General features: G+C 62.8%; 101 protein-coding genes and 2 tRNA genes (1 of these 103 only partly in view). 56 read left to right on the top strand and 47 right to left on the bottom strand.

What is annotated here, in order from left to right; translation table 11 throughout:
- Window positions 1-358 carry the 5' portion of a substrate-binding domain-containing protein gene (locus DNK49_RS06785; RefSeq protein ID WP_110523566.1) on the bottom strand. Its footprint begins 758 nt before the window's first position, so only the first 358 of its 1,116 coding nucleotides appear in the window; it begins with the start codon at window positions 356-358; its stop codon lies beyond the left edge, outside the window.
- A gap of 96 nt (window positions 359-454) precedes the next feature.
- Here DNK49_RS06785 and DNK49_RS06780 point away from each other — a divergent pair, with 96 nt between their 5' ends.
- The 11 genes from DNK49_RS06780 to DNK49_RS06730 all read left to right on the top strand — a co-directional run bounded on the left by DNK49_RS06780 (window position 455) and on the right by DNK49_RS06730 (window position 10,871).
- A complete protein-coding gene (locus tag DNK49_RS06780) occupies window positions 455-1,279 on the top strand; it encodes an ABC transporter substrate-binding protein (protein WP_110523565.1) in 825 nt (274 codons plus the stop codon).
- 74 nt (window positions 1,280-1,353) lie between these two features.
- Complete coding sequence (locus DNK49_RS06775) at window positions 1,354-1,653, top strand: type II toxin-antitoxin system Phd/YefM family antitoxin (protein WP_243632258.1); 300 nt, start codon at window positions 1,354-1,356, stop codon at window positions 1,651-1,653.
- Window positions 1,653-1,994, top strand: coding sequence for a type II toxin-antitoxin system RelE/ParE family toxin (locus DNK49_RS06770; protein ID WP_110523564.1), 342 nt, complete (start codon window positions 1,653-1,655; stop codon window positions 1,992-1,994). Before DNK49_RS06775 ends, DNK49_RS06770 begins: the two co-directional genes overlap by 1 nt.
- A 159-nt stretch (window positions 1,995-2,153) precedes the next feature.
- The gene (locus DNK49_RS06765; protein WP_110523642.1) at window positions 2,154-2,795 is read left to right on the top strand and encodes an MBL fold metallo-hydrolase; all 642 of its coding nucleotides are present in this window, start codon (window positions 2,154-2,156) and stop codon (window positions 2,793-2,795) included.
- A 114-nt stretch (window positions 2,796-2,909) separates the two neighbouring features.
- Window positions 2,910-5,048: a phage holin family protein gene (locus DNK49_RS06760; protein ID WP_110523563.1), complete on the top strand. Its 2,139-nt coding sequence runs from the start codon at window positions 2,910-2,912 to the stop codon at window positions 5,046-5,048.
- Between the two features lie 162 nt (window positions 5,049-5,210).
- Entirely contained in the window at window positions 5,211-6,185 is a 975-nt protein-coding gene (locus DNK49_RS06755; protein ID WP_110523562.1) for an NAD(P)H-dependent flavin oxidoreductase, read from the top strand.
- A 308-nt stretch (window positions 6,186-6,493) separates the two neighbouring features.
- Window positions 6,494-7,363: a branched-chain amino acid ABC transporter permease gene (locus DNK49_RS06750; protein ID WP_110523641.1), complete on the top strand. Its 870-nt coding sequence runs from the start codon at window positions 6,494-6,496 to the stop codon at window positions 7,361-7,363.
- The gene (locus DNK49_RS06745; protein WP_110523561.1) at window positions 7,360-8,304 is read left to right on the top strand and encodes a branched-chain amino acid ABC transporter permease; all 945 of its coding nucleotides are present in this window, start codon (window positions 7,360-7,362) and stop codon (window positions 8,302-8,304) included. The genes DNK49_RS06750 and DNK49_RS06745 overlap by 4 nt, the downstream gene beginning before the upstream one ends.
- Before the next feature lie 116 nt (window positions 8,305-8,420).
- Entirely contained in the window at window positions 8,421-9,581 is a 1,161-nt protein-coding gene (locus DNK49_RS06740; RefSeq protein WP_110523640.1) for an ABC transporter substrate-binding protein, read from the top strand.
- Window positions 9,582-9,654: 73 nt separating this feature from the next.
- Entirely contained in the window at window positions 9,655-10,275 is a 621-nt protein-coding gene (locus tag DNK49_RS06735; protein ID WP_110523560.1) for a flavin prenyltransferase UbiX, read from the top strand.
- On the top strand, window positions 10,275-10,871 hold the full coding sequence (locus DNK49_RS06730) for an LON peptidase substrate-binding domain-containing protein (RefSeq protein ID WP_110523559.1): 597 nt from the start codon (window positions 10,275-10,277) through the stop codon (window positions 10,869-10,871). The genes DNK49_RS06735 and DNK49_RS06730 overlap by 1 nt, the downstream gene beginning before the upstream one ends.
- Before the next feature lie 24 nt (window positions 10,872-10,895).
- On the opposite strand, the gene trxC is transcribed toward DNK49_RS06730, so the two are convergent.
- Together trxC and mutY are read right to left on the bottom strand one after the other, a co-directional pair.
- Window positions 10,896-11,336, bottom strand: a complete 441-nt coding sequence (gene trxC, locus DNK49_RS06725) for a thioredoxin TrxC (protein ID WP_110523639.1) — start codon at window positions 11,334-11,336, stop codon at window positions 10,896-10,898.
- Between the two features lie 98 nt (window positions 11,337-11,434).
- Window positions 11,435-12,487, bottom strand: a complete 1,053-nt coding sequence (gene mutY, locus DNK49_RS06720; protein ID WP_110523558.1) for an A/G-specific adenine glycosylase — start codon at window positions 12,485-12,487, stop codon at window positions 11,435-11,437.
- Window positions 12,488-12,630: 143 nt separating this feature from the next.
- Here mutY and DNK49_RS06715 point away from each other — a divergent pair, with 143 nt between their 5' ends.
- Complete coding sequence (locus DNK49_RS06715; protein WP_110523557.1) at window positions 12,631-13,128, top strand: flavin reductase family protein; 498 nt, start codon at window positions 12,631-12,633, stop codon at window positions 13,126-13,128.
- Here DNK49_RS06715 and DNK49_RS06710 read toward each other — a convergent pair whose 3' ends face one another.
- The 5 genes from DNK49_RS06710 to ybiB form a co-directional block, all read right to left on the bottom strand.
- Entirely contained in the window at window positions 13,129-14,484 is a 1,356-nt protein-coding gene (locus DNK49_RS06710; protein WP_110523556.1) for a PAS domain-containing sensor histidine kinase, read from the bottom strand.
- Window positions 14,481-16,004, bottom strand: a complete 1,524-nt coding sequence (locus DNK49_RS06705; protein WP_110523555.1) for a sensor domain-containing diguanylate cyclase — start codon at window positions 16,002-16,004, stop codon at window positions 14,481-14,483. Before DNK49_RS06705 ends, DNK49_RS06710 begins: the two co-directional genes overlap by 4 nt.
- 138 nt (window positions 16,005-16,142) lie before the next feature.
- Window positions 16,143-17,597: a nickel-dependent hydrogenase large subunit gene (locus tag DNK49_RS06700; RefSeq protein ID WP_110523554.1), complete on the bottom strand. Its 1,455-nt coding sequence runs from the start codon at window positions 17,595-17,597 to the stop codon at window positions 16,143-16,145.
- Window positions 17,594-18,589 (bottom strand): NADH-quinone oxidoreductase subunit B family protein, encoded by a 996-nt coding sequence (locus DNK49_RS06695; protein ID WP_110523638.1) that lies wholly within the window; start codon window positions 18,587-18,589, stop codon window positions 17,594-17,596. Before DNK49_RS06695 ends, DNK49_RS06700 begins: the two co-directional genes overlap by 4 nt.
- Before the next feature lie 22 nt (window positions 18,590-18,611).
- Window positions 18,612-19,529 carry a DNA-binding protein YbiB gene (gene ybiB / locus DNK49_RS06690; protein ID WP_110523553.1) on the bottom strand — a complete coding sequence of 306 codons (918 nt, stop codon included), beginning with the start codon at window positions 19,527-19,529 and terminating at the stop codon, window positions 18,612-18,614.
- Between the two features lie 98 nt (window positions 19,530-19,627).
- Between ybiB and DNK49_RS06685 the strand changes: the two genes are divergently transcribed.
- Both DNK49_RS06685 and DNK49_RS06680 read left to right on the top strand, forming a co-directional pair.
- Complete coding sequence (locus DNK49_RS06685) at window positions 19,628-20,509, top strand: NAD(P)-dependent oxidoreductase (protein ID WP_110523552.1); 882 nt, start codon at window positions 19,628-19,630, stop codon at window positions 20,507-20,509.
- Complete coding sequence (locus DNK49_RS06680; protein WP_110523551.1) at window positions 20,506-21,375, top strand: NAD(P)-dependent oxidoreductase; 870 nt, start codon at window positions 20,506-20,508, stop codon at window positions 21,373-21,375. The genes DNK49_RS06685 and DNK49_RS06680 overlap by 4 nt, the downstream gene beginning before the upstream one ends.
- 5 nt (window positions 21,376-21,380) lie before the next feature.
- On the opposite strand, the gene DNK49_RS06675 is transcribed toward DNK49_RS06680, so the two are convergent.
- The 3 genes from DNK49_RS06675 to mtnA are packed head-to-tail and all read right to left on the bottom strand — an operon-like array spanning window position 21,381 to window position 25,523.
- Window positions 21,381-23,762 carry a putative bifunctional diguanylate cyclase/phosphodiesterase gene (locus DNK49_RS06675; RefSeq protein WP_165843280.1) on the bottom strand — a complete coding sequence of 794 codons (2,382 nt, stop codon included), beginning with the start codon at window positions 23,760-23,762 and terminating at the stop codon, window positions 21,381-21,383.
- Between the two features lie 37 nt (window positions 23,763-23,799).
- Window positions 23,800-24,456: a class II aldolase/adducin family protein gene (locus DNK49_RS06670; protein WP_110523549.1), complete on the bottom strand. Its 657-nt coding sequence runs from the start codon at window positions 24,454-24,456 to the stop codon at window positions 23,800-23,802.
- The gene (mtnA, locus tag DNK49_RS06665; RefSeq protein WP_110523548.1) at window positions 24,453-25,523 is read right to left on the bottom strand and encodes an S-methyl-5-thioribose-1-phosphate isomerase; all 1,071 of its coding nucleotides are present in this window, start codon (window positions 25,521-25,523) and stop codon (window positions 24,453-24,455) included. The genes DNK49_RS06670 and mtnA overlap by 4 nt, the downstream gene beginning before the upstream one ends.
- A 220-nt stretch (window positions 25,524-25,743) precedes the next feature.
- Here mtnA and DNK49_RS06660 point away from each other — a divergent pair, with 220 nt between their 5' ends.
- From DNK49_RS06660 to DNK49_RS06645, 4 genes are all read left to right on the top strand, one after another.
- Window positions 25,744-26,916 (top strand): pyridoxal phosphate-dependent aminotransferase, encoded by a 1,173-nt coding sequence (locus tag DNK49_RS06660; RefSeq protein ID WP_110523547.1) that lies wholly within the window; start codon window positions 25,744-25,746, stop codon window positions 26,914-26,916.
- Between the two features lie 233 nt (window positions 26,917-27,149).
- Window positions 27,150-27,398, top strand: a complete 249-nt coding sequence (locus DNK49_RS06655) for a PP0621 family protein (protein WP_110523546.1) — start codon at window positions 27,150-27,152, stop codon at window positions 27,396-27,398.
- Between the two features lie 2 nt (window positions 27,399-27,400).
- Window positions 27,401-28,957, top strand: coding sequence for a sensor histidine kinase (locus DNK49_RS06650; RefSeq protein ID WP_110523545.1), 1,557 nt, complete (start codon window positions 27,401-27,403; stop codon window positions 28,955-28,957).
- A complete protein-coding gene (locus tag DNK49_RS06645) occupies window positions 28,954-30,327 on the top strand; it encodes a sigma-54-dependent transcriptional regulator (protein WP_424444970.1) in 1,374 nt (457 codons plus the stop codon). The genes DNK49_RS06650 and DNK49_RS06645 overlap by 4 nt, the downstream gene beginning before the upstream one ends.
- Window positions 30,328-30,334: 7 nt before the next feature.
- Here DNK49_RS06645 and waaA read toward each other — a convergent pair whose 3' ends face one another.
- On the bottom strand, window positions 30,335-31,618 hold the full coding sequence (gene waaA, locus DNK49_RS06640) for a lipid IV(A) 3-deoxy-D-manno-octulosonic acid transferase (RefSeq protein WP_110523544.1): 1,284 nt from the start codon (window positions 31,616-31,618) through the stop codon (window positions 30,335-30,337).
- A gap of 115 nt (window positions 31,619-31,733) precedes the next feature.
- Here waaA and DNK49_RS06635 point away from each other — a divergent pair, with 115 nt between their 5' ends.
- The 5 genes from DNK49_RS06635 to DNK49_RS06615 all read left to right on the top strand — a co-directional run bounded on the left by DNK49_RS06635 (window position 31,734) and on the right by DNK49_RS06615 (window position 36,784).
- Entirely contained in the window at window positions 31,734-32,741 is a 1,008-nt protein-coding gene (locus DNK49_RS06635) for an NAD-dependent epimerase (RefSeq protein WP_110523543.1), read from the top strand.
- Window positions 32,742-32,743: 2 nt separating this feature from the next.
- A complete protein-coding gene (locus tag DNK49_RS06630) occupies window positions 32,744-34,369 on the top strand; it encodes an ArnT family glycosyltransferase (RefSeq protein ID WP_110523542.1) in 1,626 nt (541 codons plus the stop codon).
- Window positions 34,366-35,640: a sialidase family protein gene (locus DNK49_RS06625; RefSeq protein WP_110523541.1), complete on the top strand. Its 1,275-nt coding sequence runs from the start codon at window positions 34,366-34,368 to the stop codon at window positions 35,638-35,640. The genes DNK49_RS06630 and DNK49_RS06625 overlap by 4 nt, the downstream gene beginning before the upstream one ends.
- Window positions 35,637-36,245 (top strand): hypothetical protein, encoded by a 609-nt coding sequence (locus tag DNK49_RS06620; protein ID WP_110523540.1) that lies wholly within the window; start codon window positions 35,637-35,639, stop codon window positions 36,243-36,245. Before DNK49_RS06625 ends, DNK49_RS06620 begins: the two co-directional genes overlap by 4 nt.
- Before the next feature lie 134 nt (window positions 36,246-36,379).
- Window positions 36,380-36,784, top strand: coding sequence for a c-type cytochrome (locus tag DNK49_RS06615; protein ID WP_110523539.1), 405 nt, complete (start codon window positions 36,380-36,382; stop codon window positions 36,782-36,784).
- A gap of 134 nt (window positions 36,785-36,918) precedes the next feature.
- Here the strand turns inward: DNK49_RS06615 and DNK49_RS06610 are convergent, their stop codons facing one another.
- The 8 genes from DNK49_RS06610 to nosZ form a co-directional block, all read right to left on the bottom strand.
- Window positions 36,919-37,554 carry a nitrous oxide reductase accessory protein NosL gene (locus tag DNK49_RS06610; RefSeq protein ID WP_110523538.1) on the bottom strand — a complete coding sequence of 212 codons (636 nt, stop codon included), beginning with the start codon at window positions 37,552-37,554 and terminating at the stop codon, window positions 36,919-36,921.
- Between the two features lie 8 nt (window positions 37,555-37,562).
- Window positions 37,563-38,102 (bottom strand): nitrous oxide reductase accessory protein NosL, encoded by a 540-nt coding sequence (locus DNK49_RS06605; RefSeq protein ID WP_110523537.1) that lies wholly within the window; start codon window positions 38,100-38,102, stop codon window positions 37,563-37,565.
- 21 nt (window positions 38,103-38,123) lie between these two features.
- Window positions 38,124-38,939, bottom strand: coding sequence for an ABC transporter permease (locus DNK49_RS06600; protein WP_110523536.1), 816 nt, complete (start codon window positions 38,937-38,939; stop codon window positions 38,124-38,126).
- A 10-nt stretch (window positions 38,940-38,949) separates the two neighbouring features.
- Window positions 38,950-39,900 carry an ABC transporter ATP-binding protein gene (locus tag DNK49_RS06595; protein WP_110523535.1) on the bottom strand — a complete coding sequence of 317 codons (951 nt, stop codon included), beginning with the start codon at window positions 39,898-39,900 and terminating at the stop codon, window positions 38,950-38,952.
- Entirely contained in the window at window positions 39,872-41,110 is a 1,239-nt protein-coding gene (locus tag DNK49_RS06590; RefSeq protein ID WP_110523636.1) for a nitrous oxide reductase family maturation protein NosD, read from the bottom strand. The genes DNK49_RS06595 and DNK49_RS06590 overlap by 29 nt, the downstream gene beginning before the upstream one ends.
- 86 nt (window positions 41,111-41,196) lie before the next feature.
- Window positions 41,197-41,625 (bottom strand): transcription regulator, encoded by a 429-nt coding sequence (locus DNK49_RS06585; protein ID WP_110523534.1) that lies wholly within the window; start codon window positions 41,623-41,625, stop codon window positions 41,197-41,199.
- Between the two features lie 12 nt (window positions 41,626-41,637).
- The gene (locus DNK49_RS06580) at window positions 41,638-43,830 is read right to left on the bottom strand and encodes a NosR/NirI family protein (RefSeq protein WP_243632257.1); all 2,193 of its coding nucleotides are present in this window, start codon (window positions 43,828-43,830) and stop codon (window positions 41,638-41,640) included.
- A 160-nt stretch (window positions 43,831-43,990) separates the two neighbouring features.
- Window positions 43,991-45,931 (bottom strand): TAT-dependent nitrous-oxide reductase, encoded by a 1,941-nt coding sequence (nosZ, locus tag DNK49_RS06575; protein ID WP_110523532.1) that lies wholly within the window; start codon window positions 45,929-45,931, stop codon window positions 43,991-43,993.
- A gap of 235 nt (window positions 45,932-46,166) precedes the next feature.
- Here nosZ and DNK49_RS06570 point away from each other — a divergent pair, with 235 nt between their 5' ends.
- The 3 genes from DNK49_RS06570 to DNK49_RS06560 all read left to right on the top strand — a co-directional run bounded on the left by DNK49_RS06570 (window position 46,167) and on the right by DNK49_RS06560 (window position 49,009).
- Window positions 46,167-47,474 carry an ATP-binding protein gene (locus DNK49_RS06570; RefSeq protein ID WP_110523531.1) on the top strand — a complete coding sequence of 436 codons (1,308 nt, stop codon included), beginning with the start codon at window positions 46,167-46,169 and terminating at the stop codon, window positions 47,472-47,474.
- Entirely contained in the window at window positions 47,471-48,013 is a 543-nt protein-coding gene (locus DNK49_RS06565) for a response regulator transcription factor (protein WP_110523530.1), read from the top strand. Before DNK49_RS06570 ends, DNK49_RS06565 begins: the two co-directional genes overlap by 4 nt.
- Window positions 48,014-48,121: 108 nt before the next feature.
- Window positions 48,122-49,009, top strand: a complete 888-nt coding sequence (locus DNK49_RS06560; protein WP_110523529.1) for a DMT family transporter — start codon at window positions 48,122-48,124, stop codon at window positions 49,007-49,009.
- A 106-nt stretch (window positions 49,010-49,115) separates the two neighbouring features.
- Here DNK49_RS06560 and gpmI read toward each other — a convergent pair whose 3' ends face one another.
- The 4 genes from gpmI to DNK49_RS06540 form a co-directional block, all read right to left on the bottom strand.
- Window positions 49,116-50,768, bottom strand: coding sequence for a 2,3-bisphosphoglycerate-independent phosphoglycerate mutase (gpmI, locus tag DNK49_RS06555; RefSeq protein ID WP_110523528.1), 1,653 nt, complete (start codon window positions 50,766-50,768; stop codon window positions 49,116-49,118).
- A gap of 177 nt (window positions 50,769-50,945) precedes the next feature.
- Entirely contained in the window at window positions 50,946-51,698 is a 753-nt protein-coding gene (locus DNK49_RS06550) for a type II toxin-antitoxin system HipA family toxin (protein ID WP_207806901.1), read from the bottom strand.
- Complete coding sequence (locus tag DNK49_RS06545; protein ID WP_110523527.1) at window positions 51,695-52,006, bottom strand: helix-turn-helix domain-containing protein; 312 nt, start codon at window positions 52,004-52,006, stop codon at window positions 51,695-51,697. The genes DNK49_RS06550 and DNK49_RS06545 overlap by 4 nt, the downstream gene beginning before the upstream one ends.
- A gap of 144 nt (window positions 52,007-52,150) precedes the next feature.
- Complete coding sequence (locus tag DNK49_RS06540; protein WP_110523526.1) at window positions 52,151-52,390, bottom strand: helix-turn-helix domain-containing protein; 240 nt, start codon at window positions 52,388-52,390, stop codon at window positions 52,151-52,153.
- A 670-nt stretch (window positions 52,391-53,060) separates the two neighbouring features.
- Here DNK49_RS06540 and DNK49_RS06535 point away from each other — a divergent pair.
- Both DNK49_RS06535 and DNK49_RS06530 read left to right on the top strand, forming a co-directional pair.
- The gene (locus DNK49_RS06535) at window positions 53,061-53,267 is read left to right on the top strand and encodes a helix-turn-helix domain-containing protein (protein ID WP_043218891.1); all 207 of its coding nucleotides are present in this window, start codon (window positions 53,061-53,063) and stop codon (window positions 53,265-53,267) included.
- Window positions 53,268-53,289: 22 nt separating this feature from the next.
- Entirely contained in the window at window positions 53,290-54,927 is a 1,638-nt protein-coding gene (locus DNK49_RS06530; RefSeq protein WP_110523525.1) for an ATP-binding protein, read from the top strand.
- 613 nt (window positions 54,928-55,540) lie between these two features.
- On the opposite strand, the gene ychF is transcribed toward DNK49_RS06530, so the two are convergent.
- From ychF to DNK49_RS06485, 8 genes are all read right to left on the bottom strand, one after another.
- The gene (gene ychF, locus DNK49_RS06520; RefSeq protein WP_110523523.1) at window positions 55,541-56,632 is read right to left on the bottom strand and encodes a redox-regulated ATPase YchF; all 1,092 of its coding nucleotides are present in this window, start codon (window positions 56,630-56,632) and stop codon (window positions 55,541-55,543) included.
- Window positions 56,629-57,309 carry an aminoacyl-tRNA hydrolase gene (gene pth, locus DNK49_RS06515; protein WP_110523522.1) on the bottom strand — a complete coding sequence of 227 codons (681 nt, stop codon included), beginning with the start codon at window positions 57,307-57,309 and terminating at the stop codon, window positions 56,629-56,631. Before pth ends, ychF begins: the two co-directional genes overlap by 4 nt.
- A gap of 41 nt (window positions 57,310-57,350) precedes the next feature.
- Window positions 57,351-57,947 (bottom strand): 50S ribosomal protein L25/general stress protein Ctc, encoded by a 597-nt coding sequence (locus tag DNK49_RS06510; RefSeq protein ID WP_110523521.1) that lies wholly within the window; start codon window positions 57,945-57,947, stop codon window positions 57,351-57,353.
- Between the two features lie 78 nt (window positions 57,948-58,025).
- Window positions 58,026-58,976, bottom strand: coding sequence for a ribose-phosphate pyrophosphokinase (locus DNK49_RS06505; RefSeq protein WP_110523520.1), 951 nt, complete (start codon window positions 58,974-58,976; stop codon window positions 58,026-58,028).
- Window positions 58,977-59,055: 79 nt separating this feature from the next.
- Window positions 59,056-59,132, bottom strand: a tRNA-Gln gene (locus DNK49_RS06500).
- A 12-nt stretch (window positions 59,133-59,144) separates the two neighbouring features.
- Window positions 59,145-59,987: a 4-(cytidine 5'-diphospho)-2-C-methyl-D-erythritol kinase gene (ispE, locus tag DNK49_RS06495; RefSeq protein ID WP_424444965.1), complete on the bottom strand. Its 843-nt coding sequence runs from the start codon at window positions 59,985-59,987 to the stop codon at window positions 59,145-59,147.
- Entirely contained in the window at window positions 59,984-60,577 is a 594-nt protein-coding gene (lolB, locus tag DNK49_RS06490) for a lipoprotein insertase outer membrane protein LolB (RefSeq protein ID WP_110523518.1), read from the bottom strand. The genes ispE and lolB overlap by 4 nt, the downstream gene beginning before the upstream one ends.
- Window positions 60,574-62,295: a tetratricopeptide repeat protein gene (locus DNK49_RS06485; protein WP_110523517.1), complete on the bottom strand. Its 1,722-nt coding sequence runs from the start codon at window positions 62,293-62,295 to the stop codon at window positions 60,574-60,576. Before DNK49_RS06485 ends, lolB begins: the two co-directional genes overlap by 4 nt.
- A 186-nt stretch (window positions 62,296-62,481) precedes the next feature.
- Between DNK49_RS06485 and mutM the strand changes: the two genes are divergently transcribed.
- Entirely contained in the window at window positions 62,482-63,303 is an 822-nt protein-coding gene (gene mutM / locus DNK49_RS06480; RefSeq protein ID WP_110523516.1) for a bifunctional DNA-formamidopyrimidine glycosylase/DNA-(apurinic or apyrimidinic site) lyase, read from the top strand.
- A gap of 129 nt (window positions 63,304-63,432) precedes the next feature.
- On the top strand, window positions 63,433-65,391 hold the full coding sequence (locus DNK49_RS06475; protein ID WP_110523515.1) for a dynamin family protein: 1,959 nt from the start codon (window positions 63,433-63,435) through the stop codon (window positions 65,389-65,391).
- A 95-nt stretch (window positions 65,392-65,486) separates the two neighbouring features.
- On the opposite strand, the gene DNK49_RS06470 is transcribed toward DNK49_RS06475, so the two are convergent.
- From DNK49_RS06470 to DNK49_RS06450, 5 genes are read right to left on the bottom strand one after another with little or no spacing between them, the layout of a single operon-like run.
- A complete protein-coding gene (locus DNK49_RS06470; RefSeq protein ID WP_110523514.1) occupies window positions 65,487-65,738 on the bottom strand; it encodes a YfhL family 4Fe-4S dicluster ferredoxin in 252 nt (83 codons plus the stop codon).
- A 17-nt stretch (window positions 65,739-65,755) separates the two neighbouring features.
- The gene (gene coaD / locus DNK49_RS06465; protein WP_110523513.1) at window positions 65,756-66,247 is read right to left on the bottom strand and encodes a pantetheine-phosphate adenylyltransferase; all 492 of its coding nucleotides are present in this window, start codon (window positions 66,245-66,247) and stop codon (window positions 65,756-65,758) included.
- Window positions 66,244-66,783: a 16S rRNA (guanine(966)-N(2))-methyltransferase RsmD gene (gene rsmD, locus DNK49_RS06460; protein ID WP_110523512.1), complete on the bottom strand. Its 540-nt coding sequence runs from the start codon at window positions 66,781-66,783 to the stop codon at window positions 66,244-66,246. The genes coaD and rsmD overlap by 4 nt, the downstream gene beginning before the upstream one ends.
- Window positions 66,780-68,162 (bottom strand): M16 family metallopeptidase, encoded by a 1,383-nt coding sequence (locus DNK49_RS06455; protein ID WP_110523511.1) that lies wholly within the window; start codon window positions 68,160-68,162, stop codon window positions 66,780-66,782. Before DNK49_RS06455 ends, rsmD begins: the two co-directional genes overlap by 4 nt.
- A 23-nt stretch (window positions 68,163-68,185) precedes the next feature.
- A complete protein-coding gene (locus tag DNK49_RS06450) occupies window positions 68,186-69,556 on the bottom strand; it encodes a M16 family metallopeptidase (protein ID WP_110523635.1) in 1,371 nt (456 codons plus the stop codon).
- 166 nt (window positions 69,557-69,722) lie between these two features.
- On the opposite strand from DNK49_RS06450, the gene ftsY reads away from it, so the two are divergent.
- From ftsY to ftsX, 3 genes are read left to right on the top strand one after another with little or no spacing between them, the layout of a single operon-like run.
- Window positions 69,723-70,871, top strand: coding sequence for a signal recognition particle-docking protein FtsY (gene ftsY / locus DNK49_RS06445; protein ID WP_110523510.1), 1,149 nt, complete (start codon window positions 69,723-69,725; stop codon window positions 70,869-70,871).
- A 5-nt stretch (window positions 70,872-70,876) separates the two neighbouring features.
- Window positions 70,877-71,536 carry a cell division ATP-binding protein FtsE gene (locus DNK49_RS06440; protein ID WP_110523509.1) on the top strand — a complete coding sequence of 220 codons (660 nt, stop codon included), beginning with the start codon at window positions 70,877-70,879 and terminating at the stop codon, window positions 71,534-71,536.
- Window positions 71,533-72,429, top strand: coding sequence for a permease-like cell division protein FtsX (gene ftsX / locus DNK49_RS06435; RefSeq protein ID WP_110523508.1), 897 nt, complete (start codon window positions 71,533-71,535; stop codon window positions 72,427-72,429). The genes DNK49_RS06440 and ftsX overlap by 4 nt, the downstream gene beginning before the upstream one ends.
- 56 nt (window positions 72,430-72,485) lie before the next feature.
- On the opposite strand, the gene DNK49_RS06430 is transcribed toward ftsX, so the two are convergent.
- Entirely contained in the window at window positions 72,486-73,277 is a 792-nt protein-coding gene (locus DNK49_RS06430) for an ion transporter (protein WP_110523507.1), read from the bottom strand.
- 227 nt (window positions 73,278-73,504) lie between these two features.
- Between DNK49_RS06430 and ahpC the strand changes: the two genes are divergently transcribed.
- Together ahpC and ahpF are read left to right on the top strand one after the other, a co-directional pair.
- Window positions 73,505-74,068 carry an alkyl hydroperoxide reductase subunit C gene (ahpC, locus tag DNK49_RS06420; protein ID WP_110523505.1) on the top strand — a complete coding sequence of 188 codons (564 nt, stop codon included), beginning with the start codon at window positions 73,505-73,507 and terminating at the stop codon, window positions 74,066-74,068.
- Window positions 74,069-74,198: 130 nt separating this feature from the next.
- The gene (ahpF, locus tag DNK49_RS06415; RefSeq protein WP_110523504.1) at window positions 74,199-75,767 is read left to right on the top strand and encodes an alkyl hydroperoxide reductase subunit F; all 1,569 of its coding nucleotides are present in this window, start codon (window positions 74,199-74,201) and stop codon (window positions 75,765-75,767) included.
- A gap of 75 nt (window positions 75,768-75,842) precedes the next feature.
- Here the strand turns inward: ahpF and DNK49_RS06410 are convergent, their stop codons facing one another.
- Window positions 75,843-76,247, bottom strand: coding sequence for a ribbon-helix-helix domain-containing protein (locus tag DNK49_RS06410; protein WP_110523503.1), 405 nt, complete (start codon window positions 76,245-76,247; stop codon window positions 75,843-75,845).
- A 197-nt stretch (window positions 76,248-76,444) separates the two neighbouring features.
- On the opposite strand from DNK49_RS06410, the gene DNK49_RS06405 reads away from it, so the two are divergent.
- The 8 genes from DNK49_RS06405 (at window position 76,445) to DNK49_RS06365 (ending at window position 94,182) form a co-directional block, all read left to right on the top strand.
- Window positions 76,445-78,664 carry a peptidase domain-containing ABC transporter gene (locus DNK49_RS06405; protein ID WP_110523634.1) on the top strand — a complete coding sequence of 740 codons (2,220 nt, stop codon included), beginning with the start codon at window positions 76,445-76,447 and terminating at the stop codon, window positions 78,662-78,664.
- Between the two features lie 75 nt (window positions 78,665-78,739).
- Window positions 78,740-78,997 (top strand): hypothetical protein, encoded by a 258-nt coding sequence (locus DNK49_RS06400; protein WP_110523502.1) that lies wholly within the window; start codon window positions 78,740-78,742, stop codon window positions 78,995-78,997.
- A 375-nt stretch (window positions 78,998-79,372) separates the two neighbouring features.
- Window positions 79,373-79,903, top strand: coding sequence for a hypothetical protein (locus tag DNK49_RS06390; protein WP_110523500.1), 531 nt, complete (start codon window positions 79,373-79,375; stop codon window positions 79,901-79,903).
- Window positions 79,904-80,152: 249 nt separating this feature from the next.
- Entirely contained in the window at window positions 80,153-80,953 is an 801-nt protein-coding gene (locus tag DNK49_RS06385) for a hypothetical protein (protein WP_110523499.1), read from the top strand.
- Window positions 80,954-81,309: 356 nt separating this feature from the next.
- On the top strand, window positions 81,310-82,122 hold the full coding sequence (locus DNK49_RS06380; RefSeq protein ID WP_133255092.1) for a hypothetical protein: 813 nt from the start codon (window positions 81,310-81,312) through the stop codon (window positions 82,120-82,122).
- Window positions 82,123-82,527: 405 nt separating this feature from the next.
- Window positions 82,528-91,557, top strand: a complete 9,030-nt coding sequence (locus DNK49_RS06375) for a calcium-binding protein (RefSeq protein ID WP_165843279.1) — start codon at window positions 82,528-82,530, stop codon at window positions 91,555-91,557.
- A gap of 6 nt (window positions 91,558-91,563) precedes the next feature.
- On the top strand, window positions 91,564-92,790 hold the full coding sequence (locus DNK49_RS06370; RefSeq protein WP_110523496.1) for a glycosyltransferase: 1,227 nt from the start codon (window positions 91,564-91,566) through the stop codon (window positions 92,788-92,790).
- Window positions 92,791-92,823: 33 nt separating this feature from the next.
- Window positions 92,824-94,182, top strand: coding sequence for an HlyD family type I secretion periplasmic adaptor subunit (locus DNK49_RS06365; RefSeq protein WP_110523495.1), 1,359 nt, complete (start codon window positions 92,824-92,826; stop codon window positions 94,180-94,182).
- A gap of 255 nt (window positions 94,183-94,437) precedes the next feature.
- Here the strand turns inward: DNK49_RS06365 and DNK49_RS06360 are convergent, their stop codons facing one another.
- A complete protein-coding gene (locus DNK49_RS06360; RefSeq protein WP_110523494.1) occupies window positions 94,438-95,016 on the bottom strand; it encodes a DJ-1/PfpI family protein in 579 nt (192 codons plus the stop codon).
- Window positions 95,017-95,297: 281 nt separating this feature from the next.
- On the opposite strand from DNK49_RS06360, the gene DNK49_RS06355 reads away from it, so the two are divergent.
- The gene (locus DNK49_RS06355; RefSeq protein ID WP_110523493.1) at window positions 95,298-95,519 is read left to right on the top strand and encodes an AbrB/MazE/SpoVT family DNA-binding domain-containing protein; all 222 of its coding nucleotides are present in this window, start codon (window positions 95,298-95,300) and stop codon (window positions 95,517-95,519) included.
- A complete protein-coding gene (locus tag DNK49_RS06350) occupies window positions 95,519-95,926 on the top strand; it encodes a PIN domain-containing protein (protein WP_110523492.1) in 408 nt (135 codons plus the stop codon). Before DNK49_RS06355 ends, DNK49_RS06350 begins: the two co-directional genes overlap by 1 nt.
- Window positions 95,927-96,009: 83 nt before the next feature.
- Here the strand turns inward: DNK49_RS06350 and DNK49_RS06345 are convergent.
- Window positions 96,010-96,086, bottom strand: a tRNA-Met gene (locus tag DNK49_RS06345).
- Between the two features lie 205 nt (window positions 96,087-96,291).
- Between DNK49_RS06345 and DNK49_RS06340 the strand changes: the two genes are divergently transcribed.
- From DNK49_RS06340 to DNK49_RS06295, 10 genes are all read left to right on the top strand, one after another.
- Window positions 96,292-96,615: a hypothetical protein gene (locus DNK49_RS06340; protein ID WP_243632256.1), complete on the top strand. Its 324-nt coding sequence runs from the start codon at window positions 96,292-96,294 to the stop codon at window positions 96,613-96,615.
- Window positions 96,616-96,625: 10 nt separating this feature from the next.
- The gene (gene miaB, locus DNK49_RS06335; RefSeq protein ID WP_110523490.1) at window positions 96,626-97,978 is read left to right on the top strand and encodes a tRNA (N6-isopentenyl adenosine(37)-C2)-methylthiotransferase MiaB; all 1,353 of its coding nucleotides are present in this window, start codon (window positions 96,626-96,628) and stop codon (window positions 97,976-97,978) included.
- Window positions 97,979-98,974, top strand: coding sequence for a PhoH family protein (locus tag DNK49_RS06330; RefSeq protein ID WP_110523489.1), 996 nt, complete (start codon window positions 97,979-97,981; stop codon window positions 98,972-98,974).
- Complete coding sequence (gene ybeY, locus DNK49_RS06325; protein WP_243632255.1) at window positions 98,958-99,716, top strand: rRNA maturation RNase YbeY; 759 nt, start codon at window positions 98,958-98,960, stop codon at window positions 99,714-99,716. Before DNK49_RS06330 ends, ybeY begins: the two co-directional genes overlap by 17 nt.
- A 95-nt stretch (window positions 99,717-99,811) precedes the next feature.
- Window positions 99,812-100,654 (top strand): HlyC/CorC family transporter, encoded by an 843-nt coding sequence (locus DNK49_RS06320; protein ID WP_110523487.1) that lies wholly within the window; start codon window positions 99,812-99,814, stop codon window positions 100,652-100,654.
- A 16-nt stretch (window positions 100,655-100,670) separates the two neighbouring features.
- Window positions 100,671-102,140: an apolipoprotein N-acyltransferase gene (lnt, locus tag DNK49_RS06315; protein ID WP_110523486.1), complete on the top strand. Its 1,470-nt coding sequence runs from the start codon at window positions 100,671-100,673 to the stop codon at window positions 102,138-102,140.
- Between the two features lie 133 nt (window positions 102,141-102,273).
- The gene (glyQ, locus tag DNK49_RS06310; RefSeq protein ID WP_110523633.1) at window positions 102,274-103,185 is read left to right on the top strand and encodes a glycine--tRNA ligase subunit alpha; all 912 of its coding nucleotides are present in this window, start codon (window positions 102,274-102,276) and stop codon (window positions 103,183-103,185) included.
- Window positions 103,185-105,278, top strand: coding sequence for a glycine--tRNA ligase subunit beta (gene glyS / locus DNK49_RS06305; protein ID WP_110523485.1), 2,094 nt, complete (start codon window positions 103,185-103,187; stop codon window positions 105,276-105,278). The genes glyQ and glyS overlap by 1 nt, the downstream gene beginning before the upstream one ends.
- A gap of 54 nt (window positions 105,279-105,332) precedes the next feature.
- Complete coding sequence (gene gmhB, locus DNK49_RS06300) at window positions 105,333-105,866, top strand: D-glycero-beta-D-manno-heptose 1,7-bisphosphate 7-phosphatase (protein WP_110523484.1); 534 nt, start codon at window positions 105,333-105,335, stop codon at window positions 105,864-105,866.
- A gap of 33 nt (window positions 105,867-105,899) precedes the next feature.
- Complete coding sequence (locus DNK49_RS06295; protein ID WP_110523483.1) at window positions 105,900-106,652, top strand: lysophospholipid acyltransferase family protein; 753 nt, start codon at window positions 105,900-105,902, stop codon at window positions 106,650-106,652.
- 109 nt (window positions 106,653-106,761) lie between these two features.
- On the opposite strand, the gene DNK49_RS06290 is transcribed toward DNK49_RS06295, so the two are convergent.
- The 5 genes from DNK49_RS06290 to DNK49_RS06270 form a co-directional block, all read right to left on the bottom strand.
- On the bottom strand, window positions 106,762-107,328 hold the full coding sequence (locus DNK49_RS06290) for a phasin family protein (RefSeq protein ID WP_110523482.1): 567 nt from the start codon (window positions 107,326-107,328) through the stop codon (window positions 106,762-106,764).
- Between the two features lie 332 nt (window positions 107,329-107,660).
- Window positions 107,661-108,437 (bottom strand): enoyl-CoA hydratase, encoded by a 777-nt coding sequence (locus DNK49_RS06285; RefSeq protein ID WP_110523481.1) that lies wholly within the window; start codon window positions 108,435-108,437, stop codon window positions 107,661-107,663.
- Window positions 108,438-108,598: 161 nt separating this feature from the next.
- Entirely contained in the window at window positions 108,599-109,129 is a 531-nt protein-coding gene (gene lptA / locus DNK49_RS06280) for a lipopolysaccharide transport periplasmic protein LptA (protein ID WP_110523480.1), read from the bottom strand.
- Window positions 109,126-109,704 carry an LPS export ABC transporter periplasmic protein LptC gene (lptC, locus tag DNK49_RS06275; RefSeq protein WP_110523479.1) on the bottom strand — a complete coding sequence of 193 codons (579 nt, stop codon included), beginning with the start codon at window positions 109,702-109,704 and terminating at the stop codon, window positions 109,126-109,128. The genes lptA and lptC overlap by 4 nt, the downstream gene beginning before the upstream one ends.
- 4 nt (window positions 109,705-109,708) lie before the next feature.
- Window positions 109,709-110,704, bottom strand: coding sequence for a KpsF/GutQ family sugar-phosphate isomerase (locus tag DNK49_RS06270; protein ID WP_110523478.1), 996 nt, complete (start codon window positions 110,702-110,704; stop codon window positions 109,709-109,711).
- A 139-nt stretch (window positions 110,705-110,843) separates the two neighbouring features.
- On the opposite strand from DNK49_RS06270, the gene DNK49_RS06265 reads away from it, so the two are divergent.
- Window positions 110,844-112,811 (top strand): monovalent cation:proton antiporter family protein, encoded by a 1,968-nt coding sequence (locus DNK49_RS06265; protein WP_110523477.1) that lies wholly within the window; start codon window positions 110,844-110,846, stop codon window positions 112,809-112,811.
- Between the two features lie 67 nt (window positions 112,812-112,878).
- Here the strand turns inward: DNK49_RS06265 and DNK49_RS06260 are convergent, their stop codons facing one another.
- Window positions 112,879-113,535, bottom strand: coding sequence for a type II secretion system protein (locus DNK49_RS06260; RefSeq protein ID WP_110523476.1), 657 nt, complete (start codon window positions 113,533-113,535; stop codon window positions 112,879-112,881).
- Window positions 113,536-113,562 lie beyond the last annotated feature (27 nt).

Below are 113,562 nucleotides of genomic sequence, written 5' to 3'. Positions count from 1 at the left end.
GTACATGGGCGTCGTCGTCGAAGGCTACCGCATAGGCGCGCTCGAGATCGGCGCGCAGGGCCTCGATCTGCGGCAGCAGTCTGGCCTGTGCCTGGCGTTCTGCCCACATCAGCTTGGTGCCGAACTCCGTCAATCGGGCGGGTTGGCCCTTGTCCCACACGATCAGGCTGTGGCCCAGGGTTTCTTCCCAGCGCTTGAGCTCTCCCCATACATGGCGGTACGACAGTTTCAGCGTTTTTGCAGCCGCCGAGATCGAGCCGGAGTCAGCCACGGCCTGCAACAGCTCGATCAATGGGTTGCGGATGCGGGCCGGGCTGGCATCGCCGGCCAGGGTGTAGTGGAAGTGGATCCTATGCACGATGCTTCATATTGATGGAAGTCTTGCGGGGACTTACGTTACCCGAAATTCTCCACCGCCGGCAGATTGCCGGTGTTTCCACACCAAGGACGATCCATGAAGCCATCCCCGATGCTCTCCGCCCTGCTGCGCAAGGCCTCTTTTTCGTTTGCCGTGCTCGCGCTCTCGTCAAGCGCCTGGGCTCAGTCCATCGTGATGGCGTCCACCACTTCTACCGAGCAGTCAGGCCTGTTTGCGCATCTGCTGCCAGCGTTCAAGGCAGCAAGTGGCATCGACGTGAAGGTGGTTGCCCTGGGGACGGGTCAGGCGCTGGATACCGGGCGCCGTGGCGATGCCGACGTGCTTTTCGTGCATGACACCGTTGCCGAGGAGAAATTCGTCGCAGAAGGCTATGGGGTGAAGCGCCTGCCGGTGATGTACAACGATTTCGTGCTGATTGGTCCGGCCGCCGACCCTGCCGGTGTCAAGGGCAAGGAGGTGGTCGATGCCCTCAGGCAGCTCGCGACCCAGAACGCGAGCTTTGTTTCCCGCGGAGACAAGAGCGGCACGCATGCTGCCGAGCTGCGTTACTGGAAGGCGGCAGGCGCGGAGGAAAGCAAGGGAAGCGGCTACAAGGAGTGCGGCTGCGGGATGGGGCCTGCGCTGAACATCGCTGCGTCGTCGGGTGCTTACATCCTGGCTGACCGTGGCACCTGGCTGAACTTCAAGAATCGTGCGGATCTCCAGATCCTGGTCGAAGGCGATCAGCGCCTGTTCAATCAGTACGGTGTGATTGTCGTGAATCCGGCGAAGCATCCGCATGTGAAGTCCGCCGAGGCGCAGCGCTTCGTCGACTGGGTGGTGTCGCCCGCTGGTCAGCAGACGATCGCGAGTTACAAGATTGGCGGCGAGCAGTTGTTCTTCCCGAACGCGGACCGATAAGGTGTGATTTCCGGATGGAGTGGCGTGTGGCAGGATCGTGGCGAATGGTCTGAAAAAGGACTATATTTAGTTCTGTGTCGATTCAGGAAGCAAATGCCGTGCGCTACTCATCTCAGGTCAAGCCCATCAGCTATCTCAAGGCGCATGCGGCGGAGGTTCTGACGCAGTTGTCCGAGCAGCGCGAGCCCTTGGTCATCACCCAGAATGGGGAGGCCAAGGCCGTCTTGCAGGATGTCGCGTCGTATGAGGAAACGCAGGAGACGCTGGCCTTGCTGAAAATACTGGCGCTCGGCAATCAGGATGTCGAAGCTGGTTGCATCAGGCCCGTGGCGGAGGTGGTGGCGCGTCTGCGCGCAAAGCGGTCCATGGCTTGATGGTTGTCAAGCCGGATCGTTACGAGGTGCTGCTCACACAAGGTGCGGAGCAGGATCTGGAGTCGATTTACGACTACATCTCCGAGTTCGATTGTGTTGAGAATGCCAATTATGTCCTCGATCAGTTAATGGTGATCGTCGACAGCCTGGCGCAGTTTCCGGAGCGGGGGTGTTACCCCAGAGAGCTGGTCAGCTTGGGCATCAAGGATTACAGGCAGACGGCCTTCAAGCCTTATCGCGTGATTTATCGGGTTCTGGGGCGGCAGGTGCTCATCTATCTGATTGTCGATGGGCGCCGGGACATGCAGTCCGTGCTTGCCCGCCGGCTGCTGGGCGCGTGATACACCTCCAGCCGTCGTTGTATGGCTTGGGGGCTCGCCTGTGGCGTTGATCGGCGCCGGCGAGGTGTGAGCACAGCCACCCCGGTGACGAGGTCTCGTCACCGCTTGCAGGCACCGCGGTATCATGACGATCCGCTGACTCAGACGCCTTTTGCCATCATGATCGACGCCCGCATTGTCCCCGTGACGCCCTTCGAACAGAACTGCAGCATCATCTGGTGCGACAAGACCCGCAAGGCTGCGGTGGTTGACCCGGGTGGCGACCTCGACCGCATTCATGCGGCAGCCGACAAGCTTGGTGTCACGATCGAGAAGATCCTGATCACGCATGGCCATATCGATCATGCTGGCGGAACGGCCAGGCTGGCGCGCGAACTGGGTGTGCCGGTCGAGGGCCCGCAGGAGGAAGACCGCTTCTGGATCGAGGGCATGCCGCAGCAGAGCAAGATGTTCGGCTTTCCGGATGTCGAGACCTTTACCCCCGATCGCTGGCTGCATGATGGCGACACCGTGACGGTCGGTGACGAGACCTTGCAGGTCATCCACACGCCAGGTCACACCCCGGGTCATGTGGTGTTCTTCCACCCCGGTGCGCGCCTGGCCATTGTGGGCGATGTGCTTTTTGCGGGCTCGATCGGGCGGACGGATTTTCCGCGTGGCGATCATCAGACCCTCATTTCCTCGATCCGCAACAAGCTGTTCCCGCTGGGTGATGACGTCACCTTCATCCCCGGGCATGGCCCGACCTCGACCTTTGGTGAAGAGCGCGACAGCAATCCCTTTGTCGGCGCCTACGGCTGATACCCCAAGCTGCCGTCGACCCGCGCGACCAGCGTTGTCGTATTGCCTTTTTCATAGCAGTATCCGGAATCGATGCCGGACGATTGCCGGCGCCTACCTTTCAGGGAGAGAACAATGAACGCTTCGGTCGATACGAAGAGCGTGTATCCATGGCGTTTCTTCCGCTCTGGCGGCTTTGACCAGGTCCGGATCGAGACCGCAGACGATCTGCGCCACCTTGCCGAGCTCGATCAGAAACTATGGTCGGTGCTGGCCTGCCCGACCTCGGGGCTGGAATTCGACTCCCGCACCTTGCAGCTGCTCGATGGCGACGGGGATGGTCGCATCCGCGCGCCAGAGGTGATTGCCGCGGTGCGCTGGGTGTGCAAGGTCCTCAAGGATCCTGGCTGCCTGTTCGCGGGGGCGAGCGCCTTGCCCTTGTCCGCCATTGCGGCGGATGACGACGAGGGCGGCCGCTTGCTGGCGACGGCGCGGCGCATGCTGGCCTATCTAGACAAGGCCGATGCCGAGGCCATCGCGATGGATGATGTTGCCGATACGACCCGGCTGTATGCGCCCGATCATTACAACGGCGATGGCATCGTACCGGTGGAACTGGCCGCCGCTGCGGATACGGCAGGCCTGATCGCGCTGATCATCGAGCATCTGGGCGGCAAGGACGATCGTAGTGGCAAGCCCGGTGTCGATGCCGATGGACTTGCCGCCTTTCTGGCCCAGGCCCAGGCGGTTGCCGACTGGCAGGCCGCGGCTGCAGGCGACCGGGTGTTGCCGCTGGGTGACGACACTGCGGCCGCGGCAGCGCTGTTCGAGGCGGTGCGTGAAAAGGTGGATGATTACTTCACCCGTTGCAAGCTGGCGGCGTTCGATGAACGCGCGGCAGACGCGCTCAATCCCGCCGATTCCGCATACGCCAGCCTGACCGGCGAGATGCTTGACGCCGGCAGTGCTGGCATCGGTGCGTTGCCGCTCGCGCGCGTGGCTGCAGACGCCATGCTGCCGCTGACGAACGGCCTGAACCCGGCGTGGGCGGCGGCGGTCGCGGCGCTGCGGGATGGGGTGGTCAAGCCGGTGTTTGGTGACGTCGACATGCTGTCCGAGGTGCAGTGGCGGGATCTCTCCGGCCGATTCACCGCCTACCGTGACTGGCAGGCGGCCAAACCTGCATCGTCCCTTACTGCGCTGGCAGCCGACGAGCTGCGCGCCTTGCTCGATGGCCCGGCGCCGGCGTCGCTGGCCACGCTGATCGAGGCGGATCTGGCTGCGGAGACGGCGGCGGCGCAGATTGAAGCGGTCGAGCGTCTGGTGCGCTACAACCGCGATCTGGTCACGCTGTTGCGCAATTATGTGTCGCTCAGCGACTTCTATCAGGGCGGGCGGAAGGCCATCTTCCAGGCCGGCACCCTCTATCTTGACCAGCGCAGCTGCGAGCTTTGTCTGAAGGTTGCCGACATGGGGCGTCACGCGGCCCTTGCGCCCCTGTCCGGTGCCTATCTGGTGTATTGCAATTGCGAGCGTCAGGGTGAAGCCCCGATGACCATCGTTGCAGCCATGACCGGCGGCGATGCGGACGAGATGATGGTGCCCGGCCGTAATGGGGTGTTCTACGATCGCCAGGGGCGTGACTGGAACGCCAGCGTGGTCAAGGTCGTGGAAAACCCGATCAGCGTTCGTCAGGCATTCTGGTCGCCGTACAAGCGTGTGGCGCGAATGATAGGCGAGCAGATCCACAAGTTCGCCGCGTCGCGGGACAAGGCGGTGGAGGCCAAAGCTGCTGCGGGTGTCGCCGATGCGGGTGCCAAGGCCGACGCGCCTGCGCCAGCGGCCGCACCGGCTTTCGACATCGCAAAGTTTGCCGGTATCTTCGCGGCCATCGGCCTGGCGCTGGGCGCGCTGGGTACGGCACTGGCTGCAGTCGTGACCGGTTTCCTGTCCTTGCCGGCGTGGCAGATGCCGCTGGTGATCGGCGGCATCATGCTGCTGATCTCCGGGCCGTCGATGTTGCTTGCCTGGCTCAAGTTGCGTCAGCGCAATCTCGGCCCCTTGCTGGATGCCAATGGCTGGGCAGTCAACACCCGGGCCCGCATCAATATTCCCTTTGGGGCCGCCTTGACGGGCGTGGCCATGTTGCCTGAGGGGGCCTCGACATCGCTGTCCGATCCCTACGCGGAGAAGCAGTCGCCGTGGGGAACCTGGCTGTTCCTCGCCATTGTGCTCATCGTGGGCATCGTGCTGTGGCGCCAGGGCGTGTTCTGATCGGGAAGGGCAGAGGCTTGTTGGTCAGATGAATTCAAACGATCGTTTGAATTCATCTGTCTCCATGATAGAGTCGATATGAGGTCGGCGGTGGCGGCATCAGTGTGCGCGCTGGTGTCTGCCCGATAGACCGGCCCATTCCACTTCCGATCAGGAGACAGCATGCCGATTCCCACTTCCTTTCAGGGTGCAATGCGCATCCCGGCGATTGCCGCACCGATGTTCCTTGTTTCCGGCCCCGAGCTGGTGATTGCCAGTTGTCGTGCTGGTGTGGCGGGGACATTTCCCGCGCTCAATGCCCGTCCGGCCAGCCAGCTGGACGACTGGCTGACGCAGATTGATGTGGCCTTGTCGATGCAGCGCAGGGAACATCCGGCGCTGCCGTGTGCGCCATATGGGGTGAATCTGATCCTGCATGCCTCGAACAACCGGCTGGAGGAAGATCTGGCGACCATCGTCCGCCATCGGGTGCCTTTCGTGATCACCAGTCTGGGGCATCCGGGCGAGGTGGTGAAGGCGGTGCATGCTTATGGCGGGCTGGTGTTTTCTGACATCGTGCATGCCTATCATGCACGCAAGGCCGCGGCGGCGGGTGTCGACGGCATCATCGCGGTGGCCTCCGGCGCGGGTGGTCACGCGGGTACGCAGAGTACGATCAGTCTGATCCGCGAGATTCGCGAGTTCTGGGATGGCGTGCTGATTGCCGCCGGCAGCATTTCGGATGGGGCTTCGATCCGCGCGGTCGAGGTGCTGGGGGCCGATTTCGCGTACATGGGCACCCGCTTCATTGCGACCCAGGAGGCCATGGCGCAGCCGGATTACAAGCAGATGGTGGTCGACTGCGGGCCGTCGGACATCGTCTATACCGACGCGATATCGGGCACCAATGCCAACTTCCTGTGGCCGAGTCTGGCGCGTGCCGGTTTCGAGCGTGCTGAGTTGGTGCAGGGGCATGGCAAGGCCCACCTGCACGACATGGCCGATGAGGCGCGGGCCTGGCGCGACGTCTGGAGTGCCGGGCACGGGGTGGCAAACATTCATGACGTGCCGACGGTGGCCGAACTGGTGGATCGTCTGGAGGCAGAGTATCTGCAGGCCTGCGCGCTGCCGGTGAGTGGGGCGGTGAAGCACGGCTAAATGGTTGCCGGACTTGCCGTGGATTGGAGGGGAGGGTATTCCCGTGAAGCACAGGTCCAGGTTGTCGGGGTGAGGGGCTGCGGGGGCTGTCGAGAGCGCCGTTGAACAGGCATCGATTGGGGAAAGGAGGCGATGCATGTTTGAGCCCGAAGGGCGAGTTTGCATCGCCGCCCCAATCGATGCCTGTTCAACGGGAAGCCGAAGGCCGCGAACGTCTGTCCCCGCAGCCCCTCATCCTGGCAACCGGTCGGGTGGGAGGAGGCGGCTGCAGTTCATCCGAGGCTGCCAATGCACTATCCTTGCCGCCCATGTCTTCCCTGATTCAGGTGCTCTCCAGCGGCGTTGCCATCGGCTGTGTCTATGGGCTGGTGGCGCTGTCCTTCGTGCTGATCTACAAAGCCACCGAGGCGGTCAGCTTCATGCAGGGCGAACTGCTGATGCTGGGGGCTTTTGCTGCCGTGGCCTTGTCTTTTGGTCTGGACTGGCCGCTGTGGCTGGCGGCACTGAGCGCGGTTGGTCTGCTGGGCTTGCTGGGCGCGGGGCTGGAACGCCTGGTGTTGCGGCGGGCAATCGGGCAGCCGCATCTGGTGGCGGTGCTGCTGACTTTCGGCCTCGGATTGATGATGCGGGGTGCGGTCACGTCGGTACCGGCCGCCAGCCATGACATGTATCGCCTGCCATTTGCCGACCGTGTGCTCGAGATCGGCGCGCTGGCCCTGAGCCTGAGTCATCTGCAGGTGATCGCCGCGACCGTGTTGCTGGCGGTGCTGCTGACCGCTTTCTTTCGTCTGACCCGTGCCGGATTGGCGTTGCGTGCCTGCTCGGAAGATGCGCGCATGGCTGCGCTGATGGGGGTGCCGGTGGCCTCGATGCACACCCTGGCCTGGGCGCTGGGCGCCGCGCTGGCGGCGTTTGCCGGCATGCTGCTCGCACCCATCACCTTCGTTCATCTGAACATGGGCTTGATCGCGCTGAAGGCTTTCCCTGCGGCGGTGCTCGGCGGCATGAGCAGTCTGCCTGGTGCCTTGCTGGCCGGCATCTTTCTGGGGGTGGCAGAGGCGCTGGCAGGGTATCTGCTGCCGGAAGGCTTCAAGGATGTGGTGCCCTATGCGCTGCTGATGCTGGCCTTGTTGCTGTTTCCGGCAGGGATGTCGGGTCGGGCGCAGGTACGGCGATGATGCGCCTGCGTGGGGTGGTCGTGGCGACCTTGGTGCTGCTGGGTGCCATGCTGGCCTTTGGTGCCGATCACGCGCTGGGTCAGGCAACGCTGGTGGCGACCTATGCAATTGCGGGCCTGGGCCTGGCGGTGATCGTCGGTCAGGCCGGGCAGATCGTGCTCGGGCAAGGTGCGCTGGTGGCGGTGGGTGCGTATGTTGAAGCCTTGCTCGCTCAGCGTGGGGTGCCGCCTTTCATCTCCATCGTGCTTGCGATGATGGCGGGCTGCCTGGCCGGCGCCTGTGCCAGCCTGCCGGCCAGGCGTCTCGGTGGCCTGTATTTCGGCATGAGCACGTTGGCCTTTGCGATGATTGTCGAGGAAGTGCTGACCCGCTGGGAGTCGCTGACACGCGGTGGCGCCGGCTTGAGTGTGCCGGCATTGGGCTGGGCTGGCATGGAGGCGGTGACGCCGCTGGCCCAGTTCCTGATCAGTGCTGCGGCGCTGGTACTGGCGCTGGTGCTGTGCCGGCGTCTGTGTGCCGGGCGGATTGGCCGTGCCTGGCGCGCGGTGCGGGAAGACGAGGTGGCCGCAGCCGAGGCCTGCGGCATAGATCTGGTGCGCGCCAAGCTTGCTGCCTTTGCCGTGGGTGGGGCACTGGCGGGGCTTGCAGGGGCGCTGTACGCGCACTGGATCGGTTTCATCAGCCCGGAGCAGTTTGGACTGTTTTTTTCCTTCGAATTGCTGATGCTGGTCTTTATCGGCGGCGCCCGTCATCTGAGGGGTGCTGTGCTCGGGGCCTTGGTGATCGTCAGTCTGCCGCAATTCATTACGTTGTTGCGCGACGTCCTGCCGGGAGATTGGGGGCGAAGTGCCGGCGTGGAAAGTGTGCTGTTCGGCCTGGTCATCGTACTGGTCGTGCTGCTGCGTCCGCAGGGCATCGCAGCCAAGGGGCGAGCCGGCTGAGCCGCTGGTATCGACGCTGACACCGTCGGGCGGCGCGGGCTGTCCGAGTTCGTTGCCATGGCGGATAATCCGCCCCCCTGATGCCCCCTTTTATCGCTCTGCTGGATCGAATCGCCATGCCGCTCCCCAGATTGCTTGCCGGACTGTGTCTGTTCCTGACCACCCTGTTCGCCCAAGGCGCGGCGCCTGGGGTCAGCGACCGGGAGATTGTGCTTGGCAGTGTGCAGGATCTGTCTGGTCCGGCGGCGATGCTGGGCGTGCCCGTACGCGATGGCATGCTGATGCGTATCGATGAGGCCAATGCGGCGGGCGGCGTGCAGGGGCGACGCCTGCGTCTGGTGGTCGAAGACAGTGCCTACGACCCCAAGCGCGCGGTGCTGGCGACACGCAAGTTGCTGCAACGGGACCAGGCTTTTGCCTTTCTGGCCAATTTTGGTACGCCAGTGGTGATGGCGACGATGCCGATGATTGTCGATGCCGGACGTCTGCACCTGTTCCCGTTCTCACCGCACGAGTCCACCTATACCCCGCTGCATCCGCTCAAGTTCCAGATTTTTGCGCCCTACCAGGACTACATGGAGGCGGCTGTCCGCCACATGGTGCAGACCCGTGGTTACAAGCGCAGCTGCCTGCTTTACCAGGATGACGACTATGGGCTCGAGGTGATGAAGGGGGTGGATGCCGGCTTGGGGCGCTTGGGTCTGGCATTGGTGGAGAAGACCAGCTACAAGCGGGGGGCCACCGATTTTTCCGCACAGGTGGCACGCCTGCGCACTGCTGGCTGCGATCTGGTGATACTGGCCACTGTGGTGCGCGAGACGGTGGCGGTTATGAGCGAGGCGCGCAAGGTCGGCTGGCCGGTAGACATGCTGGTGACAGCGTCGGGCTACTCGGCACAGACGCATGAGCTGGGGGGCGCAGCGGTCGAGGGGCTGTTCGGCATCAGCGTGTTGCCGCACCCCTATGCCGATGGGGCCAATAGCGCGCTGGCGGACTGGGTCCGGCGCTATCGCAGCCGTTACGGGGCAGAACCCAATGTCTGGAGCGCAATGGGCTACAGCATTGCCGACCTCTTCATTCGTGCGGCGGATGCGGCCGGCCGGGAACTCTCTACCGCTGCCTTCGTCTCTGCTCTCGAGCAGCTCGAAACGACACGGGACTTTTTCGGGAGTCCGGCGTACCGCTTCAGCGCGGATGACCATCTGGGCAACCGCCATGGCCGGCTGGCACAGATCCGCGGCGGACGCTGGGAGATCCTGAGCGACTACCTCAAGTGACGCCAGACTGCCCGACCTTGCTGTGTTTTCCTGTGACCCGGGCTCAGCCCGTACTGCCTGGAGCGCCTGTCCGATGACCCCGCCCCGTACCATCACCGTCGCCTTTACCGGGGCATCCGGCATGCCGTACGGCCTGCGTCTGGTCGAGTGCCTGCTGCAGGCGGGCTGTCGGGTGTGGTTGCTGTACTCGCAGGTCGCACAGATTGTTGCCCGTCAGGAGATGGACTGGAACCTGCCCGGGCGCCCGGCCGAGGTTGAAGCCGAGTTGAGTGCCCGTTTCCTGGCTGAGCCGGGCCAGCTGCGGGTGTTTGGCCGGGAGGAGTGGTTCGCACCGCCAGCGTCCGGTTCCAACCCGCCGGATGCCATGGTGGTGTGTCCATGCACCATGGCGACCCTGGCGGCGATTGCGGCCGGCCTGTCGCAGAACCTGATCGAACGTGCGGCCGATGTGGTGATCAAGGAGCAGCGCAAGCTGGTGCTGGTACCGCGTGAAACTCCGTATTCCGCGATCCACCTGGAGAACATGCTCAAGCTCGCCCGCCTGGGAGTCTGCATCCTGCCGCCCAACCCCGGTTTTTATCATCACCCGCAAACGGTTCAGGATCTGGTCGATTTCGTCGTTGCCCGGGTGCTGGATCAGTTGGGGGTGCCGCACGCCCTGATGGCGCGCTGGGGCGACCAAGGAGAGGCCTGATGAACGACACCGCACGTCTGCCGCTGTTTCCGCTCAATACCGTGCTGTTTCCCGATGGTTTGTTGCCGCTGCGGGTGTTCGAGGCACGCTATATGGACATGGTCACACGCTGCATGCGCGAGCAGAGCGGTTTCGGGGTGTGCCTGATTGCTGCTGGCCAGGAGGTGGGTGAGGCTGCGGTACCGCATCCGGTAGGGACCGAGGCCAGGATCGAGCATTGGGATATGGACGAGCCCGGGGTGCTGTCCATCGTGGTCCGCGGTGTGCGGCGGTTCCGCATCCTCGACCACGAGGTGGAGCGCGATGGATTGCTCAACGCGGAGGTGCAGTGGCTGGCCGAACCGGATGTGTGCGCCGTGCCCGATGCGCAGTCCGACATCCTGCCCTTGTTGCAGCAGATTGCACTGGAAGTCGGAGACCGCATGCCGCTGCCGCACCGTTTTGACAATGCCGCCTGGGTGGGCGCACGTTACGCCGAACTATTGCCCATTCCCATGCTTGCACGTCAGCGCTTGCTGGAGCTCGACGATGTCGTCAGCCGGCTCGAGATCATGCAGCAGTACTTGCGCCAGCACGGGCTGCTTGCCGGCCACTGAGCGGGTGTCACGCACGCTCAGGGTTCATCCCCCCACGTGCTGCCGCGCCCAGCGTACGATGTCCGCCGTGCCCATCGCGCCAGCCTGTCTGGCGATCTCACGACCGTGGTGGAACAGTGCCAGCGTGGGAATGCTGCGGATGCCGAAGCGACTGCCCAGCGCGGGCTCTGCCTCGGTGTTGACCTTGACCAGTCTGAGTTGAGGCTCGAGCACTCCCGCTGCCTGGGCAAAAGCGGGTGCCATCATCCGGCAGGGACCGCACCAGGGCGCCCAGAAATCCACTAGCACGGGAAGATCGCTGCGTTCGATGTGACGGTCGAAACGTCGGGTGTCGAGCTCAAGGGGCTGCGCGGCAAACAAGGGCTGATGGCATTTGCCGCATTGCGGCGTGTCACTCAGGCGTGTCTCTGGCAGGCGGTTGATGGCGTCGCAGTGGGGGCAGACGATATGCACGGCGTTGGTCATGGCAGTCTCGGTCGAAAAGGCGATGCCCATCAGGTGGCGACGACAGGCTGCACTTTCAAGCACGACCGCGGGCGAGCGGCCTGTTCAGGTCTGCGTCTTCAGTCGAACAGATCCGGATGCTGCAGGCGGGTCAGGATCTGCCTGATTGGTGTCGGCAGGGCGGCGTCGGCGAGCTGATCCAGGGCCAGCCACTGGTGGGCGGGTTCGGCAAGTTGGGCCGGCGGATGCGTCAGATCGATTCGCCAGGGCTGGATGTCAAGGACGAAGTGGGTGAAGGTGTGGGTCAGCGGTGGAAGGGCGACCGGCGTCTGGCCGGCACTCCACTCACCGATGGCCCAGGCCGGCAGTGTCGTGCCGGTGCCCGGCAGTTCGGGCAGCGCAAGCAGGCCGCCCCAGATGCCTGACGGCGGGCGGCGCTCGACCAACACCCTGCCGTTGCAGACGACCACCGCCAACTGGGTACTGCGCCGGGGAATGGTTTTTCTGGGCCGGGCAGCGGGCAGCTCGCGGGTGCGTCCGCTACGTGCGGCCACGCAGGCTTCGGCCATCGGGCAGCGCATGCAGGCGGGCTTGCCGCGGGTGCACACGGTGGCGCCCAGATCCATCTGGGCCTGAGTGTAGGTGCCCAGCTCGGTGTCGGGCAGCAGTGATTCGGCCAGCGTCCAGAGCCGGTTTTCGACAGCCTTTTCACCGGGAAAACCCTCGATGCCGAACACTCTGCACAGTACCCGCTTGACATTGCCGTCCAGGATGGCGACACGCTCACCGCTGGAAAAGGCCGCGATGGCGGCGGCCGTCGAGCGGCCGATACCGGGCAGGGTGATCAGGCTTGCGCTGCAGTCGGGAAAGCGACCGTCATGCGCCTGCATGACTTGCTGTGCGGCGCGGTGCAGGTTGCGCGCACGGGCGTAATAGCCCAGGCCGCTCCAGAGCGCCATCACGTCTTCCACCGGAGAGGCGGCCAGCGTGGCGACGTCGGGGAAGCGCTCGAGAAAGCGGGTGTAGTACGGAATGACGCTGCTGACCTGGGTCTGTTGCAGCATGATTTCCGACAGCCAGATCCGGTAGGGATCCCTGCTGCCCTGCCAGGGCAGGTCGTGGCGGCCGTGGTCTCGATGCCAGTCGATCAGTCTTCGGGCAAAATCACTCATCTGTTCGCTTGTTTCCGGTATTCTCGCCAACCATTACCCGTGCGTCGTGCTCGCCAGACTCGACGCATGCCTCGTTGGCGGCGATAATCCGCCGCCTGATCAAATTCTTACGGTACCCCGTCGTGCCGTGTCCGAGTCGCCCCATGTCCCAGCAAACCCCTGCCGCAGAGGATTTTCCGCGCAATTTCCGTAACGCCCTCGGCATGTTCGCCACTGGTATTACCGTGGTGACCATGCGTACGCCCGCGGGCGATCCGATCGGGTTGACAGTCAATTCGTTCAACTCGGTTTCGCTCGACCCGCCGTTGATCGTCTGGAGCCTGTCAAACGATCTACCCAGCCGGGCGCTGTTCGAGGCGAGCGAATACTACGCGATCAACGTGCTTGCTGCCGATCAGGAGGCCGTATCGCAACGTTTTGCCAGCCGCCAGGGGGATCGTTTCGCCGGACTGGGCTTCGATCACGGTCTCGGCGGTGCCCCCTTGCTGGATGGTTGCGTGGCCCGTTTCGAGTGTCGCAACAAGGTGCGTCACCCCGGCGGCGACCATGTTCTGTTCATTGGTGAGGTCGAGCGCTTCGACCGCAATCCGGGGGATCCGCTGATCTACTTCGGCGGCGCATATCGCCACCTGACGCCCTGATCAGGTTCCGGTGGCCAAGGGCAGGTCAATGACGAACACCGCACCACCGTCGGGGTGGTTGCTGACGGTGATGCGCCCGTGGTGGCGCTCGATGATGCCGTAGCTGATCGCCAGCCCCAGTCCGGTGCCCTGGCCCACTGCCTTGGTGGTGAAGAAGGGGTCGAAAACGTGGGCCAGATGTTTGTCATCCACACCCGGGCCGTTGTCGTGAAACCGCACTTGCGCATGGTCATTGCGGATGTTGGCGACGATGTCGAGTGTGGGGGCGGCGCATTGCGCGACCGCATCCCAGGCGTTCTGCACCAGATTCATCATCACTTGCTGCATCTGTCCGGGTGAGCCAACGATGGGGATCTGCGGTGGCAGCTCGAGTCGGATGCGGAAGTTGTCGCGTGTGCCCTTGCTGACCCAGCGTACCGCACGTTCAATGACTTCGGTCAGGTTGAAGCGTTGCTGTTCGTCGCGATCGATGGCAGAAAAGCGTTTCAGGCCATCGACGATGTCGCGCGTGCGTTCCGCGCCTTCGATGGTGCCTTCGATCAGGGGCGGCAGGTCGCCCAGCAGGCGGTCGATGCGCAATTCGGCGCGAAGCGCCTCGATCCGGCTTTGCGGTACGCCGGCATGAATGGCATTCAGATAGCGGCCCAGTCGTTCGGCGTAGCGCTTCAAGGCATGCACATTGCCCAGGATGAAGCTGATGGGGTTGTTCAGTTCGTGGGCAACGCCGGCGACCAGGCGACCGAGCGAAGCCATCTTTTCGGCGTGCAGCAACTGCTGCTGGGTGCGTTTGAGGTCGTCGTGCGCCTGACGCAGGGCCTGATAGGCTCGGCGCAATTCCCCCACCGGCCGGCCGGTCACGACCATGCCCATGGATTTGCCCACCGCATTGAAGCGGGGCGTGCAGTTGATCGACACCGGTACCGCCCTGCCATCCTTGGCCAGTAGCGGCAGCTCGCAGTCATGGACGCCCTGATCGCCGAAGCGGGCAAACAGTTGGCGGGCCTGGGCGCGCGACGCTTCGTCGGCAAACAGGTCGAACACCAGGGTGCCGCGCAGGCTGGCGAGATTGCGACCGGTAAAGTCTTCCAGTGAGCGGTTGACCTCTTCGATCATGCCGTTGCGGCCGCAAACCACCAGGATGTCGGACATCGAGGTGAGAACCGACAGGATGAATTGCTGGGATTCCTCCAGCTTGGCGTTCTTCTCCTCCAGCGCGACTTCGTACTGCAGCAGGTCGGAATAGACCTCATCCATCTTGTGGATGACATCCATCCACATTTCCTCTCCGACGCCGAACAGCTCTCCGGGGTGGCCGGTTTGCTGCAGCGTCGCTCGGTTCTTGTCGGAGGCTGTCATGAGGGAGTCGAGTCGGTCAGTGCCAGTCGATCGCGGCCACTGGCCTTGGCCTGGTAGAGCGCGAGGTCGGCGCGATGCAGCAGGGCCTCCAGGCTGGGATCGTCGGCTTGCAGTACGGCAATGCCAATCGAGACGGTGAAGCGCAGGCGCTGACCGTCGTGCTCTGTCACGGCGTCGCGCATGGCGCTCAGCAGGCGCTCGCCCAGGCCGATGGCTCCCTCCCTGCCCGTGGCAGGCAGGATCACGCCGAACTCTTCGCCACCCAGGCGGGCGAACAGGTCGGTGGTACGCAGCACGGTGGCCGGTGTGGCAGCCAGGGTGCGCAGTACCGCATCACCGCTTGCGTGGCCGTAGCGATCATTGATCGATTTGAAGTGGTCTGCGTCCAGAATCATCAAGGCCAGCGGATGGTGGTGGCGGCGAGCGAGCGCGAACAGCCGCTCGCCTTCCTCCATGAGCCAGCGGCGATTATGCGCACCGGTCAGTACGTCGGTGTTGGCCAGTTTTGCCAGCGCCTCGGTACGTTCGCGCACCCGTGCTTCCAGCAGGCGGTTCGATTCGGCCAGCGCTTCCATCGCTTCGCGGCGCCGTGCGAGCTGGCGAAACCCGAAAACGCCCAGTATCGCCAGGGCGACATTGCCGCCGAGGGCGATCAGGACGAATATCGGCAGGTTGGCATTCCATTGGGCGAGCAGATGGCGTTCGGGATAATCCACCACGACAAAAAGCGGGTGATGGTCTGATGCCTGCACTGCACTGACGCCATGCTCGGTGCTGAGTATCAGGTGGTCCGCGACGCGCTCAAAGCGTGCGGGCCCCTGGGCTTGGCTGGGCGCCACGATCTGCATCAGGGTTGCCGGCGCGTCAGGGCAGTCGGCCCGGGTGGGCAGACAGGCAAGCGCGGCGCCGTCGCGGCGGTACAGCCCGATGGTCATGCCCTCCGGGGGGCGTGGGTCGTCGACCAGGGTCTGCAGGAACTCGCTGCGTAGGCCGGCGATGACGACCCCCGAGAACACCCCGCCGTCATTGACGAGTCTGCGACTGACCGGAATGACGAACTCGGCGCCGGCCGAGCGCGAGATGATGGGCTGGCCGATGTGAAAGCCATGATCCCAGTGCTGCAGTTGCGGAATCACATACTCCCGGTCCGAGGTGTCGATGCGGGGCGCCGGAAAAGAGCGCGAACTGCTGCGCGTCATGCCCTCGGTATCGGTCATGGCGAGCCAGGCGAGTTCCGGCGTGATCGCGTGGCGGCGCATCAGCAGGCGGTGCAGGTAGCGATCATCGTCGGTGGGAGGCCTGCCGTAGGCGCTGACCGCCTCGCCGATGCCGGACAGGGTACGGTCGAGCATGTCGACCAGGCTGTCGGTACGATGCAGGATGATGGTCGCAATGCCATCCACGGTTTCCCGCCCGTGCTCAAGCGCAGCAGCACGGTCCTTGCGCAGCACATCGATCAGCATGACATCGGTCACCAGTAGCAGCGCTGCGCCGATGATGGCCCACCGTCTTGTCTTCATGGTCGAGAGGGTGGCGGGTGCCAAATCCCGCGTGTGGTCATGGAATACTGAAAGGCTACACGCAGCTTGGGTGTGTGACCAGCGTTCATGCGGGTTTCCAGCCTGGTGACAGGCTGCGACGGGGTCTGCCGGGATGGCTCAATGCACCGTACATACCATGCACGGATCGAAGGATCTGACCACGTGCTGCACGGCCAGAGGTACGCGCTCGTGTTCGCCGATTGCGATGCCTGCCAGGGCTTGCTCCAGCGGTCCCGGCGTGCCGCCGGCGTCGCGGGGCGAGAAGTTCCAGGTGGTGGGCGCGATGATCTGGTAATTGGCGATGCGACCCTTGCGGATCACCAGCCAGTGCCCCAGGGCGCCTCGCGCGGCCTCCACCAGGCCGCAGCTTTCGGCCTCGTCCGGAATCGTGCCCTGGGTGCAGAACGGTTCTCCAGGCTGGATCTCGCGAATCCATTGCTCCATCGCCGGTATCACGCGGGCAAACTCAAGCAGGCGGGCGATGACGCGGTTGCGGACATTGCCGCCGCTTGCCACGGCCAGGTCGCGCATCAGGGGGTGGCCATCAACCAGTTGGCGGGCCAGGGCGCCGCATTCGGCGACGGCTCCGTCCAGCCGTGGGGCCTTACACCAGGTGTAGGCATCGGGCTTGTCCGCGTCGGGCAGGGTCTGGCCGCGATGCGGGTGCAGCGGCGGGCTGTCTGCCATCCACGCCGAGTGCGCGTCTTCGGTAATGCTGGCCGGGTCAAGGGGCCGGGCGTGCTGTTCGCCCAACTGCCAGCGGCCACGGACGAACAGGACTGCCTGATCGACGGTGTAGGCTCCATTGCTGATGAACAGGTCGCTTGCCCGGCCAAGGTCCTGCAATCGCAGGTCGTCGGCGATCTCCAGAAACAGTCGGAAATCCGATGAGGCGGGGGCACGTGCAGCCTGCCAGTTGTCCAGCGCCTGCGCCGAATCGAGTGCCGCGATGACTTCCAGCCGGTCGCCGAACAAGCGGCGTTCAAGCCAGCTGCGAAACTCGCTGAGCAGGGCGAACAGGCGAATCTTGTCGGCGGACGAAATGGCGCGTGCCGAGCCCCCCGGCTGCAGGCTCAGGCTATGTGGCCATTTGCCGGCGAGCAGGCCCATTATCTGCAGGAAGGCGGCACGTGCCGGCAATGCGTCGGCGGCAGCCGAGCCTTTGACCGCCTTGAAGCGGGCCTGGGCCGCGTCGAACCAGCGACGACCGGCATAGGCTTCGCGGGCGAAGTCTGCCATGAAGAACAGGTAGAAGTGGGTGAAATGATCGGCCAGGTTCTCGGTGGCCAGCACCAGACTGGCCGCGCGCTCGCCATTGGGCGGTGGCCGGATGCCCATCGCGTCGCGCAGCGCAGCGGCGGCGGCGGCGGACTGCGAAACCGAGCAGATGCCGCAGATACGTGGCACGAACACCAGCGCGTCGCGTGGATCCTTGCCCGCGAGAATCTGCTCGAAACCGCGGTAGAGCGGCGAGTTGACCCGTGCCGAGCGGATCCGGCCGCCATCGATGTCCAGGGTGACTTCCAGATCCCCTTCCACCCGGTTGAAGGGGCCGAGCACCAGCCGGCTCATTTGAGTCCGGTCCGGCGGATGGCCGGGGCGATGACCGGATGGTCGGCCACCGCGTTGTCACGCACACGCTGTGGCGTCGCCGATTTGGACAATGCGGCCAGCGCGACGAACCAGGCCTTGGGCATGTCCGAGGGCAGACCGATGGGAATGCCCGCCAGCTTGGGCGTCTGGGTAAAGGGGTGACCCGGCTCCTCGAACCCCGGTTCGGTACAGGAGATGCAGGCGTAGCCGCCGCTGGTACAGGAGCCGCTGCCATTCCAGGGCCGGGTGTTGCAGTCGGCATGGGCCTGAGTGCCCTTGCAACCCATGTGTTCCATCATGCAGCCGAGGTCGGAGGGTTTCTCGGCGCTGGCCTTGAACTCGTAGAATTCATTGCGGCTGCAGCCGTGATGCACCAGTTGGTCAGCGTAGAAGCGTGGGCGGCCAAGTGCATCCAGGTCGGCGTGGTGCAGGCTGTCGAGCGCCAGTCCAAGCAGGGTGTCGGTGACCCAGTCGGGATGGGTGGGGCAGCCGGCGACGTTGATCACCGGCATGCCGGACGCCGAGCGATAGTGTGCGCCCAGCAAGCCACCGGGGACGTCGCCCTCGTACTGCAGGCCGCAGGCATCGGTGGGGTTGAAACTGCCGGCAGTGATACCGCCCCAGGCGGCGCATGAACCGATTGCCAGTGTGTGCCGGGCGTGACGCGCAAGCGCGGCAACCCATTCGGTCATCGGCCGGCCGCTGCCGGCAAGCAGGTGGAACCGGCCGCTGCCATTGGGGCCGCGCAGCATGGCACCCTCGATGCACAGCAGGTCGACCGGAATGCGGCCATCGGCGCAGGCTTGCAGGACATCCAGGGCCTCGGTGCCGGACTGCTCCGACAACGAAGGATGCCACAGCACATGGATGCCGGCGTTGCGCAGCAGGCCGAGAAGGTCGCGCGAGCTTGAGCACAGCATCGACATCGTGCAGCCACCACAGCCGCCGGACTGGAGCCAGACCAGATTCATGTTGCCGGGCACCGGATTAAGGTCAGCCACGCGCCAGTTCGGCCAGCGTGGCGACCTGGGCCAGGATGGGGGCGGGTATGGCCTGCTCGCCGGCAAGCATGGCGCGGATCAACGCAGCGTTGTCCGCGACCGAAGGGGCGTCGGGCAGTCCGGCCAGTGGCGGGGCCCCGCCTTCCTCGCCTGCAACGGCGATTCGGCCTTCGCCGTTGGCATAGGTCTTCATCTCCGGGCAACGTCGGGGGTTGGCGTAGATCTCGCCTTCGGTCCCGCGCAGCAGCATCGAATGCCCCCCGTCGACACGCAGGAAGGCGTCCATGCGTTCGAGGTATTCGGGGTGGGTGACCGCGACCACGCGAACGCTACGGCCGTGGCAAGGGTCCAGCAGCTTGGCCATGGTGTGCGCACTGTTGCGCACGCCCATGCGCAGGCGCAGGGCCAGCAGGGCATCCAGCCCCGGCAGCAGTTGATCGACTCCGATACAGGCCAGGCGTCGCTCCGCCAGCTGTTCGCCGGCAGCCGCAGCGTCACGCGCAGGCTGGATGTCGAGTGCGGCGAGCAACTCGAGGGGGCTGACCCGGGTTTCGAAATCGTGGCGGCCCTGGATCAGCACCGGAATGCCTTCGCGCGCCAGCAGCATGGCCACCAGCGGCATCAGGTTGGCCTGCCGGCGCGCGCCGTTGTAGCTTGGCAGCACCACGCACCGTGGGCCGGCTGGCACGGCAACCTGCGCGCAGCGTGCATCCATCGCCCGCTTGAAGCCCAGCAGTTCGTCGAGCGACTCGCTCTTGACCCGCAGTGCGATCAGGATGGCGCCCAGTTCGATACCGGGCACGGTCTGGTCGAGCATGTCACCAAAAACCGAGGCAGCGGCGTCGCGGTCGAGCGCGCGCGAACCCTTGGCGCCGCGACCGATTTCCTTGATGATGGGGGCGTAGTTCATGGCCGGGATTATCCGCCTGCCCGCGGTTTTGCGGTAGCCGGATGTGGCCGGTGCATGATTTTCGCCGCAGTGATCATCGGATACGGAGTCGAAGTCGAATGGAAGTCGGATTCATCGGATTGGGCCTGATGGGCCGCCCCATGGCCTTGAACCTGATCAAGGCCGGTCATACGGTCCATGTGTGGGCCCGTCGGCGTGAGTCGATGCAGCCCTTGCTCGAGGCGGGTGCCGGAGACTGCAGCAGCCCTGCCGACGTCGCGCGCAAGGCGGCGATCACCATCAGCATGGTGGCGGATGCGCCGGATGTCGAGCAGGTCACGCTGGGTGATCAAGGTGTGGCGGCAGCTGCGGCTCAGGGGCATGTCCATGTGGATATGAGCACGATTGCGCCGGCCGCGGCGCAGTCAATTGCCGCCCGGCTGGCAGGACGTGGGGTCAGCATGCTGGATGCGCCGGTGTCCGGTGGCGAGGTGGGCGCGATTGCCGGCTCGCTGACGATCATGGTGGGTGGCGAGCAAGCGGCGTTTGACCGCGTGCTGCCGGCATTCCAGGCAATGGGCAAGTCGGTGACGCGGATTGGCGATGCGGGGGCAGGGCAGGTGGCCAAGGCCTGCAACCAGATCCTGACGGGCGTCGGTGTGGCGGCGGTGGCCGAGGCGCTAAACTTCGCCACGCGTAGCGGGGTGGACGCGGGCAAGGTGCGCGAGGCGCTGCTGGGCGGTTTCGCCTATTCGCGTATTCTGGAAAACCACGGGCAGCGCATGCTCGACCGCAACTTTCGCCCCGGCTTCAAGGCCTGGATGCATCAGAAGGACATGCGCATCGTCATGGAAGAGGCGCACCGACTGGGTCTGGCGCTGCCATCTGCTGCGGCGACCGCACAGATGTTCAATGCCATGGTGGGCAGTGGCCTGGGCGAGGACGACTCGATTGCCATGCTGAAGCTGCTCGAGCGCATGAGTGGGGGCGAAGGCGAATGAAGGTCGGCTTCATTGGCCTGGGCGTGATGGGTGCGCCGATGGCCGGGCATCTGCTGGCAGCCGGACACGAAGTGGCGGTGTGGGCCCGGCGGCCGGCTGCGGCTGCGGCGCTGGTCGAGGCTGGTGCGATGCCGTGCGCGACACCGGCCGCGCTGGCAGCCCGTAGCGAGGTGGTGATCAGCATCGTCACGGCCAGTGCGGATGTCGAGGCGCTGGTGCTGGGGTCTGACGGACTGGCTGCAGGTTTCGCGTCCGGGTGCATTCATGTCGACATGAGCACGATTGCGCCGGAGACCGCGCGCCAACTCGCTGCGCACTATCTGCAGCGGGGTGTGGGTTGGCTGGATGCGCCGGTTTCCGGTGGAGAGCAGGGCGCCAGGGATGCCACGCTGGCGATCATGGTCGGCGGTGAGGCCGCAGATCTGGCGCGGGTTCAGCCGCTGTTCGATGTGCTGGGCAAGCGTACGGTCCATGTCGGTCCGGCAGGGGCCGGCCAGGTGGCCAAGGCTTGCAACCAGATGGTGCTGGTTGCGGCGATCCAGGCGGTGGCCGAGGCGATGCGGCTGGCGGCGGCGCATGGGGTGGATCTGGCCGCGGTGCGTCACGCACTGATGGGTGGATCGGCGGCCTCGAAGGCCCTCGACATCATGGGACAGCGCATGGTCGAACGCGATTTTTCCGCAGGTATCCAGGCCCGTCTGCATCACAAGGATTTTGCCATCCTGATGCACGAGGCCTGTGTGCGTGGCCTGCCCTTGCCGATTGCCGCCCAGGTCTGGCAGCAGCTCAATGCTTTGATGGCCTGTGGCTGGGGGCAGGACGATACCGCCAGCCTGTTGCGGGTGCTGGAGCGGACGTCGCCCTGAAACGGTCAGAACACGCTGGCAGGAGGTGACAGGCTGCTGACCCGGGCCGCCTTCATCCCCAGCAGCAGCGAGGTGATGGCATCGGCCGGCTGAGGACGACTGGACAGGAAGCCCTGGTAGATGTCGCAGTCCCAGCGTTGCAGCAGGCGCAACTGGGCTTCGTCCTCCACGCCCTCGGCGACGACGGTCAGGCGCAGGCTGTGGGCCATGGCGATGATGGTCTGAGCGATCGCGGCGTCATCGGGCTCGTCCACGACATCCTTGATGAAGGAGCGGTCGATCTTCAGCCGGTCGATCGGAAAGCGGCGCAGGTAGGCCAGGCTGGAGTAACCGGTGCCGAAGTCATCCACTGCAATCTTCAAGCCGAGCGCCTTGCATCGGCTGAGTGTCTCCGAGCTGCGCTCGGGGTCGCGCATGACCAGGCTTTCGGTCAGCTCAAGCTCGAGTCGATCCGGCGGCAGGCCGGTGCCGTCGATCACGCTGGCGACCAGTTCGGGCAAGTCCTGCTGATCGAACTGACGTGCTGAAAGATTGACCGCCATCTGTACGTCGAGCAGGCCCGAATCCCGCCAGGTGCGAGCCTGGGCACAGGCGGCGCGTAGCACCCAGGCGCCGATTGGCAGGATCAGGCCGCTGTCTTCGGCGATGGGGATGAAGCGATCGGGTGGCACCAACCCATGTTCCGGGTGGTTCCAGCGCAGCAGGGCCTCCATGCCGGTGATCTCGCCGCTATGCACGTCGAGCTGGGGCTGGTAGTAAACAATGAATTCGTTACGCTCCAGTGCCCGCCGCAGTTCGCTCTCCAGTGCCAGCCGTTCCGACATGTGCAGCGACATCTGGCGGTCGAAGAAGCGGTAGAGATTGCGGCCATCCTCCTTCGCCTTGTACATCGCCACATCGGCGTGCTTGACCAGGGTTTCGCCGTCGCTGCCATGTTCCGGGTATAGCGCAATCCCGATGCTGGGCGTCACGGTGAGTTGATGGCCGCGCAGATCCACCGGCTGGCGCAGCGCGGCCAGTACCCGGTCCGCCACTTCGCCGATTTCGTCGCGGTCGCGCAGCGGCGACAACAGGATGATGAATTCGTCGCCGCCGACACGCGCAACCAGGTCACCGTTGCGCACGCAGGCCATGAAGCGCTTGGACAGCACCTGCAGCAACTGATCCCCGGCCTGATGGCCGAGCGAGTCGTTGACGTACTTGAAGCGGTCGAGATCGATGAACAGGACGGCCAGTTGCTCGTCCTGGGCCTTGCACCGGAGCAGGGCCTCGTTCAGACGTTGGCCAAAATGATTGCGGTTGGGCAGCTCGGTCAGTGCATCGTAATGTGCAAGGAAGCGGATGCGGGACTCGGCCGCTTTTTGCTGGCCGATGTCGCTGGCAATGCCGAGGTGGCCACGGATCGCGCCGGTTTCATCACGCAAGGGCGACACCGACAGGGTGGCGGGAAAGGACTCGCCATCCTTGCGTCGCAGGTTCAGTTCCTGCAGGTGCACCGCCTCATGTTGACGTTCGCCGTTCTCGATGCCGGGAAATCCCGAAGCATGGTCAATGACGCCATGTACGAGCTCCTCCTCGGCGTAGAGCAAGGTCGGCGTGGATCTGCCGATCAACTCGTCCGCGCGCCAGCCGAAGATGCGCTCGGCAGCCGGGTTGAACAGCTCGATCATGCCGTGGATGTCGGTCGAGATGATGGCGTAGTCGGAGCCGTCGAGAATGGCTTTCTGCAGCGCCGTGGTCGCGCGAAGTTCGCGTTCGGAGTCGGCGCGCCGGGCGACTTCGCGTTGCAGCGCGGCGTTGCTCGCCTCGAGCTGATGGTTCATGCGCTCCAGTGCTGCGGTCTGACGCAGCACCTGGCGGCGGATGTTGCGGTTGCGGGACTGCAGCAAGGCAATGATCAGCGCGCCCAGCAGGCCGACTACTGGCCCCCCCCAACGCAAGGCCTGCACGGTGGGGCCGGGCAGTAGCGAGTAATGCCCGGGGAGTGGTGAGATCTCGACCAGCCAGTGCAGGTGTTCAAGCTTGATCTGTTCGGTGTAGAGGATGGCCGCAGGGCGCAGGGTTTCGTCGCGGAACACCGGACGCGGTTGGGCACCGCCAAGGTCGAGAATCTCGATGCTGACGTTGCGCGCGTCGCGCCGCTCGCCGAGCAACTGGGCGACGCTGGCCTGTGCGTTGGCTGTCGTGCCGGATTGCAGCGCGTGGCGGATGCGTTCGATCTGCAGCGAGGCGGTCTGCTGAAAGCGCGCCATGCTCTGCGACTGCTCGGCGTCGAAGGCGGCACGCTCGAAGCGCGCGATGCCGCCCCACAGCGTCACGAACACGAGCAGCGGCAGGATGGCCTGCCATGCCAGGCTGGCAAGCGAGGACAAGGGAGGACGTCTCATGTCGGCAGCTGCGCCACTGCCGGAGGCTGCGACCGCATCAGTCTGCGAGCTCGCGCGGTCGGCCATAGTCGCGGAAGCGGTCGATGACCTCGTCCATCTCTGCCGTCGACAACAGGACCGGGTCCCCCAGTTGGCGGGTGTGCCAGTACTGCGCGCACAGGGTTTCAAACTCGACAGCCTGGGCCAGAGCATGGGCCAGGTCGCGGCCGAAGACCAGCATGCCATGATTGGCCAGCAGGCAGGCGCTGCGCCCGGCCAGTGCAGCCACAGCGGCGTCCGACAGCGCCTGGGTGCCGAAGGTCGCGTAGCGTGAGCAGCGGATGTCGTGGCCGCCAAAGCGCGCGATCATGTAATGGAACGGGGGGATGTCGATACGCTGGCAGGCAAGCGCCGTGGCAAACGGTGAGTGCGCATGCAGGATGGCGCCTGCGTCTGGCCGGGCTGCATAGATGTCGCGATGCAGCATCCATTCCGACGAGGGTGCCAATGGCCCATGGGCCCGGTCGCTGGCATCGATCCAGGCCATATCGCCACTTGTACAGGCGTCGGCCGCCAGGCCGCTCGGCGTGACCAGGAAACCGCCATGCCAGCGCACGCTGGCGTTGCCGGAGGTGCCGACATTGAGACCGGCACTCCCCATCGCACGCGAGGTGGCGAGGAGTTCGGCCCGCAGGCTGGCTTCGCTGACACTCATGCCGGTGCCCCCGCATAGAAGCGGCCGAGATGCTGCGGTGTGAAGACGCCGTGTTCGGTGATGATGCTGTCGATCAGCCCGGCCCGGGTCACGTCGAAGGCGGGGTTGAATGCCCGCGTCTGTTGCGGCGCCAGGCGTAGCGTCATGGGGGCGTCCGAGGCGTCGGCGCCGATGATCGAGCACACCTCATCCGCGCCGCGATCCTCGATCGGAATGGCATCGCCGTTCGGGCAGTCTAGATCCAGGGTCGAGCGGGGGGCCGCGATGTGGAAGGGAATGCCTGCGGCCTTGGCGGCCAGCGCTTTCAGATAGGTGCCCACCTTGTTGGCAGTGTCGCCATTGGCCGCAATGCGGTCGGCGCCGGTGATGACAATGTCGATCTCGCCGCGCGCAATCAGCAAGCCCGCTGCATTGTCGGCGATCAGTTGGTACGGAATGCCGGCTTCGCGCAGTTCCCAGGCGGTCAGCAGCCCCTGGTTGCGTGGCCGGGTTTCGCTGACCACCACTTCGATCTCGAGCCCGACCGCCTGGGCCGCATACACGGGTGCCAGTGCGGTGCCGGCGCCCAGTGTGGCCAGCCAGCCGGCATTGCAATGGGTCATGAGCCGAAGAGGCCGTCCTGCTGGTGTCGGCAGGGCCCGCAGCAGGGCCAGTCCGTGCTGGCCGATCGATCCACAGGTCGTGGCGTCCTCGGCGCAGATCGCCGCAGCTTCGGTCCAGGCTGCCTGGCTGCGTTGCGCGGGTGGAAGGGGGTGCAGGCGGGCCGACATCCGCGCGAGAGCCCAGTGAAGATTGACCGCGGTCGGACGGGTGGCGCCAAGCATGTTCAGGGCGTGTGCCAGTGCAGCGTCGTCCGTGCCGCCATGGGCCATTGCCAGGGCGACCCCGTAGGCCGCAGTGCCTCCAATGAGGGGGGCGCCGCGCACCTGCATCGAGCGGATGGCGTGTGCGACCGCAGTCAGGTCGTTCAGCCGGAGCTGGACCTGCCGCCAGGGCAGTTGAGTCTGGTCGAGAATCAGCACGCTGTCGCCATCGCGGCACAGCGTTGGAACGGGTTGTACAAACATCGGTGTGGATTCAGGGTCCGGGTCCGTCCGCGGCAACAATGCCGGCGGTATCGGCCTGGCCCATACTCCTGCTCTCTAGGGCAAGTTGAGGTCGGGAATGTGCCAGTCCTTGGCCTGGCCCGCAAGTGTCATGCAGTCGCATTCGTGCCGCCGGTCACCGACTTGCCAAGTTTCCGCGCTCTGCGACAATGTGCCGGGTCTCTTTCCGCTTCAGGTCGTCATGCCGCACTTTCCTGCCCCTGTCGTGTCCCGCCTGCCCAATGTCGGGACGACCATCTTCACCGTCATGTCGCGGCTGGCTCAGGAGTGTGATGCGATCAACCTCTCGCAGGGCTTTCCCGACTTCAATGCCGAGCCTGAATTGTTTGATCGCGTTCATCACTGGATGAAGTCCGGTGCCAATCAATACGCGCCAATGGCCGGCTGTCTGCCGCTGCGGGCGGCCGTCGCCGACAAGGTCGCCGCGCTGTATGGCACGCTTTACGACGTCGAGCACGAGGTCACCATCACGGCGGGGGCGACGCAGGCCTTGTTTACCGCGGTGGCTGCGCTGGTGCACCCGGGCGATGAGGTGATCGTGTTCGAGCCGGTGTATGACTCGTATGGTCCGGCCATCGAACTGGCCGGCGGCAAGGTGGTGCGGATGGGGCTGACCGCACCCGACTACCGGCCGGACTGGTCGGCGGTGGCGGCGGCAATCGGCCCGCGTACGCGGATGATCATGATCAACTCCCCGCACAACCCGACCGCGACGCTGTGGTCGGAGGAGGACCTCGACCAGCTGGCGGTGCTCACCGCGGGAACGGGAATCGTGGTGGTTTCCGACGAGGTGTACGAACACATCGTGTTCGATGGTGTGCCTCATCGCAGCTGCGCGTCACATCCGGGACTGGCCGAGCGCAGCGTGATCGTGTCGAGCTTTGGCAAGACCTACCACATCACTGGCTGGAAGGTGGGCTATGTGGTGGCGCCCCGGGCGCTGATGGCGGAGTTCCGCAAGGTACATCAGTTCAACGTCTTCACCGTCAATACGCCGGTGCAGCTGGCATTGGCTGACTACATGGCGGATGCGCAACGTCATCTCGGCCTGGCCGCGTTCTATCAGGCCAAGCGTGATCACTTCCGCGCCGGCCTGGCGGGTTCCGGTTTCGAGTTGCTGCCGTCGGCGGGGACGTACTTCCAGCTGGTCCGCTACGGCAAGCTGTCGACGCTGCCTGACACCCAATTCTGCGACTGGCTGACCCGCGAGGTCGGTGTCGCGGCGATTCCGGTATCGGCCTTCTTTGCCGATGGTCGCGACGAGGGGGTGATCCGTTTCTGCTTCGCCAAGAACGAGGCGACGCTGGATGCCGCCTGTGACCGGCTGCGCCGTCTAGGAGGCTGTCGGGCTTGAGGCCGATCTGCTGCGCCAGTGGGAGAAGCGGTCCATATCCGCTTTTTTCGTTGCATGGAATGACTATGCGCCTCAAAAACGGCCGAATCTGTCCTCGTTCTCCCCCTCGGCTCGCTACGATCGCTCAAGTCCGACAGCCTCCTGGCTCGCTAAGGGTCGTGCCGTGCCTGCCGGTGCGCCGGAAGGTGCGTGATAAACTGGCGCATCCCTCATTTTTCATATCCCTTTGAATCGTGCGCAATCTGCTGATCTTTCTGCTGGTGCTCGGCGCCATCTGGTGGGTGCGCAGGGCTGTGACCCGGTCGCGTGCCGCACGTCGCGACGACAAACGCCAGCGAGCGGCCGAGACCTTGCCCGAACGCATCCTGGCCTGCGCCCATTGCGGCGTGCATGTTCCCGAGGCCGAGGGGGTGCGCGACGGAGAGGCCTTCTATTGCTGTGAGGCCCATCGACGTCTGGGTGCCGCCAGCAAGGGGCGTTGAGCATGTTCGCATCCGAGGCCCTCGCCGTTGATCCGGCGCGTCGGCAGTCGCTGCGTTACTTCAATCTCTTCCGTCTGGTTGTTGCGGGGCTTTTCGTCGTTACCGGACGCGAGCTCAACCTCGGCACCGAGCATCCCGGGCTGTTTTTCGGGGCCTCCATCGCCTATCTGGCAGCGGTGCTGGCGCTTGGCTTTCCAGATGCGGTGAGGCGTCTGGGCTTTGATCGACTGGTGACCTTGCAGGTCCTGATCGATGTCGTGCTGCTGACTGCGATCATGTGGACCAGTGGCGGTTTCCGCAGCGGCATGCCCGTTCTGATGATGATCGTGCTGGCCGGCGCCGGCTTGGTGGCAGAGGGGCGGATGGTGCTGTTCCTCGCCGCTGCGGCAACGGTCGCGGTGCTGGGCGAGAACGGCTGGCGGTATGTCGTCGATGGCACGCCGGGTGATTTTCTGCAGGTTGGCATCACCTGCATTGCCTTCTTCGGCATCGCCCTAGTGGCGCGCCTGCTGGCCTTGCGCGCCAAGGCGAACGCTTCGCTCGCTGAAGAGCGGGGCGAGGCGCTGCTCAAGCAGCAAGCGGTCAACGAGCGCATCATCCGCGACATGCGTGATGGCGTGATCGTGCTGGGGCCGGACGGTGTGGTGCGGCAGGCCAATCCGCAGGCGCGTGCGTTGCTTGGCCTGCAGGGGGTGGAGGGGTTGGCGCTGGATGGCATTGATGCGGCCTTTGCAGACTGCCGTGAGCAATGTTGTGGCCCGGATGGCCGGCTGATGCGACTGGGGCCGGCCCGCCGTCTGCTGCGCTGCCGGGTGGTCGAGGCCGATGGCGATCATGCCGGCAGCGGCGACGCGCTGATTTACCTGACCGACTTCGAGGACATCCAGCGTCAGATGCAGCAGCTCAAGCTGGCGGCGCTTGGCCGGCTGACGGCGAGCATGGCGCATGAGATCCGCAATCCCTTGTCGGCGGTGACACAGGCGGCTGAGCTGCTGCGTGACGAGAAGCGTGCGGACATGCAGGCGCGGCTGGCGCGCATCATCAACGACAACGCCCACCGCATCGAGCGCATGATTCGCGATGTGCTTGCACTGGGCCGGCGTGAGCAGGCGGTGCCGGAGGCCTTGCCGCTGGCCGCCTTCCTGCAGGAGGTGGTGGATGCCCAGGGCTTGCGTGGTGATGCAGAGCGTGCGATCTACGTGCTCGATGTGGAGCCGGCATTGACGCTGGCGATCGACCGGGCGCATGTGCACCAGATTCTCGACAACTTGCTGGCCAACGCCCGCCGCCATGGCAGCGGGCGGCCCGGTTCAGTGCATATCTGGGCGGAGCGGCGGGCCGATGACCGGGTTCGGGTACATGTGCAGGACGATGGTCCGGGCATAGACGAAAAAGTGCGTGCGCATCTGTTCGAGCCTTTCTTCACCACCCATGCCAAGGGAACCGGGCTGGGGCTGTACATTGCCCGTGAGCTGGCCGAGGCCAACGATGCCACGCTCGAGCTGCTGCCCGACGGGCCCGGCGCCCATTTTGTGCTTACCGGACGGAGTCGCCCATGATGAACGATCGCCGCAGTCGCGGTGCCAGCGTGGACGTGCTGGTGGTTGATGATGAAGAGGACATCCGTGAGTTGCTCGAGCTGTCGTTGCTGAGGATGGGTCTGGGCTGCGACACCGCGGGCTCGGTGGCTGAGGCCAGGGCCCTGCTGGACAGCCGCCGCTATCGTTTGTGCCTGACGGATATGCGCTTGCCCGACGGTGATGGCCTCGAACTGGTGGAGCATATCCAGTCGCAGCTGCCAGGCTTGCCGGTTGCCGTCATCACCGCGTTCGGCAGCATCGAGACTGCGATCCGTGCGCTCAAGCTCGGCGCGTTTGATTTTGTCACCAAGCCGGTGGAGTTGCAGGCGCTGCGTGAGCTGGTCACCCATGCGCTCAGGTTGCAGACCGCGGACGCGCCTGTACAGGCCAATGGTGGCGGTCGGACCCTGATCGGCAGTTCCGCTGCGCTTGCGCAATTGCGTGCACAGGTTGAGAAGCTGGCGCGCAACCAGGCGCCGGTGTTCATCCATGGCGAGTCGGGCACGGGCAAGGAAGTGATTGCGCGCATGATCCATGGTCTGGGTGCGCGGGCGGCCGGCCCCTTTGTGCCGGTCAACTGCGGTGCGATCTCGCCGGAGCTGATGGAGAGCGAGTTCTTTGGCCATCGCAAGGGCAGTTTTACCGGCGCTGCAACGGACAAGGAAGGTTTGTTCCAGGCTGCCAACGGGGGGACCCTGTTTCTGGACGAGGTGGGCGAGCTGCCGTTGGCGATGCAGGTCAAGCTGCTGCGTGCCATTCAGGAGCGTGCGGTGCGCCCGGTTGGCGCCCATGCCGAAGTGGCGGTCGATGTGCGCATCCTGTCGGCCTCCCACCAGGATCTGGGAAAGCTGGTGGCCGAGAACCGGTTTCGTCAGGATCTCTATTTCCGCATCAATGTGATCACGCTCAGGGTGCCGCCCTTGCGCGAGCGGCCGGAAGATATTCCGGCGCTGGCCGAACATGTGCTGGCCAGGCTGGCCGATCGCGAAGGTGGGCCGCGCAGGCGTTTGTCTTCTGCCGCAGTGGCTGCGTTGCAGCAGTATGCGTTTCCAGGCAATGTCCGCGAGCTCGAAAACCTGCTGGAGCGGGCTTGCGCCTTGTGCGACGGCGACGAGATCACCGCCGCGGATGTGGATCTCTATCCCAGCGAGGGCATCACCCAGTCGCTGATGGGCTTTCATGCGGCCAGCGAGCCCGAGTTCGATCCCGAAGCGGATTCCGACGATGAACGCATCCGGGTGTTGCGTGCGCTCGACGAGACCCGCTGGAACCGGTCGGCCGCCGCCCGCAAGCTGGGCATGACGCTGCGCCAGCTGCGCTACCGGCTGCAAAAATGGGGCATGGATTAAGCCCGGCTCAAAGCCCGGCGGTCTGCGGGCGTTTGCGTGCGATGTCACGCAACAGGTCGATGGTGCGTACGGTCGCGCCGCGGTTATCGGTGGCAAAGTCACGGCCGGCCGCAGCCATGGCCTGATGTCGGTCGGGCTGTTCGAGCAGCCCAAGCGCGGTGTCGATGGCCTGTGCCAGCGATTCTTGCCGCAAGGCTGCGCCCGTCGCGATGGCCTGCTCCGCGACCTGCAGGAAGTTGAAGGTATGGGGGCCGACAAGTGCCGGGGTGCCTACCGCGCAAGCCTCGATCAGGTTCTGGCCTCCGAAGGGCAGCCAGCTACCGCCGATCAGGGCGATATCGGCGCTCGCATAGTAGGCAAACATCTCGCCCATCGAATCGCCAAGCAGTACCCGGGTTTCCGCCGCAACCGGGCCGGCGGCGCTGCGGCGTTGCAGGCGCAGGCCATGACCGGCAACGAGTTGGGCGACTTCATCGAAACGTTGCGGGTGGCGCGGGACCAGCAACAGCAGCACGTCGGCCGGTGCGCGGGTGGCGAAGGCGTCGAGCAGCAGTGCTTCCTCGCCCTCGCGCGTGCTGGCGGCGAGTATCACCTTGCGCGGGCCGATGCGCTCCCGGAACACCGTGGCCAGCGCCAGGGCGTCGGCCGGCGGCTCGATATCGAACTTGATGTTGCCGGTGATGCTGATCCGGCGTGCCCCCAGGCTGTTGAAGCGGGCCGCGTCTGCTGCAGTCTGGGCGGCGATTGCACTCAGCGCGCCCAGGGTCAGACGGGTCAGGGCGGGCAGTCGGGCGTAGCGTCGGGCGGAGCGGCCCGACAGCCGGGCGTTGGCGAGCAGGACCGGAATCTGCTGCCGGCGGCAGCTGGCCAGCAGATTGGGCCACAGTTCGGTTTCCATGATCACGCCGAAGTCCGGATGGAAATGGCGCAGGAAGCGCTTTGCCAGCCAGCCGATGTCGTAGGGCAGATAGACCCGCAGTACGCGCGATTCGTTGCCGAACAGGGCCTTGGAGGTGGCGCGGCCGGTTGGTGTCATGTGGGTCAGGACCACGGTGTGTTCCGGCCACTGGGCAAGGAGGGCGCGGATCAGCGGCTCGGCCGCCCGGGTTTCGCCAACCGATACCGCATGCAGCCAGATTGTGGGGCCCGGTGCTCGGATGCGGTAGCTGCCGAAACGCTCGCCCAGGTGCTTGAGGTAGGCAGGTTGCAGTCTGGCACGCCAGAGCAGGCGCAGCAGCACGAAGGGCAGGGCAAACAGCCAGATCAGGGTATAGGGCAGGCGGTGCAGCATCGGCAGCGGTCGGAACGCGATCGCCGAAGTATAGGGTGTGACATGCTTGCGGGGCTATCGTCATCTTCCTCGTGAGATAATCCGCGTCAATTCAATTGCGATAGCCCTCTACATCATGAAGATCCTGGTTACCGGCGCGGCCGGATTCATCGGCATGCATGCCTCCGAGCGTCTGCTCGCCCGTGGCGACCAAGTCCTTGGTCTGGACAATCTGAACGATTACTACGACCCGAGCCTGAAGGAGAGCCGGCTGGCCCGTCTGACGCCGAACGCAGCTTTCCGCTTCGTGAAGATGGACGTCGCCGACCGGGCTGGCATGGAACGCCTGTTCGCGGAAGAGAAGTTCGACCGGGTCATCCATCTGGCGGCGCAGGCCGGCGTACGCTACTCGCTGCAGAATCCGCATGCCTACGTCGACAGCAACCTGGTGGGCTTCATGAACATCCTGGAGGGCTGCCGCCACAGCAAGGTACAGCATCTGGTCTATGCCTCCAGTTCCAGCGTATACGGTGGCAACACCAAGATGCCGTTCTCCGAGCATGACAGCGTCGATCACCCGGTCAGCATCTATGCCGCCACAAAGAAGGCCAACGAACTGATGGCGCATACCTACAGCCACCTTTACGGCCTGCCGACCACCGGCTTGCGTTTCTTTACCGTATATGGGCCCTGGGGACGGCCGGACATGGCCCTGTTCCTGTTCACCAAGGCCATCCTGGAAGGCCGTCCGATCGACGTTTTCAATCACGGCAAGATGAAGCGCGATTTCACCTTCATCGACGATATCGTCGAGGGCGTGATCCGCACCATGGATCATACTGCCGAGTCCGACCCGGACTTCGACGCCGATCGACCCGACCCGGGTCGCAGCAAGGCGCCGTTCCGGGTGTTCAATATCGGCAATCACGATCCTGTCGAGCTGATGGCTTTCGTCGAGGCGATCGAGCGTGCGTTGGGCAAGCAGGCCGAGAAGAACTTCCTGCCGCTTCAGGATGGCGATGTGCCCGCCACCTACGCCGACACCGCCGAGCTCAACGCCTGGACCGGTTTCGCGCCGGCGACCAGCGTGGCTGATGGTGTGGCCCGCTTTGTCGACTGGTACCGCAGTTACTACAAGGTCTGAGCGTGCGGCTGGACGCGCGCAGTACCTGGGCGGCCTGCCTGCTGTTGCTGGTCGCCTACGCCGGCGGGGCCTGGGTCCCGCTGATGAACAACGATTCGGCCCATCATGCCGGCATTGCCCTGCACATGCACCTGTCGGGCGACTGGTTGCGCCTGGTCACCCAGGGTGAGGATTACCTGGACAAGCCGCACCTGCTGTTCTGGCTGGCTGCAGCCTCGTTCAAGCTGTTCGGCGTCACGACCTTTGCGTACAAGCTGCCGTCGCTGCTGTTCTCGCTGCTCGCGGTGTACTCCACCTGGCGGCTGGGGCGTCTGCTGCACACGGCGGAGGTAGGGCGGCTCGCGGCGCTGATCCTCGCCAGTTCGATCGCCTTCGTGCTGGCCAACAACGATGTGCGCATGGATGCGCTGCTGACCGGCGCGATCATCTTTTCGATCTGGCAACTGGCCGAGTTCGCCGAGGCGGGACGTTGGCGCAATCTGGTGCTTGCAGGGCTGGGGTTGGCGCTGGGTTTTGCGACCAAGGGCATGATCGGGGTGGCAATGCCGGCGATCGCGATCTTCCTGCACCTGGTCTATCGCCGAGACTGGGCGCGCCTGTTCGACCTGCGCTGGCTGGTCCTGCCGCTGATCGTGCTGTTGTTTGCCTCGCCCGTCCTGTACGCCTACCACCATCAGTTTGGCATGGATGGGGTGCGCTTCATCCTGTGGTCGCAGAACTTCGAGCGCCTGGCCGGCGAGCGTTTCGGCAATGCGGGTGCGGATGACCCGTTGTTTTTCGTCCATACCTTCCTGTGGGCCTTCCTGCCGTGGTCCTTGCTGACCTTGTGGGCCCTCGTGATGCATGCTGGCAGGCTGGTACGGGGTGGATTCCGGCCGCAGGCGGGTGACGAGGTGCTGACGCTGGGTACCGTGACGGTGTTGTTTGCCATCATCTCGGCCTCGCAGTTCAAGTTGCCGCATTACCTCAACATCCTGTTGCCGCTGTTTTCCATCCTGCTTGCCGCCTGGCTGGCGCCACGGGTGCAGCAGCCGGCCGGGCGAGGGCTGTGGGGCGTGCAGGTGCTGGCCATCGGCTTGATGACCGCAATCGGGGTCGCGTTGCATGCTTGGGTGTTTCCGCTGAAGTCGCTGACGCTGGCGGCTGTGGTGACGGCGCTGACGGTGGCGGGACTGGGGCTCAGTTTGCGGCGGCAAGGTGGCGCGCGTGTGGTGGTGCTGTCGCTGGTCACCGCCGCGGTGTTCAATATCTTGTTGAACTTCAACTTCTACCCGCGTTTGCTGGAGTATCAGGCGGGTACGGTGCTTGGACGTGCCGTGCTGGCGGAACGGGTGGCGCTGGACGATGTCTTCTACCTCGAAGGTGCCGGCCGCGCCGGCAGTTTCGACTTTACCACCGCGCGCCTGACACCGACGCTGACGCTGGACGAGTTGCGTGGCATGCAGCGGCCAGTGGTGGTTTATGTGTCCGAGCATGGACGTGAGGCCGTGATGGCTGCAGGTTTGCAGGCGACCGTGCTCGCGCACAGCCCGGATTTTCGCGTGACCCGACTGAATGCCCGTTTCCTCGACCCACGTCGTCGGGACGAGGTGTTGTCGAGCGCCTATTTGCTCAAGGTTGGTGAATGAACCGTTTTCGTTGGTTTGGGGCTGGCCTGTTGGCTGCGGTGACGGTGTGGGCTGCCTGGCCCGGTCTGGGGGACCGGGCGGCGCTTACGCAGCGCTTTGTTCCACCGGTGGCTGCGCCGGCAAGTTCTGGTGCTCCGGTGCTGAGCAGTGCGCTGATCAACGCCGCCTCTCCGCCGCGCGTGCATGCAGCTTCCATTGCCGAGTTGCCCGATGGCAGCTTGTTTGCGACCTGGTTTGGTGGTGAGCGTGAAGGCGGCACCGAGGTGCAGATCTACGCCGCTGTCCGCGCGCCGGGCGAGAAGGCCTGGGGCGCGCAGCAGGCCATCGCGTCGCCTGCGCAGAGTTCCGCCGATCTTGGCACCCTGGTGCGCAAGATGGGCAATCCGCTGGCCTTTGTCACCCCGAGTGGCGAACTGTGGGTGATCTATGTCAGCGTCACCATGGGCGGCTGGGCCACCAGTCACCTGAACCTGCTGCGCTCGCCGGACCTGGGTCGCAGCTGGCTGCCGGCAACCCGCCTGGTGGCGTCGCCCTTCATCAATCTGAGTACGCTGGTAAAGGGCAATCCGGTGTTTTTCGACAATGGCGAGATCGGGGTGCCGGTGTATCACGAGCTTGGCGGCAAGTTTGCCGAGTTGCTGGTGCTGTCGGCCACGGGCGAGGTCAGGCGCAAGATCCGCATGGATCATGGTCACCGCACGCTGCAGCCGGTATTGATGGTGCAGGACGCGACGCGTGCAGTGGCCTTGATGCGGGATGCCAACGAGAATCCGCCGCGCGCCTGGCGCAGTCAGACCCAGGATGGGGGGCAGCGCTGGAGCACCCCGGAGTCGACCAATCTGGCCAACCCCAATTCTGCCCTGGCGGCGCTGCGGCTTGACGATGGTCGCATGATCGCGGTGGCCAACGATGTCGAGGACGAGCGTCTGCGCCTGTCGCTGCTGGTCAGCAACGATGAGGGCAGGCACTGGCGTGCGGTTCATCGTTTCGAGGACAAGCAGGATCATCACGATCACGAGTTGAGTCCGGACGCCTTCCGCCCGCTGCTTGCAGCAGATCTGCAGACGCTCGGGCCGGGGCCGGATGTCGCCGCCGTGGCGGCCAACGCCGAGCGCAATCTGTGTCGCAACGGAGATCTTTGCGGCTGGCAGTATGACTATCCCTACCTGATCCGGGCTGCGGATGGGGGCTTCCATCTTGTGTATACCTGGAATCGCTCCTTCATCCGTCATCTCTACTTCAATCAAGCCTGGCTGGAGGAGCGCCTGTGATCGCTGCCGTTTTCGATACCCTGGCCTGGGCGCTGGGCCTGGCGCTGTGCGTGCCCGGCTGGCGGCTCAAGCCGGCACGCGGTCTGGTCGTGGTGGGGGTGATCGCCGCCCTGCTGTGCCTGCCACTTGCCGGCAGCAGCCTGATCGCTGCCCTGCGCGGGCTGTTTGCGGGCTTGTCGGTGTCCACGCTGGTGGTGCTGGTCGGCTTGTTTGGCGCGCGCGCTGGCTGGCTGAATGTGGCACAACGTGAGCGTTGGGCACTTGCGGTCTTGTTCGGTGTGGTGGGGGCGGCGTTCTACCCGGCTGCGCTCGGGGCAACGGTGATCGATCCTTACGCCTGGGGCTACGATGCAGCGGGCCTGGCGCTCGCCGCCGGGGCGCTGGGCGTGCTGGCCTGGCTGGCAGGCATGCGTCTGCTGGGGCTGGCGCTTGTCCTGGCTTTGCCGGTGTGGCGCCTGGGCTTGCTCGAGTCGGTCAATCTGTGGGACTACCTGATCGATGTGCCGTTGGCGCTGGCGGGGCTGATCGCGCTTGTGGTGCTTGCCTTCCGAAGTGCGCCGGGGCGCGCATCGGCGGATCCTTTATCGTTGCCAGGCGGACACTGAACATCCACCGGGCGGTGCATTTTTCGTAATTGATGCGAGTCAATTCATTCCTGAGCGCAGCTCGATAGCATGGGCCTCACTGCCGGTCGGGGTGTCATCCCGGCGGGTGTGACCCCATCGAGCATCGGAGAGGAATGATGAAAACAGCCCACCACCTGATGGCAGCCGCCGTGCTGTCATCCCTGCTGGCCGCCTGCGGCGGGCAGGAGTCGAGTCCGGCCGCCACGTCGGCCCCTGCACCGGTCGCGGCAGCGCCTGCGCCGGTCCAGGCCGCGGCGCCGGTCAATGCTGCGGGTGAGAGCATTTACAAGAAGACGTGTGCGTTGTGCCATGCCGCAGGCGTGGCGGGTGCCCCCAAGCCGGGTGACAAGGCCGATTGGGCACCGCGGATCGCCCAGGGCGATGAGGTGCTGTACAAGCATGCGATCGAGGGCTTCACCGGCGCAAAGGGCATGATGCCGGCAAGGGGCGGAGGTGCTTCGCTGACCGATGACGAGGTCAAGGCGGCAGTGGATTACCTGGTGGCGAAATCGAAGTAAGCGGTGTCGTACCGTGGGAGTGAGCGATTCGGGGGCTTCGGCCCCCTTTTTTTCGGCTGTCACGCCAACGAGCCGGGTTGGTTTGAGCCAAATTGGTCAAGCCAAGTAGTTTATTCAATAACGGTTGCCCGTCTTTACTGTGGCGTTCCGCCATGCAGGCCATCGCGCAGGCGGGCGAGGGTCTGAGTGTCGATGTCGGTGAGGCGCACGGCTTGTCCGCCATGCTGCTGGCTGAAAGCCATCGCGGCGGCCGGGTCGGCGAAGGCGGGCAGGTCCGGACCGCGCATCGGGCCATGAACCCCTGAACCGAGCACAACGTAGGCCTGCCTGCCGTCGGTCCACTGCCGGCTGCCGTGGTCGGTGACATGAATTACCGCGACATCGGCGACGCTGTGCTCCGGGTCGAAGCGTGCCGGTGCTTCTAGGAACAGCAGCAGGTCCACGGGCGAGTCGAAGAAGTGGGCACTGCCGTCGGTAAAGATCAGCTGTGCGGCCCAGGCCGGATGGCGCGCCGGATACATGCCGCACACCGGGCAGCGCGCCTGGGCAGGTACCGGGCGGGCGTCGTACTGGCCGAGACCGCTTGTCGGGTCCCACGGATGGGCTTGGGCGAAGGGGGCGCTGGCGACAATGCAGAAGTCCTCTAGCGCTGGCTGGAAGTCGACCCGCGTGCCCATGGTGAACTTCACGAACAGGGCGCTTGCACCGAGCAGGCTGGCACCGGACAGGCCCAGCAGGATGCGGCGACGTGTGCCTGAGGTGAGCGTCATGATCCTGCTTACATCCGCTGGTCGTGCAATGCACCGCCATCGAGCACGACCATGTCGGGGGTGACTTCGTTAAAGCGCAGCACTTTGCCGCCCCACGCCTGGGCGAATGCGCGGGCGTCTGCCTCGGTGGAGAACGAGGCCATCGTCGGGCCCATCGACCCACGTCGCCTGGAGCCCTGGACATAGACCGCACTGCGGGCGTCAATCCAGTGGCCGCGCGGGCGTTCCCAGTCGGCCTTGCCCATGTCCTGCACGTACATCGCGGTGACGCGGCGGGCTTGCTCCGGATTGAGATGGATGGAGAACATCTCCACCGTGTCGCAGAACCAGTCTGGCTGGGCAAGGCCCTCGTAGTGGATCTGCGCTTTCGGGCCGGGGTAATCGGCCAGCAGCATGCCATCGAGCGCGCAACTGCTGCTGGTGTCGATTTCGATCGCGACGGCTGGCTTGCCACCGCTCTCGCCCGTGCCGCAGGCTGCAAGCAGCCCGGCTGCGGCGCTGGCGAGCAGGAAGCGGCGGCGGTCGATGCAGGCGTGATGAGTGCACATGGGATTCTCCGTGATTGAGGGCTAGCGGCGGAAGCGCCAGGTGGCGACCGCCAGGGGCAGCACGATCCAGCCCAGCATCACCAGACCAAGCAGCCAGGGTTGTGCCAGCGTTGGCGGGAACACGGTGGCCAGCCCATAGAGCGTGCGGACGTCTTCGAGCGAAAAGATGTTGAGGATGCGGAATACATCCGCCGGGTTCAGCAACAGCAGATAGGGGAAGAGCTCGCCGCCCCATTGCCCGCCCGACACCACCAGCGCACCCAGCAACAGCAGGTCGAATACCAGGACGAAGAAGAACCACAGCGCAATGGCAAGCCCCGAGGCTCGGGTGCGATCGGCGGCGAACGCCGACAGCATGACCGCCAGGCTGAGAAAGGCGCAGCCAAGCAGCACCGAACTGGCCATGAAGCCGAAGTAATGGAACAGCGCGTTGAGATCCAGCTGTGCCGACAGCACCAGGGCCACCAGACCGAAGCCGGTGATGGTCGAGAACGCGAGCGCCCCGGCAAGCCCGAGATACTTGCCCAGCAACAACTCGCCCCGGGTGATCGGCATCGACAGCAGCAGATCCAGCGAGCCGCGTTCGCGCTCGCCGACGATGGCGTCGAAGCCCAGCACCAGGGCGATCAGCGGGATCAGGTAGATGACCAGGCTGACCAGGCTGGCAATGGTGACTTCGATCGAACGGAAGCCGACCGCACCCTGCTGGGCGGCGCCAAAATAGGCGATGACCAGCGCGAATGCGGTGAAGATCAGGGCAACGGCCAGTACCCAGCGGTTGCGGACGCGGTCCCAGAACTCCTTGCCGGCGATGGTGGTGATCTGTGCGATTTCCATCTTCGCCTCCTCAGTCGGCAAAGCCGAAGAACACGTCTTCGAGCGAGGGTTCGTGGATGGCCAGGTCGAGCACCCGGTCATCGAGTCGTGCCAGTGCATCGATCACCGCCATCTTGGCGTCGCGCCGGCACTGCACGGTAACGTGCGTCTCCCCGGCCTCGATCGAGGACACTGGCAGGTGACCCAGTGCGGCGCGCACAGTGGCAAAGTCTTCCGGTGCCACGCGGACGGTGAAGCTCAGTGGCAGATCCATCGCCTCGCGCAGGGCTTGCACCGTGCCGCAGGCCTGGATGCGACCGGCACTCATGATCGCCAGCCGGTCCACCCGCTCCTGGATCTCGGCAAGGATGTGGGAGGTGATGACCATGGTCACCCCCTCGCTGCGCAACTGCCGCAGGATGGCGTAGAAACCGCGGATGGCTTCGGGGTCGAGGCCGGTCGTGGGTTCGTCGAGAAACAGGATGCGTGGCGTGCCGAGCAAGGCCTGGGCGAAACCGAGGCGCTGGCGCATGCCTTTGGAGTACTCGCGCACCCGCCGTTTTGCGGCATGGGCCAGGCCGACGCGCTCGAGCACGGCCATGGCCTGCTGCGGCGGAACACGCTTGAGGCGGGCGAAAAAATGCAGGGTTTCGAGCCCGGTCAGGTTGTCATAGAGCACGACGTTCTCCGGCAGGTAGCCGACGCTGCGCCGCACGGCGCGGAAGTCGGCTCCATGCACTGCTGCACCGTCGATACGGATCTCGCCTGATGTGATGGGGATCAGACCGAGCATCATCTTGAACAGCGTGCTCTTGCCTGCACCGTTGTGCCCGATCAGGCCGAACAGTTCGCCTTGGCGGATGTCGAGATCGATGCCGTCGACCGCGTGGATCGCGCCATAGTGCTTGCGTACGCTGCGGGCGACGACCATCGGGGCCGTGCCGGCATGCGCTTCATTGGGAGCGGGGGAAGTGTCTGCCACGCCATTGGCTCCAGTCAGGGTTGTGCGGCTGCATCTGTGGGTTCGGATCGACGATGCTGGGCGCGCGCAGCAGCGGAAACTGCTGGCCCACCAGGCGCAGGGTCTGTACCGCAGGGCTGGCCAGCAGCAGCTTCATCATCGGATGCCGCCACGACAGGCGGTCCACCAGGTCGTTGGCTTCGTACTGGATGTCGCCTGTGCCGTCGCCGTTGCGATCCCAGCCCAGGTAGTTGCTCCAGTGATTGCCGGATTTCGTGCCCCAGGGCATGTCGCGCGCGCCGACGTAGCGCACCTGTTCGCGGTTGGCGATGAAGTCGTTGCCCTCGACCTCGTTGTTCTTGGAGCCGGCCCACAGATGCACACCGACCACGTTGTCGATGATGGCGTTGCCGCGCAGCGCGTTGTATTCGGCGTCGTAGATGAAGAAGCCACGCTGGTTGCCGGCGACGATGTTGTTCTCCACCACCGAATCCTGGATCGTGCGCAGCATGATGCCGTGGTCCGAATTGGCCCAGGCCCGGTTGTTGCGCACGGTAATGCGGCGCACTTCCATCAGTGCCAGGCCACCGCGGTTCATCCAGGTGTCGTTGTCCTCCCACACATTGTCATAGGCGTTCATGTAGTGGGTGCCGTAGCGGCTGTGGTGCAGTTTGTTGCCGCGAAAGACCGCATTGTGGGAGACGTCCACATACAGTGCGTCGCGCACGAAGCTGATGTTGTTGCCGATGATCCGCGCGCGATGGGTGTTGTACAGCTGGATGCCGTTGCCACGCTGGGACGATTGATATTCACGCTTGCCGGTGATCAGGTTGTTTTCGATCAGCACATCATTGGCTTGCTCGATCCACAGACCGAACAGACTGTAGGTGATGTCGCAGTTGCGTACGACCGCTCGGTGCGAGCCGGGCTGCAGGTAGATGCCGGCATTCTGCTCGCGCAGGCTGTCGCCCGAGTCGGATACGATCAGCCCCTCGATCGTGACATCCTCCGCTGCGATCCGGATGGTGTCGCCCTTGAGGCCGCCTGACACCGTGGGCCGATCGATGCCGCGCAGGGTCAGCGGACGGGTGATGCGCAGGTTCTCGACATAGTGCGCGCGCGCGATCTCGATCGTGTCGCCTGCCGCAGCACGGTCGATCGCGGCCTGGATCGACTGGCCGGGTGCCACCTGCAGCGTGGCTGCGGCTGCCGCGCTGATCCACAGCAGCATGCCGGTGCACAGGGTCAGACCGGCACGGAGGCCGTTGCGCCAGGGTGGCAGGACGGGGAGGGTGAGCATGCCAAACATCGGAGGCCTTACAGCACCACAAGGCCGGCTGACTTCAGGCCGATGAACAGGCTGGTGCCAATCAACAGGTTCTTGAAGCCGACATAACAGATCATGTCCATCAGGCTGGCACGCCGGTAGCGCTTGCCCCACCATGGACCGTCCTTCACATAGGGCTTTGCGCCCAGGCGGACGAGGATCTCGAACACGCTCCAGCCAAACCACCAGGCGATGATCGCGCCGGCATCGAGCCGCCCCAGCGCGGCCAGCACCCAGGCGGTGCTGGCGGCCAGTGCCAGCGCCAGCCCGGCTGCCTGCAGCGTGCGCTGGCGCTGGAAGCCGCTGCGGCTCCAGGGCCAGAGGTGATCCCAGACCTCGGCGGCCAGGCGGTGCAACAGGCTGTTGCCCGCGGCGTAGGGCGGTTCAGCCGCGTCGGTGAGCATGCGTGGGTCGACCATGGCGGGCTCCTGTCAGACCTTGGCGGTGCGTGCAGGCACCGGCTTGATCGGGATGAAATAGCCGTCGGCACCGATGGGTGTCAGTGGCAGGCCGGCCTTGGTGCGGCGCTTGCGCTCTTGCGACAAGGGCGGGCAGGCATGCATGTCGGTGTACAGCACCATGCAGTCGAGGCAGAGCATGCATTCACGATGATCGATGCGGCCGTCCGCGTCGATGGCATTGGAGCCGCAGCCGCGCGCGCACGCGGCACAGCTGTCGCAGGCCTGCTTGCGTTTGAGGCCGAACCAGCGGAAGGTCGAAGGCATCGCCAGTGCGGCACCGAGCGGGCACAGGTATTTGCAGAACGGCCGCTCGGTGAAGATCGACAGCCCGAGCAGGCTTGCGGCAAACAAGGTGTAAGGCCAGCTGCGGTTGAACAGGCCGACCAGGAAGGTGGTCTTGAAGGGTTCGACCTCGGCCAGTTTCTCGGCGAGCCCCATCGAGAACATCGATACCGCCAGCAGACCGAAGAAGACGAAGTACTTCACCCATTTCAAGCGGTTGTGCCAGGCCATCGGCAAGACAAACTGGAAGCGCTTCAGGCCGACCGCCCGTGCCAGTTTGTAGAGCAACTCTGATAGCGAACCAAAGGGGCACAGCCAGCCGCAGAACAGCCCGCGTCCCCACAGGAACACGGTGACGATGATGAAGATCCAGAACAGGAAGATGAATGGATCGGTAAGGAACAGCGCCCATTGCCACTGGAACAGCAGAGAATGGAACCAGGTCAGGACCTGGGTGATGGAGGGCTGGGCGAGCAGGCCGAAGCCGACAAAGCCAATGCTGATGATCCAGGCCGAGTACTTGAAGACATTGACCGGCCATTTGTTCTTGTGGGTGGCGCGGCGGGTCAGGCGGTCGCGCTGGGCATACACCACCGCGACCGCGACCAGCAGCGCGGAGAACAGGCCGATCTCCAGCGCCCGCGTCTTCCAGATTCGCACCCAGGGCGCATCGGGTTTTTTCACGATGGGGCGGCCGCCCTCCAGGTAGTGGTCTGGCAGCCAGTATTCGGTGTCGAAGTTGGCAAAACTACGTGCGCCGGTGGCGCGATCCACACGATTGCCGAGAAAGATGAACTTCCACGGAAAGGCGCCGGAGAAGGCGGGTGAGCGCACGATGAAGATCGCCGACTCGTCAAAGGCAGGCGCGCCCGCTGCGCGAACGCCGTACAGGTTGAGATAGTCGAGATCGCGGAAGGTGAAGGCGTCCTGGCCCTGGCGGATCTGGACCCGGTCATAGAGCCCGCCGCGTACGAATCCCGAACCCTTGAACGACTCGATTCCGCCCGTGCGAATCACGAAGATCGCATGTTCGCCCTCCTTCAGACGGGTCATCAGGGCTTGCCAGCCATCGGCACCCAGCACCGCGCGGCCGATCTCGGGATGGTTGAGGTAGCCATACCACAAGTCGATGAAGGGTTCGGGGCTGCGTGCGAGGCCCACCTGCTCGGGCGTTACGGTCAGTCGCTGCACGGCGCCTTCGCGCACCATCTTGGCCCAATCGAGCGGACGCTGGCGATCGACAAATCGCGCCTGCTCCCGGATGGTGGGCTCAAGGATCCCAACCTGGCGCGCGACCGCGGCGCCGGAGGTCATCATCACCTGATTCTGGGCAATCACCGTGACGGTCGCGCCCGAGATCGCGTCCAGGCCGATGATGTCTTCTTCTGGCCGCGAACGGCCGATTTCGATGTTGTCGCCAACAAACTTGCCCAGATATTGGTCATTGAACCGGACCAGCGCCGATTCAGGAATCCCCAGCAGCAGGATGGGTTCTGAGTGCTTGAGGATCTTCACCCCGGTGAAGCGGCCTTCGGTGTTCATGCCGATCAGCGTCACCACCGGTTTGCCGGAGTAGGCGGGCGTGTCCGTGATGTCGGTCGACAGCATCACGTATCCGGTCAGCTTGCGCTGGCCGTCGTGCTCGGCAAAGCCTTCGACGTAGCGTGGCTGTCCCTTGCGTTCGGAGAAGATCGTTGCGCCGGGCAGCACCTCGGTGCAGGCCACCATGTCGCATAGTGTCGGTGCGTTGTTGATGCCCTCGGGCAGGGCTGCCTCGTAGGCGGTCTGGGCACTTGCCGTCGGGCTGGCAAGTGTGGCGCACAGCGCGAGTCCGTGCAGCAGGAAGGATAGGGCGCCGCGCCAGGCGGTGTGCAGCTTCATGACCCACTCCATAAGGAAATTACGATGCAGTCTAGGAACTCGGGGTCACGCTGTACTTGTTCCGGATCAATTCCCCGGAATGCGGCGATGACCGATGCATCAAAACGCACAAGGGGCGCAAGGCCCCTTGTGTCGGTGGTGCTGGATCAGGTTGTCAGCGTCATGCCTCGACGATCATCCGGCTGCGCATCTCCAGGTGCAGCGCATGGCAGAAGTGGGTGCAATAGCACCAGAACACGCCCGGCTTGTCGGCCTTGAAGGTGATCGACTTGGTCTCCTGCGGGTTGACGATGAAGTTGACGTTGTATTTCGGAATCGCGAAGCCATGGGTCAGATCCTCGATCTTGTCGAGGTTGGTCAGGATGATGGTGACTTCGTCGCCGACCTTGAGTCTGAACTCGCGTGGCTCGAAGGCCGGGGCGAGCGAAGTGATCTTGACCGTGACCTTGTTGCCGTCGCGGAACACCCCGGCTTCCTTCGGGTCCTTGACTGCCAGCGGAAACTCGTTGATGTCATAGACCTGCTTCGGACTCAGCAACTCGCGCTTGAAGATGATGAAGTCGTGCGGTTCCGGCCGTACCGGATGGTCGGCAACCAGCACCATCTTCTCGCCCGAGATATCGACCAGCTGTTCGGTTTCGGCATGCAGCGGACCGACCGGCAGGAAGCGGTCTTTGGAGAACTTGCAGCCGACGCACAGCCACTTGCCGTCGGCGAACATGGTCTCCGACTGCGATGCATTGATGTGACCGGGCTGGTAGTGCACATCCAGGCGATCGACCACGTATTGTGCGCCCTTGTCGCCAGCGTGAAACTTGATCGCGGCCTCGACGTTCCACTTCACGATCTGGCTGTCGAGGAACAGCGTGGTGTAGGCGTTGCCGCGGCCGTCGAAGGCGGTGTGCAGCGGGCCGAGGCCGAGTTCGACTTCGGCGACGATGGCCTTGTCCACATCGTCCAGCTTGCCGTCGAACCACTCCAGCACCTTGGACAGTTCGATCACGGTGCCGGTGGGCGAGAGCTTGCCGGCGCAGATGAAGTACTTGCCGTCCGGGCTGGCATTGACCCCGTGCGGGTTCTTCGGCACCGATACATAGGCGACCAGGGCGGTTTTCGGGTCGGCGTTGGCGGTCTTGGTGCCATCGACGACGGGCACCTTGGACGTGCCGAAAGTGGTGAACTTGCCGTCCTTGACCGCCTGCTCGATGCGGGCGATGTTGAAGAACAGGCAGGCGTCGCGCTCGGCCGACATCATGCCTTCGTAGTGGTAGCCGCCCTCGGTGTTGTACTGGTTGGTGGCGGCGAGCTTGCCGTCATACGATGTGGCGGCGAGGTCGCAGTTGCCGTCGATCAGTACCTGCCAACGCACCTCCATGCTCTCCGCGTCGACGCAGGAGAACAGGGTGCGGTACTTTTCAGGCGCGTCGAGGTCGCGCCCGTCATTGGGTAGCGGAATATGGAACTCGGCACCGCAGAACACCCGGGTGGTGTAGTTGATTGCCGGGTCCACTGGATCGCGCTTGTCCGGAAAAATACCGTGGAAGCCCTGTACATTGGGCAGTTCGGTGATCTTGTCGCAGATGAAATAATCCAGCCGGATACGGGCGATGCGGCTGTTGATCTTGTCGTTGATCCAGGCGTAGCGGCCGTCGTAGTTGCCGTCCTTGTAAGAGGCGTGGGTGTGGTGGGTGTCGGCGACGGTGTAGCGCAGGCTGCCGTCGGGCTTGGTGCCCATGATGGCCTTCGATTCATTCGTATGCCCCCAGCCGACCAGGGCGTCCGGGACGAAGCACGGTACCCGATGAAGCTCGCGCCCCGACGGCAAACCGAGCACGCGGAAGTCGCCCGTGTGACCGCCGCTCCACAGGCCGTAGTAGGTGTCGAGCTCGCCCGGCTTCAGATGCGCATTGGCCGCATGCGAGGCGGCTGCAACCGGTTGTGCGGCAGCGCCTGCGGTGGGGGCTGGCGCATCCTTGTTGCATGCCGACAAACCGACCGACAGGCCCGCACCGGCGATGCCGGCGACCGCTGCGGTGTTGAGGAACTTGCGGCGGCTCGGGTCGGGCATCTCGTCTACCGGATTCATCTTGGCTTCGTTCATGATCTGGGTGCTCCCGTTGCTGGTGTGATCGGTGTTTGTCCAGGCATCAGGATCGAGCGCAGATGAGGCCGTCGCGGCCGTGCCCTTGCTTGGCGATGTCTGTGACAATGGTCCCTGTGACGTTTTGTCGCAGGTGCACTCTAGGAGGCGCAGGAGGTGAGTTCCTTGATTTACGACAAGGACGCAAGGTCACCAATCGATTCCATTGCAGTCCCGTCCGAAGGCTTTGCAGACCATGACAGTTGAACGCAACCCCCCTGCACCGGGTGACGGGCTGGCGCCGGTGCGCACCGACCGGTCGCGCCTGTTGCATTTGCGCTGGTTATCGGTACTGGCCATGCTGGTGCTATCGGTCCTGGTTTTTCCCTTGTTGGCACCGGCGCATCCGCGTGAACCGCTGCAGGGTGTGGCCTTGGTGCTGGTCGGCATCAATCTCGGTTTGCTGGCCGGCGCAGCGCGTTGGCTGCAGGGGCGCTGGGGCGCGTTCGCGCAGATCCTGACCGATCTGGCTGCCTGGGGGGCCTTCCTGTACTTCAGTGGCGGGGTGACCAATCCCGCCATCTCCCTGCTGTTGCCACTGGTGGCGGTGGGGGCTTATATCCTGCCTGCACGCCAGTCCTGGATGCTGTTTGCGTTGGCGGTCGTCGAGTACAGCCTGTTGTGGCACTTTCATCATCCGGTTCAGCTACTGGAGACGGATGCGGCGATGCACTGGCATCTGGCGGGCATGTGGTTGAGCTTTGTCTTCTCCGGGCTGACGGTGGTGTGGTTCGTGTCGCGACTCAATGCCGCCTTGCGTGCGGGAGAGCAGGCGCTGGCCGAGGCGCGCAGCGCCCGTGCCCGCGACGACTACGTGCTGGGTCTGGGCCAGCTTGCGGCAGGCGCCGCACATCGGCTTGGAACGCCGCTTGGCACCTTGCGTATCGTCGCCGATGGTCTGGCTTGTCGCCAGGACCTTGCTCCGGATGTCCGCGAAGACATTGAATTGATGCGGGCGCAGGTGGATCAGTGCCGCGACATCCTGCATGCCTTGACGCACGAAGCGGGGCTGGCGCGTGCGGAGCGCGGCGGCGTGGTGGCTGCGGCGGCATGGGTCGACCGGGCGCTTGATCGCTGGCAGCAGATGCGCCCCCTGGTGCGACTGAACCGGCAGACGACATCGCCCCTGGCGGATCGCTTCATCGCCGCTGATGCCAGCCTGGATGAGGTCTTGCACAACCTGATCGACAATGCGGCCAATGCCAGCCAGCGGGCGGGTGCGGAGGGTCAGGGGCTGGATCTCGAGGTGCGCGTGCACGATGGGCGGTTGTGGGTCGATATTGCTGATCGCGGCGAGGGCTTGCCAAGCCCCCTGCTGTCCGCTGCGCAGGCGGGGCCGTTCGGACCGGGTGTGGAACGCCAGGAGGGTCAGGGAATGGGAGTGGGCTTGCTGCTGGCTCGCGCCGTCGTGGATCGCCACGGCGGCAGGCTCGACTTCCTGCCGCGAGCGGGTGGTGGCACCATTGCCAGGGTGTCCATCCCCTTGTGTGATCTTGATCGATGAGTGAGTCAGCTGCCCGCCTGCTGGTGATTGACGATGACCCGACCTTCAACCGGGTGCTGGTCAAGGCTTTGTCGCAGCGCGGCTTTGCGGCGCAGGGTGCGCTCGATCCAGAGGCCGCGCTCACCATGGCGGAAGCGCTTGCGCCCGAGTTCGTGGTGCTTGATCTGAATCTTGGCGGACGTTCCGGGTTGCAGCTGATCCGTCCCTTGCTCGAGGCGAGTCCGGGAGTGCGCATCCTGATCCTGACCGGCTATGCCAGCATTGCCACTGCGGTCGATGCGGTCAAGTTGGGGGCAGTGCAGTATCTTGCCAAGCCGGCGGACGTCGACGCCATCCTCCATGCGCTGCAGGCCAGTGAGGTCTTGCCTGCCGGGGTGCTGCCGGCACCGGCGATGCCGCTGTCGGTCGACCGGCTGGAGTGGGAGCATATCCAGCGTGTGCTGGCAGAGCATGGTGGCAACATCTCGGCGACGGCGCGTGCCTTGCAGATGCATCGGCGCACTTTGCAACGCAAGCTGGCCCGCCCGCCGTGGGCCTGAGCCAGCCTTTCCCGCCCTTGTGCCCGGTTTGCGTGATTGTCAGGATGCGGTGATCGGCGGCCTGCGCTAGGATGCGGGTCCTTCCCCCCTTTCCTGGCTGTATTCCGGATGACTGCTGCGCCACACTCGGTCAAGGCCGACTTGCTCCTGCTGTTTGCCACTTTTCTGGCGGCTGCCGGCTGGGTGTTCTCCAAGGAGTCGCTTGGCGGCCTGCTGCCACTGCAGTTCGTTGGTACCCGCTTTCTGCTTGCCGGGGTGGTGCTGGTGGCTTTCAGCTGGGGGCAGCTGCGCGGCCTCGACCGTCGTGCGCTTGGCCGCGCCGCCATGGTGGGTGTGGTGTTTGCGGTGGCCATGGCATTCTGGATCCTGGGCCTGGAGCATGCCAGCCACATTGGCGAGGGTGCCTTCATCGCCAGCCTGGGCATTGTGCTGGTGCCGGTGTTCGCCCGATTGTTCTTCGGTGAGCACCCGCCGAAGGCCACCTGGGTGGCGCTGCCGGTTGCGCTGGCAGGGTTCGCCTGTCTGTCGCTGGCGCACGGTTTTCGTTTCGAGCCCGGGCAGTGGTACTTCCTGGTCGCGGCCTTGCTGTTTTCCTTCCTGTTCAACCTGAATTCGCGTGTGGTCCGGGGCATTCCGGTACTGGCGCTGAGCGCGGTGCAGGTGTCGATGGTCGGCGTGCTGATCCTGCCGGCGTCCCTGCTGCTCGAGGACTGGCCCGCGTCAGTGCCGACCCCCATCCTGTTCTGGTTGCTGGCCAGCGCCATCATTGCGACCACGCTGCGCTTTCTCGTACAACTTCATGGTCAGAGTCTGACCACCCCCAGCCACGCTGCCATCATCCTGATGCTGGAGCCGATGTGGACCGCGCTGGTGGCCGCATGGTGGTTCAATGAATCGATGACGGCGATGCAACTGCTCGGTTGCGGGTTGATCTCGCTGGCCTTGGTGATGAGCCGCTGGCAATGGATACGTGGGGCGCTCAAGGCCTTGTTCTGAAAGAAGGCCGTCTGCCGCAGTATTGCTGATGAAGCTTGGGTGTGCATGCCCCCTCTGGCGTGCCCCCTGACCGTCATGTCTGTCAGGGGGCGCGCATCTGGATGCGTCATCCGATATCGAGCAGACTGTCGTCCCACGTCTCGTGCTTTTCCAGTCCGAGCAGGTTCGCTACCGTGGCGGCGATGTTGGACAGCCCGGCGGTGTCGGTCTGGCGCAGCTTCAGCTTGCCGGCTGCGGCCTTGCCGTAAAGGATCAGCGGTACCGGGTTCAGCGTGTGTGCGGTCTTGGCCTTGTAGCTGCCGTCCGGGTTCTGCGCGGGCTGACGGGTTTTCTTGTCGAGCTCGAACATCTCGTCAGCATTGCCGTGATCGGCCGTGATCAGGGCGACGCCGCCGGCGGCATCGATCGCCGGCAGCAGCCGCGCCAGCGCCAGGTCGACCGCTTCGATCGCCATGGTTGCCGCGCGGAAGTTGCCGGTGTGGCCGACCATGTCGCCATTGGCGTAATTGCAGCGCAATACCTTGTACTGGCCGGACTGCAGTGCGGCAATCATCGCATCGGTGATCTCGGCTGCCTTCATCCACGGACGCTGTTCGAAGGGCACGACGTCGCTGGGGACCTCCTGCCAGGTCTCGCCATCGAACTTGTTCGAGCGGTTGCCGTTCCAGAAATAGGTCACATGACCGAACTTCTGCGTTTCGGAGCAGGCGAACTGCGTCAGCCCCATCTTGCTGAACCACTCGCCTGAGGTGTTCTTGATGGCAGGTGGCGCCACCAGGAAGCGCTTGGGCAGTTGCAGGTCGCCGTCGTACTGCAGCATGCCGGCGTAGGTCACCTTGGGGTGACGTACCCGGTCGAACTCGCTGAAGCTGGTCTCGACAAAGGCACGGGTGATCTCGATCGCACGGTCGCCGCGGAAGTTGTAGAACACCACGGAATCGCCGTCCTCGATGGTGCCGATGGGCTTGCCGTCTTCGGCAATGATGAACTCGGGCAGGTCCTGGTCGATGGTGCCGGGATGGCGCGCGCGCAGGCCGTTTACGGCCTCGACCGCGTTGGCAAACTGCGGCCCCTCGCCCAGCACATGGGTGCGCCAGCCGCGTGCCACCATCGGCCAGTTGGCGTCGTAACGATCCATGGTGATGGTCTGACGCCCGCCGCCGGACGCAATGCGGGCATCGAAACCGCCAGTGCTGATGTCGCGCAGGAAGGCTTCGAAGGGGACGACGTATTCCAGTGCGCTGGTTTCGGGCACGTCGCGGCCGTCGAGCAGGGCATGGATGCGCACGGTGCGCACGCCCTCATCCCTGGCGCGCAACACCATGGCCTTGAGATGGTCGATGTGGCTATGTACATTACCGTCGGAGAACAGCCCGATGAAGTGAAGCACACCGGCCTTGCCGCCGTCGCCTGCCCGGGTGGCGGCCACGATTTCCTGCCAGGCACTTCCTTCCCAGATTGTCCCTGCGGCAATGGCGTTGGCCACCAGTGCTGCGCCCTGGGCATAGACTTGCCCGGCGCCGATGGCGTTGTGCCCGACCTCGGAGTTGCCCATGTCGTCATCCGAGGGCATGCCGACCGCGGTGCCGTGGGCGCGCAGACGGATGTTGGGGCATTCGGCAAGCAGGCGGTCCAGCGTGGGCTTGCGGGCAGCATCGATGGCGCTGCCGACATCGTGCTTGGGAATGCCATAGCCATCCAGGACGATGACGACGACAGGGCCCTGGACGCCGGCAAAGGCGGGGTGTTTCTGCAGCATGGTGGTTTCCTGAAGTAAAAAGCCGGTGCGGCCCAAGCCTTGCGCCAGTCCGCCGCGAAGGGCGCTATTTTCCTTCAAATCGGGAGAAATGATGCATGGAAGTTTTCAATCGGGCTGATCAAGTGCTTGCATGCAACGAGCTGAAATGCAAAAGCCCCGTATCCACGGGGCTTTGCGTCAATTCAGACTGTGCACCGGGACGCGTTGCCCACCCTTCCGGTCGAAGCGGGAGACGCCGAAGGCGGCCAGTTCAGGGCCAAGGTCGAACCAGCGACTTTCGGGTACATCCAGTCCGCAATCCCGAGCCAACTCGGCATAGAGCTGCTCGATGATGCAGACCTCCTTGTGTTCGTTCTGCGCCGGAAACTTGACCAGCCAGGGGCTGCCGGCCGCATCCGGACGGGTGCTGACTTGCCCGGTCGCTGCGTCGTACTGCACTAACGCTTTGGGTCGGGCCCCTTGCGGCGAGCCGCCGGTGAGCGCGAGTTCGCGCAGGGCGACACCCGCCTCGCCCGCGAGCGCGAGACGGCTTTGCTCGGCCAGCGCCAGCAAGGACCAGTCGGGCTCCCGGATGCCGGCGTCGCTTGCCGGAACGAAGCGTAACGCGCCCATCGCGCGCTCACCAATGAAGGCCAGCCGGTCCAGTGGCCCGGGATGACGCAAGCCATGTTGACGAAACAGGCGATCCATCAGCAGCAAACCCCAGCCGTCCGGCAGACTGTCGGCGATCAGGCCCGGAAGGCGATGCAAATGGCCCGGAAAACTTCCGTAGGCATCTGCACGCAGCTTGAGGTGCAAGGGCGACAGTTCCAAGCCCTGAGACAGGGCTTCGGGAGAATATTCGAAGAGCAGGGATTGACCGTCATCGGCCAACCGTCCCAACGGCCAGTCTTCTCCCCAGCCGCAATAATGCACCGTAAGCAGCTTCATGATGCCTTCTTGCGCGGCGCACGCTGGCGGCGGCTGACAAGGTCCACCTGTTCCATCTGGGCGATGGATTGCCGTTTGAGCACGAAGAGATCGTCCAGCGCCTCCAGCAAGCCAAGCGCCTGCGCGACGCGGACCAGCGTTTCCAGCGAGCACTGGCCGTCGCTTTCGAGTTTGCGCAACGCCCCCAGTGACAGCCCGGCCATTTGCGCCAGTTCACGCTGCGTAAGCGACTGGGCAAGCCGCTGCTCGCGCAGACGGACACCCAGTTCCTGCAGGATCTCAGCGGAAGTCGAGAGATGAAAAGTCACTTCTATGACCCTTGACGCAAAAAAAATCGCTTAAGTGTCATTGTAGTGGACTTTATTTATTCTTGAAGGCAGATGGCTGCGATAGCTGCCGCCAGCGATCAGGCGGTGACCATCGTAACGTTACGATACCGTAGCGCTACGATGTTACGGAGCTGGCTCCTGTCCGGCAGCTGGAGCCTCCAGTAGTACTGAAGGCTCCACCCCCAGCGCCTCGGCCAGCTTGAAGATGTTGAGTAAGGCGATGTTGCGTTGCCCACGCTCAACGCCCCCCAGATAGCTGCGCGCCAAGCCACTTTCCAGTGCCAGGCGTTCTTGCGACCACCCTCTGGTCTTTCTGATTTCCATCAGCTTCAGGCCGATGCGTAGTCGGGGATCAAGGGCCATGAAACATCAGGAAAACGGCTTGGCGACTCAGCGGAAAAGCGGACATGCCGCCAACTGATTAGGCAAAAATGCGCTGTTTCCATCTGTCGGGTTTCCAAATCGTGCTGCGCTGATCGCAATGACTTTTAGCATGGTCACATGCCCCGTTACTCCCTATCTGGTACTACGTTCTTTCCAACAAGGCACAACGTTCTTTCCAATGCATTGTTGTTCGGGCACATGATCAGGCAGCGAAAAGCTTATTTCCGGCCACGTACATTCCAAAGTTGCACAACGTACATTCCAAATCCCTCGACTGTTATTGCTTATCTTGTGCCCAGGTTAGGGAGTAACGGGGTATGGGTCTTTGTGATCAGGAAAAATTGTCTGTGCGATCAGATCGGGCTGCGGGCCCACTGTGTGAACAGTGTGGTTGGATGGCAGCAGCAGGGTGTCAACCTTATGGGAACAAGGTGTTGAAAGTGTGGCAAGGATGATGGTGGTAATGTGGGGGCTCTGTGGCAGCATTGTGTCGCCATGGTGGTGACAGTGTGGTGCTGCGCCCTTTGTTACCACATTCAACTTACAGCGAACGCAGTCAAAGGCAATCGGGATGCTTCCACAGCACCTAAATGGTAGACTTCAAACGATTTAAGACGACTTTGAATTGCATAATCCGAGCGCCAACGACATGAGTACAGAACCGTGGGTTACCGCCGAGCACGTCGCCCAGCACTTGGGCGTGGCCAAGGACACCGTGTACCGCTGGCGCGAGCGCAAGGGTCTGCCCGCTCACCGCGTAGGGCGGCTGTGGAAGTTCCAGCTCTCGGAAGTGGATGAGTGGGTGCGAGCGGGAGGTGCCGATGAAGAATCGGGCGATGGGAGCGAACAAAAATGAATCCAGCAGGAAAAGGTGACGCGTGAGCTTGGAAGGGCAACTCCTTGATCAGAAGTCCTTGCGGGCTGTGATCGGCAAGACGGCGGACTGGAACGAAATCGCCAAGGATTGCATTGCCTTTGCCAATGCAACCGGTGGCCGCCTACTGCTGGGGATCGAGGATGGCCAGAGCGAGCCTCCCGCCGATCAGCGTATCCCTCCAGACCTGCCAGACACACTGCGTCGCAAGCTGGCAGAGCGCACCGTTAACGTGACGGTGCTGCCGGATGTCACCATCGCCCCGAATGGCGGCCAATACATCGAATTGCGAGTTCCGCGCGCCATGGCCGTTGCATCCACCACGGACGGCCGCTACTTCCTGCGCGTGGCCGATCAAAGCAAGCCCGTGACGGGTGATGACGTTATGCGTCTCGCCAGTGAGCGTTCTGCATTACCGTGGGAAACGCAAACCACCTTGCACGTTTCACGTACCGAGATTGATCTCGCCAAACGCGACAAGCTGCTTGCAGCCTTGCGCGCATCGGATCGCGTCAAGCCTTCCGTGAAGGAGAAGTCTGACGACGAACTGCTCGATCACTATCAGCTCGCACAAGGACCGAGCCTCACCAACCTGGGTGTGCTCAGTCTCGGTCGCCAGCATCATCGCGCTCAACTGACCACCGCTCCGGTCATCCAGTTCATCAAGTACGACGAGCACGGACAGAAGGTCAACAAGCTGGTCTGGGACGACCACACGCAAAGCCCGATGGAGTTGATCGAAGCGGTCTGGCAGGGGGTGCCAGACTTCCGCGAGCGCTACGAGCTGCCCGATGGCCTGTACCGTCAGAACGTGCCCGCTTTCGATGAAATCGTGGTGCGCGAGTTATTGGTCAACGCATTGGTACATCGTCCCTACACCCAGCGCGGTGACATCTTCTTGAACCTGCATCCAGACCGGCTGGAAGTGGTCAATCCTGGACCGCTACCGCTGGGCGTCTCACCCCAGAACGTGCTCCACACCACGGTCCGCCGTAATGAACACCTGGCACGCCTGTTCCATGACTTGAAACTGATGGAGCGGGAAGGCAGCGGCTTCGACAAGATCTTCGAGGTGCTGCTCTCACAGGGCCGCCCGGCTCCCGAGTTGATCGAGACCCACGATCGTGTGCAGGTGACAGTGCGCCGCCGCATCCTCAAGCCCGAGGTCATCGACTTCATTGCGAAAGCAGATCAGACCTACCAGCTCACGCAGCGCGAGAGGATCGCATTGGGCCTGTTGGCGCAACACGATGCCCTGACGGCACGCGAACTGGCAACGTCGCTTGAACTGCCATCGGTTGAAGCATTGCAACCTTGGCTAAAGCGCCTACTGGACTGGCAGTTGGTGCAAAGCACTGGGCGTACCCAGGCAACACGCTACTTTGTTGATCCAAGCCTGCTGCGCAGCCTCCAGTTCACCGGCGAGACCACCCTCAAACGCATTGAGCCACACCGCCTGGCCGCGCTGGTCTTGGAAGACCTGCAGCGCTACCCCAGGTCGGCCATCAGTGACATCCACCAGCGAATCGGCGGCGAGATCCATCCCAAGCAAGTCAAGCGCGCACTGGAAGAGCTGATCGAACGGGGGGAGGTCCGGTTTGAGGGCAACAACCGCTGGCGGCGGTACTGGGCGGTGGCATGAACAGCCTATCGGACAACCTGCGTTCTATCGTCGATAGATGGGCGATAGAAGATGGGCGATACGTCGGCAACCGCCTGAAGAAGCAAGGATTTCTATCGACCCAAGGCGACAAAAGCCGGAAGATAGACCTCGGTATCTTCCCGTAACACCCCATTTCCTCCCGTTCAATCGTTAAGCCTGATACATCACCGGCGGCGATGCATCCGTCAATTACGCCGCGATGGCAGACAATGATTCAAACATCGCGGCCGCCAAAGATGACGCCATCAAGACCAAGGGCTACTTCATCTACCCCATCCAACTGTTCGTCAATGTCACGGCCAACGCCTCTACTCAATCCTGGGAACTCCAGCCTTCTCTGGGCTTGGCGGCTCGGCACTGGGCATCTGTCAGCATCGTGAAGCTCTCCTGTTCGTCCTCAGGGCTTCATCGTATACACCTTCATCGGTCTGACGCACGATCCATATACACGCCCGTATTCACTTGCGCAGCGCTATCAAGTGTCGTTTCATGCAACGAGTTGAAATGAAAAAGCCCCGTATCCACGGGGCTTTGCGTCAGTTTCGGCGATACACCTGCAAGCAGATGCAATCGCCTGAATGGCTTGCTTGAATCAGACGTTGAACAGAAAGTTCAGTACGTCGCCATCCTTTACCACGTACTCCTTACCTTCGGCCCGCATCTTGCCGGCCTCCTTGGCGCCGGCCTCGCCCTTGAACTGGATGAAGTCCTCGAAGGCGATGGTCTGGGCGCGGATGAAGCCGCGTTCGAAATCGGTGTGGATGACGCCGGCGGCCTGCGGTGCGGTGTCGCCAACGTGGATGGTCCAGGCGCGGACTTCCTTGACCCCGGCGGTGAAGTAGGTCTGCAGGCCGAGCAGCTTGTAGCCGGCACGGATCAGCCGATCCAGCCCGGGTTCTTCCAGGCCCATGGACTCGAGGAAGTCTTTCTTGTCGGCGTCTTCCAGGTCGGCGATTTCGGCCTCGATGGCGGCGCACAGGGCAACAACCTGGGCGCCTTCGGCGGCAGCGTGGGCACGCACTGCCTCAAGGTGGGGGTTGTTCTGGAAACCGTCTTCGGCGACGTTGGCGGCGTACAGCACCGGCTTCTGGGTGATCAGGCAGAATTGCTTGATCAGCGCGAGTTCTTCCTTGGCCAGATCGAGTGCGCGTACCGGCTTGGCCTGGTCGAGCTGGGCGATGCACTTCTCGAGCACCGCGACCAGGGCCTTGGCTTCCTTGTCGCCGGCAGCGGCAGGGCGCTTGTAGCGGTTCAGGGCCTTGTCGACGGTGGCCATGTCGGCAAGTGCCAATTCGGTGTCGATGACTTCGATGTCGCGGATGGGATCGACGCTGCCGGAGACGTGCACCACATTGTCGTCCGCGAAGCAGCGCACCACGTGGACGATGGCGTCGGTCTCGCGGATGTTGGCGAGGAACTGGTTGCCGAGGCCTTCACCCTTGGACGCACCGGCAACGAGACCGGCAATGTCGACGAACTCGACGATGGCGGGCTGGATCTTCTGCGGTTTGACGATTTCGGACAGGGCGGCCAGGCGCGGGTCCGGCACTTCGACAATCCCGACATTGGGCTCGATGGTGCAGAAGGGGTAGTTGGCGGCTTCGATGCCGGCTTTGGTCAGGGCGTTGAACAGGGTCGACTTGCCAACGTTGGGCAGGCCGACGATTCCGCATTTCAGGCTCATGGCTGGGTTTCGTCCTTGGTGGTGCCGGGCGCACCCGCGTTATCTGCTGCGGGTCTGGGCGGTTTGGGGGCCTTGGGCGGCTTGGCGGCGGCCGGCCGGGCATTGAGGCGTTGCGTGGCGCTGTTCCAGTCGCCCCGGGCCAGTGTGGGCCAGGCGAGCAGGGCGCGGTCGATGGCCTCGTCAATCTGGGTCTGCTCTTCGCGGCGGGCGGGCTTGAGTACGTAGTTGACGACCTCGTTGCGATCGCCGGGATGGCCGATGCCGATACGCAGACGCCAGTAGTCGTTGGTGTTGAGGTGGGCTGAGGTGTCCTTCAGTCCATTGTGTCCGCCAAGGCCGCCGCCGAACTTGAGGCGTAACTGGCCGGGTGGAACATCGAGTTCGTCGTGCACCAGCAGGATTTCTGCCGGTTCGATACGGTAGAAACGCGCAAGGGCGCCAATGGCCTGACCCGAGCGGTTCATGAAGGTCTGTGGCATCAGCAGCCACACGCCTGCGTCGCGCGCATTGGCGACCAGACCGTGAAAACGGGATTCGTGCGAGAAGCGCACGCCGAGCTTGTCGGCAAGGCGCTCACAAAACCAAAACCCGGCATTGTGCCGGGTTTCGGAATACTCGCTGCCAGGATTGCCGAGACCGACAACGAGACGGGGCGGACGCGGGGTCGCGGTCGTCATCGTGGGTCAGGCTCGGTTTTCCCGGCGGGCAGCAGCTGGCATCAGGCCGAGGCTTCTTCGCCTTCGGCGGAGATGCTGCCACGGGTCTGCTGAGCGCTGGCCAGGACGGGGTCGCCGTGAGCAGCGACTTCGACACCGGCGGGCAGGCTGATCTGCGAAGCGTGGATGGACTGGCCGACTTCGAGCGACGACAGATCGACGGTCAGGAACTCGGGCAGGGCGGACGGCAGGCACTTGACGTCGAGTTCGGTCTGCACGTGGGCGATGATGCAGCCGCCGAGCTTGACGGCCGGGCTGTTTTCGCCATTCACGAAGTGCAGCGGCACCTTCAGGTGGATGGCGTGGGTGGCGTCAACGCGCTGGAAGTCCAGATGCAGGACTTGCGGCTTGAAGGCGTGCCACTGGGTGTCACGCAGCACCACGGTTTCCTTGGCGCCTTCGACATCGATGCTGAGCACGGATGCGTGGAACGCTTCTTTCTTCAGCAGATGGAAGAGTTCATTGTGGTCCATCAGCACCGGCTGGGCAGCTTGTTCGCCACCGTAGATGATGCCCGGTACCTGGCCGGCGCGACGCAGGCGGCGGCTCGCACTCGTTCCCTGCAGATCACGCTTGGTGGCCTTGAAAGTGATGTTCATGTTTACAGCTCCGGTTGAATTTCCCTGCCCGCGACCAGGCAGGGATGAAAAAGCCCGCGACAGGTCGCGGGCAGAAAGTCATTCCATGAACAGCGAGGAGACGGATTCCTCGTTGCTGATGCGCAGCATGGTGTCTGCCAGCAGGGATGCGACCGAAACCTGGCGGATGCGACCACTTGCCTTGGCGTCATCCCGCAGCGGAATGGTGTCGGTGACGACCAGTTCGTCGAGCTCGGAATCATTGATGCGCGACACAGCGGCACCGGACAGTACCGCATGCGTACAGTAGGCCAGTACGCGCTTGGCACCATTGGCCTTGAGCGCGCCGGCGGCCTTGCACAGCGTGCCTGCGGTATCGACGATGTCGTCCATGATCACGCAAGTGCGGCCTTCGACCTCGCCGATGATGTTCATGACTTCGGAGACATTGGCCTTGGGGCGGCGCTTGTCGATGATCGCGAGGTCACACTCCAGGCGCTTGGCGAAGGCGCGGGCGCGAACCACGCCGCCGACGTCAGGCGAGACCACCATCAGGTCGTCGTATTTCTGTTTGTCGAGGTCGGCCAGCAACACCGGGGCGGCGTAGACGTTGTCTACCGCGATGTCGAAGAAACCCTGGATCTGGTCCGCATGAAGGTCCATGGTCAGCAGGCGCTGTACGCCCACCGCCTGGAGCATGTTGGCGACCACCTTGGCCGTGATCGGGACACGCGCCGAGCGTGGGCGACGGTCCTGACGGGCATAACCAAAGTAGGGGATGGCTGCGGTGATGCGACCGGCCGAGGCGCGCTTGAGGGCGTCGACCAGGACCAGCATCTCCATCAGGTTCTCGTTGGTCGGTGCGCAGGTGGGTTGAAGGATGAAGACATCCTTGCCGCGCACGTTCTCGAGGAGTTCAACGTTGACTTCACCGTCGGAGAAGCGGCCAACAGTGGCCGAGCCGAGGGAAATGCCCAGTCGCCGGACAACGTCAGAAGCCAGCTTGGGGTTGGCGTTGCCAGTGAAGACCATCAGGCTGCCGTAGGGCATGACCGAATCTCCGATGCCGATAGAATGAAATCGTCTTCAAAAACGACTCGGGCAGGCCTGAGGCCTGCCCGTCGTTGTATGGCTGGGGAAGAAGGATTCGAACCTTCGAATGCCGGAATCAAAATCCGGTGCCTTGACCAACTTGGCGACTCCCCAATTGAAACCTTTTCACTCACTGAGACGATGCATCGGATGCTCCGCAAGGCTTCTGGCCTTCCAGGCTGTCCAGCGTGCCGGGCAGCGATCGACGATGTCCTGTGCGGTCAATTCGTCTTTCACTTCCGCAAACACACAAGCGCCTGATCCGGTCATCCGTGCCGATGCAAATTGCGCCAGCCAGTTGATCGTCTCGCTCACTTCCGGGTACAGCTTGCAGGCTGTTGCTTGCAGGTCGTTCCGGGTAGTGCTCGTTGTGAAGTCCGCTATTTTGATGGGGACTGTATCTCTCGTCAAGTCTTTTGAAGAAAAAATTTCGGCGGTCGGCACACTGACCCCTGGTGCGATCACGACGTACCAGGCCGGGGGCAGGGCCAGTGGCTGAAAGCGTTCGCCTACGCCTTCGGCAAAGGCGTCCCGTCCATAGATGAAGAACGGGACGTCGGCGCCCAGCTCCAGCCCCAGTGTCTGCAGTGTGTGACGGTCCAGTCCGGTGCGCCACAGATGATTGAGTGCCATCAGTGTCGTAGCAGCGTCCGAGCTGCCGCCGCCCAGGCCGCCCCCCATCGGCAGATGCTTGTGTACCGCGATGTCGGCGCCCAGGCCGCAGCCGGTGTATTGCTGCAGCCGTCTTGCGGCACGGACGACAAGGTCCTGCTCCTCCGGGACCCCGGCAAGTGCGGTGGTGCGGTGAATGCTTCCGTCGGTGCGCACATGGAAATCCAGCCTGTCGCCACAGTCAATCAGCCGGAACGCGGTCTGCAGCAAGTGGTAGCCGTCGGGGCGGCGGCCGATCACATGCAGGAACAGGTTGAGCTTGGCGGGGGCGAGGCAGCCCAGGAGTGCGGGGTTCAAGGTTGAGGTGACCATCGATCGATGATGAGGCGGATGCGGGCTTCGCCGCGGGAAATGTCGATGCGGCGGGGCAGGGCGCCGGGCGCCGGGTCCTGGTATTCGGTGTAGTCGATCCGCCAGCCTCGATCGAAGACCAGCGCGGGGCGGCCCTGGCCATCGGTGTGTCTCACTTCGGCACTGCCGTCTGGCACGGCCTGCACCCAACCGGGCAGTTGTGCGAAGGGCAGGTCGATGCCGATCAGTGCGGGTAGCAGTTCGGCAACGCTGGCGGCGCCAAGGCGCTGGCCGTCGGCCAGTGTCAGTTCGGCTCCAGAGGGTGTGGCATGGAGTTCGGCGAGGATCTGGCCCAGCGGACTGTAGGCTGTCCACTGGTCGTGCAGGGGGGTATGACGCCAGTCGAAGGGGCCGGACACGCTGCGGTGTTCGTCATTGGCTGACAGTCTGCCCTCCAGTTCGAATGCCGGATGCGCAGTGCGCGCGGCGATGGCGGGCACTGCGGAGGGGGGCGTGGTGGAGCAGGCAGACAGCGCGATGCTGGCGCACAGTGCCAGAGACCGCGACCAGCCCCCTCCCGACTTGCATGGCGTCATGGTTTGCGCAGGCGTTCGGTTACGGTGCGCAGGCTCTTGTTGTCCGGATGGGCGGACAGGGCTTCGTCCAGGACCCGGCCGGCGTCGTCCCGGCGGTCCAGCAGCCACAGCACTTCTCCGAGGTGAGCGGCGATTTCCGGATCGGCGCGCAGGCCATAGGCGCGCTCAAGGTAACTCAGCGCCCCGGCCTTGTCGCCTTGGCGAAATCGTACCCAGCCCATGCTGTCGAGGATGAAGGCATCGTCCGGCGCAAGCTCGAGTGCGCGGGCGATCAGGGCTTCGGCCTCATCGAGGCGCAGGCCGCGGTCCGCAAACGAATAGCCCAGCGCGTTGTGGGCATGGGCATTGTCGGGGGCGAGGGCAATCAGTTTGCGCAGCCGGGCCTCCATGATGTCGATGCGGTCGAGTTGCTCGGCGAGCATGGCCGACTCGTAGAGCAGGTCATGGTCGTCGGGCGCGGCACGGAGCAGCTCGTCAATCCGCTCGAAGGCTTCGGCAGTGCGCCCCGCATCGCGCAAGAGCTGGGTTTCCGCCAGCACGAAGCGGCGAGGATTGTCGCTGTCGGTCGAGCGCTGCAGCAATGCGCGGGCTTCGTCTATGCGCCCTTCTCGCGCCAGGCTCTGGGCGCTGCGGATGCGTGCCTCGGCATAGTGCTTGCCGGATTCCACGCTGTCGAACCAGCGTCGAGCCTCCGTGCCGTTGTTGCGCTTCTCGGCAAGTTGGCCAAGATGCAGGCGGATGCTGTCGGCTTCCGGGTGGCCGGCTTCCAGCGCCCGGGACAGCAAGGACTCGGCCGCGTCAGTGTCCTCCAGCTGCAGGGACAGCAGGGCAAGGGTGTATAGCGTGTCGCGGTCGTTGGGGGCTTCGTCGAGCAACTGGCGGAACTCGTCGCGTGCGGCCTTGAACTGTTTGGCGGCGATCAGGCTGCGGGCGTGGGCGAGGCGCAGGTTGCGGTTTGCAGGTTGGGCCTTCAGCGCCTCCTGCAGCAGGTGACCCGCTTCGATGCTGGCGCCACTCTGAATCATCAGCTGTGCCTTGAACAGGATGGCAGGCTCCCAGTCCTTGTTCAGCGCCAGGGCGCCATCAATGGCGGCCAGCGACTCCATCGGGCGTTCGGCGATCGCGGCCGCCTGGGCGCGGGCGAAGTGGGCCTCGGGGTGCTCCAGATAAGGCTCGGTCAGGCGGAAGACCATCGATTGTGCAACGGCCTTGTCTGGCAGGCGCGCCAGTGCGCGATTGAGCCCCATCAGGTTGGCCGACAGATTGGCCGGTGCCTGCGCCAGTGCGCGGGCAAGCTGGGTCTGGATGTCCTCGGTGCGGCCGCCGTGTCCGCTGATGACGCCGGTTAGCAGGCGCTTGGCTTCTTCGGAGGCGGGGTCGGCCTCGTTCCAGATGCGAGCGGCTTCGGTCGCCATGTCGGCGTTGCGTGCAAACAGGGCGATTTCGGTGGCGCGGCGGGCAATACGCGGGTCGCGTGTGCTGCGCGCAAGCTCGAGATAGAGTTGGGCCGAGACGCCGAGCTGGCCCCGGGCGCCGGCGATTTCCGCAAGCAGGAAGCGGTAGAGCGTCTGCGGGGTCAGCTCCTGGATGGGAAGCGCACTGGTGGTGACCTCCTCAACCGGCTCGACTTCCTCGGCATGCGCAGGCAGAGCGGTGGCGATTCCCAGGGTGAGGCAGGTGCCAAGTTGGGCGAGGTGGCGTGCAATCGAGCGTTTCATGTCGGGGTCCGGCGGTATTCGTGGCTCGGCGGTGTGGCGGTTGATGGCAGTTCCGCGACCGGCGCGGGCGTGCCGCGACTGTTTCGCATTGGAGGGCTGAACTAGAATTCGGTTCGCTTCATGGTAGGCATATTGCCTGCTTGGCGGCAAGCTGCCTGTGTATTCACCCTTGTCTGCAGGAACCCCATGCCTGAACTTCCCGAAGTCGAGACCACCTGTCGAGGCATCCGTCCACACGTCGAGGGGCATGTGGTGTCTGCCGTCGTGGTGCGCAACCCGCGACTGCGCCAGCCGGTGCCGGATGTGCTGCGACATGTCCTGCCGGGACAGCAGCTATTGCATGTCGGGCGTCGTGCAAAGTACCTGCTTCTCCATTTCGCGGAGGGTTGTGTGATCGTGCATCTGGGCATGTCCGGCAGCCTGCGTATCGTGGCGGCGGACGAGCCGGCAGGCGTGCATGATCATGTGGACCTTGTGTTCGGGGCATTTGCGTTGCGTCTGCGTGACCCGCGCCGCTTCGGCCTGGTGTTGTGGCAGCCTGGTGAGCTTGCCAGTCATGCGCTGTTGTCGCACCTGGGGCCGGAACCCTTGAGCGAGGCCTTTGATGGTGACTGGTTGTACCGCATCAGCCGGGGTTTGCGTGCCCCCGTCAAGCATGTGCTGATGGATGGTCGCAGGGTTGTTGGTGTGGGCAATATCTATGCGTCGGAGAGTCTGTTCCGTGCGCGCATCCATCCGCTCGAGCAGGCAGGCAGGATCGGCGTGGCGCGGTACCGGCGCCTGGCCGATGAGGTGAAGCTCACGTTGTCTGCAGCCATCGAGGCGGGTGGCAGTACCTTGCGGGATTTTGTCGGTGGTGATGGGCAGCCGGGCTATTTCCAGCAGCAGTATTTTGTGTATGGTCGGGAGGGCCTGGCGTGCAAGGTTTGCGCGACGCCCGTCCAGCGTATCGTCAGTGGGCAGCGGGCGACCTATTATTGCCCGCAGTGTCAGCGCCGCGGGCGATAGGGTATCTTTCGTCCTCAGTCCGGTTGTCGTCGCCAATGCGCTGTAGACGTGGCAAGGTGGGACGAAGGGCGCTATGCTGATGGAGTGATGTCGCGATCAGCGTCGCGGCACGGAAACGGGTGAGCAAACATGACTTTGGCAGAACAGTTTTCCGCCTATGGCCGTTGGCGGGGCGGCGCGATCGATGCGGTGACCAAGTTGCGCAACTGGTTGTCGCGCAACGATGTCGGCGATGCACAGGCAGACCTGCGTCTGCAGTACCTGGTGGATCGCCTGCGCGAGGACAAGCTCACCATCGCTTTCGTTGCCGAGTTCTCGCGCGGCAAGTCCGAGTTGATCAACGCCATCTTCTTTTCCGATTACGGTGACCGCATCCTGCCGTCGAGTGCGGGGCGCACGACGATGTGCCCGACCGAGCTGCAGTGGTCACCCGGTGCCCGACCTGAGTTGCGCCTGCTGCCGATTGCGACGCGGGCCTTGCAAGCGCCTGTCAGCGAGCTCAAGCGTACGCCCGAGGCGTGGACGGTCGAGCCGCTGGCGGCAGATTCGGCCGGTGAGCTGCAAACTGCGCTGGCGCGGGTGGGTGAGGTTGAGCGTGTGACCCAGGACGAAGCCGAGCGCCTGGGGTTCAAGGTTGACCCGAAGGGCGAGGAAGGGCTCAAGCCTGGGGCCGATGGTCTGGTCGAGGTGCCCAGTTGGCGCCATGCGGTGATCCAGTTTCCGCATCCCCTGCTCGAGCAGGGGCTGGTGGTGCTCGACACGCCGGGTCTGAACGCGATTGGTGCCGAACCAGAACTGACCCTGTCCTTGTTGCCCAATGCTCACGCCGTCCTGTTCATCCTGGCGGCCGATACCGGCGTGACCCAGAGCGATCTGGCGGTGTGGCGGGATTACGTGACCAATGGGCAAAGCCGCCAGAAGGGCCGGTTGGTGGTGCTCAACAAAATCGACGGTCTGTGGGACGGGCTGCGGGAGGAAAGCCAGATCCAGGCTGAGCTCGACCGTCAGGTCCGCACCGTGGCTGAAACCCTGGAAGTGGATGAGGGTGCGGTTTTCCCGGTCTCCGCCCAGAAAGGCCTGGTGGCCCGCATCAATGGTGATGCAGCGCTGCTCGAGCGCAGCCGCCTGGGTGAGCTCGAACGAGCATTGTCTGAAGACCTGCTGCCCACCAAGCAGCAGATCGTGCGCGACAACACGGTTGGAGAAACGGCCGATCTGGTCCAGCAGACCCGGGCGCTGCTCGAGGCTCGCCTGGTTGGCGTGCGCGAGCAATTGCGCGAGCTGACCGATCTGCGCGGCAAGAACCAGAACGTCATCGAATACATGATGCGCAAGATCCGGGTCGAAAAGGATGAATTCGAACAAGGCCTGCAGAAGTACTATGCGGTGCGTTCGGTGTTCTCCAACCTGACCAACAACCTGCTGGCGCATCTGGGGATGGATGCCTTGCGCGACGAGACCCGGCGCACGCGTGAGGCAATGCTCGAGTCCACCTTTTCCAAGGGCTTGCGTGGCGCGATGGAGGGTTTCTTCGAGCACCTGCGCGGCAACCTGGCGCAGTCGTCGGCAGAGATTGGTGAGATCACCAACATGCTGGACAGCATGTACAAGCGTTTCAGCGTCGAACACGGGCTCAAGCTGACTTCGCCCGAGGCGTTTTCGACCCAGCGCTACGAGGCCGAACTGGATCGTCTGGAAAAGGCTTTCAATCGCCAGATCAATACCACGCTGACATTGGTCACCACTGAAAAGCATGCATTGACCCAGAAGTTCTTCGAGACCATCGCGGTGCAGGCCCGGCGCACGTTCGAGTTGGCCAATCGAGACGTCGAGCAGTGGTTGCGGGCAGTGATGTCACCGCTGGAAACCCAGGTGCGTGAATATCAGTTGCAGCTCAAGCGTCGCCTGGAATCGGTCAAGCGCATCCATCAGGCAACCGATACGCTCGAAGACCGGGTCGATGAGCTCAAGCAGGCCGAAGCCGGGGTGTTGTCGCTGATCACCGAGCTGGAGCAGATGCAGGCGGCGATTGGTCAGGCGCTGGGTTTGCAGGTAGAGGCAGTGTCAGCCCAGTCGATGGCGGCCTGAGCCGGGCTCCAGTAAAGACAAAAGGCCGATGGCGTCAGGTGACGCCATCGGCCTTTTGTCTGCATGGCCTCGAATCGTGTCGGCCGAGCGGACCCTTAGTTCTTGGCGGTCAGCTTGATGAACTTCTCCATCAGCTGTTCCTTGGTCTCGGCATGGTTGGGGTCGAGCGGAATACAGTCGACCGGGCACACCTGCTGACACTGCGGTTCATCGAAATGGCCGACGCATTCGGTGCATTTGTTGGGGTCGATCTCGTAGATTTCGTCGCCCTGCGAGATGGCGCCGTTGGGGCATTCGGGTTCGCAGACGTCGCAGTTGATGCATTCGTCGGTGATGATCAGGGACATGGTGGTTTGCTTCCTTGCTATCGCTTTGAATTCACTTTTTGCTGCAGCCGGGCAAACACGCCTGGCTGCACAAACTTGCTGACATCTCCGTTCAGTCGGGCAATTTCGCGCACCATCGTCGCAGAGATGAACATGTACTCCTCGGCAGGGGTCAGAAATACGGTTTCGACGTCCGGATGCATCTTGCGATTCATGCCAGCCATCTGGAACTCGTATTCGAAGTCCGACACCGCCCTCAGCCCGCGCAGGATGACTCGGGCCTTTTGAGCCCGCATGAAATCCATCAACAGGCCGTCGAAGCCGACAACCTCGACATTGTCGAAGGGTCTGACGACTTCACGGGCCAGCTCGACCCGCTCCTCCAGGGTAAAGATCGGCCCCTTTCCGCTGCTGGCCGCGACCGCTACGATGACGCGGTTGAACAGCAAGGCCGCCCGCCGCACGAGATCTTCGTGACCGCGGGTAAAGGGGTCGAACGTCCCGGGATAAACCGCCAACGCATCCTTCATTCCTGCTTTCCTTGCAGAAGATGGAAATGGACCTGGCCGGCATGGCCCTGCTTGACCGTCTGCCAGTCGCCAAGGTGCGCCACCGGCGCCTCCGACTCTGCGTAGATCCAGCCGTCCGGCTGCATGATCCGGTTCAGCAATGGCGCTACGCGCTCGAGCCAGCCTTGTCGATAGGGCGGGTCGAGAAACACGACATCGAACTTCCGAGACGTGGATTGCACGAATTTTACCGCATCGCCGCGGATGATCTCTACCTGCGACGCCTTCAGGGTTTCTGCGGCCTTGCGCAGGGCGTCGACCGCCCCTCCATCCTTTTCCACCAAGGTCACCTGTGCGGCGCCCCGGGAGGCGGCCTCAAAACCCAGGATGCCGGTGCCGGCGAACAGGTCGAGGCAGTTCAGACCGTCCAGATCCTGGCCCAGCCAGTTGAACAGGGTTTCACGTACGCGGTCAGGTGTAGGGCGCAGGCCACTTGCATGTGGGACGTCAAGCAGGCGCGAACGCCACGCTCCGCCTACGATGCGGACCCGGCTCATCGAGCTGCCCGCGGCGTGGTCGCGGCGGCCGCGGTGTCACCGTCACCGCCCGCAATCACTGTAATCAGGTGTGCGGGGCGGATGCGTCGGGCGAAGGCATCCTGCACCTGTTCGCGGGTGACCGCGGCTACAGCCTGCGGATAATGATCCAGCCAGTCCGGACGCAGCTGGTAAAAGCCGATCATTGCGATGTGGTCCAGGATCTTGCGGTTGGAATCCAGGCGCAAACCGAAGCCGTTGATCATGTTGTCGCGCGCGGCTTGCAGTTCGGCCTCGGTGGGGCCCTCGGCAATGAAGGTGTCGAGCGTCTGACGCACGACCTTGAGCGCGTCTTCGGTTTGCGAGCCCCGGGTCTGCAGGCCGATCTGGAAGGGGCCGGCCACGCGCTGAGGTGCGAAATAACTGTAAACGCTATAGGCAAAGCCACGCTTTTCCCGTACCTCGTGCGTCAGGCGGGAGACGAAACCGCCGCCACCCAGGATGTAGTTGCCGACCAGTAGCGGGAAGTAGTCCGGATCCTCGCGCGAGAGACCCGGCTGACCGACCAGGATGTGCGCCTGGGCCGAGGGGTGGGGAATGCGGATGACTTCCGCCGCGGGCAGCTTGGGCTGAGGCAGCGACGGCGTCGTTGCAGCTGAATCCGGCAGCGCCTGGGTGAGCTGTTGTGCAATCCGCTCGGCACCCGCCCGGTCGATGTCGCCGACGATGGTCACCGATGCGTTGGCCGCGTTGAAGTAACGCCGGTGAAAGGCGCTGAGGTCTTCTCGTGCAATGGCCTTGAGCGACGCTTCGGTGGTGGTGGTGCCATAGGGGTGGCCGGCGAACAGGGCCTGGTTGAAACTGCGTGCGGCCAGGGTGGCCGGCTTGGTCAGGGCTTCGCGCAGACCGGCAATGGCGCGGGTCCGCTCCCGCTCCAGGATTGCCGCCGGGAAGGTGGGCTGGCTCAGCAACAGTGCGGCCAGCTCCACTGCTGCGTCGCGCTCGCTGGCTGATGACAGGCTGCGGATCGACAGGCTGCTGCGATCGTTGTCGGTGCTGCCGCCGATCTGCGCACCGATGTCGGCGATGCGGTCGGAGATGCCCTGTTCGTCGAGCGTGCCCGCGCCGGCCTCGAACAGGCCCCGGGTCAGGCCGGCAAGCCCGGCCTTGTCGGCGGGGTCGAGGGCGCTACCGGCGGCAAAGTCGATCTGGATGTCGAGCAGCGGCAGGGCGCGGCTTTCGACAAAATTGACCCGTGCGCCCGAGGGGGCGGTCCATTGCACGATGGGAGGGGCAGCGAATGCCGGGGTGTCGAGCAGCAGCAGGCCTGCTGCGAGCGTGAATAGGGTGCGCCGCAGGCGGGCGATGGGCGACGCGGCGTGTGACTTGAGAGGGGGCATGAGCGTGTCTTTCTGCATGATGATCAGTGGCGGCCCGAGGACAGCGGCGAGCGCGGGCGTTTCTGCTCCAGTGGTTGGGGCTGAAGACGGGCAATGGTCAGGGTGTCGTCGCTGAAATAACGTTGTGCGACCGAGCGGACCTCTTCAGCGGTGACTGCCTTGATGCCCTCGAGCAGACGTTCGTCGTCGCGCCACGAAAGCCCTGCGGCTTCCATGAAGCCGATCTCCATGGCCTGACCCATCAGCGAGTCACGCTTGAAGACCTTGGCTGCCAGGGCCTGGGTCTTGACCCGGTTGAGCTCTTCAGCATCGATGCCGTGCTCGCGGATGCGATGCAGTTCGACACGTAAGGCGGCTTCAAGATCGTCGACCGACTGGCCGGCGGCCGGTACGCCGTCGAGGTAGAACAGCGATGGACCGCGACCGCTGCCGTCATAGCCGGCGCCGGCCGATACGGCAATCTGGCGCTCGCGTACCAGGCGGCGATTGAGCCGCGCCCCGTCATACCCATCAAGCACCGCTGCGAGTACCTGCAGAGCGTAGGCATCGCGGTCGGTTGCGGGATTGCGCAGCGCGGGAACCTGCCAGGCCATGGCCAGGTAGGGGAGCTCGGCGGGGGCGCGCACATGAGTGCTGCGCTGCCCGCGTTGATCGGGTTCGCGGCTGATGCGGCGCTCGGGCAGCGGGGTGGCCTCGATCGGGCCGTAATGCTGGCCGGCCAGATCGAACACCGTCTGATGGTCAACATCGCCGACCACGACCAGGTAGGCGTTGTTGGGTGCGTACCAGCGCCGGTACCACTCGCGCGTGTCCTCGGCCTTCATTGCCTCGAGATCGGTCATCCAGCCGATCACCGGACGACGATAGGGGTGTGCCTGAAAGGCGGTTGCCATCAGCTGCTCATAGACCAGCGCGCGTGGCTGATCGTCGGTGCGCAGGCGGCGTTCTTCCTTGACCACTTCGATCTCGCGTGCGAACTCGTCATCGGTGATGATCAGGTTGCGCATGCGGTCGGCTTCCAGCGACATCATGGTGCCGAGGTGGGCGGGGGGAATCTGCTGAAAGTAGGCGGTGTAGTCCTTGCTGGTAAAGGCGTTGTCACGACCACCAACCGCTGCGACACGCTTGTTGAACTCGCCGGGGCCCACTTCCCGGGTGCCCTTGAACATCATGTGTTCAAGGACGTGGGCGACGCCTGAAACCCCTTCGGGTTCGTCCATGGAGCCGGTGCGGTACCACACCATGTGGACAACGGAGGGGGCCCGACGGTCTTCCTTGACGACCACTTTCATGCCGTTTGCAAGCGTGGTCTCGTAGGGATTGGCGAACACTCCCAGGCTGACGAGCATGGCCGTAGCCGCGGTGAGCAGGCGGGGAAAGGGGAGACGAAACATGGACATGTCCTGCATCTGTTAGAATTCGCGACGCCTTGCGCGGCTCCGGCGTGTTGCCGGATATGCGCGGAGCCGCATCTTAGCCTCATCCGGTTTGCTGCGCCCGTACCATTGGACGGCGCTGCGCCGGAAACTCCACTGAACGCCCCCTCTGACTCGAGCGCCCATGTTTGGTTTCTTCAAGAAGTCCGGCAAAACCGATTCCGGCAAGTCCGATGTGCCCGCCGCCCCGCCGCCGGCTGAGGTCGCGCCCACGCCGGTTGCCGCTCCCGGGCCGCAGGCCGTTGAGCCCAACCGCGACCCCGCACCAACACCAGCACCAGCAGTTCAGCCGTCCCCTCCCGTTGTTGTAGCCGCAGAAGTGACCCCACCCAAGCGGTCGTGGGCCGAGCGGCTGAAGGCCGGGCTGGCGCGAACCCGGCAGCAGCTGGGCGGCGGGCTCGCCAGCCTGTTCGGTCTGCGCAAGATCGACGAAGAGCTGCTCGAAGAGCTCGAATCCACCTTGTTGATGGCCGACTGTGGTGTGGATGCCACGCAGCACCTGATCGATGACCTGCGTCTGCGCTGGAAGCGCGATCGGCTGGAAACCGCCGACCAGCTGCAGCAGGCGCTTGCCGATGGTTTGCACAAGATCATTGCGCCGCTGGATCAGCCGCTCGATGTGTCCGGTCACAAGCCGTACATCATCATGATTGCGGGGGTCAATGGGTCGGGCAAGACGACTTCGATCGGCAAACTGGCCAAGTACTTCCAGAGTCAGGGCAAGAGTGTGCTGCTGGCTGCGGGCGATACCTTCCGCGCAGCGGCGCGCGAGCAGTTGATGACCTGGGGTGACCGCAACAATGTCACCGTGATTGCGCAGGATGGCGGCGATGCGGCTGCGGTGATCTTCGATGCGATCAACGCGGCGCGTGCGCGTGGTATCGACATCGTGCTGGCCGATACCGCCGGCCGCCTGCCGACGCAGCTGCACCTGATGGAGGAGATCGCCAAGGTGCGTCGTGTCATTGCCAAGGCCGACCCCAGCGGGCCGCATGAGGTCATCCTGGTGCTTGACGCCAACATTGGCCAGAACGCACTGGCGCAGGTCAAGGCCTTCGATGCGGCGATTGGCGTCACCGGGCTGGTGGTGACCAAGCTCGATGGCACCGCCAAGGGCGGCGTGCTTGCCGCGATTGCACGCCAGTGTCCCAAGCCACTGCGTTTCATCGGTGTGGGCGAAGGCATCGACGACTTGCAGCCTTTCCATGCGCGGGAGTTCGTCGATGCGCTGTTCGAGCCGGTGCCGGCACGCTCATCTGGCGCACAGGGCTGAACTGCATGATCGTCTTCGACAGCGTCGCCAAGCGTTACCCGGGCGGATATACCGCGCTGGCTGGCATCAGTTTCGAGATCCGTCATGGCGAACTCGTGGTGTTGTCCGGGCATTCCGGTGCGGGCAAGAGCACCTTGCTGAAGTTGATTCCGGCAATCGAGCGGCCGACCGCGGGTACGGTGCTGATCAATGGGCAGGATGTGTCGCGGCTGCCGCGGCGGGCCATTCCCTACTTGCGTCGCAATCTTGGCCTGGTGTTGCAGGAGAGCCGTCTGCTGTTCGATCGTAGTGTTTTTGATAATGTCATGTTGCCGCTGGTGATCACCGGTCATCCGCCAGGGGATGCCAGCAAGCGGGTGGCGGCGGCGCTCGAGCGGGTGGGGCTGGCGGGACGCGAGAAGGAGTTGCCGGCCGGCCTCTCCGGTGGCGAGCAACAGCGGGTGGCCATCGCCCGCGCCATCGTCAACCGGCCGTCGATCCTGATTGCGGACGAGCCGACCGCCCACCTCGATCCAGCCTATGCGACGGAGATCGCCGATCTGTTCAAATCCTTCAATCGTGCGGGTGTGACCGTGCTGATCTCGACTCACGATGCTTCCCTGTTCGCCGAATCTGCGCCGCGCCGTCTGACGCTGGCCAAGGGTCAGTTGCTGGAGGCTGCATGAGTAACTGGCTTTATCTGCACGTCAGGGCCATTGCCCAGGCATTGGGCAGGCTGGCAGGGCAGCCAGTGGGTACGTTGCTGTCGGCCTTGGTCATGGGTATTGCGCTGTCCTTGCCGGCGGGGGGGTATCTGCTGCTCGACAATGTGGCCTCGCTGGCGCGTGGCGTATCGGGAACGCCGGAGATCAGCGTGTTTCTGGATACGGCGGCGGGCAAGGCCGATGCTGCCGAGATCGAGAAACGCTTGCGTGCCGAACCCGAGCTGGCAAGTTTCCGTTTCGTGCCGCGTGACGAAGCCTTGCAGCAACTGGCCAGCGGCGGGTTGGGTGATGTGCTGGGGGGGCTCAATGCCAATCCGCTGCCTGATGCCTTCGTGGTGACCCTGCGTAGCGAGGACCCGGTTTTGTTCGATGCGCTGGCGGCGCAAATGCGGGCCTGGCCCAAGGTGGCGCATGTGCAGCTCGATTCCAGCTGGGTGAAGCGTCTGCATGCCCTGCTTGGGCTAGGGCGCTCTGCCGTGCTGATGCTGGCTGGCTTGCTGGGTTTTGCGCTGGTGATCGTGACTTTCAATACCATCCGGCTGCAGATCATGACGCAGCGCAGCGAGATTGAGGTCAGCCGCTTGCTGGGCGCGACGGATCCCTTCATCCGCCGGCCGTTTTACTGGTTCGGTGGCTTGCAGGGCATGCTGGGCGGGCTGGTGGCGCTGGGTGCTGTACATCTGGGCGTGCGCGCATTGTCAGCGCCAGTGGCCGCGCTGGCCGATACTTACGGTGCCGTGTTCGCGCTTGCCGGGCCGCAATGGCGCGAAGCCGTGGTGATCGTGTTGTTTGCGACCTTTCTGGGCTGGCTGGGGGCCGAGATCTCGGTGAGACGTCATCTCGCGGTGGATTGAAGCTGTTGCGAGTGGAGCGCCCGGCGCACGGAGCATCACGCGCGCCGGGCTGGCGATCAGTCCGCCGTTGAGCGCGCCCGCAACGCCGCAATCTCAGCCCGCAGCGCGCGCATTTCACGCATCAGTTCGCCATGATCGACGGTGACCAGATCGCGGGTCTCCTCCCCTTCCTTGTGCTCGACCACGGTCATCGCGTCAACCACGATGGCGATGAACAGGTTGAGGACGGCGAAGGTGGTCAGCAGGATGAACAGGATGAAGAAGATCCACGCCTGGGGATGCACTTCCATGACCGGCCGTACGATGCCCATCGACCACGACTCCAGCGTCATGACCTGGAACAGGGTGTAGAACGACGCGCCGATGCTGCCAAACCATTCCGGAAACGCTGCGCCGAACAGTTTGGTGCTCATCACTGACGAAACATAGAACACCAGCAGCAACAGCGTCAGCACCGACGTCATGCCGGGTATCGCGCGCAACAAGGCATTGACCACCTTGCGCATCGACGGCACCACCGACACCAGACGGAGTGCACGCAGGATGCGAAGCGCCCGTAGTACCGCCATGCCTTCGCCCGTGGGGGCAAGGGTGATGGCCACGATGCTGAAGTCGAACACGTTCCAGCCGCTGCAGAAGAAACGGTGCCGGTAGGCGATCAGCTTGAGGGCGATCTCGATCACGAAGATGGCCAGTGCGATGCGGTCAAGTGCCATCAGCACCCCGCCAAAGCGGGCCATCGCGGCGCTTGATGTCTCCAGCCCGAGGGTGATGGCGTTGATCACGATCACGGCAATGATGAAGCGCTGGAAAGTGTTCGATTCGATCAGGGTGCGTAGCTTTGTCATATCAGGTCTGGCAAGATGAATAAGTTGCTCGTGGCCTTCGAGTGGCGTTGGCGCGATCGGTTTCCGTGCGCCCGCACTTCGATCCAGGTGATCGAGATGGGTTCGATGATAATCAAAAACAATCGACCCTATCTCTATTATCAATTAGAGCAATTCAATGTGAAGGGCTATCATTTGCCCATCGAGTCGTTTCAAACGTTTTAGTCCAACCAGCCAAGGAGCATCAGATGTCCCTGATCAACACCGAAGTCAAGCCTTTCAAGACCCAAGCTTTCAAGAACGGCAAGTTCATCGAAGTGACCGAAGCTGACCTGAAGGGCAAGTGGTCCGTGGTGATCTTCATGCCGGCCGCCTTCACCTTCAACTGCCCGACCGAGATCGAAGATGCGGCTGACCACTACGCCGAATTCGAAAAGGCTGGCGCTGAAGTCTACATCGTTACCACCGACACCCACTTCTCGCACAAGGTCTGGCACGAAACCTCGCCGGCCGTCGGCAAGGCCAAGTTCGCGCTGGTCGGTGACCCCACCCACACCCTGACCCGCAACTTCGACGTGCATATCGAAGAAGCTGGCCTGGCACTGCGTGGCACCTTCGTGATCGATCCGAACGGCATCATCAAGACCATGGAAGTTCACGACAACGCCATCGCCCGTGATGTGACCGAAACCGTGCGCAAGCTCAAGGCTGCCCAGTACGTTGCGGCTCACCCGAACGAAGTCTGCCCGGCCAAGTGGAAGGACGGCGAGAAGACTCTGGCTCCGTCCATCGACCTCGTCGGCAAGATCTAAGCTTCGCGCCTTTACGCCGGGGCTCAGTCGTGCCCCGGCAGCATGCCCTGCAGCCGGCCAAACGCCGGCTGTGTCGTATCTGGCCTGCCGAAAACATCGGCAGACCCTCTATTGAAAGAAGGAAGTCATCATGCTGGACGCCAATATCAAGACTCAACTGAAAGCCTACCTGGAGCGGGTGACGCAGCCGATCGAGATCGTGGCGTCGCTGGACGATGGCGCAAAATCCCATGAAATGCAGGAACTGCTGCGCGATGTCGCCGAGCAGTCCAGCCTGATCACCCTGATCGAGCGTCGCGACGACAATGAGCGCAAGCCCTCGTTCTCGGTGGCACCCAAGGGGGGCGAAGGGCGCGTGCGTTTTGCCGGCCTGCCGATGGGGCATGAATTCACCTCGCTGATCCTTGCGCTGTTGCAGACCGCAGGCTATCCACCCAAGGTCGAGGCCGATGTGATCGAGCAGATCAAGGGCCTCGAAGGCGAGTTCAATTTCGAGACCTATATCTCCTTGTCGTGCCACAACTGCCCGGACGTGGTGCAGGCGCTGAACCTGCTGGCCATTCTCAACCCCAATATCCGTCACACGATGATCGACGGCGCGCTGTTTCAGGCCGAGGTCGAGGAGCGCCAGATCATGGCGGTGCCGACGGTATACCTGAACGGCAAGGAGTTTGGCCAGGGTCGTATGGAACTGGGCGAGATCCTCGCCAAGGTTGATGACAACGCGGCCGAACGCGATGCCAGGAAGCTGTCCGACAAGGCGGCATATGACGTGCTGGTCGTCGGCGGTGGGCCGGCGGGTGCGGCTGCGGCGATCTACGCGGCGCGCAAGGGGATCCGTACCGGCGTGGTGGCCGAGCGGTTCGGTGGCCAGGTCATGGACACGATGGCGATCGAGAACTTCATTTCGGTGAAGTACACCGAAGGTCCGAAACTGGTTGCCAGCCTGGAAGAGCACGTCAAGGAATACGGTGTCGACGTCATGAACCTGCAGCGCGTCGCCAAGGTGGTGCCGGGCAGTGAAGATGGTGCGACCCTGACCGAGGTGCAGCTCGAAAATGGCGCGGTGCTGAAGTCGCGTGCCGTGATCGTGGCGACCGGTGCCCGCTGGCGCGAGATGAATGTGCCGGGCGAGAAGGAATTCCGCGGCAAGGGCGTGGCCTATTGCCCGCACTGCGATGGCCCGCTGTTCAAGGGCAAGCGCGTTGCTGTGATTGGCGGCGGCAACTCGGGCGTCGAAGCGGCGATCGACCTTGCTGGTGTGGTGGCGCATGTCACCTTGCTGGAGTTCGCTGACGAGTTGCGCGCCGACGCCGTGCTGCAGAAAAAGCTCTACAGTCTGCCCAACGTTACCGTGATCAAGAGCGCACAAACCACCGAGGTTACGGGTGCGGACAAGGTCAACGGCCTGGTCTACAAGGATCGCAAGAGCGATGAGGTGCGTCGCATCGAGCTCGAGGGCATCTTCGTGCAGATCGGCCTGCTGCCCAACACCGACTTCCTGAAAGGCACGCTCGAACTGACCCGCTTCGGCGAGATCATCGTTGATGCCAAGGGGCAGACTTCGGTGCCGGGCGTGCTGGCGGCAGGCGATTGCACCACGGTACCGTACAAGCAGATCATCATTGCGATGGGCGAAGGCGCGAAGGCTTCCCTGGCGGCCTTCGATCACCTGATCCGTACGTCTGCACCGGCCTGATTGCCGCTGCTGTGTTTGTTCCGAACCCCGCCCAGTGCGGGGTTTTTTATTGTCTGATCGTTACGTGTCGGGCGGTCATGCCGCACGCGCCGCATCCATCCGGCTCGAGCATTTGTCCTGCCGACGCTGCGCGTGCCTGCGTTCGCCGGCGAGTACGGCCGATGCATCCAGCGTCCGGATTGGCACTTCAGGTGATGCAGGAATCAGTCCCTGCAGTTGCAGTTGAAGGTAACGGGTGCAAGTGACGCGCAGGAACGAGGTGAAGTTGGCACGGTCTCCCAGGGTGCCAGCCTGCTCCAGTTCATCGTGCAGGCGGCTGACCAGTTGCGGTACGCTCAGCCCGTCACGGGCGCCGATCTCTTCCAGCGCCTGCCAGTAGATGTTCTCCAACCGTAGGCTGGTTGCCACGCCACTCAAACGGATCGCGCGCGCCCGGCTGGCGTAGAGGTCGGGGGCGGCAGAGGTGAAGATCTGGCACATCGCACGGTCCTTGGCGGCTCGGTCATTCGATTGTAGTCGAATGACGCGGCAATGCAGGAAAACACCATGCGCTGTCGTGCCTTGGCGAGTGGAGTCCATTCTGCATCCGGTTGCTGGAAATTGCGATTGACATATTTCTGTGCCTCGGTTGAAATGCGTCGTTTGTCATTTCTGGATGACGTATGCAAACGGCTGCAATGCAGAAAAGGCAGGACCTGCAGGGTGCGACTTCCGGTCCGCTCGAAGGAGGCATTGACGCCGAAGCCCTCGTCTGGCTGCTTGCAAACCTTTCTAACCTGTACCGCCGGCCTTTTGATGCCGAACTGGTGCTCAAGCGCTTTCCGCCGCCAATCGACCTGCCCACCTTAATCGAGGTGCTGGCGTTGCTGGGATTCAAGGCCGGTCTGGCGTGCTGGCCCGGTGAGGACTCTTCGTTACTGCCGCTTCCCGCTGTCGCCCTGATCACGACCGATGGGAAATGGGTGGGCGAGCAGGCCCCGTCCCCGTCCCCGTCCCCGGCCTCGACTGGGATGACGCCAGCCCTGATCGTGCAGCATGGCGACCGCACCCTGGTTTGGGTGAGGCCTGGTGAGCGGGCGCCGCATCCTGTACCGCTGGACCTTGCCCGTACTCAGTGTGCGCCGGTCCTGCTGCTGGTGTCCGAAGCGGAGCCGCCGCTGAACGAATCGACCGCCACGCACGACCGCAGTACCCAGGCCGCCAAACCCTTCGGCTTCTCCTGGTTTCTCCCCGAACTGCTGCGCCACAGGACACTCTGGCGCGACATCCTCCTCGCCAGTCTCTCCATCCAGCTCGTCGGCCTGGCCACGCCGCTCTTCACCCAGGTCATCATCGACAAGGTCATCGCCCATCATTCCGAGAGCACGCTCATCGTGCTCGGCGTGGCGCTGGTGGTGTTCATGCTGTTCACCAGCGCCATGAGCTGGCTGCGCCAATACCTGGTGCTGCACACCGGCAGCCGCATCGACGCCGTGCTGGGCGAGAAGGTCATGCGCCACCTGCTGCGTTTGCCGCTGGGCTACTTCGAGCAACGCCCCACCGGCACCCTCGTCGCCCGCCTGAACGGGGTCGAAACGCTGCGCGAATTCGTTTCCGGCGCTGCGGTGAGCCTGGTGCTCGATCTACCCTTCCTGTTCGTCTTCCTCGCGGTGATGTTCGCCTACAGCTGGCAGCTCACCCTCATCGCCTTGGGCATCCTCGCGCTGATCGTTATCGCCAGCCTCATCATGGTGCCCGTGTTCCGTGCCCGGCTCGATCAGCAGTTTCTCCTCGGCGCCCGCAACCAGGCCTTCCTCACCGAGTACCTGGCTGGCATGCCCACGGTAAAGTCGCTCCAGCTCGAGCCCGACGTGGACAAGCGCTACGGCACCTACCTCGCCCAGTACCTGACGGCCGGCTTCGCCACCCGCCAGGTGGGCAACACCTACCAGGTCGTCGCCTCCGGCCTGGAACAGTTGATGACGCTCTCCATTCTCATCGTTGGCGCCTGGCTGGTGATGCAGAACGTGGGCCTCACCGTGGGCATGCTGGTCGCCTTCCAGATGTTCGCCAGCCGTCTGTCCCAGCCTGTGATGCGTCTGGTCGGCCTGTGGCAGGAGTTCCAGCAGGCGTCGATTGCGGTGAAGCGCCTCGGCGACATCCTCGACATGCCCCAGGAACCCTTCACCCTGACCCCGAGGCGTTCGCCCGGTGGCGCGGGGCAGATCGAGATCACGAACCTGGGCTTTCGCTATTCCGAGCAGCACCCCTGGCTCTACCGTAATCTCCAACTCTCGATCCCGACCGGCAAGCTCACCGTGCTCATGGGCCCCAGTGGCTGCGGCAAGAGCACCCTGGCCAAGCTGCTGCAGGGCTTTTACTGGGCGCAGGAAGGAAAGATCGCCATCGACGGACGCGACATCCGCAGCCTCGCGGCCAATGAGCTGCGCGCCTATTTCGGCGTTGTGCCGCAGGAGACGGTGCTGTTCTCCGGCACCGTCTACGACAACCTGGTCATGGCCCATCCGCACGCGAGCTTCGAGGACGTGATGGCCGCCTGCCGCGCGGCGGAAATCCACGAGCTCATCGAAAGCCTGCCCGACGGCTACCAGACCGAGATCGGCGAGCGCGGCACCGGGCTATCGGGCGGGCAGCGCCAGCGCGTCGCCATCGCCCGTGCGCTGCTCAAGCGTCCGAAGGTGTTGATCTTCGACGAGGCGATTTCGAATCTCGACCAGCAGACGGCTGAGCTATTCGCTCAGACCATCAATCGGCTCAAGGGCAAGGTGACGATGATCTTCATTACGCATCAGGTGCCCAAGGGCTTGGAGGTGGATGAGGTGGTGAATATGGGGCTGCACGCCTTGAGCGCTGGTCATGACCTCACGTCCGAGGTGCACATCTCCGACTCAGATTGAAATCGCTGACGTGCAGGCGCAAAGGCTGAAAGATTTGCAGGGAAGGCTTCGCTAAACCTCTGGGACGTGTCGGGTATGGGCAAAAAGATCTTGTTTTATGCAATTGCCGTTGCATTGGGTGTGTGGTTGGCGAAAGAGTTGACGGCCGAGCGTGCCCGAGGGTTCATCAAGGAATGTCTTTCTCAGGATGAGATAGAGATCATCCTCGATGAACCCGGCAACAAGGAGAAGCAGTTTGAAATAACGAGGCGAGCTCTCGTATGCGTGCGCGAGAAACAGAGTTGGCCAGAACGCATCGTTACCAAGACGATGGGGAATCGTCTATTTGACTAGGGTGTCACTAAATGCGCTTGGTTGAGTTCGCATAAATGGGGATAGAGAAATTAGATAGTGGTGTGTCGTAATAGGAGAGCCAGTGCTTCGAAGGGTATTGATTATTTTCACGTTTCTGATGGCGATATTGTTTTCCCTGAAGTATTACACAGCGGAAAGAGCACATAGATTCATAATGGAGTGTCTAACGGAAGAGGAGATAAGCATAATTATGGACGATTCTGGAGATAGGGACGCCCAAGACCAGATTGTGAATAAACGTTGGCCATGTGTTTTCCAGAGGCAGTCGTGGGTTGAGCGGATCGTATTGCGTGCTTATGGTCCTGGTATCTTTGATTGATTATGGATGCTGCGCTTTATCTGAGTTTGTGAACGATGAATGAATATAAATCTGAGCTTAAAACGCTGTGGAGTGCAGTTTTTCATCCGTTTTTGATTGTATTTTACATTCTGGAATTAATGGTCCTTTTCCTTTTTTATGAATTGGATCTGTCTTTTATGCCGGAAAGCCTAATGCGCGTAGAGTTTGCGAAGCGGATAGGGGAGAGTACTAACTTTCCGGATAAAGCCTATATTTTTTCGTTAATTATGATGATGTCACTTTTATCAGTTCCGATTTCGGTTAAAAAAATAATTCCATCGGAGTCGGTTAGGTTAAGAGCGAGGTTTGATGAAGATCCGAAGAGGGCGTTAGGCGCATTATTATTTTCCTGTGCTTTGTTGGGGGCTATTTTTTTTGTTGTCTTTGTCGACTTTGGGGATCCTAGTTTCTGCGCTGGGTGCACTACTTCCTCTGAGCTTCGACTAATGCTTGCTTATGGCGTGTTTCTGCCCTTCTTATTTGCATACAGTTTATCCGCGGTTATCATCGCTACAAAATATCTTTTGAATATAAGAGGGGGCTAAGTGGATAATATTGTTGCTGGTAATTTATTCATTAAAATTGGGCCGAGTTAGGTAAGCCAGATGGCTACTGTTGTGCAGGTGTGTTTGATCCTCTCTTGTTAACTTAAGAAAGAACTCTGGAGAAGAGTGCTGAAGCACTTAATGGTAGTGAAGATATTTGTTTTAACCAGGCGCCCAAGGGGTTTCAGGTCGATGAGTAGGTGCTATGGGGTTGTACGCCTTGAACATGAGTTTGGTGAAGGAGGATGAATGACACAGCCGACACAAGCGATTGACACTAATGCAACTGGGAAAAAACCGTGGACATTCATTGCCACTGTGCTTGTTTTTACTTTGATATTTGTCGCAACGCCCTACAGGGATAGCGCGGCATCCACTAAGTCGCATGGAGATGCCGGATCCAATGGACAGGTTGCCTCTCCTTTGTACATAGAGGCGACTGAGGCGATCAAGGCGCGGGATCACCGTCGCCTTCAAGCAATTCTGAAGAAGGCTCCTTTGCTAGCAAAGAGCATGCCTCTTGATAAGCACGGTAGAAGAAGTTCGCTCTTGACGTCTGCCATCTATTGGGAAGATGTGGTTTCAGTCCGCATGCTGTTAAAAATGGGGGCAGACCCAAACGGAAAGGAAGGGGTGGTTCCGCTGGATGACGCGGTAATTCGACTCAATACGCTGCCCTATGACGCACCGAGCGAAATAACGTCCCTCCGCTTGTATGTTCCATCGGAGTCGGAACGAATTCGTCAATACATGAGACAGACACAGCTGACCCGCGCCCGGATCATCCTGCTGTTGTTGGATGCAGGCGCTAACCACAACGTCGCATCAAGTATTGGCGACAAGGCACCCCCGAACGTATTTGAAGCTCTCACCATGGGTCTGTGCGATTCGATTTTTCACGATGCCGCGGTACTGGCCCTATTTCGCGAGTCGGGCGTTGTATTCAAGCCAGACTCGAATTCTGAAACCTCATTTCGTCAGCACATTCTAGTAAATGCTGCGAACGGAATGCTTAATCGGGATTGCGTAATCTATATGTACGATCGTTAGCTTGTCTATATAGATCTCACGAACGAGCTTGCTTGATCTCTGAAAACACAATTGATTCATCAGTCACCAACATATCTCGGGGGAAAAATGTCCAGCAGTCAGACGCGCTCGCAGCTCCTGTCTCAAGCCAATAATCAACTGTTGCGTATTGCATATACGAGTGGGCGCGTGACGGGCAGAACGCGCGCCGAAGGCGGACCTTCCGGAGATCCTACCATCGAGAAGCTCAGATCGGTCGGAGATTTAGTTGGTGCAATAGCGGGGGGCAAGAAACGAGGGTGGTGCGCGTGACTCTGCAGTGAATCGCGTCATAGTCAACGAATCAGAATGGCAACTATGAATGGGAGAGTATTGGTATGAGTAAAAAATGCGGACTGTCCTCGATAGTTATATTTATGACTTGTGCATTTATTGTGGTCGTGCTGTTCATGGCATTCTATGTGGGTTCAATGCGATGGCTAGACAGGCAGCCATGGATTGCCTATCCGCAGAACAAGCTAATCATAAAGATACTTCCTTCAATTTATTTAAGAGGCCCATTTTCATCTAACGAAGATGACGTCCGGAGAACAATTAAACTTGCTCATCTCATCGCGATTTCGGAGATCGATAGGAAGTCGTTGGATTTAATGTTGATTGATCTTTATAAGGCGCAGGAGCTAATTAAGGTTTTTTCGATAAGGAAGGCAGGTGAGCTAGGTTCTGTTGAGAGTCATGAGTTAATGCTTGAAAGACTTGTTTTGTTAAACAGAATGAATGCTATTGCTCTGCAAGGAGAGCGAAGAATTTCAACAGAGATTGAGTCTGTCCGAAATGTGGTGAAGGGGTTTGTTCGGGATGTTAAGAATATTGAAACCAGGCGTGCTCTGGAAAAAGAGCTGAATTTATATAATATTGGCTGGCAAGAGTCGAGATTGAAAGTAAATTCGCATTTGAGCGGAATTTTTGATGCTGTTGATATGTATCACTATGGCTTGGCGAGATGTGCTGTTGCTGATGATACTGGTGCGCCGTTGATCGAGTCGTCTTTAGAGATGATTCCGAGAAATAATCTAATTGAGATTGCGCTGAGAAATGTTGATCATCCGCTTATTGCGGTTGCTGGGGTTCGCCAAGATTCAGAGTGTGCAATTGCGGCTAAACTTATTATGGATAGAATGAGGGGGTAGGTTATGGGGAAGTATTCTCCTGGGCACTACAATACTGGTATCGATACGGCTGTTTCGCAAGGAAGTGGTGAGGCTGTCGTGCTTACCGCGAGGGGGCCTAATAATGAGTACGTTGAGGCTGTGGTTAGAGAGAAATACAATGAGTTAGGCGAGAAAACCATTGAAGCAATCGAGTCGTTGAGGACGAATATTAGAGATTCTGATAATTTGGATTCTGCTATTGAGGCGCTAGAGCTTGCGATTTCAATTTCACCCGGTTACAGCTGGATGGCGGAGCCTTTGGCTGACATAACACGAAATACGGTGTCCTTGATCAAGAATCGTCAAAGCCGGATTGATCAGATAGTTGATGAGGCGGTTAGCGGAAATGAAAGTGGCTCTTTTGGTCGAGCCAAAACTTGGACCTTGCCCCGCGACCCCATCATCCTTGACCTGGACGGCAACGGCCTCGAAACGGTCGGACTTGCCGCCAATGTGTATTTCGACCACAACGGCGACGACGTCCTCACCCGCACCGGCTGGGTGGGGTCGAACGACGCCCTTCTGGTGTGGGACCGCAACGCCAACGGCACCATCGACACCGGCGCCGAGTTGTTTGGCGATTTCACCCCGCTGCCCAATGGCACCTTGGCCCCCAACGGCTTTGCCGCCCTCGGGGCGCTGGACGAAAACGGCGACGGCATCATCGATGCGTCCGACCCGGCCTTCGCCGACTTGAAACTCTGGAAGGACGCCGACCAGAACGGGCAAACCGGCGCTGGCGAACTCATCGCCTTGGCGGAAGCAGGCATCGTATCGCTTAGCCTGGCCAACACCGTCAAGAACCAGTCCCTCTCCAACGGCAACAAGCTGACCCGCGAAGGCCACTTCACTCGCGCCGACGGCAGTACCGCAGCCATGGGGGAGTTTCAGTTCGCCACCGACACCTTCAATACGCGCTTTGCCGAGCAGATCGACGTGCCCGAAGCCCTGCAGGGGCTACCGACCCTGCAGGGCTCGGGTGCGGTGCGTGAGCTGCAACAGGCCGCCACCCTGTCCGACAGCCTGGCCGGGATGGTGGCGCAGTTTCAGTCTGCCACCACCCGTGCCGAGCAGAGGGCCCTGCTGGACCCCTTGATTGCCGCCTGGGCCGCGAGCTCGGGCATGGACAGCCTGGAGCAACGCGCGGGCGGCCAGTACCGCATCCAGTATGACGCCTTTGGCAACGTCAGCCGCTCGACCAACATCGACGGCGTCGCCTTTGTGGCCGCATCCACGGGTAGCGTAGGCAATGTGTTGATGACGGATGCCGAGGGTCCTTATCTCACCGAGCGCTACCGCACGTTGATTGCCGACTGGGGCCGCAAGCTCCATGTGCTCGAAGCCTTCAACGGCCAGTACTTCTTCAACCTGCCCACGCAAAAAAGCCAGACGAGTGGCGCCAACTGGGGCTTGACCCTCTCTGCAGGGTCAAGCAATAGCGGCAGTGGTTCGGGGGCGGTGGCGATTGGCGCCTTGCCAACCTTGCGAATCAGTTTCGCGCAGGCTCAGCTTGATCTGCTGCAGCAGGCTTACGACAGCCTTGCCGAGTCGGTCTATGCCAGTCTGGTGCTGCAAACCCGGCTCAAGCCCTACCTGGATCGGATCGAACTGGTCTTCGATGAACAGGGCCTGCGATTGGATGCCACGCCACTCAACGAGATGCTTGCCGACAAGCGTGCAGTTGACCCCGAGAATTATCTGGCCGACCTGCTCGACCTGGACAAATACGCCAGCGGCTTCCTCTCGGGCACCAACTGGATGGGCCTTACCGACTTCGACAGCTTCATCGAAACTCTGCCTCAGACAGCGGGCATTGTGGCACTGCTCAATGAGTTCAAGGTCCGCACCCTCACCGGGGACGGTGAGTACGCCGGCCTCACCAGTGGTGCCGACATTGTGCTGGCGAGCGAGGGCAATGACCACCTTTATGGTTACAACGGCAATGACCGGCTGTTTGGTCGGGGGGGCGATGACGTCATTTACGGCGGCAGCGGCGACGATCTGATCTCCGGCGGCGCGGGCGACGATGTGCTTTATGGTGAGGCCGGTGCCGATACCTACGTCTTCGGACGCGGCTTTGGCCGTGACATCATCAGCGATTATGCAGAGAACGGTGTACGGCGCGACAGCGTCCGCCTGGTGGGGCTCAGCCCTGCGGACATCCGGGTGACAGTCGACCACAATGAAGACTTAACCATTACCGTCACCGACACCGGCGACACGCTCAGGGTGCCAGCCAATGGCCGTTGGTGGGGCAGTAATGGCATCGGTCAATACGTCTTCGACGACGGTACGGTATGGCGCCACGAAGACGCGCTGCGTGCCACCGTGGCGGCAGCCACCGACGGTGACGATGTGATCCATGGTTCCAGCGTAGGCGACTCCCTTACCGGCCTGGCGGGCAACGACACGTTGATCGGCGGCGCAGGCGACGACGTGATCGACGGCGGCGCAGGCGACGATGTGCTGATCGGCAGCGCGGGCTGGAGCAGGATCTACGAGGATGGGCAGTACCGTGTCGAGCGCAATACCACGCCCATCATCTCCGCCAACGGCGACGACACCTACCTCTTCGGCCGAGGTGACGGCCAGGATACGGTGCTCGATGGGGACGCCACCGCCGGCAACACCGACACCCTGCGTTTCAAGGAAGGGGTGGCACCTGCGGACGTGAAGCTCATCCGTAGCGGCAACGATCTGGTGCTGGCCATCCGTGACAGCAGCGACCAAGTGACGCTCAAACGGTATTTTGACGAAGACTGGCGAGGGGAGAACGGGCCGTGGCTGATCGAGCGCATCGCGTTTGAAGACGGCACGGTGCTGTCCTTTGCCGACGTGCGAGCGACCCTCTTCGCCGGCAGCGAAGACGCTGAGACCATTGTCGGCTCGCGGGACGATGACGTGCTGATCGGGCAGGGTGGGGATGACGTGTTGCTCGGCGGTGCCGGGCGTGATGCACTCGACGGTGGCGCCGGCAACGATGTGCTGCGTGGCGGCGGAACCGTCGGCTGGAACAATGAGGTCTACGACGGGAATGCCGAAGGCGACTCCTACCGCTTCGGCCGCGGTGACGGAAACGATACCATCATCGAGGACTCATGGCTGCCGGATGAGACCGACCGCATCGAATTGAAAGCCGGTGTCACCCCGGATGACGTGCGGCTGGAGCGGGTACGTACGGTCAACGGCTGGCAGACCTCCGATGACCTGAAGCTCACAATCCGCGACACTGGCGAAATGCTCACGGTCCGGAACCACTTCAACGAGAGTAAGCGTCATGCGGTTGAGGAAATCGTCTTCGCCGACGACACGGTGTGGGATGCAGAGACGATCAAGTTCCGCAGCCTCTTGGGCGAAGCGGGCGACGACGAGTTGCGCGGCTTCAATGATCGCGACGACGTGATCGAAGGCGGGGCGGGAAAGGACCGGCTGATTGGCTTGGGGGGAGATGACACGCTGGATGGTGGTGCGGGCGACGACATGCTGGAAGGCGGCTCTGGGTCGGATACCTACCGTTTTGGCTCGGGTTACGGCCAGGATGTGATCGTCGAAGATCACACCGCCGGTGAGGACGTGGTGGAACTGGGCGCCGGCATCGCCCCCACCGACGTCACCGTGCGCTGGACGGTGCAAGGCGACATGGCCGTCATGCTGTCCGACGGCAGCCGGCTGACCGTGCGCGGCCAGGCCGGCACCTGGTCCAACGAAGTCGGCATCGAGCAACTGCGTTTCGCCGACGGCACGGTATGGAATCGGTCCGATCTGGCTGCCCGGGCGCAGGCAGCGACCGCGGGAGATGACGTCATCGTCGGCAGCTATTTGGACGACGTGTTGGAGGGAGGCGCGGGCGACGACCATTTCCATGATCTGGGCGGATATGACACCTACCGTTTTGGCGTAGGCGATGGCCAGGACGTGATCGAGGACAACCAGGGCCGAGTCCTGTTCAAGCCGGGTATCGGCCAGAACGATGTTGCCTTCACCCGTGACGGCACTGATCTCATTGCCACCATCGCGGCCTCCGGCGATGCGCTCCGCATCAAGGACTGGCTAAGCCGCTGGCAGCGCATCAACCGCTTTGACTTCGACAACGGTGCGCAACTCACGATAGAAGACGTACTGACCAAACTCAATGTGAGTGAGGAGACGGAGGTTCTGCACGGCTCACCGGGCGATGACGTACTGGCCGGTACCGGAAAGGACAGCATCCTCTACGGCCGTGAAGGCAACGATGTCCTGACCGGCGGTGCAGGCCACGACACGCTATACGGCGAAGCCGGCGACGACGTACTCGACGGCGGCGCCGATCGCGACGGGCTCTATGGCGGTGAGGGCAACAACACCTATATTCTGGCGCCGGGCATGGGCCTGGACCACGCACTGGGCGCAAGCCTCTCGGTGGCCAACGACACCGTGGCGTTTGCGCCGGGCATCCGGCCCGAGGATGTGTCGGTGCAGTTGGGGGGCATTGGCTTGATTAGTCAGCCGGGCGACGTGGGCTACTACAACCTGGTGATCGGTATTGGTGGCAACGATGCGCTGATCGTGGCCACCCAGCACGGAGACGACCTGGGGCGTGGCGCGATCCAGCGTTTCCGCTTCGATGAGGGTACCGAGTGGACGTTGGCCGACGTGATCGCGCACGCCGATGGCGGCAAGATCGGCTGGCAGCAACGCTATCAGGGTGCGCCGGCAACGATTCTGGGCAGCGAGGCCGACGATAGTATCAACGACTACACTGGCCAGTCGGTGATCGTGCAGGCGCGCGGCAATGACGACTACATCAGTCTGGCTGCGGGCAAGGACCTCGTTTCGGCCGGCACCGGTAACGATACGGTGTATACCGGCCAAGGCGATGACCTGATCGCGGGTGAAGCCGGCGACGACCGCATTGACGCGGGAGAAGGCGACGATGTGATCGTCTTTAACTACGGCGACGGTCATGACACGCTGACAGCCGGCAACGGGGTGGATACGCTGTCGTTCGGCTCCACGGTGACACCAGCCATGCTCGCGGTCGTGCTGGATCGCGACGGGCGCGTGGTCGTGTTGGTCGAGGGGGGCGCAGGTGGGGCGATCGCCCTTGACGGTGTGCGTGCCAATAAGCTGCCGGGCGATCTTGAGCGCATCCAGTTCATCGACACAGAGGGCAGGACGCGGATCTTCGATCTGGCCGCTTGGCTACAGGCCAACGGTGCGGCACTGCCCGGAGCCACCAAGGATTCACCCCTGGCATTCGATGGAGCCGGCTTCGAACTGACCGGCGAGGTCGCTCCGGCGGGGGGACTGGAAGCGGTGGCCTATGGGCAGACGGGCGACCTGTTCGCCGCGGCCAATCTCGCCAACAACGTGCCGACCGACGGCGATGACGTACTCTATGGCACCCCCACTGGCGATGTGCTTGATGCTGGTGCTGGCAATGACGTCGTGCTGGGGCTGGCCGGGGGCGACACGATCTTCGGCGGCGAGGGCGACGACCTCATCTACGGCGGTGACGGCGACGACATGCTCGACGGCGGCGCGGGAAACGATGTGATCTACGGCGGCTGGGGCGCGGATACACTCGCCGGCGGCAGTGGCCGCGACGAGCTCTATGGCGAATGGGGCGGCGACACCTACACATACCTGCCGGGCCATGGCGAAGTCGTCATTGATGACGATCATCGCATTTTGAACTGGGGTGGATACGGTGGTGGGTATGGGGGTGGATACGGTGGTGGATACGGGGGCAGCATTATCGATGACGCACCCAATATCCTCAGCTTTGGCCCCGGCATCCATCCGAAAGACCTGCGTTACTCAGAGCGCAACGGCGATCTGGTGATCGAATTTGCGGGCCGCCCCGGCGATCGGGTGATCCTGCGCGGTTATGAACCCAGCCGTGCCACCCAGACACGCTCGGTGGACATCATCCGCTTCGACGATGGCACCGAGATCGTGGCCGAGACCATCGAGCCCACGGGCAGGACCGAGATTGCCGGCGATGAAGGCGGCTGGCTCATCGGCACGGCGTTTGCCGATACCCTGATCGGCGGTGACGGCGATGACGTGCTGACCGGTAACGGCGGTGCGGATCGGCTGGTGGGTGGCACAGGTTCGGACGTCTATCGCATTCACAAGGACTGGGGGGCTCGTCCGACGGAGACGACCCTCGTCGAGACCTGGCGCCAGCAGGACGTCAACCGTATCGAACTGACCGGCGATCTTATTGCAGACGATCTGCGCCTGGCGTTTGACGGGCGCGATCTGCTGCTGCAACTGAACGAAGCTGGCGACATGATCCGGTTTGCGGGCTTCGACCCCCGCGCGCAGGGGATGCAAGCGCCTGTGGCCGAGGTCAGCCTGCCCTGGTGGGGAGCGAGCCTGTCCTTTGACGACTTGCTCGCGCGCGGGGTGCGCATCATCGGCACCCCGGACGATGACGTATTGACCGGTACGGGGCTTGCCGACTGGATCGAGGGGCGCGCAGGCAATGACACGATAAGCGGCGGCGCCGGTGGTGACGTCTATGTCATCGATGCCGATGGCGGCACAGACACCATCATCGACAGTGAGGACGGTGACGCGCCGAACGTGCTGGTGCTGCCCGAGGGGACGACGCTGGACGATGTGCGCCTGTCCTACGACCGCGAAGGCTTTCTGATCCTCGATCTCGACAACACCGGCAACCGCGTTCGACTCTCCGGTTTCGATCCGGAGAACCCACTGGGGCCGCGCGCGGTGGAGCGCTTCCGCTTCGGACCCGATGGTGACGAGATCGGCTACGAGCAACTGCTGGAACGCGGTTTCGACATTTCTGGCACCGCGGGTGACGATGCGCTCAAGGGCACGGTGCTGGCAGACCGTGTCCGGGGCGGCGACGGCAACGACTTGATTGAGGCCACGCCTGGTGGCGACTGGCTGGCGGGAGAGAGCGGCAATGATATCTACGTGGTGAATCTGGGTGACGGTATGGTCACCATCGACGACGTAGCCGAGGAGGCTGCCGGCAATTTACTGCGCTTCGGTCCCGGCATCGACCCGAACGCACTGCGTAACAGCCTGCGCTTTGAAGTCGATGTCAGCGGCGGCCATGTGCTGCTCATTCCCTACGGTGGCGAAGGTGATGTGGTGCGTCTGACCGGCTTCAACCCGGCGGACGTATTGGGGGCCCACGCCATTGACCGCTTCGAGTTCGCCGACGGCACGATTGTGGACTATGCCACGCTGGTGTCCTGGACCTTCGTGGTTGAAGGCGACAACGCTGGCAATCTGCTGACTGGCACGGATGTCGGTGACCGTCTCTATGGCTATGACGGTGATGATGTGCTGGAGGCCGGTGGCGGCGATGATGTGCTGACGGGGGGTGTTGGCAACGACGTATTGCGCGGCGGTGCCGGACGCGACGCCTACGTGGTCAATCTGGGGGATGGCGAGGATGTCATCGAGGATGGACTGGATGCCGAAGTCGGCAACGTGCTCACCTTCGGCGCGGACATCTTCCGTGAGGAGGTGCGAGTCGAGCTTGACGGCGACGATCTGCTGATCCATTACGGCGGCCATGGTGACGTTGTGAGGGTTGCCAACTATGCGCCGGCGGGGGCAGAAGGCGGGGCGGTGATCGACACGCTTGAGTTTGCTGACGGTACGGCAGTCAGCCTGCGCGAGTTCATGAACCGCGCACCTGAACTCGTCAGTCACGTTGCCGATCAGATTGCACTGGAAGATTCGGCATTCAGCCTGCGTCTGCCCGATGACCTGTTCATCGACGCTGATGGCGATGTCGTTCTGACCGGGGTGATGGTGTCTGGCTATGCGAACTTGCCCCAGTGGCTGAAATACGATGCTGCTGAGCGTACGCTTTATGGCACCCCGGACAACGACGACGTAGGAGAATTTGATGTCATCGTTCAGGGTATGGATGCCTTGGGCGCTTCGACCCTGCACAGCTTTCGCGTCACCGTGCAGAACACCAATGATGCGCCGGAGGTGGGTGCGCTGCTCGTCAATCAGACCGGACGGGTTGGCGAGGCTGTCAGCTGGCAACTACCGCAGGACGCGTTTCGCGACGTCGATGTGGGTGATGTGCTCACCTACTCGGCAGTACTGGACGGTGGCGCCCCCCTGCCAGCTTGGCTTGCATTCGATGTCGCGACGGGCACTTTCAGCGGCACTCCCGCTGTCGCTGGCGACTTCAGCCTGCAGGTAAATGCCACTGATCTGGCAGGCTCGTCAGCAAGCCAAACCTTTGTCTTTGCCGTTGCAGCCAGCGGTAACCTGCCGCCGGTCACTACACAGGACATCGGTGAAGTCAGCGAGGACTGCAAGCTTTTTGCTTGGGGTAATGTGCTGAAGAATGATCGAGATCCGGAAGGCGATAAGCTCAAGGTGACCGATGCGGGCCTCCATCAAGGAGAGTACGGCTGGCTGGCTCTTCTGTCCAATGGTGGCTATGCCTATGTGCTGAATAATGCTTCCGCCAAGGTCCAGGGCCTGGCCGGCGGGCAGCAGGTGGTGGATCGCTTCACCTACACCGCGAGCGATGGAGTCGCCACTAGCACTGGTGAGCTTGCCATGTTGGTCCGCGGCTCGAATGATGCGCCCAGGCTGGTCAAGGCCTTGAGTGATGTCCAACTTGCCAAGGGCCAGGCTTTTTCCTGGCAGGTGCCAGAAGGGAGTTTTGTGGACCTCGACCGTACCGACAGTCTGACTTTCGCGGCTTCACTGTCCAATGGTAGGGCCTTGCCTTCCTGGCTCGCTTTTGACCCGGTGGCGCAGACTTTCAGTGGCACGGTGCCTTCGGGCTCCACCGCAGCGATCGATGTCAAAGTGGTGGCCACTGATGGTCACGGTGTTTACTCAACGGCCTCTGACGTGTTTCAAGTCCGTATCGGCAACAAGACCGTATTGCCTGCCGCGTCAAGGGGTAGCGAAGGCGTCGGCAACGGCGCTGGTGCTCCTCTGCCGGGTCAGGTGGCGAACCAGAACGACAGTGCTGAGACGAGCCAAGGAAACCCCGTTAACAAAGGCAAGCAGGAGGATCTGCTCGATCGCTTTCTGGATGGTTTCAAGTTGGATACCAAGACAGCGGTCAGTCATGCTTCCGTGAGCCTGCTGGACGCGCGCTGGTTTGAGCGTTGGCTTTCACCCCCCGCAGCAGAGAGTGGGGTGGTCACGTCCCCAAGCAGCGGCGCGGCGATGGAGGCACACTGGCAGGACCTGCTTCACGCCCTGAGCCGTCTGGATACAGAGCGGCAAGAGGCGTCCTTGTGGAAGGGTAAGGCTCTGGGGGCCGATATCACTGGCTTGGCGGGGTTGCTTTCCGCCAATACGGTGACGCTTCGTGCAAACAGCGATGCCGTGGGCCTGGCTGTGGGGAGCCAGCTGAAGGGGTTCGCGGGGTTGCGCGAAGGCTTGGCTGCCCCTGGTAACTGATTCGGTATGGCACGCGTACTGATCGCCTGGGAGCTGGGAGAGGCCTTTGGTCACCTCGCACGCTGTCTTCGGTTGGCCGAGGGGCTTCGCGAACGCGGACATATGGTAACCCTGGTCCTCAAGGACGTGTGCCTGCCGGGCGGGACTGTTCCTGGTCTTACCGTGTTGGCTGCGCCCCAGACCGCTCCACGGCCAGCGCAACGCTCTGTAGCGCGCATGGAGCCTGTCAATTACGCCGATGTTTTGCTTCACGCGGGTTTTGCGGACGTTCAGGCTGTGGCTGCTCGGCTTCATGCCTGGCGAAGTATTTTTTCTCTGGTGTGTCCTGATGTATTGGTTGGTGATCATGCCCCCACTGCGCTTTTGGCCGCGCGTGGGGGTGGTGTGCCTCATATCGCCGTGGGCACGGGGTTTGCGGTTCCGCCGCCTGTTTCACCCTGGCCGTCGATTCGGCCCTGGGACGTCGTGACCGAGGAAATGACGCGCAATGCTGAAGTGCGGCTTGATCGAGTGACCGAAGCCGCCCAGCATCTTGTCGGTGTCAAGAGGGCTGCACGGATGCGTGAGCTATTTGGCTCCCAGGATGTGTTAAGTACTTTCGCTGAGCTGGATCACTGTGGTGTGAGACCTGATGGTAGATACCTTGGGCCCATCGTCACGCTACCCGAGTGTGCGCGCGTCGGTTGGCAAGGAAAGGATTGTCCTCGTGTCCTGCTCTATCTGCGCCCGGATGTGCCTGGCTTTTCAGCCATTGTGCGGGCGCTCGCAAGGTTGGATGCCGAGGTCTTGTGCGTTACGCCTGGATGGAGTGTAGTCGCGGCGAGGCATTACGCAACACGGCGTCTGCGCATAGCGCTGACGCCGCTGGCGTTGCCTCCCCTGTTGCAGCGGGCTGATATAGCCGTCAGTTATGGCAGCTCCGGTTTTTCGACCCAGGCGTTGCTTGCGGGGGTACCACTGCTAATGCGTCCGCGTTATGTCGAACAGGCGCTCTTGGCACATCGGGTTGAGGCTCTGGGGGCTGGGAGGTTGCTGGCCGGACAGCTTGATGTAGAGGGTGTGGCCGCGGCTGCAAGGCGCTTGCTTGAAGCGTCGTCCGAGCGTCAGGCCGCCCGCTCCTTCGCATTGCGTTACCGAGACTTCGAGCCGCAAATGGCTGTCGATCTGACGGTGGCCGCGATCGAGCAATGTGCCTTGGTAGCCCCGGAGCGAGGCGTTTCACCAGCCGGCTAGCGATACTCTGAATCCTTAAAAGACATGTACTCAATGAAATCTCTTGCTCAATATAGTCATGTGAGCCATATCGATTTTCACCCACCGCTGATCCGATTGCAGCACACGGCACCCCACCCGCAAGGGCTGTGGGTGTTGTGGACGCTGTTGGGGCTACTGGCGTTTTTGCTGGTCTGGTCGCTCGTCGGGCGCCTGGACATTGTTGCCGTTGCTGATGGCAAACTCGTGTCCGCCAGCTACCTCAAGATCGTGCAGCCCCCGGAGGCTGGCATCATCAATGAGATTCTTGTGCGCGAGGGTGAGAGGGTGCGTGCAGGACAGATTCTGATGCGGATGGATGCGTTGGTTACCAGCGCGGATCTGGAGGCAATCAATACCGAGTACGACCGTAAGCGGCTTGTGCTTGCCCGCATTGATGCGGAACTCGGCGGTATGCCTTTCGCGCCGGACATGTTGGTGTCTGCGGCGCTCGTGCGTGAGACCGGCGCGCAATACCAGGCAAACCTCAATGCCTTGGCCGCGACGCTGGCTGAGGAGCGAAGTCGTTTGCTCAGGGCGCAGCAGGAACTGGCTGCAGCCCGCCAGCAGAAAGAGCGGCTCGAGGCTGTGCTCCCACATTACCGGGAACAGGATCGGGCCTATCAGCGCTTGGTTGCAGAAGGTTTTGCTGGAGGTCTGATGGGTTCTGACAAGCGGCGCGAGCGCATCGAGAAGGAACAGGAGTTGGTGACACAGGGTCATCTGATCGCTGCCGCCCATGCCAGCATTGACCAGTCTCAGAAAAGGCTTGAGCAGATCGAAGCAGATCACATCCGGCAGTTGCATGCCGAGCGCCATGAGGTACAGGCTCAGATTGACAAACTGGCCAAGGAAAAGGAAAAGCAGCTACACCGGCGTCAGTTGCTGGAGTTGAAAGCCCCGCAGGATGGCGTGATCAAGGATCTGGCGACCCATACGGCTGGTACGGTAGTGCAGCCTGGTACCGTACTGGCTAGTCTGGTTCCAAGCGATGAGAGTCTCAAGGCCGAGGTTTGGATTTCGAATGAAGATATCGGCTTCGTGCGCGAGGGGCAGACTGTCAAGCTGAAGTTTGCGCCTTATTCTTTTCAGAAGTACGGCATGGGGCAAGGCACTGTCGAACATGTCAGTGCCGATGCTCAAAGTGAAGATGAGGCTCGCGACAAAGGTTTGTACGGCGCTGGTCAGCGTCCTTTGCGATACAAGGCTTTGGTCGCAGTCGATGCAAGCGGGCTGGAGGTTGAGGGTGTGAAGTACGGTTTATCAGTGGGCATGCAGACGACGGCAGAAATCTTGCTGGGAAACCGAACGGTGGCTGAGTACCTGTTGTCACCCGTAAAAAAGGCTTGGCACGAGGCTGGCCGGGAGCGATGACAATGTGTTGTCTTCTGCCGTTCTAACAGTTTGGAGTCCAGGGGCTCAGAGCGGCGTCTGACTGTGCAGTGTCAATGTTGCTGGTCTGATGGATGTGATGGCCCCTGCTGTTGCCCTACGATGGATGATCTTCATTGCGTAGATTGAAAAACCGCCACATCGCACGGTCCTTGGCGGCTCGGTCATTCGATTGTAGTCGAATGATGCGGCAATGCCCGGAGACGACATGCCTGTCGTGCTCCGGGCGCGGTGTGCTCAGTGGCTGATCCGGGTGCCCAGTAGTGCGATGAACTGGCTCAGCCAGGCAGGGTGGGCAGGCCAGGCGGGGGCGGTGACCAGATTGCCGTCGGTGACTGCCTGGTCAATGGGAATGTCGGCATAGCGTCCGCCGGCCAGTTCCACCTCGGCACGGCAGGCCGGGTAGGCGGAGCACAGGCGCCCTTCGAGCACGCGTGCGCCGGCCAGCAACTGGGCGCCATGGCAGACTGCCGCCACAGGCTTGTTGGTGCTGAAGAAGTGACGGATGAGTGCAATGACTGCGTCGTTCATCCGCAGGTACTCTGGCCCGCGCCCACCTGGAATCACCAGCGCGTCGTAGTGGCTGGCATCGATATCGTCGAAGCTGGCATTCAGCGCAAAGTTATGTCCACGTTTTTCGCTGTAGGTCTGGTCACCCTCGAAATCATGAACCGCGGTGGCGATGCTGTCGCCCGCCTTCTTGCCTGGACACACCGCATGTACGGTATGGCCGATCGCAAGCAGGGTCTGGAACGGCACCATGGTTTCGTAGTCCTCGCAGTAGTCACCGCAGATCATCAGTATCTTCTTGCCCATGTCGGTCTCCTCGGTCGGGTGGTGGATGGCGCTTGATGGCCATCAGGGCAAGTCTGCGACGAGGGTGGGGAGAGTGGGTGGTACGGGAGTACCACAGTGGAGACGCTGTCAGACATTTCGCAGCGCAGCGTCAGGCGCCGTGTGCGACCACAAATACTTGGAGTAGGGAAGTGATCGTGTTCTCCGGGGCAGGGGAAAAACAAGCGCAGCTCCCGGAATGGTCGCTTGTAAAGCCTCCATTTCCTTACTAAAATATATTTGGTAAGGAAATGGAGATTCTCATGTCGCTCGCAACACTTACCAGCAAAGGCCAGGTGACCATCCCCATCGATGTGCGTGAAGCACTCGACCTGCAGCCCCGGGACAAGGTGAACTTCACGGTGCTGCCGGATGGCACGGTCATTCTTCGGGCGAAGAAGCGCGCCTTGGAAGATATGGCCGGGTTACTGCAGGCGCCCGAGGGAGGGGGGGTGAGCACGGACGAGATGAAGGCCTGGCGCTGATGCCCTCGGTCGATACCAACGTCCTCGTGCGTTATCTTGTGCGCGATGACCTGGAGCAGTACCGGCAGGCGGTCGCGTGCATCCAGGGGGCGCTTGCCGCGGGCGAGTGCATCCACATCACCCGGACCGTGACCCTGGAGCTCGAATGGGTGCTGAGGTCACGGTACCGCTTCGACAAGCCGACCGTCCTTGGGACGCTGCGAGCACTTCTGGAGGTACGGAATGTGTCGTTTGAGGCAGAAGGGGCGGTCGAGTACGCGTGCTATCTGTACGAGCATGGTGCCGCGGATTTTGCTGACGCGCTGCATCTTGCCTGTTGCAGCGCAGAGCAGGCGCTGCCCTTCCTGACCTTCGACGAGAAGGCTGCCCGGCTTGCGGGCGCACGCCCGGTGGCCGGCATGACCTGACGGCCGACGAAAGCCGGCGCCCATCGTTGTTAGCCCGACACAAAAGCAAAGGGGCTTGCATCGCTGCAAGCCCCTGAATTTTTTGGTGGTGATGGGCAGAATCGAACTGCCGACCTACGGGTTATGAATCCGTCGCTCTAACCGTCTGAGCTACATCACCAACCGAGCGCGCTACTATAGCGGGTGATCCGAGAGGACGTCAATACATGCGTGTGCTGGCGGGTGCTGCACGCGTCGTGATGAAAGGTTTCATCTGTGCTGAGGGTGGTACAGGAGGGCTTGATTTATAAGGATTTTACATTGACAGCGAAGGGCTGATCGGGGATCATCGGTGGCCTATATCCTAGTCCGCCAGTGTCCTTATCGTGCGCCTTGTTCGTGCCTTGTTTGCCCTTTCGGCGACTTTCCTGTGCATTCAACAGCTTGGGGCGGTGGTGTTGCGCGCGTTTCCCGCTGATGCGGTGCGTGCGGTCGCCAAGTTTGCGGGTGAAAGCCGGGTTGCCATTGATGGCAAGCTGTTGATGTTGAGCCCGGGTGCGCAGATTCGGGATGCCAACAACCGCATCGTGCTGCCAGCGTCCGCCAGTGGCGAATACAAGGTGCGTGTACAGATCGACAACGGTGGGCAGATCCGCAAGGTATGGATCCTCACGCCCGAGGAGATCGCCATGCCAGACCCCAAGCAGTGAAGCATTCTGAATGAAGAAACTCTACATCCGCACCTTCGGGTGCCAGATGAACGAGTACGACTCCGACAAGATGGCGGACGTACTCGCTGCAGGCGAAAGCCTGACCAAGACCGATAACCCTGAAGACGCGGACATCATCCTGTTCAACACCTGTTCGGTGCGCGAGAAGGCGCAGGAGCGGGTGTTTCATGATCTGGGCCGGGTCCGGATGCTCAAGCAACTGAAGCCTGACCTGATCATTGGCGTCGGCGGATGTGTGGCCAGCCAGGAGGGCGAGGCCATCGTCAAGCGCGCGCCTTATGTGGATGTGGTGTTTGGTCCCCAGACCCTTCATCGCCTGCCCAAGCTGATTGCGGCGCGCAAGCAGACCGGGCGCTCGCAGGTGGATATTTCCTTTCCCGAGATCGAAAAGTTCGATGCGATGCCGCCGGCGCGTGTCGAGGGGGCGAGCGCCTTCGTGTCGATCATGGAGGGGTGCTCGAAGTACTGCACTTTCTGTGTGGTGCCGTATACCCGCGGCGAGGAAGTCTCCCGCCCGCTTGACGACATCCTGACCGAAGTGGCCGGGCTGGCTGCGCAGGGGGTCAAGGAAGTCACCCTGCTGGGACAGAACGTCAATGCCTGGCGTGGCGAGATTGTGCGCGAGGGGGGGGAGGAGGGTGACTTTGCCTTCCTGCTGGAGTGCGTGTCGGAGATTCCCGGCATCGAGCGCATCCGCTATACCACTTCTCATCCGCGCGAGATGAGCGCACGCCTGATTGAAGCTTATGCCCGCCTGCCCAAGCTGGTGTCGCAACTGCACCTGCCGGTCCAGTCCGGCTCGGATCGTGTGCTGGCGGCGATGAAGCGGGGCTATTCGGTGCTGGAGTTCAAGTCGGTGGTGCGCAAGTTGCGTGCGGCCCGCCCTGATCTGTCGCTGACGTCGGACTTTATCGTCGGCTTTCCTGGTGAGACCGAAGAGGATTTCGAGAAGACCATGAAGCTGATTGACGATGTCGGATTCGATGGTTCGTTCAGCTTTGTGTACAGCGCGCGCCCCGGTACGCCGGCGGCCGATCTCGAGGATCCTGTGCCGCAGGAGACCAAGCTGCGCTGGCTGGCCCGGTTGCAGAAGCGTATCGACGAGCAGTATCAGGTCGTCAGCGAATCCATGGTTGGGTCGGTGCAGCGCATCCTGGTCGAGGGGGCGGCCAAAAAGAATGCCGAAGAAGAGTTGATGGGTCGTACCGACAACAATCGAGTGGTGAACTTTGCCGCGCCATCGCCAAACCGCGATCGTCTGGTGGGACAGTTCATCGAGGTGCGCATCACCGCTGCCTTGCCGCACAGCCTGCGCGGCGAGATTGTGGTCCGGGAATCCTGAATGGCTAAAACGCTTGAGGTGTTTTTCGAGCCGGTGGACAACGCCCGGCTGGCAAACCTGTGCGGTGTGCTGGACGAAAATCTGCGTCAGATCGAAAACGCCTTCGATATCACCGTCAGCCGCAGGGGTGAGCACTTTACCCTGCATGGACATCAGGCTCAGGTGCTGCGCGGCGAGATGGCGTTGAAGCATTTTTATGAGCGGGCTGCCAAGGATCTGTTGCGCGAAGATGTGCAGCTTGGCCTGATCGAGATCGCCAACAAGGGCAAGGACGAGCCGCCCGCGCCAGTGCTGCTGACGCGGCGTACCGAGTTGCATGGGCGCACCCCGCGGCAGGTGGAATACCTGCGCAATATTCAGGATCACGACATTGCCTTCGGCATTGGTCCGGCGGGTACTGGCAAGACGTATCTGGCGGTGGCCAGCGCTGTCGATGCGTTCGAGCGCGATCTGGTCGAGCGCATCATCCTGACCCGACCGGCGGTCGAGGCGGGCGAGCGGCTGGGTTTCCTGCCGGGCGATCTGGCGCAGAAGGTCGACCCCTATCTGCGGCCGCTGTATGACGCGTTGTACGATTTGATGGGGTTTGATCGCGTCACCAAGCTGTTCGAGCGCGGCAGCATCGAGGTTGCGCCGCTGGCCTTCATGCGCGGGCGCACGCTCAACAACGCCTTCATCATCCTGGATGAGGCGCAGAACACGACGCCGGAGCAGATGAAGATGTTCCTGACCCGGATCGGCTTTGGTGCAAAGGCGGTGGTGACTGGCGACCTGACCCAGGTTGACCTGCCGCGTGGCAACCGCAGTGGCTTGCTCGAGGCGCGCGAGGTGCTGGGCAAGGTGCGTGGCCTGGCGTTTACCGAGTTCCAGAAGGAAGACGTCGTGCGCCACCCGCTGGTTGCGCGTATCGTTGAGGCATATGACAATCAGGCAGCACGCGATGCGCGTGCAGCTGAACAACGCAAGAAGGGTTCGCAGGATGGCGAAGCAGGCTGAAGGCACACGTATCACCGCGTTCGACGATAACGGCAAGGCAACCCGAATGCGGGCTGAGCGCATTGAGATCGAGCTGTCCGGAGGACGTCGGCTGACGCTGTCGTTTCCGCCGCAGGCCTGGGGCGATCTTGAACTGGAGGCTGATACGGCCGCCGAGGACGAGGTGCCCGTCATCACCCTGCAATCGGCTGCCTGTAATGTGGTCACGCTGCGGGTGGATGTACACCATGACATGCAGCCAGTCGAGTCCATTGATCTGCCAGTAACCCTGGCGCCTCCGATGCTCAACCTCGAGGTGCAGAAGGTGCTCGACGGCGCTGACCGTCTGAGTGCCCCCAAGAAGCACCAGATCCGGCGTTGGGCGCAGGCTGCGTTGTTGCGCGATGTCGAGGTGACCGTGCGACTGGTCGGCGAGGACGAAGGGCGTGAGCTCAATCGTGGCTACCGGGGCAAGGATTACGCCACCAACGTGCTGACCTTCGTCTATGGTGGTGAAGGTGAGGGCTTGCCGGCGATCGAGGGCGCACCGTTGATGGGCGACCTGGTCCTTTGTGTGCCGGTGGTGGTGCGTGAAGCCGCCGAGCAGGGCAAGTCGCTGGACGCGCATTTTGCGCATCTGGTGGTGCATGGCATGCTGCACCTGCAAGGGTTTGATCACGAGGTCGAGGCCGACGCCGAGCACATGGAGGCGCGCGAGCGCGAAATCCTGCGTGGTCTGGGCTATGCTGATCCGTATGCATGAGCTTGAAGTCAAGGGGTGAGGCGTAAGGCGTGGATGCCTGCCTGCACGTTTCGTGCTTGCAGGTATGCAGTCCTTATTCCTTACCCACCAACAACATGGACAGTCCCAGTAAACCGTCATTAATCGAGCGACTTTCGGCCCTGATCTCGCGCGAACCGGAAGATCGCGATGAACTCCTCGCGCTGCTCCACTCGGCGTACGAGCGCAATCTGCTCGATGCCGATGCCCTCTCCATCATCGAGGGCGCCCTGCAGATGTCGGACATGCAGGTGCGCGACGTGATGATTCCCCGCGCCCAGATGGATGTCATTCATCTCGGCGACTCCATGGAAAAGATCGCAGGTTTTGTCATTGATACGGCCCACTCCCGGTTTCCGGCAGTGGGTGAGGGCAAGGACGATGTTGCCGGCATCCTGCTGGCCAAGGACTTGCTGCGCTATTTTGCCGGTCGCGAGTTCGATCTTCGCGACATGCTGCGACCAGCGGTCTTCGTGCCCGAATCCAAGCGACTCAATGTCTTGCTGCGCGAGTTCCGCGTCAGTCGCAACCATATGGCCATCGTCGTGGACGAGTACGGCGGCGTGGCCGGTCTGGTGACCATCGAGGATGTACTCGAGCAGATCGTCGGCGACATCGAGGACGAATACGACTTCGATGAGATTGGTGACAACATTCGCCTCGATCAGGGGGGGCGTTACCGGGTGAAGGCCACCACCGAGATCGAGGACTTCAATGCCGCTTTTGCCACGCACTTCAGCGATGAAGAGGTCGACACCGTAGGGGGTCTGGTCATCCGTCAGTTGGGGCGCTTGCCCAAGCGGGGCGAGGCGATTGTTCTTGAGGGTCTGAAGATTCAGGTGCTGCGCGCCGACAGCCGGCGTGTGCACACCTTGCTGGTCGATCGCGTCGCGTCTGCGGTCGACGCGAGAGAGGCTTGAGGGTGCTTGTTTGACGATGCGTTTCCCGCAGGCCTTGGGGGCCGCTGTGTTGGCTGGGGCGGGAGCGGTGCTTGCGTTTGCACCGTTTGGGGTCTTTCCGCTGGCCTTGATCAGCCTTGGGGTGCTGGTGCGCCTGCTGGACGGCGTCCCTTCGACCCGGCAGGGCTTTCTGCTGGGATTGGCCTGGGGCTTGGGGGCGTTTCTGACCGGGGTATCCTGGCTGTTCGTTGCCCTGCATCGATACGGCGGCATGCCCTGGGCGCTGGCGGCGCTGGCCATCGTGCTGTTCTGCCTGGTACTTGCCATGTTTCCTGCGCTGGCGGCCGGGCTGTACGTGCGCCTGCGCACCGGTGGTCTGCTCTGGCGTGCCAGCGTGTTCTCCGGGGTATGGATGGCCGCCGAGTTCTTGCGTGGGGTCGCGTTCACCGGGTTTCCCTGGCTTTCCATCGGATATAGCCAGACATCGCCCAGCCCGCTGGCGGGACTTCATCCGGTCATCGGGGTGTATGGCGTTGGCGGCGCGCTGGCCTTCCTTGCTGCGTTGCTGGCCTTGATGCCGGGTGGCGGGCAGCGGCGCCCGGCGCTTGCCGTTGCCGGTGGCGTGCTGGTGCTTGGCGCCGGTCTGGGACAGGTGGCGTGGACCGTGCCGACGGGTGCGCCGGTTACGGTTGCCTTGGTGCAGACCAATTTCGAGCAGGGACTCAAGTGGCGGCCGGAGTATTTTGCCGAGGTGCTGCAGTCGAATCTGCGGCTGGTGCGTAACAGCCGTGCCGATATCGTGGTGTTGCCTGAAACCACGCTGCCAACCCTGGTCGAGCACTTGCCCGAGGGTTATCTCGATCTGCTGGGCGATATCGTCGGTGAGCGTGGTGCGTCGCTGGTGCTGGGGGTGTTCACCCGCGGCTCGGCGGGTGAGATCTTCAATGCGGCGATCAGCCTGGGTGAGGGGGCGGGGCAGCATTACGCCAAGCAGCATCTGGTACCTTTCGGTGAGTATTCGCCACCGCTGTTCGGCTGGTTTTATCGTATTGCCGATATTCCGATGTCGGACCAGACCCGGGGGGCGATCGATCAGCCGCCCATGCACCTCAAGGGCCAGCTGGTGGCGGTCAACATCTGCTATGAGGATCTGTTTGGCGCGGAACTGATCCGTAGTCTGCCGCAGGCGACCTTGATGTTGAATCTTTCCAATCTTGCCTGGTACGGCGATTCGCTTGCCCAGCCTCAGCATCTGCAGGTGGCGCGGGTGCGCGCGCTCGAGACCGGACGGCCGATGTTGCGTTCGACCAATACCGGCATGACCGCCCTGGTGCAGCCTGATGGCCGGGTCGAAGCAGTGCTGCCTGCGTTCGAACAAGGTGTGCTCGAAGTCGAGGTTGTGGGATACGCCGGGATGACGCCGTATGCGCGCTGGGGCAATGTGCCGGTGGTGGGCGCCTTCCTCTTCATCCTGATGCTGGCGATCTGGCGACGACGTACCGTCTGAGTCCCGCCGGGCGGCATGCTTCGGGCCGACCGCGGTCTGCGCGAGACGATTTCGTCCGATGTGCGCGTGCATGCGCTATTACCAGTAAAATCCCATGTTTTGCGTTCGCTGCGCGGCCAAGCCGCCCGAGACCATGTCCCTGAAGAAACCGACCTTCCAGCAAGTCATCCTGACGCTCCAGCATTTCTGGGGCGAACGCGGCTGTGTGCTGCTGCAGCCCTACGACCTCGAAGTGGGTGCAGGCACCTCGCATACCGCAACCTTTCTGCGTGCCATTGGCCCGGAGCCGTGGAACGCCGCTTATGTGCAGCCGTCGCGTCGCCCCAAGGACGGTCGCTACGGTGAAAACCCCAACCGCCTGCAGCACTACTACCAGTTCCAGGTCGTGCTCAAGCCTTCGCCGCTGAACATCCAGGAGTTGTACCTCGACTCCCTGCGTGCCCTCGGGATCGATCCCAATGCGCACGACATCCGCTTTGTCGAGGATGACTGGGAAAACCCCACGCTGGGCGCCTGGGGCCTGGGTTGGGAGGTCTGGCTCGATGGCATGGAGGTCACCCAGTTCACCTACTTCCAGCAGGTCGGTGGCCTGGATTGCAAGCCGGTGCTGGGTGAGATCACTTACGGTATCGAGCGTCTGGCAATGTATCTGCAAGGCGTCGAAAACGTCTATGACCTGGTGTGGTCGGTCGCGCCGGATGGTCGCAAGGTGACGTACGGTGACGTCTATCACCAGAACGAGGTCGAACAATCGACCTTCAACTTCGAGCACTCCAACGTCGACTTCCTGTTCTCGCTGTTCTCCAACTACGAGTCCGAAGCCAAGCGCGTGATGGAAGTGGGACTGGCGCTGCCGGCTTATGAAATGGTGCTGAAGGCGGCGCACACCTTCAATATGCTCGATGCTCGTGGCGCGATCTCGGTGACCGAGCGTGCTGCCTATATCGGTCGTATCCGCAACCTGTCGCGCGCGGTGGCGCAAGCCTATTTCGAATCCCGTGAAGCGCTTGGCTTCCCGATGCTGAACAACAAGGAGGCCGCGTGATGAGTAACGCGACCCTGCTGATCGAACTGTTGACCGAAGAACTGCCGCCGAAGGCGCTGCCACGCCTGGGTGAAACCTTTGCCGGCAAGATTGCGGAAGGCCTGAAAAACCGGGGCCTGGTGGCCGCAGATGCGGGGCACCGCAGTTTTGCCAGCCCGCGTCGCCTGGCGGTGACGGTGGCTGCTGTCCTGGCGGAGGCCGCTGCGAAGGAAGTGACCGAGAAGTTGATGCCTGTTGCCGTGGCCCTCGACGCCGAGGGCAAGCCAACGCCAGCCCTGCTGAAGAAGATGGAGGCGAAGGGGATTCCCGCCGATGCGCTTGCCGGCTTTGAGCGGCGCATGGACGGTAAGGCCGAGGCCCTGTTCCACACCGCCCTGGTGCCGGGCGCGCGTCTGGCCGATGTATTGGCCGGCATCGTGCAGGAGGCGGTCAAGGCCTTGCCGATTCCAAAGGTGATGCGCTGGGGTGATGGTGATGCCACCTTCGTGCGTCCGGTGCACAAGTTGACCATGCTGCACGGCGCGGATGTGGTGCCGGGCGTGGTGCTGGATCTGAGTGCTGGCCGTACCACCCGGGGGCACCGTTTCATGAGCCGCGGCGAGATCGACATCGCCACCGCCGAGGCCTACGAGCCCACGCTGCTGGCCGAAGGCAAGGTGATTCCGTCGTTTGCAGAACGTCGTGCCGAGATCGAGCGCCAGTTGCTGGCCGAAGCCGCACGGCAGCAGGCATCGATCGGCGACTATGCCGATCTGCTCGACGAAGTGGCGGCGCTGGTCGAGCATCCGACAGTGTATGTCGGCGAGTTCGAGGCTGAGTTCCTGGCGGTACCGCAGGAATGCCTGATCCTGACCATGCGTTCCAACCAGAAGTATTTCCCGCTGTTCGATGCGACGGGCAAGCTGCTCAACCGCTTCCTGATCGTTTCCAACATGCAGATGGAGGATGCCTCCAACATCATCACCGGCAATCAGCGGGTGGTGCGCCCGCGCCTGTCGGATGCGCGCTTCTTCTTCGAGCAGGACAAGAAGCAGAAGCTTGATGCGCGTCTGCCACGGCTGGCATCGGTGGTCTATCACAACAAGCTGGGCAGTCAGCTCGAACGCATCGACCGTCTCGAGGCGCTGGCCGGTCGCATTGCCGGTTTGCTGTCGGCCGATGTTGCTGCGGCACAACGCGCCGCCCGCCTGGCGAAGGCTGACCTCGTCACCGACATGGTGGGCGAGTTCCCCGAACTGCAGGGCATCATGGGGCGCTACTATGCGCTGCACGATGGCGAAGGCGAGGTCGTTGCCGATGCCGTACAGGCGCACTATCAGCCGCGTTTCGCTGGCGATGCGCTGCCTGCGGGCAACGTGGCCTGCGCGGTTGCGCTGGCCGACAAGCTGGACGCGCTGGTCGGTTTCTTCGGCATCGGCATGGTGCCAACCGGCGACAAGGATCCGTTTGCATTGCGTCGTGCTGCGCTCGGGGTGTTGCGCATCCTGATGGAAACACCGCTGCCGCTGGAGCTGCCACAACTGATCGAGGCCGCTGCTGCGGGATTCCGCCCCGGCTTGTTGACGTCAGAGGGTTTCCAGGGACAGTTGCTGGACTTCATGCTCGAGCGCCTCAAGAATCTGTTGCGCGAGGGCGCGGGTGGGCGTGATGCGGTGGTGGCGGATGCGGTGCTCGCGCTGCGCCCCACTCGCATCGATCTGGTGCCGGCCAAGCTCGATGCGGTCGAGGCGTTCCGGGCCTTGCCCGAGTCGGAAGCCCTGGCGGCTGCCAACAAGCGCATCGTCAACATCCTGAAGAAGACCGAGACCCAGCCGGGCGAGCCTGACATCGCGCTGCTGCAGGAGGCAGCCGAGAAAGCGCTGTTCCACCAGGTCAACGAGATTGCCCCGCTGGTGCGCTCTCATGTAGCCAACGAAAACTACACCGAAGCGCTGCGTGTACTGGCTGGGCTGAGAACTGCGGTGGATGCGTTCTTCGATGGTGTGATGGTGATGGCCGAGGAACCATTGACCCGGCAGAACCGGCTGGCCTTGCTGGCCCAGCTGGCCGGGTTGATGAACCAGGTTGCGGACCTTTCCCGCTTGTCTGCCTGATCCCCGAAGGCGGTCCGGCTATTGCCCGGATCGCCTTCGGTGCGGAGTGTGTGCATGAAACTCATCATCCTGGACCGCGACGGGGTCATTAATTTCGACTCCGACCAGTTCATCAAATCCCCGGACGAGTGGAAGCCGATACCCGGTTCGCTCGAAGCCATTGCCCGTCTCAATCAATGGGGCTGGCGGGTTGTGGTGGCGTCAAATCAGTCCGGTGTGGGGCGCGGCCTGTTCGGCATGGATACCTTGAACGCGATCAATGACAAGATGGTACGCAGCCTGGCTCAGGCGGGCGGGCGGCTGGACGCGATCTTTTTCTGCCCTCATTCTGCCGACTCCACCTGCGACTGTCGCAAGCCCAAACCCGGCATGTTTGTTCAGATCGGTGAGCGCTTCAATGTAGACCTGAGCGGCGTACCCGTGGTGGGCGACAGTCTGCGCGACCTGCAGGCAGGTGTGGCGGTGGGGTGCAAGCCTTATCTGGTACTGACCGGAAAAGGTGGCAAGACTCAGCTCGATCCGGCGCTGCCGGAGGGGACGGTCGTCCATGCCGATCTTGCGGCAGTGGTCGCCGAGCTGACCGCCTGACCGACCCCTGCCCATCCATTCAGAGCAAATGCCGTGATCCTGTTCCGTTCAGTCCTGTTCGCCATCCTGCTGGCATTGATTACTGTTCCTTACGCCCTTTTCGGCATCATGATCTTCTGGCTGCCGCCGATGACGCGGCACCGGATCATCACCTCCTGGGTGCCGATCATGATGTGGGTGATTCGTCATGTGTTGGGTATCCGTTATCGGATTGTCGGTGCCGAGAACATGCCTGCTGGTCCGGCTGTGATTCTTTCCAAGCATCAGTCTGCCTGGGAGACGATCGCGTTGCAGCAGATCTTTCCGCCGCTGTGTTTTGTGCTGAAGCGCGAGTTGTTGCGGGTGCCATTCTTCGGCTGGGGCTTGGCGCAGATCCCTGGGATTGCCATTGATCGTGCGGCCGGAAAGGATGCGCTGTCTCAGGTGGTGGAGCAGGGACGGGCGCGGCTCAAGGAAGGATTGTGGGTGGTGGTGTTTCCGGAAGGGACGCGCGTGGCGCCTGGAAGCTCGCATCGCTACAAGCCGGGAGGTGCCATTCTGGCCAAGCGTGCCGGGGTGCCGGTGGTACCGGTGGCACACAATGCTGGAGAGTTCTGGCGGAGAAATGCGTTTCTGAAGCGCCCTGGCGAGATTGTCGTCAGTATCGGCCCGGTCATTGATGTGAAAGGTGTAAAGGTCGAAGAGATCAATGCACGCTCGGAGGCTTGGATCGAAGGCGAGATGCGGCGCCTGTTTCCGCATCACTACCTTGCGGATAGCGGCGGCGCCGAAAGCCCGGTGGCTTGAGCAAGCCCGTTTTCCCCAGGGGTTGGCCATCTCCGGCCTTGCTCATGCGTTAACGAAAAAAGCCCCGCATTGCTGCGGGGCTTTTTTGCTTTTCGGCGGACCGTAAAGCTTAGGCAGCCTTCTTCGAAGCAGCCTTGGTGGTGGTGCTGACAGCCTTGACGGTCGCGTTGGTCGCGGCGGCCACGTTGGCTTCGGCGATTTCGGCGGCTTGCTTGGCAGCCTTGCTGAAGCTGTCGTAGGCGCTGTTGGCGGCGGCGATGGCCGACTTCACGGCAGCCACGGCAACGTCGGAACCTGCGGGTGCGGACTTGGCAGCCTTGTCCAGCGCGGTGGCGACGCCCTTGTTCAGCTCAGCAACCTGGCCTTCGAAAACCTTGGACAGTTCTTCCTGGCTTTGCGAAGCGATTTCGTAGACGCTGCGAGCGTAGGCAACAGCCTTTTCAACCAGCGGCTGGGCCAGCGAGGTCTGCAGGGTCACCAGTTCTTGCACGTCCTTGACAGCCAGCAGCGACTTGGCGTTGGCAACACTGTCTTCGAGGATCGAGCGGGCGGTGTTCAGGTTCAGGGCGGTCAGACGCTCGGCGTTGGCGAAAGCGCTGTTGGTCAGGCTCAGCAGGGTTTCGATGTTGGCCTTGCTGGCAGCGGCGATTTGCTCGGGGGTGGCGAATACGGACATGGTCATCTCCTTTGGAAAAAGACATTAATCGCAACCTCCGACAACCGTGTCGGCCTGTTGCGGTGCAGCATGGTTCGAATTATAGGCGGACGATCTGGCTTGTCAACACTTATTTGGTGCAACGCACAAAAACTGAAAACTATTTCAATTCAGATGCTTACGAATTGCTTACAGAACCGTCTCCTGTATGCGGAAAGCACGCTGGAAGGTGCTTTCCAGCGGTGTTGGCAGCATGCATCGGCTGTGTTGCACAGACGTGAAAAAGCCCCCTTGCCGCGGGGGCCGAGGGGGCTCGATGCCGGCCAGCTCAGGCTGGCCGCGTGGTAACAGGCTTATTCGTGATCGAAGGAGGGCTTGCGCTTCTCGACAAAGGCCGCCATGCCTTCTTTCTGGTCCTTCAGCGCGAACGCAGAATGAAATACGCGACGTTCGAACAACAGACCTTCATTGAGGCTGCTTTCGAACGAGCGATTGATCGATTCCTTGATCATCATCACGACCGGTAGCGAATAGCTGGCAATGGCTTCTGCGGCCCCCAGCGCTTCATCGACCAGTTTGTCTGCAGGTACGACACGGGATACCAGTCCGGCGCGCTCGGCCTCCACCGCATCCATGAAGCGCGCGGTCAGGCACATGTCCATGGCCTTGGCCTTGCCCACGGCCCGTGGCAGACGCTGGGTGCCGCCGGCGCCGGGCAGGATGCCGAGCTTGATTTCGGGCTGGCCGAACTTGGCCGTGTCGGCGGCGATGATGATGTCGCACATCATCGCCAACTCGCAGCCGCCACCCAGGGCAAAGCCCGCCACTGCGGCGATCACCGGCTTGCGGCAGGTTTTCACCCGCTCCCAGTTGCGGGTGATGTAGTCGCCTTTGTAGGCGTCCATGTAGGAGAAGGTGGCCATGGCGCCGATGTCGGCGCCGGCTGCAAAGGCCTTCTCGGAGCCCGTGATGAGGATGGCGCCGATGTTCTCGTCGGCCTCGAAACCATCGAGGGCCTTGCCGATTTCGTCAACCAGGTTGTCGTTGAGCGCGTTGAGCGCCTTCGGACGGTTCAGCGTGATCATGCCGACGCGGCCGCGGGTTTCGACCAGGATCAGTTCGTAAGACATGCTTTCTCCTTGCTTGCGCTTGTTATCCGGAGGCGATCTGGCGCCACCGGTCTGAATCGGGCTGAGGCCGACGCGTGCGACCGGAATGCCTGCCAGGCGCTCGCCGGATCATGTCCGGGCGTGCCGGGGTCAGCGCATCCGCGCGCGCGGGGTACGCCCTGTCAGGGCTTGTTGTCGCCCTTGGGTTGAATCGTTGCGCGTACCCGGCCGCCCGTGCTGCTTTCGGGTGTGCTGCCAGGGGCGTTGGTGACGAGGTAGTTCTCGCTGACGGAATCGTATTCGATGTAGTGGCCGCGAACTTCGTCTCCGCCACTGCGGACGTGGGCGCGGTTGAACAGTCTAGCCTTCTCCGCCCGGCTGTCGTACTCGATACGTTCCGCTTCGCCGTCCACATACTCGGTACTTCCCTCGCGTCTCTGGCGGAACGAAGCCAGACGTCCGCCAGATGCCGTGGCGACCCCGGTCTGGAAGCCATCTGCGCCCTGGGTGACGACGAGTTTGTCACCCTTGATCATCAGCGTGCCCTGGGTCAATACGACGTCGCCTTCAAAGATGTGGACCTTGTTCCGGTCGTCAACCGTGACGCGGTTGGCTTCGATATCGACTGGCTTGTCGCGGTCGGCACGCTCGGCGAGTGCGGGCGAAGCGAGTGTGGCCGCGATCAAAAGGATCGAGGGCAGGGTGTAATTCATGACTTGCTTCCTTGGCGGCGAGGGATCTGCACCCGGGCCTGACCGACGAGGTCCAGCGTGCCGAACAGATTGTCTGCACGCATGCCGAGGGCTTCTGCCGTGGTGGCGCCCTGGGTGAGCTTGAGTGCTTGCTGGGTTTCTGCGCGATGGTCGTCCGGCCACACAGTGAGGTGTTCGGAGCGGAAGGTCATTTCCGCGCCTCCTGGGGCGGCAGCGCGCCAGGCCACGACATCACCGCGGAAGTCGACGCGTTCGGCGCCGGAGGCGACCTCGCCCGAGGTGGCATGTATGGTCAGTCGTCTGCCCTGGTTATCGAGTTCCAGCCTCGGGGCATCGACCATCGTGCGATCGCTGGCTGGCAGGTGGGTAAGGCGGTTGGCGACCAGCGCATAGCGCTGCTCGCCGTCCTGACCAAAGCCCACGATACGTGTGTTTTCAGCAATGAAGTCGGGGGTGTCGCTACTGACCGCAGCGGGGCGGGTTTCGTCGACGCGGCTCAGACGCTCGAGCCAGATCGATGCGCCGGCGAGCAGTCCGAGTGCAATCAGCGGATAGAGTCGGTAACTGGCGCGCATGGATTCAGATTACCCGGGCCTGCATCAGGTCATGTGTGGTCAGCGCACCCGCGAGTTTTCCGGCGCTGTTGACGACAAGCAACTGGCTGATGCGCAGCCGCTCCATCATTTCAGCGGCTTCGACCGCCAGCGCATCCGGGCTGATTGAGCGCGGGTTACGGGTGATGACTTCGTTCAGGCCGGCCTGGCGGACGTCAATGCCGCGTTCGAGGGCGCGACGCAGGTCGCCGTCGGTGAAGATGCCCAGCGGGGTGCCGTCCGCCGCGATGATGGCGGCCATGCCCATGCCGCCTTGCGTCATGGCCAGCAGGGTTTCAGTCAGCGCTGCATGTTCGGACAATTGCGGTACCCGTTCGGGCGGGCGCATGACGTCGCGGACGTGGGTCAGCAATCGGCGTCCGAGGCTGCCGCCCGGATGCGAGCGGGCGAAGTCTTCTGCGCCAAAGCCGCGGGCATCCAGCAAGGCAACCGCCAACGCGTCGCCCAGTGCGAGTGCTGCGGTGGTGCTGGCTGTCGGGGCCAGGTTGAGCGGGCAAGCTTCCTCGGCGACTGCCGCGTCGAGGTGAACGTCGGCTTCGCGTGCCAGTGGCGAGTCCGGGCGGCCGGTCATGGCGATCAGGGTAGCGCCACGGCGCTTGACCTGAGGAACGATCATCAGCAGCTCCTCGCTGGCACCCGAGTTGGACAGGGCGATGACGACGTCTTCTGCCGTGATCATGCCGAGGTCGCCATGGGCAGCTTCGGCCGCATGCACGAAATAGGCGGGTGTGCCGGTACTGGCCAGCGTGGCGGCGAGCTTGCGTGCGATGTGCCCGGATTTGCCGATGCCGGACACGATGACCCGGCCCTTGCGTTGCAGGATCAGCGCAATGGCGCGTTCGAAATCCGGCCCGAGACGATCGGCCAGCGCTGCGACCGCCGCCGCTTCGATTTCGATGACCCGGCGGCCAAGCGAGGTGGCGCGGGCAAGTGCAGCGGCGTCGGGAGCAATTGGGTTCATGGGGGCAAGCGGTTAAACTGACGGAAATCGCTATCCACTGGGTACGCCGGCGTGGCTGGGTGCCGTGGAAGGTTTCGATTGTAACTCACTCGCGTCTGTCTCCGGGGCCGGGTGCTCTCCGTCTCTGCGCCGGGAACCGATGCTGAACACCCTGGAAGTCGTCCTGTTGCTGCTGGCCGCTGCGGTCGTGCTTGTGGCTGTCTTTCGCAGCATCAATCTGCCGCCAGTGCTGGGCTATCTCGTTGTCGGTGCGGTGGTTGGGCCTCACGCGCTGAATCTTGTTCACGAGTCGGCCGGTGCAAGCCACCTGGCCGAATTCGGCGTCGTTTTCCTGATGTTCTCGATCGGGCTGGAGTTTTCCCTGCCACGCTTGTTCGCGATGAAACGCATCGTGTTCGGGCTGGGGGCCGTTCAGGTGTTGGCCTGCATTGTGCTGACCACCCTGATGGGCCGTCTGTTTGGACTGGGCTGGGTGGCGAGCTTTGCGCTGGGTGGTACCTTGGCAATGTCGTCCACCGCCATCCTGTCCAAGTTGCTGAGTGACCGGCTGGAACTCGACAGCCGCCATGGACGCGAGACGATCGGGGTGCTGCTGTTCCAGGATATTGCAGTGGTGCCCCTGCTGATCCTGTTGCCGGCGCTGTCTCGGCCGGCCGAGGAGTTGATGTTCACGCTCGGGCTTGCTGCGCTGAAAGTGGTGGTGTTGCTGGCATTGGTGCTGGTGTTCGGCCAGAAACTGATGCGCTGGTGGTTTACCGTGGTGGCCAAGCGGCGCTCGGGTGAGTTGTTCATGCTCAACGTACTGTTGATCACGCTGGGCTTGGCCTGGCTGTCGGAGCGGGTGGGCTTGTCGTTGGCGCTGGGGGCTTTTCTCGCCGGCATGCTGATCTCCGAGACCGAGTACCGCTACCAGGTCGAGGAGGATATCAAGCCTTTTCGCGATGTACTGCTCGGTCTGTTTTTTGTCACCGTCGGCATGTTCCTGGACGTGATCGCCATTCTGAACAATCTGCCCGCGGTGATCGGATTGGTGGTGGCCCTGCTGGCGCTGAAGTTCGGGATCGTATTTGCGGCCTCGCGCGCCTTTGGGTCGCCGCCCGGCACAGCGATGCGCTCCGGGCTCTGGTTGTGTGCGGGCGGTGAGTTCGGTTTTGTGTTGCTGTCGCAGGTGGTCAGTCTGGAACTGATGCCTCACCCCCTGATGCAGACGACGGTTGCGGCCCTGGTATTGTCGATGCTGCTTGCACCGCTGATCGTGCAGATCAGTGACAAGCTGGTGATGCGTTTCGTGGCATCCGAGTGGCTGATGCGCTCGATGGAGCTGACCCGGGTGGCTGCGCAGTCGCTGACCAATGACAAGCACATCATTGTGTGCGGTTACGGACGCAGCGGCCAGTATATGGCGCGCTTCATGGAGCAGGAAAACGTCAGCTATGTGGCGCTGGACCTGGATCCGGAACGTGTACGTGAGGCCGGGGCTGCTGGGGACACCGTGGTCTACGGAGATGCGGCACGGCGTGAGACCCTGATGGCGGCAGGCATCATGCGCGCCAGTGCGGTGGTCATTTCCTTTGCCGAGGTCGAGGCGGCCCTGCGGGTGATGCACCATGTGCATGCCTTGCGTCCGGATCTGCCGGTTGTGGTCAGGGCGACCGATGAGGCCGACATGGAAAAGCTGTCGCAAGGTGGTGCGGCCGAAGTGGTGCCCGAAGCGTTCGAAGGCAGCATCATGCTGGCCTCGCATGCGCTTGCACTGATTGGTGTGCCGCTCAATCGTGTTGTGCGACGGATCCGCGACATCCGTCACCAGCGCTATGCACTGATGCGTGGCTTCTTTCATGGCGCAACCGACATCGGTGAGCCGGATTCGAGTCAGGCTCGCCTGCATTCGGTGACCTTGCCGGTGGGTGCCGCGGCAATCGGATGTTCGATCGCGGAGTTGAACCTCGACGAGATTGCAGTGAGTGTTTCAGCCGTGCGCCGCCGTGGTATCCGAGGCTTGTCGCCTGGCAGCGAAACCCGTTTCATGGAGGGGGATGTCGTGGTGCTGCTTGGCCTGCCTTCCGGGCTGGATCTGGCCGAGCAGCGCTTGTTGCGAGGGTCTTGACGGGCGGGTTGTTGCCAGGGCGGGCCGGAGGACGTCCCGATCCTCAAATCGTGTCGTGCCCGCCAGTTCAGATGCCCATGCACACGACATAGGGTGTCGAGTCGTCCAGCGGATTGGCTGCGCTGACGGCAGTCAGCGTGCCATTGACCGACGAGCCGGCCCGCAAGCTACCCGTTTCCGGGCTGCCGTCGTCGAGCGCGGTATCAAGCTGACGGATGTATTTGCCCTGAATCGCGGCCGAGCACACGACGTGGCTACCTTGTACGCCCAGCGGTGCCGCCGCGCCCCCGCTCTGCACCCCGATGCGCCCGCCCTCGCTGTTGACCGGCAGATAGCTGGCATCGGTGGTTGCCGTCGCGCCGCTGGCCAGCCGGGCAAGGCGGATGTGCTGCCAGAACAGGACGGCCTCACTGGGGGTCGCGGTGACCGTATCGTCCCAGCTGCCACCGATCTGTCCGTTGCCATCGCCGTTCGCGGTGCAAGCGGCCGTTGTACACAAATGTGTCTGTGCCCTGAGGTCGTCACCAGGGAGTGCGCGGTATTTGTCCTGATAGCCGTAGATGTATAGCGGAATGGTGCGGAAGTCCTGGGCAAGATTCTTGACCTTGGCGCTATTGATCAATTCCTGGCCTTTGAGGACCCCGCCCATCAACAGGCCGACGATGACCAGTACGATGGCGATCTCGACCAGGGTGAAGCCTGCGCTGCGGGATTTCGACTGCATGGATACGCTCCTTGTCTTGCGTGGGTG

This window comes from Parazoarcus communis SWub3 = DSM 12120 (assembly GCF_003226565.1).
Lineage (GTDB): Bacteria > Pseudomonadota > Gammaproteobacteria > Burkholderiales > Rhodocyclaceae > Parazoarcus > Parazoarcus communis.
This window is presented reverse-complemented; position numbering and strand designations above follow the sequence as displayed.

Excerpts from the sequence above, each read along its gene's own strand:
- DNK49_RS06780 (WP_110523565.1), top strand. The coding sequence starts at position 455 with ATGAAGCCATCCCCGATGCTCTCCGCCCTGCTGCGCAAGGCCTCTTTT.
- DNK49_RS06770 (WP_110523564.1), top strand. The coding sequence starts at position 1,653 with ATGGTTGTCAAGCCGGATCGTTACGAGGTGCTGCTCACACAAGGTGCG.
- DNK49_RS06765 (WP_110523642.1), top strand. The coding sequence starts at position 2,154 with ATGATCGACGCCCGCATTGTCCCCGTGACGCCCTTCGAACAGAACTGC.
- DNK49_RS06760 (WP_110523563.1), top strand. The coding sequence starts at position 2,910 with ATGAACGCTTCGGTCGATACGAAGAGCGTGTATCCATGGCGTTTCTTC.
- DNK49_RS06755 (WP_110523562.1), top strand. The coding sequence starts at position 5,211 with ATGCCGATTCCCACTTCCTTTCAGGGTGCAATGCGCATCCCGGCGATT.
- DNK49_RS06750 (WP_110523641.1), top strand. The coding sequence starts at position 6,494 with ATGTCTTCCCTGATTCAGGTGCTCTCCAGCGGCGTTGCCATCGGCTGT.
- DNK49_RS06745 (WP_110523561.1), top strand. The coding sequence starts at position 7,360 with ATGATGCGCCTGCGTGGGGTGGTCGTGGCGACCTTGGTGCTGCTGGGT.
- DNK49_RS06740 (WP_110523640.1), top strand. The coding sequence starts at position 8,421 with ATGCCGCTCCCCAGATTGCTTGCCGGACTGTGTCTGTTCCTGACCACC.
- DNK49_RS06735 (WP_110523560.1), top strand. The coding sequence starts at position 9,655 with ATGACCCCGCCCCGTACCATCACCGTCGCCTTTACCGGGGCATCCGGC.
- DNK49_RS06730 (WP_110523559.1), top strand. The coding sequence starts at position 10,275 with ATGAACGACACCGCACGTCTGCCGCTGTTTCCGCTCAATACCGTGCTG.
- trxC (WP_110523639.1), bottom strand. The coding sequence starts at position 11,336 with ATGACCAACGCCGTGCATATCGTCTGCCCCCACTGCGACGCCATCAAC.
- mutY (WP_110523558.1), bottom strand. The coding sequence starts at position 12,487 with ATGAGTGATTTTGCCCGAAGACTGATCGACTGGCATCGAGACCACGGC.
- DNK49_RS06715 (WP_110523557.1), top strand. The coding sequence starts at position 12,631 with ATGTCCCAGCAAACCCCTGCCGCAGAGGATTTTCCGCGCAATTTCCGT.
- DNK49_RS06710 (WP_110523556.1), bottom strand. The coding sequence starts at position 14,484 with ATGACAGCCTCCGACAAGAACCGAGCGACGCTGCAGCAAACCGGCCAC.
- DNK49_RS06705 (WP_110523555.1), bottom strand. The coding sequence starts at position 16,004 with ATGAAGACAAGACGGTGGGCCATCATCGGCGCAGCGCTGCTACTGGTG.
- DNK49_RS06700 (WP_110523554.1), bottom strand. The coding sequence starts at position 17,597 with ATGAGCCGGCTGGTGCTCGGCCCCTTCAACCGGGTGGAAGGGGATCTG.
- DNK49_RS06695 (WP_110523638.1), bottom strand. The coding sequence starts at position 18,589 with ATGAATCTGGTCTGGCTCCAGTCCGGCGGCTGTGGTGGCTGCACGATG.
- ybiB (WP_110523553.1), bottom strand. The coding sequence starts at position 19,529 with ATGAACTACGCCCCCATCATCAAGGAAATCGGTCGCGGCGCCAAGGGT.
- DNK49_RS06685 (WP_110523552.1), top strand. The coding sequence starts at position 19,628 with ATGGAAGTCGGATTCATCGGATTGGGCCTGATGGGCCGCCCCATGGCC.
- DNK49_RS06680 (WP_110523551.1), top strand. The coding sequence starts at position 20,506 with ATGAAGGTCGGCTTCATTGGCCTGGGCGTGATGGGTGCGCCGATGGCC.
- DNK49_RS06675 (WP_165843280.1), bottom strand. The coding sequence starts at position 23,762 with ATGAGACGTCCTCCCTTGTCCTCGCTTGCCAGCCTGGCATGGCAGGCC.
- DNK49_RS06670 (WP_110523549.1), bottom strand. The coding sequence starts at position 24,456 with ATGAGTGTCAGCGAAGCCAGCCTGCGGGCCGAACTCCTCGCCACCTCG.
- mtnA (WP_110523548.1), bottom strand. The coding sequence starts at position 25,523 with ATGTTTGTACAACCCGTTCCAACGCTGTGCCGCGATGGCGACAGCGTG.
- DNK49_RS06660 (WP_110523547.1), top strand. The coding sequence starts at position 25,744 with ATGCCGCACTTTCCTGCCCCTGTCGTGTCCCGCCTGCCCAATGTCGGG.
- DNK49_RS06650 (WP_110523545.1), top strand. The coding sequence starts at position 27,401 with ATGTTCGCATCCGAGGCCCTCGCCGTTGATCCGGCGCGTCGGCAGTCG.
- DNK49_RS06645 (WP_424444970.1), top strand. The coding sequence starts at position 28,954 with ATGATGAACGATCGCCGCAGTCGCGGTGCCAGCGTGGACGTGCTGGTG.
- waaA (WP_110523544.1), bottom strand. The coding sequence starts at position 31,618 with ATGCTGCACCGCCTGCCCTATACCCTGATCTGGCTGTTTGCCCTGCCC.
- DNK49_RS06635 (WP_110523543.1), top strand. The coding sequence starts at position 31,734 with ATGAAGATCCTGGTTACCGGCGCGGCCGGATTCATCGGCATGCATGCC.
- DNK49_RS06625 (WP_110523541.1), top strand. The coding sequence starts at position 34,366 with ATGAACCGTTTTCGTTGGTTTGGGGCTGGCCTGTTGGCTGCGGTGACG.
- DNK49_RS06615 (WP_110523539.1), top strand. The coding sequence starts at position 36,380 with ATGATGAAAACAGCCCACCACCTGATGGCAGCCGCCGTGCTGTCATCC.
- DNK49_RS06610 (WP_110523538.1), bottom strand. The coding sequence starts at position 37,554 with ATGACGCTCACCTCAGGCACACGTCGCCGCATCCTGCTGGGCCTGTCC.
- DNK49_RS06605 (WP_110523537.1), bottom strand. The coding sequence starts at position 38,102 with ATGTGCACTCATCACGCCTGCATCGACCGCCGCCGCTTCCTGCTCGCC.
- DNK49_RS06600 (WP_110523536.1), bottom strand. The coding sequence starts at position 38,939 with ATGGAAATCGCACAGATCACCACCATCGCCGGCAAGGAGTTCTGGGAC.
- DNK49_RS06590 (WP_110523636.1), bottom strand. The coding sequence starts at position 41,110 with ATGCTGCTGTGGATCAGCGCGGCAGCCGCAGCCACGCTGCAGGTGGCA.
- DNK49_RS06585 (WP_110523534.1), bottom strand. The coding sequence starts at position 41,625 with ATGGTCGACCCACGCATGCTCACCGACGCGGCTGAACCGCCCTACGCC.
- DNK49_RS06580 (WP_243632257.1), bottom strand. The coding sequence starts at position 43,830 with ATGAAGCTGCACACCGCCTGGCGCGGCGCCCTATCCTTCCTGCTGCAC.
- nosZ (WP_110523532.1), bottom strand. The coding sequence starts at position 45,931 with ATGAACGAAGCCAAGATGAATCCGGTAGACGAGATGCCCGACCCGAGC.
- DNK49_RS06570 (WP_110523531.1), top strand. The coding sequence starts at position 46,167 with ATGACAGTTGAACGCAACCCCCCTGCACCGGGTGACGGGCTGGCGCCG.
- DNK49_RS06565 (WP_110523530.1), top strand. The coding sequence starts at position 47,471 with ATGAGTGAGTCAGCTGCCCGCCTGCTGGTGATTGACGATGACCCGACC.
- DNK49_RS06560 (WP_110523529.1), top strand. The coding sequence starts at position 48,122 with ATGACTGCTGCGCCACACTCGGTCAAGGCCGACTTGCTCCTGCTGTTT.
- gpmI (WP_110523528.1), bottom strand. The coding sequence starts at position 50,768 with ATGCTGCAGAAACACCCCGCCTTTGCCGGCGTCCAGGGCCCTGTCGTC.
- DNK49_RS06550 (WP_207806901.1), bottom strand. The coding sequence starts at position 51,698 with ATGAAGCTGCTTACGGTGCATTATTGCGGCTGGGGAGAAGACTGGCCG.
- DNK49_RS06540 (WP_110523526.1), bottom strand. The coding sequence starts at position 52,390 with ATGGCCCTTGATCCCCGACTACGCATCGGCCTGAAGCTGATGGAAATC.
- DNK49_RS06535 (WP_043218891.1), top strand. The coding sequence starts at position 53,061 with ATGAGTACAGAACCGTGGGTTACCGCCGAGCACGTCGCCCAGCACTTG.
- ychF (WP_110523523.1), bottom strand. The coding sequence starts at position 56,632 with ATGAGCCTGAAATGCGGAATCGTCGGCCTGCCCAACGTTGGCAAGTCG.
- pth (WP_110523522.1), bottom strand. The coding sequence starts at position 57,309 with ATGACGACCGCGACCCCGCGTCCGCCCCGTCTCGTTGTCGGTCTCGGC.
- DNK49_RS06510 (WP_110523521.1), bottom strand. The coding sequence starts at position 57,947 with ATGAACATCACTTTCAAGGCCACCAAGCGTGATCTGCAGGGAACGAGT.
- DNK49_RS06505 (WP_110523520.1), bottom strand. The coding sequence starts at position 58,976 with ATGCCCTACGGCAGCCTGATGGTCTTCACTGGCAACGCCAACCCCAAG.
- lolB (WP_110523518.1), bottom strand. The coding sequence starts at position 60,577 with ATGACGCCATGCAAGTCGGGAGGGGGCTGGTCGCGGTCTCTGGCACTG.
- DNK49_RS06485 (WP_110523517.1), bottom strand. The coding sequence starts at position 62,295 with ATGAAACGCTCGATTGCACGCCACCTCGCCCAACTTGGCACCTGCCTC.
- mutM (WP_110523516.1), top strand. The coding sequence starts at position 62,482 with ATGCCTGAACTTCCCGAAGTCGAGACCACCTGTCGAGGCATCCGTCCA.
- DNK49_RS06475 (WP_110523515.1), top strand. The coding sequence starts at position 63,433 with ATGACTTTGGCAGAACAGTTTTCCGCCTATGGCCGTTGGCGGGGCGGC.
- DNK49_RS06470 (WP_110523514.1), bottom strand. The coding sequence starts at position 65,738 with ATGTCCCTGATCATCACCGACGAATGCATCAACTGCGACGTCTGCGAA.
- coaD (WP_110523513.1), bottom strand. The coding sequence starts at position 66,247 with ATGAAGGATGCGTTGGCGGTTTATCCCGGGACGTTCGACCCCTTTACC.
- rsmD (WP_110523512.1), bottom strand. The coding sequence starts at position 66,783 with ATGAGCCGGGTCCGCATCGTAGGCGGAGCGTGGCGTTCGCGCCTGCTT.
- DNK49_RS06455 (WP_110523511.1), bottom strand. The coding sequence starts at position 68,162 with ATGCCCCCTCTCAAGTCACACGCCGCGTCGCCCATCGCCCGCCTGCGG.
- DNK49_RS06450 (WP_110523635.1), bottom strand. The coding sequence starts at position 69,556 with ATGTTTCGTCTCCCCTTTCCCCGCCTGCTCACCGCGGCTACGGCCATG.
- ftsY (WP_110523510.1), top strand. The coding sequence starts at position 69,723 with ATGTTTGGTTTCTTCAAGAAGTCCGGCAAAACCGATTCCGGCAAGTCC.
- DNK49_RS06440 (WP_110523509.1), top strand. The coding sequence starts at position 70,877 with ATGATCGTCTTCGACAGCGTCGCCAAGCGTTACCCGGGCGGATATACC.
- ftsX (WP_110523508.1), top strand. The coding sequence starts at position 71,533 with ATGAGTAACTGGCTTTATCTGCACGTCAGGGCCATTGCCCAGGCATTG.
- DNK49_RS06430 (WP_110523507.1), bottom strand. The coding sequence starts at position 73,277 with ATGACAAAGCTACGCACCCTGATCGAATCGAACACTTTCCAGCGCTTC.
- ahpC (WP_110523505.1), top strand. The coding sequence starts at position 73,505 with ATGTCCCTGATCAACACCGAAGTCAAGCCTTTCAAGACCCAAGCTTTC.
- ahpF (WP_110523504.1), top strand. The coding sequence starts at position 74,199 with ATGCTGGACGCCAATATCAAGACTCAACTGAAAGCCTACCTGGAGCGG.
- DNK49_RS06410 (WP_110523503.1), bottom strand. The coding sequence starts at position 76,247 with ATGTGCCAGATCTTCACCTCTGCCGCCCCCGACCTCTACGCCAGCCGG.
- DNK49_RS06405 (WP_110523634.1), top strand. The coding sequence starts at position 76,445 with ATGCAGAAAAGGCAGGACCTGCAGGGTGCGACTTCCGGTCCGCTCGAA.
- DNK49_RS06400 (WP_110523502.1), top strand. The coding sequence starts at position 78,740 with ATGGGCAAAAAGATCTTGTTTTATGCAATTGCCGTTGCATTGGGTGTG.
- DNK49_RS06390 (WP_110523500.1), top strand. The coding sequence starts at position 79,373 with ATGAATGAATATAAATCTGAGCTTAAAACGCTGTGGAGTGCAGTTTTT.
- DNK49_RS06385 (WP_110523499.1), top strand. The coding sequence starts at position 80,153 with ATGACACAGCCGACACAAGCGATTGACACTAATGCAACTGGGAAAAAA.
- DNK49_RS06380 (WP_133255092.1), top strand. The coding sequence starts at position 81,310 with ATGAGTAAAAAATGCGGACTGTCCTCGATAGTTATATTTATGACTTGT.
- DNK49_RS06370 (WP_110523496.1), top strand. The coding sequence starts at position 91,564 with ATGGCACGCGTACTGATCGCCTGGGAGCTGGGAGAGGCCTTTGGTCAC.
- DNK49_RS06365 (WP_110523495.1), top strand. The coding sequence starts at position 92,824 with ATGAAATCTCTTGCTCAATATAGTCATGTGAGCCATATCGATTTTCAC.
- DNK49_RS06360 (WP_110523494.1), bottom strand. The coding sequence starts at position 95,016 with ATGGGCAAGAAGATACTGATGATCTGCGGTGACTACTGCGAGGACTAC.
- DNK49_RS06355 (WP_110523493.1), top strand. The coding sequence starts at position 95,298 with ATGTCGCTCGCAACACTTACCAGCAAAGGCCAGGTGACCATCCCCATC.
- DNK49_RS06350 (WP_110523492.1), top strand. The coding sequence starts at position 95,519 with ATGCCCTCGGTCGATACCAACGTCCTCGTGCGTTATCTTGTGCGCGAT.
- miaB (WP_110523490.1), top strand. The coding sequence starts at position 96,626 with ATGAAGAAACTCTACATCCGCACCTTCGGGTGCCAGATGAACGAGTAC.
- DNK49_RS06330 (WP_110523489.1), top strand. The coding sequence starts at position 97,979 with ATGGCTAAAACGCTTGAGGTGTTTTTCGAGCCGGTGGACAACGCCCGG.
- ybeY (WP_243632255.1), top strand. The coding sequence starts at position 98,958 with ATGGCGAAGCAGGCTGAAGGCACACGTATCACCGCGTTCGACGATAAC.
- DNK49_RS06320 (WP_110523487.1), top strand. The coding sequence starts at position 99,812 with ATGGACAGTCCCAGTAAACCGTCATTAATCGAGCGACTTTCGGCCCTG.
- lnt (WP_110523486.1), top strand. The coding sequence starts at position 100,671 with ATGCGTTTCCCGCAGGCCTTGGGGGCCGCTGTGTTGGCTGGGGCGGGA.
- glyQ (WP_110523633.1), top strand. The coding sequence starts at position 102,274 with ATGTCCCTGAAGAAACCGACCTTCCAGCAAGTCATCCTGACGCTCCAG.
- glyS (WP_110523485.1), top strand. The coding sequence starts at position 103,185 with ATGAGTAACGCGACCCTGCTGATCGAACTGTTGACCGAAGAACTGCCG.
- gmhB (WP_110523484.1), top strand. The coding sequence starts at position 105,333 with ATGAAACTCATCATCCTGGACCGCGACGGGGTCATTAATTTCGACTCC.
- DNK49_RS06290 (WP_110523482.1), bottom strand. The coding sequence starts at position 107,328 with ATGTCCGTATTCGCCACCCCCGAGCAAATCGCCGCTGCCAGCAAGGCC.
- DNK49_RS06285 (WP_110523481.1), bottom strand. The coding sequence starts at position 108,437 with ATGTCTTACGAACTGATCCTGGTCGAAACCCGCGGCCGCGTCGGCATG.
- lptA (WP_110523480.1), bottom strand. The coding sequence starts at position 109,129 with ATGAATTACACCCTGCCCTCGATCCTTTTGATCGCGGCCACACTCGCT.
- lptC (WP_110523479.1), bottom strand. The coding sequence starts at position 109,704 with ATGCGCGCCAGTTACCGACTCTATCCGCTGATTGCACTCGGACTGCTC.
- DNK49_RS06270 (WP_110523478.1), bottom strand. The coding sequence starts at position 110,704 with ATGAACCCAATTGCTCCCGACGCCGCTGCACTTGCCCGCGCCACCTCG.
- DNK49_RS06265 (WP_110523477.1), top strand. The coding sequence starts at position 110,844 with ATGCTGAACACCCTGGAAGTCGTCCTGTTGCTGCTGGCCGCTGCGGTC.
- DNK49_RS06260 (WP_110523476.1), bottom strand. The coding sequence starts at position 113,535 with ATGCAGTCGAAATCCCGCAGCGCAGGCTTCACCCTGGTCGAGATCGCC.